This window comes from Corynebacterium lubricantis DSM 45231, from assembly GCF_000379425.1.
In the GTDB taxonomy this organism is placed as follows: Bacteria; Actinomycetota; Actinomycetes; order Mycobacteriales; family Mycobacteriaceae; genus Corynebacterium; species Corynebacterium lubricantis.
Window position 1 is genome coordinate 115,344 of sequence record NZ_KB902181.1, and the last position, 115,343, is coordinate 230,686.

General features: G+C 57.7%; 106 protein-coding genes (2 of these 106 cut by a window edge). 23 read left to right on the top strand and 83 right to left on the bottom strand.

Annotated elements, in window-relative coordinates; genetic code table 11:
- The 7 genes in view from A37O_RS0100585 to A37O_RS0100615 are tightly spaced (at most 45 nt apart) and all read right to left on the bottom strand, a layout consistent with a single transcriptional unit that may run on beyond the window.
- Nucleotides 1–312: the 5' portion of a metal-sulfur cluster assembly factor gene (locus A37O_RS0100585; RefSeq protein ID WP_018295546.1), read on the bottom strand. It extends 126 nt beyond the left edge of the window; only the first 312 of its 438 coding nucleotides appear in the window; the start codon lies at nt 310–312; its stop codon lies off the left edge, out of view.
- Nucleotides 309–764 (bottom strand): Fe-S cluster assembly sulfur transfer protein SufU, encoded by a 456-nt coding sequence (sufU, locus tag A37O_RS0100590; protein ID WP_026196006.1) that lies wholly within the window; start codon nt 762–764, stop codon nt 309–311. The genes A37O_RS0100585 and sufU overlap by 4 nt, the downstream gene beginning before the upstream one ends.
- On the bottom strand, nt 764–2,026 hold the full coding sequence (locus tag A37O_RS0100595) for a cysteine desulfurase (RefSeq protein ID WP_018295548.1): 1,263 nt from the start codon (nt 2,024–2,026) through the stop codon (nt 764–766). Before A37O_RS0100595 ends, sufU begins: the two co-directional genes overlap by 1 nt.
- Nucleotides 2,027–2,046: 20 nt before the next feature.
- Nucleotides 2,047–2,814 (bottom strand): Fe-S cluster assembly ATPase SufC, encoded by a 768-nt coding sequence (sufC, locus tag A37O_RS0100600; RefSeq protein ID WP_018295549.1) that lies wholly within the window; start codon nt 2,812–2,814, stop codon nt 2,047–2,049.
- Between the two features lie 45 nt (nt 2,815–2,859).
- A complete protein-coding gene (gene sufD, locus A37O_RS0100605; protein ID WP_018295550.1) occupies nt 2,860–4,026 on the bottom strand; it encodes a Fe-S cluster assembly protein SufD in 1,167 nt (388 codons plus the stop codon).
- 5 nt (nt 4,027–4,031) lie between these two features.
- Nucleotides 4,032–5,477, bottom strand: coding sequence for a Fe-S cluster assembly protein SufB (gene sufB / locus A37O_RS0100610; RefSeq protein ID WP_018295551.1), 1,446 nt, complete (start codon nt 5,475–5,477; stop codon nt 4,032–4,034).
- Nucleotides 5,474–6,181: a helix-turn-helix transcriptional regulator gene (locus tag A37O_RS0100615; RefSeq protein WP_026196007.1), complete on the bottom strand. Its 708-nt coding sequence runs from the start codon at nt 6,179–6,181 to the stop codon at nt 5,474–5,476. The genes sufB and A37O_RS0100615 overlap by 4 nt, the downstream gene beginning before the upstream one ends.
- Before the next feature lie 188 nt (nt 6,182–6,369).
- On the opposite strand from A37O_RS0100615, the gene mptB reads away from it, so the two are divergent.
- The 5 genes from mptB to A37O_RS0100640 all read left to right on the top strand — a co-directional run bounded on the left by mptB (nt 6,370) and on the right by A37O_RS0100640 (nt 11,836).
- Nucleotides 6,370–8,001, top strand: coding sequence for a polyprenol phosphomannose-dependent alpha 1,6 mannosyltransferase MptB (gene mptB / locus A37O_RS0100620; RefSeq protein ID WP_018295553.1), 1,632 nt, complete (start codon nt 6,370–6,372; stop codon nt 7,999–8,001).
- A 15-nt stretch (nt 8,002–8,016) separates the two neighbouring features.
- Nucleotides 8,017–8,943 (top strand): ABC transporter ATP-binding protein, encoded by a 927-nt coding sequence (locus A37O_RS0100625; RefSeq protein WP_026196009.1) that lies wholly within the window; start codon nt 8,017–8,019, stop codon nt 8,941–8,943.
- Between the two features lie 4 nt (nt 8,944–8,947).
- A complete protein-coding gene (locus tag A37O_RS0100630) occupies nt 8,948–9,733 on the top strand; it encodes an ABC transporter permease (protein WP_018295555.1) in 786 nt (261 codons plus the stop codon).
- Nucleotides 9,734–9,814: 81 nt separating this feature from the next.
- Nucleotides 9,815–10,837: a COX15/CtaA family protein gene (locus A37O_RS0100635; protein ID WP_018295556.1), complete on the top strand. Its 1,023-nt coding sequence runs from the start codon at nt 9,815–9,817 to the stop codon at nt 10,835–10,837.
- Between the two features lie 30 nt (nt 10,838–10,867).
- Entirely contained in the window at nt 10,868–11,836 is a 969-nt protein-coding gene (locus A37O_RS0100640; protein ID WP_026196012.1) for a quinone oxidoreductase family protein, read from the top strand.
- Nucleotides 11,837–11,963: 127 nt separating this feature from the next.
- Here the strand turns inward: A37O_RS0100640 and A37O_RS0100645 are convergent, their stop codons facing one another.
- Nucleotides 11,964–12,905: a heme o synthase gene (locus A37O_RS0100645; protein WP_018295558.1), complete on the bottom strand. Its 942-nt coding sequence runs from the start codon at nt 12,903–12,905 to the stop codon at nt 11,964–11,966.
- A 441-nt stretch (nt 12,906–13,346) separates the two neighbouring features.
- Here A37O_RS0100645 and tkt point away from each other — a divergent pair, with 441 nt between their 5' ends.
- The 5 genes from tkt to pgl all read left to right on the top strand — a co-directional run bounded on the left by tkt (nt 13,347) and on the right by pgl (nt 19,919).
- Nucleotides 13,347–15,440, top strand: coding sequence for a transketolase (gene tkt, locus A37O_RS0100650; RefSeq protein WP_018295559.1), 2,094 nt, complete (start codon nt 13,347–13,349; stop codon nt 15,438–15,440).
- A gap of 32 nt (nt 15,441–15,472) precedes the next feature.
- The gene (gene tal, locus A37O_RS0100655; protein ID WP_018295560.1) at nt 15,473–16,552 is read left to right on the top strand and encodes a transaldolase; all 1,080 of its coding nucleotides are present in this window, start codon (nt 15,473–15,475) and stop codon (nt 16,550–16,552) included.
- Between the two features lie 123 nt (nt 16,553–16,675).
- Entirely contained in the window at nt 16,676–18,214 is a 1,539-nt protein-coding gene (gene zwf, locus A37O_RS0100660) for a glucose-6-phosphate dehydrogenase (RefSeq protein ID WP_018295561.1), read from the top strand.
- 30 nt (nt 18,215–18,244) lie between these two features.
- Nucleotides 18,245–19,174, top strand: coding sequence for a glucose-6-phosphate dehydrogenase assembly protein OpcA (locus A37O_RS0100665; RefSeq protein WP_018295562.1), 930 nt, complete (start codon nt 18,245–18,247; stop codon nt 19,172–19,174).
- A 19-nt stretch (nt 19,175–19,193) separates the two neighbouring features.
- Nucleotides 19,194–19,919, top strand: a complete 726-nt coding sequence (pgl, locus tag A37O_RS0100670; protein WP_018295563.1) for a 6-phosphogluconolactonase — start codon at nt 19,194–19,196, stop codon at nt 19,917–19,919.
- Nucleotides 19,920–20,007: 88 nt separating this feature from the next.
- Here pgl and solA read toward each other — a convergent pair whose 3' ends face one another.
- The 33 genes from solA to pyrR form a co-directional block, all read right to left on the bottom strand.
- Nucleotides 20,008–21,171 carry an N-methyl-L-tryptophan oxidase gene (solA, locus tag A37O_RS0100675; protein WP_018295564.1) on the bottom strand — a complete coding sequence of 388 codons (1,164 nt, stop codon included), beginning with the start codon at nt 21,169–21,171 and terminating at the stop codon, nt 20,008–20,010.
- A 23-nt stretch (nt 21,172–21,194) separates the two neighbouring features.
- Nucleotides 21,195–22,343: an ornithine cyclodeaminase family protein gene (locus tag A37O_RS0100680; RefSeq protein WP_018295565.1), complete on the bottom strand. Its 1,149-nt coding sequence runs from the start codon at nt 22,341–22,343 to the stop codon at nt 21,195–21,197.
- 3 nt (nt 22,344–22,346) lie between these two features.
- The gene (locus tag A37O_RS0100685; RefSeq protein WP_026196014.1) at nt 22,347–23,690 is read right to left on the bottom strand and encodes an ammonium transporter; all 1,344 of its coding nucleotides are present in this window, start codon (nt 23,688–23,690) and stop codon (nt 22,347–22,349) included.
- Between the two features lie 226 nt (nt 23,691–23,916).
- On the bottom strand, nt 23,917–24,150 hold the full coding sequence (gene secG / locus A37O_RS0100690; RefSeq protein ID WP_018295567.1) for a preprotein translocase subunit SecG: 234 nt from the start codon (nt 24,148–24,150) through the stop codon (nt 23,917–23,919).
- Between the two features lie 78 nt (nt 24,151–24,228).
- Nucleotides 24,229–27,003, bottom strand: coding sequence for a phosphoenolpyruvate carboxylase (gene ppc, locus A37O_RS0100695; RefSeq protein WP_018295568.1), 2,775 nt, complete (start codon nt 27,001–27,003; stop codon nt 24,229–24,231).
- 147 nt (nt 27,004–27,150) lie between these two features.
- Complete coding sequence (tpiA, locus tag A37O_RS0100700) at nt 27,151–27,933, bottom strand: triose-phosphate isomerase (RefSeq protein WP_018295569.1); 783 nt, start codon at nt 27,931–27,933, stop codon at nt 27,151–27,153.
- A gap of 46 nt (nt 27,934–27,979) precedes the next feature.
- The gene (locus A37O_RS0100705) at nt 27,980–29,197 is read right to left on the bottom strand and encodes a phosphoglycerate kinase (protein ID WP_018295570.1); all 1,218 of its coding nucleotides are present in this window, start codon (nt 29,195–29,197) and stop codon (nt 27,980–27,982) included.
- A gap of 153 nt (nt 29,198–29,350) precedes the next feature.
- The gene (gap, locus tag A37O_RS0100710; protein WP_018295571.1) at nt 29,351–30,361 is read right to left on the bottom strand and encodes a type I glyceraldehyde-3-phosphate dehydrogenase; all 1,011 of its coding nucleotides are present in this window, start codon (nt 30,359–30,361) and stop codon (nt 29,351–29,353) included.
- 331 nt (nt 30,362–30,692) lie between these two features.
- The gene (gene whiA / locus A37O_RS0100715) at nt 30,693–31,676 is read right to left on the bottom strand and encodes a DNA-binding protein WhiA (protein WP_033377629.1); all 984 of its coding nucleotides are present in this window, start codon (nt 31,674–31,676) and stop codon (nt 30,693–30,695) included.
- Nucleotides 31,677–31,693: 17 nt separating this feature from the next.
- Nucleotides 31,694–32,665 (bottom strand): gluconeogenesis factor YvcK family protein, encoded by a 972-nt coding sequence (locus A37O_RS0100720; protein WP_018295573.1) that lies wholly within the window; start codon nt 32,663–32,665, stop codon nt 31,694–31,696.
- A gap of 37 nt (nt 32,666–32,702) precedes the next feature.
- A complete protein-coding gene (gene rapZ / locus A37O_RS0100725; RefSeq protein WP_018295574.1) occupies nt 32,703–33,593 on the bottom strand; it encodes an RNase adapter RapZ in 891 nt (296 codons plus the stop codon).
- A 35-nt stretch (nt 33,594–33,628) separates the two neighbouring features.
- A complete protein-coding gene (gene uvrC / locus A37O_RS0100730; RefSeq protein WP_018295575.1) occupies nt 33,629–35,701 on the bottom strand; it encodes an excinuclease ABC subunit UvrC in 2,073 nt (690 codons plus the stop codon).
- A gap of 2 nt (nt 35,702–35,703) precedes the next feature.
- Nucleotides 35,704–36,234, bottom strand: coding sequence for a PH domain-containing protein (locus tag A37O_RS0100735; RefSeq protein WP_018295576.1), 531 nt, complete (start codon nt 36,232–36,234; stop codon nt 35,704–35,706).
- Nucleotides 36,235–36,312: 78 nt separating this feature from the next.
- On the bottom strand, nt 36,313–36,798 hold the full coding sequence (gene ribH, locus A37O_RS0100740; RefSeq protein ID WP_018295577.1) for a 6,7-dimethyl-8-ribityllumazine synthase: 486 nt from the start codon (nt 36,796–36,798) through the stop codon (nt 36,313–36,315).
- Between the two features lie 2 nt (nt 36,799–36,800).
- Nucleotides 36,801–38,060 carry a bifunctional 3,4-dihydroxy-2-butanone-4-phosphate synthase/GTP cyclohydrolase II gene (locus tag A37O_RS0100745; RefSeq protein ID WP_018295578.1) on the bottom strand — a complete coding sequence of 420 codons (1,260 nt, stop codon included), beginning with the start codon at nt 38,058–38,060 and terminating at the stop codon, nt 36,801–36,803.
- Between the two features lie 11 nt (nt 38,061–38,071).
- A complete protein-coding gene (locus A37O_RS0100750) occupies nt 38,072–38,659 on the bottom strand; it encodes a riboflavin synthase (RefSeq protein WP_018295579.1) in 588 nt (195 codons plus the stop codon).
- Nucleotides 38,660–39,637: a bifunctional diaminohydroxyphosphoribosylaminopyrimidine deaminase/5-amino-6-(5-phosphoribosylamino)uracil reductase RibD gene (ribD, locus tag A37O_RS0100755; protein ID WP_018295580.1), complete on the bottom strand. Its 978-nt coding sequence runs from the start codon at nt 39,635–39,637 to the stop codon at nt 38,660–38,662.
- Nucleotides 39,624–40,280, bottom strand: a complete 657-nt coding sequence (gene rpe / locus A37O_RS0100760; protein ID WP_018295581.1) for a ribulose-phosphate 3-epimerase — start codon at nt 40,278–40,280, stop codon at nt 39,624–39,626. Before rpe ends, ribD begins: the two co-directional genes overlap by 14 nt.
- A 5-nt stretch (nt 40,281–40,285) precedes the next feature.
- Nucleotides 40,286–41,779 (bottom strand): transcription antitermination factor NusB, encoded by a 1,494-nt coding sequence (locus A37O_RS0100765; RefSeq protein WP_018295582.1) that lies wholly within the window; start codon nt 41,777–41,779, stop codon nt 40,286–40,288.
- Nucleotides 41,776–42,747, bottom strand: a complete 972-nt coding sequence (fmt, locus tag A37O_RS0100770) for a methionyl-tRNA formyltransferase (RefSeq protein WP_018295583.1) — start codon at nt 42,745–42,747, stop codon at nt 41,776–41,778. Before fmt ends, A37O_RS0100765 begins: the two co-directional genes overlap by 4 nt.
- The gene (def, locus tag A37O_RS0100775; protein ID WP_018295584.1) at nt 42,747–43,259 is read right to left on the bottom strand and encodes a peptide deformylase; all 513 of its coding nucleotides are present in this window, start codon (nt 43,257–43,259) and stop codon (nt 42,747–42,749) included. The genes fmt and def overlap by 1 nt, the downstream gene beginning before the upstream one ends.
- Before the next feature lie 69 nt (nt 43,260–43,328).
- Nucleotides 43,329–45,359: a primosomal protein N' gene (locus A37O_RS0100780; protein ID WP_026196015.1), complete on the bottom strand. Its 2,031-nt coding sequence runs from the start codon at nt 45,357–45,359 to the stop codon at nt 43,329–43,331.
- 17 nt (nt 45,360–45,376) lie between these two features.
- Nucleotides 45,377–46,591 (bottom strand): methionine adenosyltransferase, encoded by a 1,215-nt coding sequence (metK, locus tag A37O_RS0100785; RefSeq protein ID WP_018295586.1) that lies wholly within the window; start codon nt 46,589–46,591, stop codon nt 45,377–45,379.
- 102 nt (nt 46,592–46,693) lie between these two features.
- A complete protein-coding gene (gene coaBC, locus A37O_RS0100790) occupies nt 46,694–47,932 on the bottom strand; it encodes a bifunctional phosphopantothenoylcysteine decarboxylase/phosphopantothenate--cysteine ligase CoaBC (protein WP_018295587.1) in 1,239 nt (412 codons plus the stop codon).
- A 674-nt stretch (nt 47,933–48,606) separates the two neighbouring features.
- Nucleotides 48,607–48,900 (bottom strand): DNA-directed RNA polymerase subunit omega, encoded by a 294-nt coding sequence (gene rpoZ, locus A37O_RS0100795; protein ID WP_018295588.1) that lies wholly within the window; start codon nt 48,898–48,900, stop codon nt 48,607–48,609.
- A 6-nt stretch (nt 48,901–48,906) separates the two neighbouring features.
- Complete coding sequence (gene gmk / locus A37O_RS0100800) at nt 48,907–49,497, bottom strand: guanylate kinase (protein ID WP_018295589.1); 591 nt, start codon at nt 49,495–49,497, stop codon at nt 48,907–48,909.
- Nucleotides 49,498–49,500: 3 nt separating this feature from the next.
- Nucleotides 49,501–49,824 carry an integration host factor, actinobacterial type gene (gene mihF, locus A37O_RS0100805; protein WP_018295590.1) on the bottom strand — a complete coding sequence of 108 codons (324 nt, stop codon included), beginning with the start codon at nt 49,822–49,824 and terminating at the stop codon, nt 49,501–49,503.
- A 218-nt stretch (nt 49,825–50,042) separates the two neighbouring features.
- A complete protein-coding gene (gene pyrF, locus A37O_RS0100810) occupies nt 50,043–50,840 on the bottom strand; it encodes an orotidine-5'-phosphate decarboxylase (RefSeq protein WP_018295591.1) in 798 nt (265 codons plus the stop codon).
- Nucleotides 50,841–54,197: a carbamoyl-phosphate synthase large subunit gene (carB, locus tag A37O_RS0100815; RefSeq protein WP_018295592.1), complete on the bottom strand. Its 3,357-nt coding sequence runs from the start codon at nt 54,195–54,197 to the stop codon at nt 50,841–50,843.
- A 17-nt stretch (nt 54,198–54,214) separates the two neighbouring features.
- Nucleotides 54,215–55,390: a glutamine-hydrolyzing carbamoyl-phosphate synthase small subunit gene (gene carA, locus A37O_RS0100820; RefSeq protein ID WP_033377615.1), complete on the bottom strand. Its 1,176-nt coding sequence runs from the start codon at nt 55,388–55,390 to the stop codon at nt 54,215–54,217.
- Nucleotides 55,391–55,410: 20 nt separating this feature from the next.
- Complete coding sequence (locus tag A37O_RS0100825; RefSeq protein WP_018295594.1) at nt 55,411–56,787, bottom strand: dihydroorotase; 1,377 nt, start codon at nt 56,785–56,787, stop codon at nt 55,411–55,413.
- 8 nt (nt 56,788–56,795) lie between these two features.
- Nucleotides 56,796–57,725, bottom strand: coding sequence for an aspartate carbamoyltransferase catalytic subunit (locus A37O_RS0100830; RefSeq protein ID WP_018295595.1), 930 nt, complete (start codon nt 57,723–57,725; stop codon nt 56,796–56,798).
- On the bottom strand, nt 57,726–58,292 hold the full coding sequence (pyrR, locus tag A37O_RS0100835; RefSeq protein WP_018295596.1) for a bifunctional pyr operon transcriptional regulator/uracil phosphoribosyltransferase PyrR: 567 nt from the start codon (nt 58,290–58,292) through the stop codon (nt 57,726–57,728).
- A gap of 167 nt (nt 58,293–58,459) precedes the next feature.
- Between pyrR and A37O_RS0100840 the strand changes: the two genes are divergently transcribed.
- From A37O_RS0100840 to A37O_RS14340, 3 genes are read left to right on the top strand one after another with little or no spacing between them, the layout of a single operon-like run.
- Nucleotides 58,460–59,806: a TIGR01777 family oxidoreductase gene (locus A37O_RS0100840; RefSeq protein WP_018295597.1), complete on the top strand. Its 1,347-nt coding sequence runs from the start codon at nt 58,460–58,462 to the stop codon at nt 59,804–59,806.
- 36 nt (nt 59,807–59,842) lie between these two features.
- Nucleotides 59,843–60,313, top strand: coding sequence for a YbjN domain-containing protein (locus A37O_RS0100845; RefSeq protein WP_018295598.1), 471 nt, complete (start codon nt 59,843–59,845; stop codon nt 60,311–60,313).
- Complete coding sequence (locus A37O_RS14340) at nt 60,303–60,743, top strand: YbjN domain-containing protein (protein ID WP_018295599.1); 441 nt, start codon at nt 60,303–60,305, stop codon at nt 60,741–60,743. The genes A37O_RS0100845 and A37O_RS14340 overlap by 11 nt, the downstream gene beginning before the upstream one ends.
- Here the strand turns inward: A37O_RS14340 and A37O_RS0100855 are convergent.
- The 16 genes from A37O_RS0100855 to aspS form a co-directional block, all read right to left on the bottom strand.
- A complete protein-coding gene (locus A37O_RS0100855) occupies nt 60,740–61,591 on the bottom strand; it encodes a PPK2 family polyphosphate kinase (RefSeq protein WP_018295600.1) in 852 nt (283 codons plus the stop codon). The genes A37O_RS14340 and A37O_RS0100855 overlap by 4 nt on opposite strands.
- Before the next feature lie 14 nt (nt 61,592–61,605).
- Nucleotides 61,606–62,115 (bottom strand): transcription antitermination factor NusB, encoded by a 510-nt coding sequence (gene nusB / locus A37O_RS0100860; protein WP_018295601.1) that lies wholly within the window; start codon nt 62,113–62,115, stop codon nt 61,606–61,608.
- Nucleotides 62,115–62,678, bottom strand: coding sequence for an elongation factor P (gene efp, locus A37O_RS0100865; protein ID WP_018295602.1), 564 nt, complete (start codon nt 62,676–62,678; stop codon nt 62,115–62,117). The genes nusB and efp overlap by 1 nt, the downstream gene beginning before the upstream one ends.
- A gap of 44 nt (nt 62,679–62,722) precedes the next feature.
- The gene (locus tag A37O_RS0100870) at nt 62,723–63,814 is read right to left on the bottom strand and encodes an aminopeptidase P family protein (RefSeq protein ID WP_018295603.1); all 1,092 of its coding nucleotides are present in this window, start codon (nt 63,812–63,814) and stop codon (nt 62,723–62,725) included.
- A gap of 5 nt (nt 63,815–63,819) precedes the next feature.
- On the bottom strand, nt 63,820–64,254 hold the full coding sequence (aroQ, locus tag A37O_RS16350; RefSeq protein WP_018295604.1) for a type II 3-dehydroquinate dehydratase: 435 nt from the start codon (nt 64,252–64,254) through the stop codon (nt 63,820–63,822).
- A 3-nt stretch (nt 64,255–64,257) separates the two neighbouring features.
- Complete coding sequence (aroB, locus tag A37O_RS0100880; protein ID WP_018295605.1) at nt 64,258–65,331, bottom strand: 3-dehydroquinate synthase; 1,074 nt, start codon at nt 65,329–65,331, stop codon at nt 64,258–64,260.
- Between the two features lie 15 nt (nt 65,332–65,346).
- A complete protein-coding gene (locus tag A37O_RS0100885; protein ID WP_018295606.1) occupies nt 65,347–65,910 on the bottom strand; it encodes a shikimate kinase in 564 nt (187 codons plus the stop codon).
- The gene (gene aroC, locus A37O_RS0100890) at nt 65,911–67,131 is read right to left on the bottom strand and encodes a chorismate synthase (protein WP_018295607.1); all 1,221 of its coding nucleotides are present in this window, start codon (nt 67,129–67,131) and stop codon (nt 65,911–65,913) included.
- Between the two features lie 30 nt (nt 67,132–67,161).
- The gene (locus tag A37O_RS0100895; RefSeq protein ID WP_018295608.1) at nt 67,162–67,590 is read right to left on the bottom strand and encodes a prepilin peptidase; all 429 of its coding nucleotides are present in this window, start codon (nt 67,588–67,590) and stop codon (nt 67,162–67,164) included.
- A 10-nt stretch (nt 67,591–67,600) separates the two neighbouring features.
- Nucleotides 67,601–68,410 (bottom strand): shikimate dehydrogenase, encoded by an 810-nt coding sequence (locus tag A37O_RS0100900; RefSeq protein WP_018295609.1) that lies wholly within the window; start codon nt 68,408–68,410, stop codon nt 67,601–67,603.
- 13 nt (nt 68,411–68,423) lie between these two features.
- Nucleotides 68,424–69,590, bottom strand: coding sequence for an endolytic transglycosylase MltG (mltG, locus tag A37O_RS0100910; RefSeq protein ID WP_018295610.1), 1,167 nt, complete (start codon nt 69,588–69,590; stop codon nt 68,424–68,426).
- The gene (gene ruvX, locus A37O_RS0100915; protein ID WP_018295611.1) at nt 69,590–70,132 is read right to left on the bottom strand and encodes a Holliday junction resolvase RuvX; all 543 of its coding nucleotides are present in this window, start codon (nt 70,130–70,132) and stop codon (nt 69,590–69,592) included. Before ruvX ends, mltG begins: the two co-directional genes overlap by 1 nt.
- A gap of 138 nt (nt 70,133–70,270) precedes the next feature.
- The gene (gene alaS, locus A37O_RS0100920; RefSeq protein WP_018295612.1) at nt 70,271–72,940 is read right to left on the bottom strand and encodes an alanine--tRNA ligase; all 2,670 of its coding nucleotides are present in this window, start codon (nt 72,938–72,940) and stop codon (nt 70,271–70,273) included.
- A gap of 64 nt (nt 72,941–73,004) precedes the next feature.
- Nucleotides 73,005–74,396, bottom strand: a complete 1,392-nt coding sequence (locus A37O_RS0100925; protein WP_018295613.1) for a replication-associated recombination protein A — start codon at nt 74,394–74,396, stop codon at nt 73,005–73,007.
- 14 nt (nt 74,397–74,410) lie between these two features.
- The gene (locus A37O_RS0100930) at nt 74,411–75,676 is read right to left on the bottom strand and encodes a phosphotransferase family protein (RefSeq protein ID WP_018295614.1); all 1,266 of its coding nucleotides are present in this window, start codon (nt 75,674–75,676) and stop codon (nt 74,411–74,413) included.
- 138 nt (nt 75,677–75,814) lie between these two features.
- Nucleotides 75,815–77,617: an aspartate--tRNA ligase gene (aspS, locus tag A37O_RS0100935; protein WP_026196018.1), complete on the bottom strand. Its 1,803-nt coding sequence runs from the start codon at nt 77,615–77,617 to the stop codon at nt 75,815–75,817.
- A 138-nt stretch (nt 77,618–77,755) separates the two neighbouring features.
- Here aspS and ypfJ point away from each other — a divergent pair, with 138 nt between their 5' ends.
- Nucleotides 77,756–78,652, top strand: a complete 897-nt coding sequence (gene ypfJ / locus A37O_RS0100940) for a KPN_02809 family neutral zinc metallopeptidase (RefSeq protein ID WP_018295616.1) — start codon at nt 77,756–77,758, stop codon at nt 78,650–78,652.
- 9 nt (nt 78,653–78,661) lie between these two features.
- On the opposite strand, the gene A37O_RS0100945 is transcribed toward ypfJ, so the two are convergent.
- Nucleotides 78,662–81,337, bottom strand: a complete 2,676-nt coding sequence (locus tag A37O_RS0100945) for a DEAD/DEAH box helicase (protein WP_018295617.1) — start codon at nt 81,335–81,337, stop codon at nt 78,662–78,664.
- 25 nt (nt 81,338–81,362) lie between these two features.
- Here A37O_RS0100945 and A37O_RS0100950 point away from each other — a divergent pair, with 25 nt between their 5' ends.
- From A37O_RS0100950 to A37O_RS0100975, 6 genes are all read left to right on the top strand, one after another.
- The gene (locus tag A37O_RS0100950) at nt 81,363–82,091 is read left to right on the top strand and encodes a CBS domain-containing protein (protein ID WP_018295618.1); all 729 of its coding nucleotides are present in this window, start codon (nt 81,363–81,365) and stop codon (nt 82,089–82,091) included.
- Nucleotides 82,092–82,208: 117 nt separating this feature from the next.
- Nucleotides 82,209–83,327, top strand: a complete 1,119-nt coding sequence (locus tag A37O_RS0100955) for an LLM class flavin-dependent oxidoreductase (protein WP_018295619.1) — start codon at nt 82,209–82,211, stop codon at nt 83,325–83,327.
- The gene (locus tag A37O_RS0100960; RefSeq protein WP_018295620.1) at nt 83,327–84,001 is read left to right on the top strand and encodes an FMN reductase; all 675 of its coding nucleotides are present in this window, start codon (nt 83,327–83,329) and stop codon (nt 83,999–84,001) included. The genes A37O_RS0100955 and A37O_RS0100960 overlap by 1 nt, the downstream gene beginning before the upstream one ends.
- Before the next feature lie 38 nt (nt 84,002–84,039).
- The gene (locus tag A37O_RS0100965) at nt 84,040–84,336 is read left to right on the top strand and encodes a cupin domain-containing protein (RefSeq protein ID WP_018295621.1); all 297 of its coding nucleotides are present in this window, start codon (nt 84,040–84,042) and stop codon (nt 84,334–84,336) included.
- A 90-nt stretch (nt 84,337–84,426) separates the two neighbouring features.
- Complete coding sequence (locus A37O_RS0100970) at nt 84,427–85,788, top strand: FAD-dependent oxidoreductase (RefSeq protein ID WP_018295622.1); 1,362 nt, start codon at nt 84,427–84,429, stop codon at nt 85,786–85,788.
- Nucleotides 85,789–85,842: 54 nt separating this feature from the next.
- Nucleotides 85,843–87,258: an L-serine ammonia-lyase gene (locus tag A37O_RS0100975; protein WP_018295623.1), complete on the top strand. Its 1,416-nt coding sequence runs from the start codon at nt 85,843–85,845 to the stop codon at nt 87,256–87,258.
- Here A37O_RS0100975 and A37O_RS0100980 read toward each other — a convergent pair whose 3' ends face one another.
- From A37O_RS0100980 to tpx, 7 genes are all read right to left on the bottom strand, one after another.
- On the bottom strand, nt 87,259–88,947 hold the full coding sequence (locus A37O_RS0100980) for a glycerol-3-phosphate dehydrogenase/oxidase (protein WP_018295624.1): 1,689 nt from the start codon (nt 88,945–88,947) through the stop codon (nt 87,259–87,261).
- A complete protein-coding gene (gene mtnC, locus A37O_RS0100985) occupies nt 88,944–89,660 on the bottom strand; it encodes an acireductone synthase (RefSeq protein WP_018295625.1) in 717 nt (238 codons plus the stop codon). The genes A37O_RS0100980 and mtnC overlap by 4 nt, the downstream gene beginning before the upstream one ends.
- 62 nt (nt 89,661–89,722) lie before the next feature.
- Complete coding sequence (locus A37O_RS0100990; protein WP_018295626.1) at nt 89,723–90,316, bottom strand: 1,2-dihydroxy-3-keto-5-methylthiopentene dioxygenase; 594 nt, start codon at nt 90,314–90,316, stop codon at nt 89,723–89,725.
- A gap of 69 nt (nt 90,317–90,385) precedes the next feature.
- Nucleotides 90,386–91,930: a xylulokinase gene (locus A37O_RS0100995; protein WP_018295627.1), complete on the bottom strand. Its 1,545-nt coding sequence runs from the start codon at nt 91,928–91,930 to the stop codon at nt 90,386–90,388.
- A gap of 132 nt (nt 91,931–92,062) precedes the next feature.
- Complete coding sequence (hisS, locus tag A37O_RS0101000) at nt 92,063–93,364, bottom strand: histidine--tRNA ligase (RefSeq protein WP_018295628.1); 1,302 nt, start codon at nt 93,362–93,364, stop codon at nt 92,063–92,065.
- A gap of 11 nt (nt 93,365–93,375) precedes the next feature.
- Nucleotides 93,376–94,023 carry an MBL fold metallo-hydrolase gene (locus tag A37O_RS0101005; RefSeq protein ID WP_018295629.1) on the bottom strand — a complete coding sequence of 216 codons (648 nt, stop codon included), beginning with the start codon at nt 94,021–94,023 and terminating at the stop codon, nt 93,376–93,378.
- Between the two features lie 89 nt (nt 94,024–94,112).
- Nucleotides 94,113–94,613 (bottom strand): thiol peroxidase, encoded by a 501-nt coding sequence (tpx, locus tag A37O_RS0101010; protein ID WP_018295630.1) that lies wholly within the window; start codon nt 94,611–94,613, stop codon nt 94,113–94,115.
- A gap of 116 nt (nt 94,614–94,729) precedes the next feature.
- On the opposite strand from tpx, the gene A37O_RS16745 reads away from it, so the two are divergent.
- Together A37O_RS16745 and A37O_RS0101020 are read left to right on the top strand one after the other, a co-directional pair.
- Nucleotides 94,730–95,611: a peptidylprolyl isomerase gene (locus A37O_RS16745; RefSeq protein ID WP_018295631.1), complete on the top strand. Its 882-nt coding sequence runs from the start codon at nt 94,730–94,732 to the stop codon at nt 95,609–95,611.
- Between the two features lie 201 nt (nt 95,612–95,812).
- Nucleotides 95,813–96,124 carry a hypothetical protein gene (locus A37O_RS0101020; protein ID WP_018295632.1) on the top strand — a complete coding sequence of 104 codons (312 nt, stop codon included), beginning with the start codon at nt 95,813–95,815 and terminating at the stop codon, nt 96,122–96,124.
- A gap of 156 nt (nt 96,125–96,280) precedes the next feature.
- On the opposite strand, the gene A37O_RS0101025 is transcribed toward A37O_RS0101020, so the two are convergent.
- The 12 genes from A37O_RS0101025 to A37O_RS0101080 form a co-directional block, all read right to left on the bottom strand.
- Nucleotides 96,281–98,239, bottom strand: a complete 1,959-nt coding sequence (locus A37O_RS0101025) for a bifunctional metallophosphatase/5'-nucleotidase (RefSeq protein WP_018295633.1) — start codon at nt 98,237–98,239, stop codon at nt 96,281–96,283.
- A gap of 165 nt (nt 98,240–98,404) precedes the next feature.
- Nucleotides 98,405–100,678, bottom strand: coding sequence for a RelA/SpoT family protein (locus A37O_RS0101030; RefSeq protein WP_026196019.1), 2,274 nt, complete (start codon nt 100,676–100,678; stop codon nt 98,405–98,407).
- Between the two features lie 46 nt (nt 100,679–100,724).
- Entirely contained in the window at nt 100,725–101,285 is a 561-nt protein-coding gene (locus A37O_RS0101035; protein ID WP_018295635.1) for an adenine phosphoribosyltransferase, read from the bottom strand.
- Complete coding sequence (locus A37O_RS0101040; RefSeq protein WP_051077924.1) at nt 101,272–102,897, bottom strand: ABC transporter substrate-binding protein; 1,626 nt, start codon at nt 102,895–102,897, stop codon at nt 101,272–101,274. Before A37O_RS0101040 ends, A37O_RS0101035 begins: the two co-directional genes overlap by 14 nt.
- A gap of 61 nt (nt 102,898–102,958) precedes the next feature.
- Entirely contained in the window at nt 102,959–104,155 is a 1,197-nt protein-coding gene (gene secF / locus A37O_RS0101045) for a protein translocase subunit SecF (RefSeq protein ID WP_033377617.1), read from the bottom strand.
- Nucleotides 104,156–104,157: 2 nt separating this feature from the next.
- Complete coding sequence (gene secD / locus A37O_RS0101050) at nt 104,158–106,023, bottom strand: protein translocase subunit SecD (RefSeq protein ID WP_026196021.1); 1,866 nt, start codon at nt 106,021–106,023, stop codon at nt 104,158–104,160.
- Between the two features lie 212 nt (nt 106,024–106,235).
- Nucleotides 106,236–106,700, bottom strand: a complete 465-nt coding sequence (gene yajC, locus A37O_RS15750) for a preprotein translocase subunit YajC (RefSeq protein ID WP_018295639.1) — start codon at nt 106,698–106,700, stop codon at nt 106,236–106,238.
- A gap of 77 nt (nt 106,701–106,777) precedes the next feature.
- Nucleotides 106,778–107,827, bottom strand: coding sequence for a Holliday junction branch migration DNA helicase RuvB (ruvB, locus tag A37O_RS0101060; protein WP_018295640.1), 1,050 nt, complete (start codon nt 107,825–107,827; stop codon nt 106,778–106,780).
- Between the two features lie 68 nt (nt 107,828–107,895).
- Nucleotides 107,896–108,504: a Holliday junction branch migration protein RuvA gene (ruvA, locus tag A37O_RS0101065; protein WP_018295641.1), complete on the bottom strand. Its 609-nt coding sequence runs from the start codon at nt 108,502–108,504 to the stop codon at nt 107,896–107,898.
- On the bottom strand, nt 108,501–109,040 hold the full coding sequence (gene ruvC / locus A37O_RS0101070) for a crossover junction endodeoxyribonuclease RuvC (protein ID WP_033377618.1): 540 nt from the start codon (nt 109,038–109,040) through the stop codon (nt 108,501–108,503). Before ruvC ends, ruvA begins: the two co-directional genes overlap by 4 nt.
- A gap of 118 nt (nt 109,041–109,158) precedes the next feature.
- Nucleotides 109,159–109,911 carry a YebC/PmpR family DNA-binding transcriptional regulator gene (locus A37O_RS0101075; RefSeq protein ID WP_018295643.1) on the bottom strand — a complete coding sequence of 251 codons (753 nt, stop codon included), beginning with the start codon at nt 109,909–109,911 and terminating at the stop codon, nt 109,159–109,161.
- 173 nt (nt 109,912–110,084) lie between these two features.
- Nucleotides 110,085–110,948, bottom strand: coding sequence for an acyl-CoA thioesterase (locus A37O_RS0101080; protein ID WP_018295644.1), 864 nt, complete (start codon nt 110,946–110,948; stop codon nt 110,085–110,087).
- 51 nt (nt 110,949–110,999) lie between these two features.
- On the opposite strand from A37O_RS0101080, the gene A37O_RS0101085 reads away from it, so the two are divergent.
- On the top strand, nt 111,000–111,485 hold the full coding sequence (locus tag A37O_RS0101085) for a DUF3817 domain-containing protein (protein WP_018295645.1): 486 nt from the start codon (nt 111,000–111,002) through the stop codon (nt 111,483–111,485).
- A 10-nt stretch (nt 111,486–111,495) separates the two neighbouring features.
- On the opposite strand, the gene A37O_RS0101090 is transcribed toward A37O_RS0101085, so the two are convergent.
- The 6 genes in view from A37O_RS0101090 to thrS are tightly spaced (at most 13 nt apart) and all read right to left on the bottom strand, a layout consistent with a single transcriptional unit that may run on beyond the window.
- Nucleotides 111,496–111,954: a hypothetical protein gene (locus A37O_RS0101090; RefSeq protein WP_018295646.1), complete on the bottom strand. Its 459-nt coding sequence runs from the start codon at nt 111,952–111,954 to the stop codon at nt 111,496–111,498.
- Nucleotides 111,954–113,054, bottom strand: coding sequence for a glycosyltransferase family 4 protein (locus A37O_RS0101095; RefSeq protein WP_018295647.1), 1,101 nt, complete (start codon nt 113,052–113,054; stop codon nt 111,954–111,956). The genes A37O_RS0101090 and A37O_RS0101095 overlap by 1 nt, the downstream gene beginning before the upstream one ends.
- 13 nt (nt 113,055–113,067) lie before the next feature.
- Nucleotides 113,068–114,000, bottom strand: a complete 933-nt coding sequence (locus A37O_RS0101100) for a phosphatidylinositol mannoside acyltransferase (RefSeq protein ID WP_018295648.1) — start codon at nt 113,998–114,000, stop codon at nt 113,068–113,070.
- Nucleotides 114,001–114,003: 3 nt separating this feature from the next.
- Nucleotides 114,004–114,705 (bottom strand): phosphatidylinositol phosphate synthase, encoded by a 702-nt coding sequence (gene pgsA, locus A37O_RS14350; RefSeq protein ID WP_051077925.1) that lies wholly within the window; start codon nt 114,703–114,705, stop codon nt 114,004–114,006.
- The gene (locus A37O_RS0101110; protein WP_018295650.1) at nt 114,698–115,294 is read right to left on the bottom strand and encodes an ATP adenylyltransferase; all 597 of its coding nucleotides are present in this window, start codon (nt 115,292–115,294) and stop codon (nt 114,698–114,700) included. Before A37O_RS0101110 ends, pgsA begins: the two co-directional genes overlap by 8 nt.
- Nucleotides 115,275–115,343 carry the 3' portion of a threonine--tRNA ligase gene (gene thrS, locus A37O_RS0101115; protein ID WP_018295651.1) on the bottom strand. Its footprint extends 1,998 nt past the window's final position, so the window shows 69 of its 2,067 coding nt (coding positions 1,999–2,067); its start codon lies beyond the right edge, outside the window; its stop codon occupies nt 115,275–115,277. The genes A37O_RS0101110 and thrS overlap by 20 nt, the downstream gene beginning before the upstream one ends.

Consider the following 115,343-nt stretch of genomic DNA (forward strand, 5'->3'; position numbering starts at 1 on the left):
CTGCTCAGCTTGGTCTTCGATGACATCGGTAAGTGGACACGCAGGAGAAGTCAGCGTCATGTTGATGACCAACTCGTTCTCCCCTTCATTGTCCTCAATCCACATGTCGTAGACGAGGCCGAGGTCAACTACGTTGATCCCCAATTCTGGGTCGATAACGTCGCGCATGTATTCTTCGGCGTCTGCCGTCAGCGCGATTTGCTCTTCGGTCTGCTCAGGGCGCTCTGCCGGGCCGTCAAAGCGTGACGACGAGCTCTCGGTTGCCTCAGCTGCCTCAGCTTCTACGTTCGGATCAGTGTTAGGTTCGGTCACTTGCTTTCCCTTTCATTGAGTGCATCTGATGTGGCCGCTTGAAATGCTTTCCAACCCAGCAGTGCGCACTTCACACGCGCTGGGAATTTTGCGACACCGGAGAATGCGACACCGTCGCCGATCATTTCCGGGTCACCTTCCTTTTGTCCACGGGAGGTGATCATGTCCTCGAACGCGGCAAGTTTCTCCATGGCCTCGTCCACTGGCAAGCCGATGACCTCGTCGGTGAGCACCGAGGTCGATGCCTGAGAGATAGAACATCCCTCGGCCTCATAGGACACGTCCACCACGGTTTCGCCATCTTCGGAAAGGTGAACGCGCAGGGTCTGCTCGTCACCACACGAAGGGTTCACGTGGTGAACCTCGGCATCATACGGGTCCCGCAGGCCCGCGTGCTTGGGATTCTTATAGTGGTCAAGAATGACCTCTTGATACATCGATTCTAAGCTCATTACTTCACCCCAAAGAAAACTTGCGCCTTCTTGATGCCTTCGGCAAGCGCATCAATTTCGGACTTCGTGTTGTACAGGTAGAAGCTCGCCCTGGCGGTCGACTGAGCATCAAGAGCCCTGTGTACCGGCCACGCGCAGTGGTGGCCAACGCGAATGCAGACACCCTCGGAGTCCAACACCTGACCGAGATCGTGCGGGTGCACTCCTTCGACATTGAAGGACACCGCACCACCACGGTTTTCGGCGGTGAGCGGACCGGCAACCGTCACACCCTCGATGGCATTGAGCTGCTCCAAGGCATATGCAGTCAGCTCGTGCTCGTGAGCATGGATGGCATCCATGCCGACTTCCTCCAAGAACTCCACTGCAGCGCCGAGGCCCACAACCTGACTGGTCATCTGGGTGCCAGCCTCGAAGCGCTGCGGAGGTGCAGCGAAGGTGGTCTTTTCCATGGTGACCACTTCGATCATGGAACCACCGGTGAGGAATGGTGGCAGCTTGTCCAGGTGGTCACCCTTGCCGTACACGACACCGACGCCGGACGGGCCGAGCATCTTATGGCCAGAGAACGCCGCAAAGTCAACGTCCAGCGCATGGAAATCCACTGGCATGTGAGGAACGGACTGACATGCATCCAACACGGTGAGAGCACCCACAGCTCGTGCGCGACGCACCATTTCAGCAACGTCGGCAACAGCACCGGTCACGTTGGACTGGTGGGTAAACGCAACAACCTTGACAGTCTCGTCGAGCTCGAGCGAATCGAGATCGATGCGACCATCCGGGGTGGTCTTGTACCACTTGAGGGTGGCACCTGTTCGGCGAGCCAGTTCCTGCCATGGGACAAGGTTTGCGTGGTGCTCCAGCTCAGTGATCACGATGGTGTCGTTCTCAGTAACCTGAAGGTCACCCGCACGATCGTCACCAAGAGTGTAGGCAACCAGATTCAGGCTTTCCGTCGCGTTCTTGGTGAAGGCGATTTCGTGGCCCTCGGCCCCGACGAAGCGCGCGATGTTCTCTCGCGCGGTTTCGTAGGCGTCGGTTGCCTCCTCAGCGAGTTCATAGGCTCCACGATGGACTGGTGCGAATGATTCGAGGACGAATTTCTCCTCTGCGCGCCAGACCCGCTCCGGACGTTGAGACGTTGCACCTGAGTCTAAGTAAACCAGGGGCTTGCCATCGCGTACCGTGCGACCGAGGATAGGAAATTCGGCGCGGATAGCGTCGACGTTCAGCGTTCCGTCAGCGTGTGTAAATGTCATGTCCTAATTTCTTTAGCTACTTAAGCGTTTTGGGTGGTGAACTGTTCGTAACCCTCGGCTTCGAGTGCGTCTGCGAGCTCTGCACCGCCGGTCTTGATGATCTGTCCGTCGGAGAAGACGTGAACGAAATCTGGACGAACGTAGTTGAGGATGCGCTTGTAGTGCGTGATCATCAAGATGCCGCCGTTGGTGTCTTCCTGGTAGCGGTTGATGCCATCGGAGACGATGCGCAGGGCGTCAACGTCGAGGCCGGAGTCGGTCTCGTCGAGAACTGCGAACTTTGGCTTCAGTAGGCCGAGCTGCAGAACCTCGTGGCGCTTCTTCTCGCCACCGGAGAAACCTTCGTTGATGGAGCGATCGCCGAAGGACTTATCAATGCTCAGTGCGTCGCGCTGACCGCCGAGTTCCTGGACCCACTCACGCAGCTTAGGAGCTTCACCGCGCACAGCGGTGACAGCGGAACGCAGGAAGTTGGAGGAGGAAACGCCAGGCACCTCGGTTGGGTACTGCATGGCGAGGAAGAGGCCGGCGCGTGCGCGCTCGTCAACGGCCAGCTCGAGGATGTTGACACCGTCGAGCAGGACTTCACCGTCGGTGACCTCGTAGCGAGGGTGGCCGGACAGGGTGTAAGCCAAGGTGGACTTGCCGGAGCCATTCGGGCCCATGACGGCGTGGGTCTCACCGGAGTTGATGGTCAGGTTAACGCCCTTGAGGATAGGGGTTGGCTCCTGGCCTTCCTCGCTAGGAAGCACCTGAGCGTGAAGGTTCTTGATTTCAAGCGTAGACATTTATGCTCGTTTCTTTCTTGTCGTTATTGTTTCTCAGGTGCGGACTTAGAGGTTGACTCGCGCCAGCTCGTCTTCGACGCGTGCTTCGAGTGCTTCCCGGATGGATTCCACTGGAATCTTGCGGATGACCTCGCTGAAGAAACCACGGATGATGAGGCGACGGGCTTCGCCCTCTGGGATGCCACGGCTCATCAGGTAGTAGACCTGCTCGTCGTCAAAGCGACCGACAGTAGCTGCGTGGCCTGCGCCGACGATCTCGCCAGTCTCGATCTCGAGGTTCGGGATGGAGTCTGCGCGTGCGCCTTCGGTGAGCACGAGGTTGCGGTTGACCTCGTAGGTGTCAGTGTTCTGTGCGTTCGAGCGAATGAGCACGTCGCCGACCCAGCAGGTGCGAGCCTCTGGCAGCTTCGAGTTCTTGTCCGCCTGCAGTGCACCCTTGTACATCACGTTGGAGCGGCAGTTCGGGAATGCGTGGTCAACGAGCAGACGGTTCTCGATGTACTGACCATCATCGGCGAAGTACACGCCGAGCATTTCCGCGTCACCGCCAGGAGCGGTGAAGGTGACGCGGGGAACGATACGCACGATCTCGCCACCGAAAGTAGAAACGGTGTGACGCAGGGTTGCATCGCGGCCCAGGACAGCGTTTTGCTCGCCGAGGTGGACCGCATCCTTCTCCCAGTCAGCGTCGACGACGACGGTGAGCTTGGAGTTGTCGCCGAGTGCCCAGTTCACGTTATCGGCATGGGTGCCGGAACCCGTGTACTGCAATACAACGGTTGCCTCGGAGCCAGTTTCAGCAGACACGACGATGCCACCGAAGGAGGTGACGTCTGCGCCAGCACCGGTGACGGTGATGTAGATGGGCTCGTCGAGAGCCTGATTAGCCGGGATGGTCACAAGCGTCGCGTTCGGCATGGAGGTCCATGCCTGGGCAGCAACGCGGTCCACGGGAGCACCAGCGACGTGCAGTCGCTCGTCGTCACGCTCAAGCTTTTCAACCTTGACGGACGCATCGGCCTTGACCTCGATGTTCGCCTCTGTCGCAGGGTCGAATGAACCGTTGTGGAGGCCACGGATGCGACGCAGCGAGATGAAACGCCAGACCTCGTCGCGGCCACCTGGAACCTCGAAGTCATTGACATCATAAGACGAAGGAAGATCGCCCTTAGTCTGGTTCGGGGAACCGGTCTTTACAGCAGTGTCGGTCATTGTTTTTAGCCCACCGAGCCTTCCATTTGCAGTTCAATAAGACGGTTGAGCTCGAGTGCGTACTCCATTGGGAGCTCCTTCGCAATCGGCTCGACGAAGCCACGGACGATCATCGCCATTGCTTCCTCTTCCGCGATGCCACGGCTCATGAGGTAGAACAGCTGTTCCTCGGAGACCTGCGACACGGTTGCCTCGTGGCCCAGGGTCACGTGGTCATTGCGGATGTCGTTGTACGGGTAGGTATCGGAGCGCGAGATGTTGTCCACCAGCAGTGCGTCACATTCCACGTTCGAGGTGGAGTGGTGCGCGTTGGCATTGATCTGAACAAGACCGCGGTAGGCAGCGCGACCTCCACCACGAGCCACCGACTTAGAGACGATGTTGGAGGAGGTGTACGGAGCCATGTGGGTCATCTTGGCACCGGTGTCCTGCAGCTGGCCTTCGCCAGCGAATGCTACGGAGAGCACCTCGCCCTTAGCGTGTGGGCCAGTCATCCAGACGGCTGGGTACTTCATGGTGACCTTGGAGCCGATGTTGCCATCGACCCACTCCATGGTGGCGCCCTCTTCAGCCTTGGCGCGCTTGGTCACCAGGTTGTAGACGTTGTTCGACCAGTTCTGAATGGTGGTGTAGCGGCAACGGCCACCCTTCTTCACAATGATCTCCACGACTGCGGAGTGCAGCGAGTCGGTCTTGTAAATAGGAGCAGTACAGCCCTCAACGTAGTGCACGTATGCATCCTCATCGACGATGATGAGGGTGCGCTCGAACTGGCCCATGTTCTCCGTGTTAATACGGAAGTAAGCCTGCAGAGGGATATCCACGTGGACCCCTGGAGGAACGTAGATGAAGGAGCCACCCGACCACACAGCGGTGTTCAGCGCGGAGAACTTGTTGTCACCAGCAGGAATAACAGAACCGAAGTACTCTTCGAACAGCTCTGGGTGCTCCTTGAGCGCGGTGTCGGTGTCCAGGAAGATAACACCCTTTTCCTCCAGGTCCTCGCGGATCTGGTGGTACACAACCTCAGACTCGTACTGAGCTGCAACACCTGCAACGAGGCGCTGCTTCTCTGCCTCAGGAATGCCCAGGCGGTCGTAGGTGTTCTTGATGTCGTCAGGGAGGTCTTCCCAGGACTGTGCCTGGCCTTCGGTGGACGAGACGTAGTACTTAATGTTGTCGAAATCGATGCCAGAAAGGTCTGCGCCCCACTTTGGCATTGGCTTCTTATCGAAAATGCTCAGCGCCTTCAAACGCTGGTTGAGCATCCACTCGGATTCGCCCTTCTTCGCAGAGATGTCTCGTACGACATCCTCGTTGATGCCGCGACGTGCAGATGCGCCCGCAACGTCCGGGTCGTGCCATCCGTAGTTATATGCGCCGATGGAATCGATGATTTCGTCATCGCTCATCGGGGTCTCAAGACCTGGTGCTGCCTTAGCTTCGGTCATGATTCGCTCCTTTCCGTCTGGGTCCTCGCTTTTGCCGCGAGAGGGATATTGGTGGTACACACGCCATTTCCATCGGCGATGGACGCTAGTGGCTGAATATGAAGCCCAACCACCTGAGAGATTGCTTCGTGCTCTGCTTCGCATAGTTCGGGGTGGTCTGCCGCCGCTGAAGCAACCGGGCAATGATGCTGACAGATCTGCACACCGGCACCAGCACGGGTGACGGTAGCTGCATATCCGTTTTGGTCCAACGCAGCTGCCACATCTCTGGCAACTCGTTCCACCGTGTCTTCATCATGATCTGTTGCTTCTTCGATCCCCTCGAGGATCTTAGCTATGCGTGTGCGTGCGAGCGTGCGCACCGCCTCGTCTCCCCCAGCCTCACGCAATTGCGCGAGCGCTAGTTGGGCGAGGTCGTCGTAACTGTGGCCGAATTGATCTCGCCCGAGTTCTGTGAGGCGGTACTGCTTGGCAGGCCGCCCGCGGGATTGAGTTTGCCCACTAATTGCTAGTGCATCACAGTTCTCGGCGAGTTGATCGTCCACCAAATTGTCTAGGTGTCTGCGGACACCCGCGGCTGAAAGGCCGAGATGCTCTCCTAATTCACCAGCGGTAGATGGGCCGAGTTTCAGTAGTAGCAACATGACCTCACGCCTCGTGTCTCCTTCGACTGAGCGCGCTACGGATCCAGTATGTCCGGTCATGTATTCACCCCTTCTCACTTAATGGCTATCTGACTTTTGCATGATTTCGGTAGCTATCTTTAGACAACACTAGTGTGCCGTAATTAATTCCCTGTGTCCACCCAGGTGTTCACCCCAGCAAACAATCCCAGGGCGAATTCCCGCAAGGATTCATCGGCTCAGAAAATACCTGCGTAGAATGTGCCGTTGTGACTGATCAACCACGCCACGAATCCTCCTCGCGAGGTGGCATCTTTGATGCGTTGCCTCGCTTAGGGACGCCAGGTTCTCGGTCTGCGCTTTTGCATCTCGACGAAACACCCGCCGACACCTCGGCTCGCCCTTCCTTTCGGGAAGCGAACCGATTTAGCCTGCTGCGCATCCTGGGTACTGTCGGTGCTTTATTAATCGCGCTCGGCGGTCTCGGTGGCGGCGCGCTGCCTGTCGTGGAAAACCCCTTCGGACAGCTCCCACTCGGCGACATTATGGCCCGAATGCTGCAGACCTCGTCGGCACTTGTATTAATAGGTGTCGCCTTTATGGTCACGGCGTGGGTGTTTATGATGCCCTTCATCACAAAGCGGGACAACAATCTCCCTGTTTCTCCCGCACTAGTGATGCGCAGTTTCGTCGCGTGGACGCTGCCGCTGATTTTCACGGCTCCACTTTTTACCCAAGACATTTATTCTTATCTGGCGCAAGGCTCGATCGTCGCGCAAGGCATGGACCCGTACGAAGCGGGTCCGGTACAACTGTTGGGCACTGAGAACCACCTCGCTCGAAGCGTGCCCTTCATTTGGGCAGACTCCCCTAGCCCCTACGGACCTGTTGCACTAGGGATTGCCGCAGCCATCTCGGTGATTACCAACGACTCCATCCTCCTAGGAGTACTGTCACATCGCCTCATCTCGGTCATATTCCTATTCGGCGCTGCATGGGCAATTACTGCACTGGCGAAGCGCTGCTCAGTCAATCCTGCAACCGCACTGTGGCTGGGTATTCTCAATCCGCTGACGATTCTGCATCTCGTCGGAGGCATTCACAACGAGTCCGTGATGTTGGGACTCATGCTGATCGGCATGGAGGTCGGCCTTCGCGGCATCAATCGGATCGGGGAACAGGGACACAGAGCTTCCGGCTGGACCTTAATAATTCTGTCCGGCTTCCTGATTAGTTGCGCAGGCATGGTGAAAGTCACCGGATTCGTTGCCCTCGGGTTCACCGGCATGGCGCTTGCTCGACACTTCGGCGGTTGGCGTGGCTTGTTCAACGCCATCGTCGTCCAGGTTCTCGTTCTCGTTGGCACGATCGGCACGGTTTCCTGGGTCACCGGGATTGGACTTGGATGGATTACCGGACAAGGCGGGGCTGCCACCATCCGCAGTTGGCTGTCGATCAGCACGGACATCGGCGTCGTCTTCGGTTTTATCGGAATGCTTCTGGGCTTAGGCGATCACACCGATGCTGTCTTAGTGTTCACCCGCGGTATCTGCGCGCTTGTCGCGGCCGCGTTTGTTGTGCGCATGCTCTGGGCAACATACCGTGGATCAATCCATCCCGTCGGCGGGCTGGGTGTGTCCATGTTTGTCCTCGTTATCCTCTTCCCCGTCGTACATCCCTGGTACATGCTGTGGGCAATCCTGCCGCTTGCTGCATGGGCGAACCGAAACTTCTTCCGCTACGCCGTTGTTGGTTACTCAGCACTGTTTAGCTTCATCGTTCTACCACGGGGTTTGTCCTTGCCTCCCGACACCGTGGCAGCAATTTACGCGGCCGCAATCATTGGATACGCAGTACTGCTGTTTTTCGCGTGGCTATGGCTCCGCAAGAAATCCGTGTGAGATACCCTATGGGGCGTGAGTAATACTTTCGATGGACCAGTCCTTGAGGTGCGAGACGTAGCGAAAAGCTTCGGCACTACCCAGGCGGTCAAAGGAATTTCTTTTTCAGCTCAACCCGGCCAGGTGCTCGCGCTATTGGGACCCAATGGCGCCGGAAAAACCACCACCATCGAAATGTGTGAGGGCTTCCAAAAGCCGACGAGTGGCTCCATCTCCGTCCTCGGCCTCGACCCCGCTACCCAGGGTGAGAAAGTCCGCGAAAAGATCGGCATCATGCTGCAAGGTGGCGGCTCCTATTCCGGCATCACGGTCCGAGAAATGCTCCGCCTCACCGCAAGCTATAACGCCCACCCGCATGATCCCGAATGGTTGATCAGCCTCCTCGGCCTCGAAGGGGTGGCCACCACAACCTACCGGCGCCTCTCCGGTGGACAACAGCAGCGACTCTCGCTGGCACTCGCCATCATCGGGCGTCCCCAGCTCGTCTTCCTCGACGAGCCCACCGCAGGCATGGATGCTCAATCCCGACTCATGGTCTGGGACTTGATCGATCACATGCGCGCCGATGGCATGACCATCATCTTGACCACCCATCTCATGGATGAGGCAGAGTCGCTTGCCGATCAGATTGTCATCATCGACCACGGTCGCATCGTCGCCGAAGGCACTCCCGCCGAGCTCGTCACCAGTGGCGCCAGCCAACAAATCAGCTTCCACACCAACTCGCCGTTCGATATCGAGGCGGCCAGGGGGTCGTCGTTAAGCGTGCTCGCAACTCGCCCATTGCACTATGTGCTTGACGACGACCCGACGCCCGAACTCATCGCGCGTCTTGCGGCGGAAGCGGCTAATCAAGGTGTGTTTATTACCCAACTGGGAGTGAGCCGCCGCAATCTTGAGGAAGTATTTCTTGACATCACAGGCCGGGAACTAAGGAGCTAGCCGCATGAACAATAACGAAGTTGTATCCATCAGCGACCTTGCTCCGGGCACCTTTAGCCCACGCCCAAAGCGCGCACCGGCGTGGAAAATGGCGTTGTCGCAGGGACGCATTGAATCCAAGTTGATGCTGCGCCACGGCGAACAAATCCTGTTGAATATCATCATCCCCGTCGCGGTCCTCCTAGCTGCGGCGCTGCTGCCAGTACTGGGTGAAACCCATCTGGACAATATCGTCCCGATGGTCTTTGCGATTGCCGCAACAAGCGCGGGGTTTACCGGGCAAGCCATCTCATTGGCCTTTGATCGCCGCTATGGAGCACTCAAGCGCACCGGCGCCTCCGGGGTGCCGGCGTGGACGATCATCGTAGGCAAGATCATTGGTGTGCTCACGATGACGTTGGTGCAATTGCTCATCATTGGTGCCGTCGCCCTCGCGTTGGGGTGGCGTGTCAGCATCGGTGGTGCGGTTCTCGGCATCATCGCGCTGGTCGTAGGGACCATCGTGTTCACCTCACTCGGCCTGTTCATGGGTGGTACCTTCCGCTCCGAAATTGTGCTCGGCCTGGCGAATCTGATTTGGCTAATTTTGGTCGGCATCGTGGGCTACGTGGCCTATACCGGCGATATATCTCACCCGGGAGCGTGGTTGCTCGTACCTTCAGTCGCGCTGACATCCGCTCTGATTTCGGCCTTCTCGGGGACCATTAATTTCATCGCCTGGGCGTTCCTCCTCGGCTGGGCCGCTGTGGGCACCCTCGCTGCGATCAAGTGGTTCCGCTTCGATGGATAAAGTACCTGCAGAATACTGTTTCTATACAGCACATACGATAAGCTTCCCTCATACCAAAGTTTGATCGGAAAAGGATCTACATTGTCTGTCAGCACCCAATCAGCACCCGGATCGCAGTCCCGCAGCAAGGACGATCACCCCGCCTATAACGGTGTCGGTCCCTCGGTGCGCCTCCAGCGGATCCTCGCTCTCATCCTCCTGATTGCCCAAGGCGGAATTACCGTTACCGGCTCCATCGTTCGCGTCACCGGGTCAGGTCTGGGCTGTAATACTTGGCCGAATTGCCACGAAGGGTCGCTGGTTCCGGTCGAAGGTGCGGCCCCGCTGCTCCACCAGATCATCGAGTTCGGCAACCGCCTGCTCACCTTTGTGGTGGCAGCTTGTGCGCTCGCGGTCTTTATCGCGGTCGTCCGCGCTAAGCGTCGCAAGGAAATCAAGCTGTACGCATTGTTCTCCGGCCTTGGCATCATCGCCCAGGCAGTTATTGGCGGTATCTCCGTGCTGGTCGATCTGCACTGGTGGGCCGTGGCCGTGCACTTCCTGCCATCAATGATCTTGGTCTGGATTGCTGCACTATTGTTCATGCGTATTAATGAGCCCGACCAGGCTCCCAAGGTTCGTCGCTTTCCTCAGAGCATTCGCACCTGGACCGTCATCGCTGCAGTTGCGTTGTCTTTCGTTCTAATGACAGGCACCATGGTCACCGGCTCCGGTCCGCACTCCGGTGATGCAGGAGTGGGCATGGAGGGTCGCCTCGACCTTGATACCGAGATGCTCGCATATGTTCACGCAGCCTGCATGTATGTCTACCTCTTTGCCACCTTGGTGGTCGTGGTGATGCTGTGGCGCCAGCACGCACCGAAGGATGCCAAGCGAACAGCCATTGTTCTGGTCGTGCTGATCCTGATCCAGTGGGCAATCGGTGTCACTCAGTTCTACTTGGGTGTGCCTCGCTGGACCGTCCCAATGCACATTGCAATGTCCTCGTTTGTTGTCGCGTTCTCCGCCTTCCTCTACGCCCATGGGCTGCGTCGCACCTTTGATGCCAACGATAAAGTTCCATCGCTACCGTCTGAAAAGGACTCTGCGCCAGTTTCTACATAACAACCGGTGGAATTCGGTAGCCTGGAAATCATGAAAGCTATCCAGATTGCCGAATACGGTGGCCCCGAGGTACTCAACTACACCGAGGTCCCAGAGCCGCTTCCCAATGCCGACCAGGTCCTCGTTGAGGTCACCGTGGCCGGCATTAATTACATCGACACCTATTACCGCGAGGGTATCTACCACTCAGCACTGCCGTTTATCGCAGGTGAAGAAGGCTGCGGCCGCGTCATCAATGACCCCAAAGGGGAAATCGCGGAGGGAACCGTTGTGGCCTGGATGTCCGCGCTAGGTTCCTATGCGGAGCAAGTGGCTGTACCACGCAATCGCCTCGTAGCGGTGCCTGAAGGCATCGACCATGAGGTGGCGGCCTCCATGCTCTTGCAGGGCACGACAGCCCACTATCTCGTTCACGGCGTGCACGAGACCAAGGAAGGTGATTCCATTCTGCTCACCGCTGGCGCAGGCGGTGTCGGCTTGCTGGTCACGCAGATGGCGCGCGAAGTGGGTGCCGCTGTCTACTCCGTAGTTTCTACTGATGAAAAAGAAAAGCTGGCATACGATGCCGGCGCCACCGAGGTCTTCCGCTACGGCGAGAACCTCGCAGAGGTAGTGCGTCGTCGCAATGGCGGGCACGGTGTCGATGTCGTCCTCGACGGCGTGGGCAAAGACACCTTCAATGAGTCTCTGGAGGCCGTTCGCCCCCGTGGGCTCGTCGTCCTGTTCGGTGCAGCCTCTGGTCCTGTCGAGCCCATCGATCCGCAGCTGCTGAACAAACACGGTTCGATCTACCTCACTCGCCCATCTCTCGGGGCGTACACCGCCACTGACGACGAGTTCAGGCTGCGCGCCCAAGCAGTCGTCCGCGGTGTCGAAGAAGGCAAGCTCAAGTTCCGCGTGGGCCAATCCTATCCGTTGTCGGAGGCCCGCCATGCGCACCAGGATCTTCACGACCGGAAGACCACGGGATCCATCGTGCTGCGCGTCAAAGAGGACTAACCACAGTCCCTGTTGCTCTCGGCACCGTAAAGCAGCCAAAAGGAGCGCGCCCCGCGATGATGACATCGCAGGGCGCGCTTTTTCTATTTATCTGCAGAGTACAGGCACAAACACTAGAGCCTAAAACCTAGAACAAGGTGAGGTTCCAGCCGAGCATCTCGGACAGCGTGGACCAACCGAGCACGGCATCGATCGACAGGCCGATGAACAGCACCGCTAGGTAATTGTTCGACAAAATGAAGAGCTTGAGCGGCTTGACGTTCTCGCCGGCTTTCACACCGTTGTGCAGACGAGTTGCCATCACCAGGAAGACGACACCTGAAGCGATCGAGACGACGAGGTAGATCCACGAGGTTGCAGGAATGAGCAGGAAGGACGTGATGACGGTCAACCACGAGTAGATCAGGATCTGCTTCGTCGTCTCAACTGGCGAAGCAATCACAGGCAGCATTGGCACTTCTGCCTTCGCGTAGTCATCGCGGTACTTCATAGCCAGCGCCCAGGTATGAGGTGGCGTCCAGAAGAAGATGATCATAAACATGACAATTGCTTGCCACCACTGATCAGGAGTTCCGTCGTTGACGTTGTCGCGGATGGCAGCCCAGCCAACCAAGACTGGCATACAGCCTGCAGCGCCGCCCCAAATGACGTTTTGCCAGGTCCGACGCTTCAGCCACTTCGTGTACACGAAGATGTAGAAGAAGTTGGTCAGAATAATAAAGAATGAGGCCAGCCAGGAGTTACAGATAAATCCGAGCCAGAGCACACTGGCAATGAGCAGCACCCATGCGAACACTGATGCGCTCTTCTTGGTGACCTTTTCCCGCACAAGTGGCCGTGCACGGGTTCGCCCCATCTTCTGATCAATGTCATAGTCGGCGACCATATTGAATGTGTTCGCCGCAGCAGCGCCCATCCAACCGCCAACAAGAACAGCCAAAATGAGCCATACCTCTGACCAATCCAGCCCACCGCGGTTTGCTTGCAGCATCGCGGGAATGGCTGCCACCAGGAGGAGTTCGATGACCCTAGGCTTCGTCAGCGCAAAATAGGCCTTGATCGTCTCCAAGAATTACTCCTCATACTCTTTCACGCCACAAACATGCGACGCTCGTACCGCTGATAGCGGATTCGTCTAGGTATCTAGTCGGATGTGGTCTCGACAAAGTTCCCGGACCTTTTTATCCACCGGCCAATGCTACCCGTAGTCGGGACTGACAGACCAATCACACGCCATTTTCGCGTTCGCTTGACGACGAAGAACCCGCGTCGATCCAAGCTGGTAATTTGGAGGCAAGAGGCGTATCTAAATTCCCACGCCAGATACTACCAATTCTGGGTGGGAAAGCATTACGATAAGCACTAGACGTGATTTTTCGCAGCTTCGATTCTTCGTTGTCGTGTCCAAAATCACTCTTTGTAGCTCATTCTTTGCGATAATGGCGCTTTGGATACTCGAATAAACTGACTAAGTGAGGCTTTTGTGACTCTGTCCCCTGAACTTCAGGCCATGACCGTTCGTCGTTACCCTGATGATTGGTCCGAGAACGATACCCGTGCCATCGACACTGCTCGCGTGTTGGCCGCGGATGCTGTTCAGAACTGCGGCTCTGGTCACCCTGGTACTGCGATGTCCCTGGCGCCGTTGGCCTACACGTTGTACCAGCGCGTGATGAACGTAGACCCTAACGATAAGAACTGGGTCGGCCGCGACCGCTTCGTCCTTTCCAACGGTCACGCATCGCTCACCCAGTACGTTCAGCTCTACCTCGGTGGCTTCGGGCTCGAAATCGAAGATCTCAAGGCGTTGCGTACGTGGGGCGCAAAGACCCCTGGACACCCTGAGTACAACCACACCGATCACGTCGAAATCACCACCGGCCCTCTCGGACAAGGCCTGGCTTCTGCCGTAGGCATGGCCATGGCTGCTCGTCGTGAACGTGGCCTGTTTGACCCTGCAGCTCCTGCAGGCGAGTCTCCATTTGATCATCACATTTACGTCATCGCTGGCGATGGCTGCCTCCAGGAAGGCGTTACCTCTGAGGCTTCTTCCCTCGCTGCTACCCAGCAGCTCGGCAACCTCATCCTGTTCTGGGATGACAACCGCATCTCCATCGAGGATGACACCCAGATCGCGTTTACCGAAGATGTGATGAAGCGTTATGAGGCATATGGCTGGCAGACTCTTGAGGTGGAATCCGGCGAAGATGTCGTCGCGCTCCTCGATGCTGTGGAAGAAGCTAAGGCTGACACCGCGCGCCCAACCATCATCCGTGTCAAGACGGTCATCGGTTACCCTGCACCAACCTTGATGAACACTGGTGCTGCTCACGGTGCCGCTCTTGGTGATGAAGAAGTAGCTGCTGTGAAGAAGGAGCTGGACTTCGATCCAGAGGTCAACTTCCCAGTCGAAGACGAAGTCATCACTCATTCCCGCAGCCTGCGCGACCGCGGCGCTGAAAAGCACGCTGAGTGGCAGAAGAAGTTTGACGCATGGGCTGAGCAGAACCCAGAAAACAAGGCTCTCTTCGATCGTCTCTCGGCACGCGAGCTTCCTGAGAACTGGGACGCAGAGCTGCCAACCTGGGAGCCAGACGCCAAGGGTGTTGCTACTCGTAAGGCATCCGAAGGCGTGCTGCAGGCACTGGGCAAGACTCTTCCTGAACTGTGGGGTGGCTCCGCCGACCTGGCAGGTTCCAACAACACTATCATCAAGGGCGAGCCTTCCTTCGGCCCAGAGTCCATCTCCACCAACGCCTTCACCGCCGAGCCTTATGGTCGCAACCTGCACTTCGGCATCCGCGAGCACGCCATGGGCGCAATCATGAACGGCATTGCGTTGCACGGCCCAACCCGTATTTACGGCGGAACCTTCCTGATCTTCTCGGAGTACCTCTACCCTGCTATCCGCGTGGGCGCTCTTTCCGGGGTCGACAACTACTATGTCTTCACCCACGACTCCATCGGTCTCGGCGAAGACGGCCCAACCCACCAACCAGTTGAGACTCTCGCAGCACTGCGTGCCATCCCGGACCTGGCAGTGATCCGCCCAGCTGATGCAAACGAGACCACCGCGGCTTGGGCTGCTGCCCTCGAAGGCAAGGCTCAGCCAAAGGCACTCGCACTGACCCGCCAGAACATTCCAGTTCTGGAGGGCACCAAGGAGAAGGCGCGCGAGGGTCTCAAGCGCGGCGCCTACGTTTTGGTCGAGTCCTCCAAGGAAACCCCAGACGTCATCCTGCTGGGCTCCGGCTCCGAGGTACAGTACGCCGTCGAGGCAGCAAAGAAGCTCGAGTCCGAGGGCGTAGCAACCCGCGTCGTCTCCGTCCCTTCCATGGATTGGTTCCTCGAGCAGGATCAGTCCTACATTGACGAGGTTCTTCCTCCTACAGTCGGCGCGCGCGTTTCCGTCGAAGCCGGCGTTTCGATGCCATGGCATCGCTTTACCGGTAGCTTCGGCGAGAACGTTTCCATTGAGCACTTCGGTGCATCCGCACCGGGCGCTGAGCTCTTCGAGCGTTTCGGATTCACCGCCGACGCGGTGTACGAAGCAGCGCAGAAGTCGCTGAACAAAGTTAACACTCACACCACATCTGACAACTAATTATTCGCACATCCTTTGAAAGGGAGCTTTACATGACTCATATCGATGATCTAGCAAGCTTGGGCACTTCTACTTGGTTGGATGATCTTTCTCGTGAACGCATCACGTCAGGGAACCTGGAAGAAGTTAAGGCTTCCAAGTCCATCGTCGGCGTGACCACTAACCCAGCCATTTTCGCTTCTGCAATGTCTAAGGGCGATTCCTATGACTCTCAGATCGCCGAGCTAAAGGAGCAGGGCGCTGCGGTCGATGACGCCGTGTACGCGATGTCGATTCAAGACGTGCAGGACGCCTGCGACATCTTCGCTGACGTATACAAGTCCACCAATGGTGAAGACGGTCGCGTCTCCATCGAGGTTGATCCTCGGATCTCGGACGATCACGCTGCCACTATCGCGCAGGCCCGTGAACTATGGAATAAGGTCGATCGCGAAAACGTGATGATCAAGATCCCAGCCACTGACGAGTCCCTCCCTGCTTTCTCGGATGCACTTGCCGAGGGCATTTCGGTAAACGTCACTCTGATCTTCTCCGTTGAGCGCTACAAGCAGGTCATTGCCGCGTACAAGGAAGGCATTAACCGTGCTTACGAGGCTGGCGTAGATGTTTCCAAGATTCGTTCCGTGGCGTCCTTCTTCGTGTCCCGCATGGACAGCGAAGTTGACAAGCGCCTCGACGTCATCGGCACCGACGCTGCAAAAGCACTTAAGGGCAAGGCAGGCATCGCGAACGCGCGCCTCGCCTACCAGGTCTTCCTTAACGAGTTCGCTGGAGAGCTACCCACCGGTGCGCACAAGCAGCGCCCCCTCTGGGCTTCCACGGGCGTGAAGAACCCTGAGTACCCAGAAGACATGTACGTCGTCGAGCTGGCCGGCCCGAACACAGTCAATACCATGCCAGAAAAGACCATCGACGCGGCCCTCGCAGGTGACGGTCTCCGTGGAGATACCCTCACCGGTACCAGCGACGAGGCACAACAAGTCTTCGACCAGCTCGAGGCTGTGGGCATTGACCTCGCTGATGTCGTAGCAGTTCTCGAGCGCGAAGGCGTAGAGAAGTTCGTCGACGCGTGGCAGGAACTGCTTAACTCCATGGCAACTCGCCTGAAGTAAGCCAAGCCGATACTCGTTAGTACACCGTTGTAGAGCCGAAGCCCGGGAACCAACCTCCTTGTTAATGGTCCCGGGCGTTCGTACTTAACAAACATTTAATGTTTTGAATCCGAAAGGTTTTTAATGGCCGAAAATAGCAACACTTGGGTTAATCCTTTACGCGACCCGCTAGATAAACGTCTGCCACGCATTGCTGGTCCTTCGGGCATGGTTATTTTCGGCGTCACCGGCGATCTAGCGCACAAGAAGCTACTCCCAGCTATCTACGATCTGGCGAACCGTGGACTTTTACCCGCAGGTTTTACCTTGGTCGGTTTTGGTCGTCGTGAATGGTCGAAGCAAGATTTCGAAGCCTACGTCAGAGATGCTGTCGAAGCGGGCGCACGCACGCGCTTCCAAGAGCACGTGTGGCAGCGACTCTCCGAGGGCATGCAGTTTGTCACCGGAGCATTTAACGACGATGCCTCTTTCGACAAGTTAGCCGCCACCTTGGCAGAAGCTGATGAGTTCCGCGGAACGGGCGGAAACTGGGCGTATTACTTGTCCATCCCGCCTTCAAACTTTGCCGACGTAGTCAACCAGCTTGAGCGCACTGGCCTAGCCGAGGCACCGGAGAACTCTTGGCGCCGCGTGATCATTGAGAAGCCTTTTGGAGATAACCTCGAATCGGCACACGAGCTGAACGCCATTGTCAATCGTGTTTTCCCTGAGTCCTCGGTCTACCGCATTGACCATTACTTGGGTAAAGAAACCGTGCAGAATATTCTCGCGCTGCGTTTTTCCAATCAGCTGTTCGAGCCGTTGTGGAATGCAAACAATATCGACCACGTACAAATCACCATGGCCGAAGACATCGGCCTTGGTGGTCGCGCTGGTTATTATGACGGGATTGGTGCGGCCCGTGATGTGATCCAAAACCACCTCATCCAGCTGCTCGCGCTCGTGGCCATGGAAGAGCCTCTGAACTTCTCGCCTCGCTCCCTTCGCGCGGAGAAACTCAAGGTGCTTCGTGCAACCACCCCGGTGGAGCCGTTAAGCAAGACCACAGCCCGCGGCCAGTACACCGCTGGCTGGCAAGGCTCGAAGAAGGTCCCAGGCCTGCGTGATGAAGAGGGCTTCGACCCCAATTCCACGACCGAGACTTTCGCTGCCTGTACGCTGAAGATCAATTCTCGCCGTTGGGCTGGAGTGCCATTCTACCTGCGCACGGGTAAGAGATTAGGCCGACGTGTGACCGAGATTGCACTCGTTTTCAAGGAGGCCCCGTACCAGCCTTTCGACGAAGGTCAAACAGGCTCGCTGGGCAACAATGCTGTAGTCATCCGCATCCAGCCGGATGAGGGTGTCTTGATGCGCTTTGGATCCAAAGTCCCGGGTTCCACCATGGAAGTACGCGACGTAAACATGGACTTCTCCTATTCGGAAGCGTTTACCGAGGAATCCCCCGAGGCTTACGAGCGCTTGATCCTCGACGCTTTGTTGGAAGACACCAGCCTCTTCCCCACGAACGCCGAGGTGGAGCGGAGCTGGGAAATCCTGGATCCGATCATCGAACATTGGCACAGCAATGGACGCCCCGATGAATACGAAGCAGGTACGTGGGGGCCGCAGTCAGCCGATGACATGCTTGCAAAAGACGGAAGGGTCTGGCGTCGCCCTTAGGGCGACGTGAGGTTGAAAGGACACCACTGAATGATTATTTCTCTACCCAATACCAGCACTTCACAGATCTCTAAGACTCTGCTGCAAGCCCAGGAAAACTACTCTCTGGCAACCGGACGCGTTCTTACATTGATCGTAGTTGCCCGCGAGGAGGACGACGTGGATACTCTCCTCGACGTCGTCCGCGACGCGTCACACGAGCACCCTTCCCGCGTGCTATTTTTGGTTTCGGGATCGAAGAAGCGGGAGACATCGATGGATGCTGAGGCTATCCTCGCCGCTGACGCGGGCGCTTCCGAAATCGTCGTGTTGCGTTTGTATGGTGAGCTCACGGAGCAGTTGGCTTCCGTTGTGACTCCCCTGTTGTTGCCTGATACTCCGATTGTGGCGTGGTGGCCTACCACTGCGCCTTCGCACCCGAGCGAGCACCCGATTGGCAAGATCGCGCAACGTCGCATCACAAACGCGCGCTACAGTGTATCCGGCAACGCTCTCCTGCGTCTGTCCAATGGTTACACTCCTGGCGATTCGGACATGATTTGGTCACGGATCACGCCGTGGCGTGGCATCGTCGCTTCGGCGATTGATCGCCACCCGCATGAAGAGATCGAAGCAGCGGAAATTCTCGGACCTGCGGACAACCCGAGCGTGGATATCGCTGCCGGTTGGTTGGCCGAAAGGCTGAAAATCAATGTGCAGCGGAAAAGTTTCGCTCCCGGCGAGGAAGATAAGAAGACTCTATTTTCGATCCGTTCGGTGGTCTTGCACCGCGCTTCCGGACCTGTGATCGTGCGCGTCAAGGACGAGCAGACCATGTGTCTGGAGCTTCCGAACCAGCCTGACTCCTTGGTCGCCACGAATATTCGCACAGATGCGGAGTGTCTCGCTGAGGAGCTGCGCCACCTCGACCCCGACGTAGCATACGAGCGTGCCCTTAAAGGGTTAGCTCACGTCCATTAATTCAGTACAGGAGCATTTTATGGTTACGGTTTCCAAGGTCCCCGATCTTGTTTCACTTATCGACGAGGCCGCCACGCGGTTCGTCGATACTGTTTCGGCGATCCAGGCTGATTCCGCTGGTGGCGTGGGCGGCGACGGCATCGCGCGAGTCGTAGTTACCGGTGGCACGGCTGGAATCGGTTTGTTGGAAAAGTTGGCTACCGTCAACGGTGTGAATTGGTCGCAGATCTACATCTTCTTCGGCGACGAGCGCAACGTGGCAGTCTCCCATCCAGATTCCAACGAAGGCCAAGCGCGTGCAGCGCTGTTTGATCATGTAGAAATCCCTGACGAGCACATCTTTGGCTATGGTCTAGGAACTGCTGATCTTGAGCAGGCGTCGGCTGACTACGAGCAGTTAATCGTCGAAAAGGCCCCGCAGGGCTTCGACATCCATCTGCTGGGCATGGGCTACGAGGGCCATATTAATTCTTTGTTCCCTCACTCCTCAGCTGTTGCCGAAAACGAGCGCCTCGTTGTTGCGGTGACGGATTCTCCGAAGCCACCATCCGAACGCTCCACTTTGACTCTTCCTGCTGTTTCTCGTGCTCAGCGGGTATGGCTTCTGGTCAATGGTGAGGATAAGGCGGAGGCAGCTGGGCGCGTAGCGCACGGCGCCGACTCCGCGGAATGGCCCGCGGCTGGTGCCCACGGTGTTCAGGAGACTATCTTGTTTGTTTCTGAAAGCGCCGCCACTCAGATCTAAATCCGCACAATCACAGTACAATCAACAAGGGCCTTGCGACGAAAACGTCGCAAGGCCCTTGTTGATTGAGAGCTTGGAATTCTTCCACCTAGCCCATCATTGTGGCGTGGATCGGTGTGTGCTTAGCGATGGAGAACTCTTCGCTATACAGCGGGTTAGCAGCTTGAGTAGCTAGCTTGACCGCTAGCTCGCCGTAGGCCGGGGCAAGCTTGAATCCGTGACCGGATCCGCCAGTCAGCACCACCACGTTGCCAACTGCGTCAATGATCGGCGCCTTGCTCGCGGTGTACGTGTCGTAGTGCACGCTATACCGGTTCGGTTCGGGTCGTACTCCTGGGAATAGCTCATGGACTTTTCTTCCGAATTCGGACACTGCGTCACGGTTCACTCGCGGATCTTCGTCTTCTATATGGGGATCAACGGGAACTCCCCACAGATCAAGCCCCGCGATTTTCACGCTATATCCATCGACGCACGGAGCACCGAAGATATGGAAGTCATCCCTGTCGCGGATGAAGCATGGCATGCGTTTGGGCTGGAAATCCGCAAGGTTTTCTGGCTGGAACCACGTGAGAAGTAGTCGGCGGACTTCAATGAGTTCGGCAATCTCAGGCACCAACTCATTGCTCCACGCACCACAGGTGACAATCACCTTGTCTACCTCAAGATCGCCTTCCGGTGAATGGATCACTACCTGGTCGTGATTATGGGTAATGCCTAAGATCTTGTGGTGCTCATAAACCTGCGCACCATTTCGGGTGGCAAGCTCGATTGCACTGAGCACTGAGCTTTCGGGGCGCAGAGCCCCGCCTTGGAGATCCAACACGCCTGCTTCATCGTCTTGAAAATCCATTGCGGGATACCGCGTTCGCATCTGTTCAGCATTCAGGCGCTCGTGCGGAAGGTCATATTGCTGGACCGACTCGATGAGACGTTGGAAAGCTGGCTCCTGCTCACGTCCGGTGGACAACACCCCAAAATTGTGAAGGAGGATTCGACCCGATAGAGCCCCGAGCTCGGTCCACAGTTCCTTCGACCGTTGTAGCAACGGTACGTAGGTTGCTCCTTCATGGTAAGCGGTGCGGAACAGTCTGGATTCCCCGGTGTAGGCACCATAACCGTGTCCGATTCCGAACTGCTCAATCCCGATCGCGTCAACGCCAGGCGTTCGACTGAGCTGCCACAATGCCATTGAACCGGTTGATCCGAGCCCGATGACGGCGATTTTCTTCCTCAAGTTCATGATGCTCATGCTCTCCTAGTTAGTGTGTTGTGTTACGCCAACCGTGGTGATTCCCACAAGTTTAGTGATGTCCCAATTCCCTTGTCTAGGGCATTCTCATAGATTTGTGTGGCCCAAGCCACATCTTCCACTGGCATTCCTCCCACGGAGTAGAGGAAAATCTCTGAATCGTCGTTCCTCCCCTGAACGTTCCCACTGCAAATGTCGCCGATCTGTTGAATCTTGTCTCGCTCCAGCTCTCCGGATCGAACCATGTCATGCCAATGCGTTCCTGGGATGCCGAGCAACTGGTATGCATTTGTGCCGTACTCCTCGGCCCACGCATCATAGAGACCCATGTAATCCACAACGAGTCGTACTTCCCCTTGCAAGAAATCGTCGTCAAAGCGAGCCGCAGCAGGCAAGAGTAGTGTCGCGCCAGGTTTGATCCATGACTTTTTGAAAAAGGGGAATGCTTCGGAGCCGGCAGCATCCGTGGTGGTCGCCGCGACGACGATGTCTGCGTCTTTGGTCGCCTCTTCCACCGAGTCAACAGCGATGACCTCCACTTCTGGAAATTTTTCCAGTGCCCAGGTAGCAAACTTTGTGACACCGCGTTCACTTCGCCCCTTGATTTTGATGGTTGTGATGCCTGGTCTCAGAGCAAGACAAGCTTCAGTTGTGGTCCTTCCCATGACCCCGGGGCCAATCACCGCAAGTGTTGTGGCGCTTTCTCGGGCAAATAGTTTCACTCCGACACCTGGCACCGCGCCCGTTCGGTAGGCCGACAGCAGATTCGCCGACATAATGGATTTCGGAGCACCAGTGACCGTGTCATTGAGCACAAAGGTGTGAATCGAGCGAGGAAGTCCGGCCATGCGATTCTCTGCGTTCGAGCCGTACCACTTCACTCCCGTGTTGTTGAAGCGGCCGCCCAGATAGGCCGGCATGGCCATAAAACGGCGATCGGGGCCGTCCTTTGGCATTCCCGCGAACTGGGGTTCTTCCGGAAAGGTAATCATGGCACCGTGAGAGTTGGAATCAAGTCCGGCCATTTTATAGTCGCCTTGTGCAAGCAGGACCAGAGTTTCTTCCATGACATCGACGCACTGGGCGATATCGGTAACTCCTGCTGCATACATGTCTTCTTCGTTGAGAAAGAGAAAGTCGATTGCTGTTGAGGGAATTTTTGCGGTGGTCATGCGTCAGGCCTTTCGATTCTCAGGAGTATGCTCTTCACGCGGTGAGGTACCGTCGGGAAATTCTGCAGGTATGGAGTGTTCAGGGTTCTTTCGACTAGCAAACTCTTGCCCATTTGGACTGAGTTGATAGGCAGACTCAGCGTGTTCGGAACGATCAATTCCGCTATCTTCAGCGTTGGGTTCGATGCGGATACCCATTGTCTTTTTCATCAAGGTCGCGATTATCCACGTCACCGTAAAGGCATAGACAATGGTGACCAGTACTGCGAGTGGCTCCCTCCACAGCAGCGACGCATCTCCGCCCCGCAGGACCCCAGCGATTCCTGCTGGTGCCGACGCGTCGCCTAAAAGCATCACGTAAAAGACACCCGCGATTCCCGCCATTCCGTGCACCGCGAACACGTCCACGGTGTCGTCGATACGATGCTTGCGCTTCCAGGTGATGGCCCACGCTGCAACCGCTGCTCCGAGGAAGCCGGTTAACAAAGCGCCGATCGGACTGACTGCATCGGCGGCTGGAGTAACGGCAACCAGTCCCGCGATGATGCCTGTTGCCAGGCCAAGGAGGGTGGAATGTCCGTACCGGATCCTCTCCACCACTACGAAGCCAAGCATGCCACCGGCAGCGGCGAGCAAAGAGGTCACAACCACATAGCTTGCAAGGAAGTTGGCACCCCCTGCTGTCCCGCCGTTGAACCCGAACCAGCCAACCATGATCAAACCTGCACCAAGCAACGTCAGGGGCAAGTTGTGAGGCCGCATCGAAGTGTTATGCCGAGGCCCAAGGACCAAAGCAAGAGCTAATCCAGTCGCGCCGGCATTCATATGGATGGCGGTGCCTCCTGCGAAGTCATGGAACCCGAGGACGTTGACCATCCAACCTCCGACAATGCCGGCTTCTTCGTCGTCGAATGCAAACACCCAGTGAGCCAGCGGCGAGTAGACGAAAGTGAGCCACAGGACACCGAAGATGAGCCAAGCGCCGAACTTCATCCGCCCAATTGCGCCGGAAGCCGCAAGAGCAAGAGAGATCGCTGCGAAAAGGATATAGAATCCTGCCCACATCATCCCTCCTGCCCCATCGTCCTCCATGACGGAGCGAAAGCCTGCGTATTCAAGTGGATTACCGATGATGCCGAGCCCACCGAGGGAATTTCCCATCACCAAGCCGTGGCCGTAGAGCACATAGACAACGGCTGTGACAGCCAAGGAACCCATCACCATCATGAAGGTGTTGAGGACTTGATGACCGCCAATCATTCCACCATAAAGGAAAGAGAGACCTGGAAACATTAGACTGACCAGCGCAAACGCTGCCAGTATCCAGGCTAGATCTGAGGGGTCCATGCGTGTCCCTTTCGACTGAGTAGATTACGTTGAGCATTTCTAACTATTGCTCGATAGGAACTCTACAAGCGCAGTTTCTATCACTCAATAGAATGCATCTATTTGTAATCCATATCACCCTTGAGGCTGGATCAAAGCACGAAAAAGCGTACGGCCCCTTCCCGAAGGAAGGGGCCGTACGCGAGAGCCGAGGCGGTTTCACCCGCCGTCAGGCCAGAAGAGCGAACTACACGTACGCCTGAATTAAGTTCAATCCGACGATGCACGCAATCCAGACAATAGCCAGCAAGATGGTCACACGGTCAAGGTTCTTCTCCACCACTGTCGAGCCCGAGAGGTTAGACTGCATTCCTCCGCCGAACAGGCTAGACAGGCCACCGCCTTTACCCTTGTGCAGCAGCACGAAGACGGTCATCAAAATGGAGACGACAACCAAGACAATCTGAAGCGCCAATGTCATGAAGGATCGGTCCTCTTTCCTATAAAACGTGAACTTTTACAAGCTTACACCACATGCCCTGTTCTACGGCCATCGACGCTACCCGGAATTCCTTAGCGCAGTAGCCAACCCATTCATGGTCAATTGGATACCTCGAGACACGCTCGTGCGTTGATCTCCAGCGCGGTGACGACGCAGCAATTCCAACTGAATCACATTCAATGGCAGCAGGTATGGGAATCGGGACCGCACCGAACGTGCGAGGTCTGGGTTATCGGCAAGCAATTCATCACTTTGAGTGACCAAAGCGAGCATGTCCAATGTCAGCTGATATTCATCAGAGATGGTGTCATAAATTCTCGTGGCAATCTCCTCATCCTGCACCAAAGTGGAATAGCGCTTCGCAAGCCGCATCTCCACCTTGGCCATCACTTGAGCCATATTCGACATCACTGAGTTAAACCACGGCCAGTCACGGTAGAGCATCCTGAGCTCGTCGGTACGCGCGGCTTTTTCTTGCTCGTCCTGACCTGCGTCGATCCACCACGCCAAAGCCGAGCCAACGCCAAACCAACCCGGGATCGCAGCGCGAGATTGAGTCCATGCAAGCACCCACGGGATGGCGCGGAGATCGGAAACATCGCGCGTTTGTTTTCTACTCGAGGGCCGCGACCCGATGTTGAGTTCGCTGATCTCGTCGACAGGAGTCGACTGCGTAAAATACTGGATGAAACCAGGGTCTTCATGCACAAGCGCGGAGTATTTCTTTTTGCTCAACGTCGAAATCTCCCGCATCACCTCACATGCGCGGTCATGGTCGTCGAGATGATCGGCTGGAAGTAAACTCGCCTCGATTGTGGCTGACACCAACGCCTCAAGATTGCGCCTAGCGGACTGCGGATTGCCGTATTTCGCCGAGATGATCTCGCCTTGCTCGGTGATGCGCACCGATCCCCGCACGGCTCCTTCGGGTTGGGCGAGGATGGCCTCGTACGATGGCCCGCCTCCCCTGCCGACAGTTCCGCCGCGTCCGTGGAATAACCGAATCCGCACGCCTTCCTGCGTGCCTAGCTGCACCAGCCGGGTCTCCGCATCGTAAAGCGCCCAATTGGCGGCGAAATAACCGCCGTCCTTGTTTGAATCCGAGTATCCCAACATAACTTCCTGCAGGTCTCCGCGCTGACGGAGATAATCGCGATACATCGGGATATCCCACAGCGCAGCCAGGACCTGGGCACCGGCGTCAAGATCTTCAATTGTTTCAAACAATGGAATGATATCCACGCGACCTGCAAGATGGTCATTGTGCACTTGCAGGAGCCCGACCTCTTTGAGTAGCACCATCGGTTCAAGAATGTCCGAAACAGACTTTGCCATCGAGATGATCTGACGCGGCACCATTTCTGGACCAAACGCCTCCACCGCCTCAGCCGCCTGTTCAAGCAGGCGCATTTCACGCTCGGCTGTCTCGCTTAAGGTCACTTTTGCCTTCGGCATCAAGGGCCTCGGGCTCTGCAGCTCTTGCAGCAGGATCCCAATCTTCTCATCTTCTCCGAGGCCTGAGTAGTTTTCGTGCACTCTCGCCATGGCAAAGAGTTCTTCCACGATGCTTTCAAAACTTTCGGAATTCTGGCGTAAATCTATGGAGTAGAGATGAAAGCCAAAGGTAGCTACAGCGGCTCGCAGCCTAGACAGGCGGTCGTCTGCCACGATGGTGTCATGTGAAGCGCGCAAGGACGTATCGACGATATCAAGTTCAGCCTTAAACTCTTCCACACCACCATAAGGCTCGAAGACTTCATGCCATGTGCCGTCAAAAGTTTCGGAACCCAAAACGGATGCAGCTGTTGCTCGAATTCGGCCTCGAATCCCGTGCAGGGCGCGCCGATAAGGCTCATCGATTCGGCTCGGTACATTATTGTGCCCCGCCGATGCGAGGCTAACAAGCTCTACAGTGACCTCAGTCATGCGATCTGAAAGACTCAGTTCGTGTTCGAGCGCATTGAGTTGAGATTCGTAATGCTTGAACACGACTTCCGCTGCTCGACGAGTGGCATAATCCAGAGTTTCTGCCGTCACATAAGGGTTTCCATCGTGATCGCCCCCGATCCAGCTACCTGGCCTCACGAGCGCAGTGGTGATTGCCCCCGTATCGTACTTATCAGTCAATGTTTTGTGGACATCGAAATTGATCTGGGGAATCTGCTCCAGCAGGGACAGCTTATAATAGCGTAAGCCAACCTCAACTTCATCTTCGATTCTCGGGCGAGCGACACGAATCAGTGCGGTTTGCCAGAGGATCGTCATCCGCCGGCGGATATTGTGGTCGATCTCATCAACGAGCGATTTGGTACGAGCAGTCTCAGGCCGGTCGAGGATGCGGTGGCGCTCCATCATGAGGTTCGTGACGTGTTTCTGAGCGTCAAATACCGTGCGTCGGCGAGTTTCTGTCGGATGCGCCGTTAACACTGGAGAGACAAGTCCATCTCTAAACATGTCTTCGATCTCTTGCGTCGATGCAGTCGACGAGTCCAATTTTGCCCATGTTGCCTCCAAAGTGGAGTCTGGCGCTGGTTTACCCGCATCAAGATCCTTTTCCCGCTTCCACGCATCGTGAAGGTCTTCAGCCAGGTTTGCCATCAGAGCGAAGTGACTAAAAGCTCGAATAATCTGCGTAGCATCTTCCGGCGGGACGTTAGCGAACATATCCGTCAAGACAGAAAGCTCTTCGTTTCCTTTGGCGATCTCAAAGGCCGCTTGGCGGGCACCTTCGACGCGATCGAAAACTTCTTCACCCTCTTGCTCAGCAATGATCTCACCGAGAATCCGACCTAGATGGCGAATATCCTCTTGCAGGTGATCGTGGTTATCCATTAAATTCGTCATCCTTTCGCATTCTGACATTTAACCGGTATCGCGGGTATCGAAACCTTATGAATCCCTTTAGAGACACCACTGCCCCGAGTGAGGTCGACTGCGCCTCAAACTCGGGGCTGCAATGGTGCACCGAAGGTGACTGAACTAGTTCACTGCGTTTGCTGCTGCAGCGCAGAGTTTCGCGAAATCCTGACCATCGAGGGACGCGCCGCCAACCAGCCCGCCGTCGACGTCGGGCTGCGCGATGATCTCGCCAATGGTGTCAGTCTTTACTGAACCACCGTAAAGAATCCGAATTCCAGCGGCGATTTCGTCGTTGGCGATCTCACCGATCAGGCTGCGAATAGCTGCGTTGACTTCCTGCGCATCTGCTGCCGATGCGACCTTGCCGGTGCCGATCGCCCACACTGGCTCGTAAGCAATCACGGTTTTTGCAAGGTCATCCGCGGACAGGCCAGCAAGTGAGTTGCGCGTCTGCTCGACAACGTAATCCACGTGGGTGCCAGCTTCACGGATTTCGAGCGGTTCGCCGACACACACAATGGGGCTGATTCCGTTCTTGAGAGCAGCCGCAGCCTTGGCTGCGACAATCTCATCGGATTCGTTGTGGTACTGGCGGCGCTCCGAGTGACCTACTACAGCCCAGCTACAACCAAGCTTCGCCAGCATCGCGCCGGAAACGTCACCGGTGTACGCGCCTGAATCATGCTGCGAAATATCTTGAGCACCATAGGTGATCTGCAGATCGTCGCCCTCTACCAGTGTCTGGATCGAGCGGAGGTTGGTAAAGGAAACAGTCAGTGCGACATCGACCTTCTCGTAGGCTTCCTTCGGCAGAGCAAAAGCAAGCTTCTGAACCGAACCAATTGCCTGCATGTGGTCATGGTTCATCTTCCAGTTACCGGCGATAAGTGGTTTACGTGCCATGTGTAGGTCCTTTCGTAGACGTGAGCGGAGCGGAGATTATTTCGACTTAGGCATCCAAAACAGCAACGCCAGGAAGTTCCTTACCCTCGAGGAACTCGAGGGAAGCGCCACCGCCGGTGGAGATGTGGGAGAAGCCAGCCTCATCCAGGCCGAGGGTGCGAACGGACGCTGCAGAGTCGCCGCCGCCAACTACGGTGAAAGAGCCATTGTTTGCAGTTGCATCGATCATCGCCTGAGCAACTGCCTTGGTGCCCTGGGAGAAGTTAGCGAACTCGAACACGCCCATTGGGCCGTTCCAGAACACGGTCTTGGAATCAGCGATGACCTCAGCGTACTTCTCTGCAGTCTTCGGGCCGATGTCAAGAGACATCCAGCCCTCTGGCACAGCGTCGAGTTCGACTTCCTGGCGCTCTGCGTCAGCAGCGAACTCGGAAGCAGCGACTAGGTCCACTGGGAGGACAATCTTGTCGCCGAAGCGCTCGAGCAGGTCCTTGCAGGTGTCAACCATTTCTTCCTGTAGGAGAGACTTCTGGGTGTTGTAGCCCTGTGCGGTGAGGAAGGTGTAGCACATGCCGCCACCGATGACGATCTTGTCAGCCTTGCCTGCCAGAGCCTCGATCACGCCGAGCTTGTCGGAGACCTTGGATCCACCGAGGACGACAACATAAGGAGATTCAGGTGCATCCTTGACCTGTGCCAGGGTGTTCACCTCGTTCTCGACGAGTGTGCCTGCGTAGGAAGGCAGACGCTTTGCTACGTCGTAGACGGAAGTCTGTGCGCGGTGGACAACACCGAAGCCGTCGGAAACGAAAGCACCGTTGTCCGCAGCAAGTGCGACGAGCTCATCGGCGAACTCGCCACGCTCTGCCTCGTCCTTGGAGGTTTCACGAGGATCGAAACGGACGTTCTCCAGCAGCAGGATCTCACCTTCGGTCAGACCGTTTGCGCGCTCGTGCGCATCTTCACCGGTTACGTCTGCGGCAAGAGCGACATACTGACCGAGGCGCTCAGACAGTGCCTCGGCAACTGGGCTCAGGGAGTACTTTGGGTTTGGCTCGCCCTTGGGACGGCCGAGGTGGGCCATAACGATGACCTTTGCGCCACCATCAAGCAGTGCCTTCAAGGTTGGCAGGGATGCGTCGATGCGGCCGGCGTCGGTAATTTCACCAGCGTCGTTCAGTGGAACGTTGAAGTCAGAACGGACCAGGATATGGCGTCCGTCCACGCCCTCGTCGAGAAGCGCCTGTAGGTTCTTGACAGTCATGAAAACTCCTTGGGAATACTGTGATTTCTTTTGGGTAATAGGCAAACAAATAGCGGCCCACGATGTGCTTGAAACACACCCCGGGCCGCCGGATGTCAAGCTGCAATACTCAGAATTAATCGTAGCGAGTATTCAACAGCTCGGGGCGCGGAATTACAGGCGCTCTGCAACGTACTCGGTGAGACGCAGCATCTGGCAGGTGAAGCCCCACTCGTTGTCGTACCAGGAAACAACCTTGACCTGGTTGCCGTTGATGACCTTGGTCAGACCAGAGTCGAAGATGGAGCCGTGGGAATCGGTCACGATATCGGTGGATACCAGTGGATCCTCGGAGTAAGCGAATGCCTTACCGAACTCTGGGTCCGAAGCAGCTTCCTTCATCGCAGCGTTGACTTCCTCGACGGTGGTCTCCTTGTTCAGGGTCACGGTCAGGTCGGTTGCGGAACCGGTGATCACAGGAACACGCATTGCGAAACCGTCCAGCTTGCCCTTCAGGTCTGGGAGAACCAGAGCAACAGCCTTAGCTGCACCGGTGGAAGTAGGAACGATGTTCTGAGCCGCTGCGCGGGCACGACGCAGGTCGCGGTGAGGAGCATCGTGGATACGCTGGTCACCGGTGTATGCGTGAATGGTGGTCATCAGGCCGGCTTCGATGCCGAACTTATCGTTGAGGACCTTTGCCATTGGAGCCAGGCAGTTGGTGGTGCACGATGCGGAAGAGATGATGGTGTGGTTCTCAGGATCGTAATCGGTGTGGTTCACGCCCCACACGAAAGTTGCATCTTCGTTCTTCGCTGGAGCGGAGACGATAACCTTCTTTGCGCCAGCATCGATGTGAGCCTTTGCTGCGTTGGCATCGGTGAAGAAGCCGGTGGACTCGATGACGATGTCTACGTCATACTCGCCCCACTTGAGATCCTTAGGGTCGCGCTCTGCGGAAACAGCAATCTTCTTGCCGTCGACGGTGATGGAGTCCTCGTCGAATTCAACTTCCTTGCCCAGACGGCCAAGGATGGAGTCAAACTTGAGCAGATTAGCCAGGGTCTTGGTATCAGTCAGGTCGTTGACGGCAACAATCTCAAGATCGCTTTCGTACTTGAGAACTGCGCGGAAAAGGTTGCGGCCGATGCGGCCAAATCCGTTGATGCCAATGCGGGTAGTCACTGAAATTACTCCTCTGTGTTCGGGTGAGATCCGGACAAAGCACCGACAAAATGTGTTCCTAGCTGCGATGTTTGCCCAACGGTTTTCAGTTTAGCGGTGAAACTACCTTCGTGCAGAAGAGTTGGACATGAATTTCAAGTAAATGTCCGATCGTTTCCACATTTGTGCAAAACAGTCACATTCACACATTGCGCGATGTCGGGTTATGGAGAATTTCCCAGCTCAATTAATAGTAATACCTAGGATATTTCACCCCCACACCTGTACTTGCGCTAGATGCCTCGTCATCAAAAACGACTGTGAATTCTGTCACATAGATAGGGGTGGAGTGCTACAAGTCTTTTTCGTCGTCAAGCACAACTGCAGAATGCGTATCGGGAATTCCAAGCTCGCTGGCCCGACGATCGGCCATCGACAAAAGTCGACGAATACGACCCGCGACCGCGTCCTTAGTCATCTGAGGATCGGCCAAACGACCAAGCTCCTCAAGTGACGCGTGACGGTGCTGCACGCGTAAATGTCCGGCTTCAGCAAGGTGTTCCGGGACATCATCGCCCAGGATCTCGATCGCACGCTCGACTCTCGCGGCTGCAGCCGCAGCGGCCTGCGCCGACCGCCGCAGATTGGCGTCGTCGAAGTTTGCCAACCGATTCGCATTGGTTTTCACGATTCGCTTGCGACGCTTATCGTCCCATTCCACGCGTGTTCGCTGAGCACCCATACGAGTTAACAAAACGCCGATGGCATCCCCATCGCGGATGACCACCCGTTCAATCCCGCGAGACTCTTTAGTCTTCGCAGCAACGCCCATACGTCGCGCGAGACCAACCAATGCCAAGGCCGCTTCCTGCCGAGGGCAGACAACCTCTAAGGTCGCAGTGCGCCCTGGCTCGGAAAGTGAACCGCGAGCCAAAAAGGCACCACGCCACGCGGCCTCCACATCGCTCATCGTGCCCGAGATTACCTGTCTTGGTAGTCCGACTACGGGGTGACCAGAAGGCGTGACTAACTTGAGCCGGCGGATGACTTCCTCAACACCGTCCGTCACCTTAATCTCATGCCGGGTTTCCCGGTGAGAAGCACCAGGCGCAATCGTGGTGACCTCAACCGTGCACTCACACACCTCACCTAGAAGCTGTGCGCAATGATCTGCAATCGCACGATCGTCGAAATCCGCAGCGATGATAAGACCACGAACACCTTGTTCGACGCCACCCGCATAACGAATCATTGCAGTTGCCTCCGCTTGGCGGGCATCCTTATTGCCAGCGCCAACCTGCAACAATTCGTTTTTCACCTTCGCGGTTAACGCCACGATGATCAAGCCTTTCTCTAGCGTTGTGTATACAAATCCTCCAGAGCCGAAGCAAGTTTATCTGGATCGTGCTTGTTCAAACTCACGCCAGCTGCGTCTGCCACGTGGACATCATAGTACGCAATAGTTGCGCCTAGCCCATTGGCTGCCCTGCGAAGATGAGTTCGCTCCCCTTCAGTAGGGCTGATGTAATTATCGGCAAGAAATACGTCGACGTGGAGATCCGGTGCATGCTGGGACAGCACATGAATATGACGTTCCGTGGTAAACCCATGTGTTTCGCCCGCTTCAGGCGACAAGTTGAGAATAACAACAACCATAGCTTTGCTCGCATTAATGGCCTGAACAATTTCCGGAACGAGCACGTGTGGGATGACCGAGGAAAACCAAGATCCGGGGCCAAGAGTAATGACATCTGCCTCAGCGATGGCTTCCAACACATCGGGATTCACCGTCGGGTGTGTGGGTTGGAGACGGACTCGCCTGACCACCCCCGGGGTCGTTGCCACCGCTACCTGCCCACGGACTGTTCGCATGACACGTGGATCGTCGTCAAGCCCGCCCACATCGGCCTCTAAATCAAGCGGCTCGAGGCACACCGGCATCACACGCCCGTTTACTCGTAGCCAGGTAGACAGCGTGTCCAGAGCCTGACGCATGTCGGAACTCCGCTCAGTCAGCCCCGCCAGAATTAGGTTGCCCAGGGCATGTCCAGCGAGTGCGCCATGCCCGCCAAAGCGGTGCTGGAGAAGGTCTCTGCTCGAGTTGCCCTCCTCGTCTTCTGGAGTCAAGGCAGCAAGAGCCATCCGCAAATCCCCAGGTGGAATAATGTCCAGCTCCTTGCGGATGCGACCGGATGATCCTCCATCGTCTGCGACCGTCACCACAGCATTGACCTTGGCATCGGTAAATTTCTGCATTGCCAGCAGCGTTTGGTACAAACCGTGTCCGCCTCCGAGGCTGACTACCGAGCAATTTCTTTTCGCCATGAGCTACTTCCCTCTTCCCTATTATGTGTCCAGAGGGCTATTTTCTTGAAATATCACGGTGCAGGACGCTGACGTCTACATCGCCGCGTTGACTCAGCCTACGTTTCAATTCCTCAGAAATAGCAACCGAACGATGATGTCCGCCGGTACAACCTATGCCGATTGTGATGAAATTCTTTCCCTGATAGCGATAACCCGGAAGCAGCGAACCGATCAACTCGGTCACCTTGTCCACGAAGGACGTCGCATCTTCCTGGCTCAACACGTAATCGGAGACCTGTGGATCTGTCCCCCGGAATTCGCGGAGCTCGGGAATCCAATAGGGATTCGGAAGGAATCGGACATCAAACATGAAATCGGCATCCGGCGGTGAACCATGCTTGAATCCAAACGATTCGATGGTGATGTGTTGCTTCTTCTCGGCGACGTCACCGAAGGAGGCCTCAATGGCACGGCGGAGATCGTGTACGGACAAGTTCGTTGTATCGATAACGATGTCGGCTTGATCGCGCACAGGTGCGATTGATTCCCGTTCACGCTGAATACCCATACTCAGCGGATCGTCGCCCTGCAGTGGGTGCGTACGCCGCATGCCATCGAAACGCTTAATCAGGACGTCGTCGCGTGCCTCTAAGAACAGGATGATCGGCTCATAGCCGAAGTCCTTGAGGTCGGTAATGGTACCCAGCAATGATCCTTGAAACATGCGGGCGCGGACGTCGGTCACAATCGCAATCTTGTCCACCGGGGAATTCTTGGACGTCGCCAGCTTCACCATGTCCACGATGAGCTGTGGTGGGAGATTTTGGGGAACGAAAAACCCTTTGTCTTCGAAAACCTTTGCCGCGGTAGACAAACCGCTTCCCGACATGCCGGTGATGATGATTGGGGGCTGGAAGTTGCGTTCAACTGTGCCGTCATTCTCCATGCCCCCATGTTAATCAATCTGGCTATGACTTGGGGCTATTGTTCGAGCTTTTGGTGTAAGTGCTCATACACAACCGCCGCAAGCTTCGGACCAATTCCGGGTGCCTCGGCTATCTCATCCACAGGGGCCTCTTTGATCTTTTTCACGCTACCGAAATGCTTCACCAAATCGGCGCGACGGGTAGGTCCCAACCCCGGGATGCCATCTAGTGCCGAGGCCCGCATTCGTTTCGAACGTTTCTGGCGGTGATAGGAAATGGCAAAGCGGTGCGCCTCGTCGCGAATTTGCTGCAGCAGGTACATGCCTTGCGAATTGCGGGGCATAATCACGGGCTCATCGTCGTCAGGAACCCATACTTCTTCAAGACGCTTGGCCAGGCCAATGAGAGTCACGTCGACAATGCCGAGCTCGTCGAAGACTTCTTGTGCCGCGTTGACCTGTGGTTTTCCTCCGTCGACAATGAAGATATTTGGTGGGTAGGCAAAACGACGATTGTTCGTGGACTCGATACCCTCCGCCTCTTCGGCAAACATCGTGTCGTCCTCTTCAGGGTTGGCTAGCTTGTCGCGGTTATAGCGTTTGAAGCGCCGCCTCGTGATCTCGGCGATCGAGGCGACATCGTCGCTATGGCCGTCGCCGGCTGCTTCCTTGACGCGGTATCGTCGATAATCGTTCTTCTTGGGCAGCCCATCCTCGAACACAACGAGGGAGGCCACAACGTCGGTGCCCTGGATATGCGAGATATCGGTGCACTCAATGCGCAGCGGGGCTTCCTCGAGGCCGAGCGCATCCTGGATATCCTGCAGGGCCTGGGAACGAGCGGTAAGGTCGCCGACGCGCTTCAACTTGTGCTGGTGCAGCGCCTCGGCGGCGTTACGGTGCACGGTATCCATCAGTGACACCTTGTCGCCGCGCTGCGGAACGCGGATGGACACCTGCGAACCACGCAGGCGCGACAGCAGTTCTTCGACCTCGGCCTGTTCCTCGGGCATGACCTGCACCAAAATCTCCCGTGGGACTGGGTTGTAGGTGCGCTTAGGCTCGTGGGATTCCTGGTCGACTCCCCTGCGGCGAATCTTTTGCTTCTCCAACTTTTTGTCCTCGGCGGCTTCTGCCTCGGCGCGCTCCAGGGCGTCGGAGTAGTACTGCACGAGGAAGTTCTGCATCAGAAGTGGGATCGCCGGATCGGCTTCTCCATCGTCGCGGCGCTCCATGCTGCCCGGTTCATCACCAGTCTTCTCCACGACCCATCCCCGCTGGGCGCGGATGCGGCCGTCGCGAACATTGAACACCTGCACTGCTGCTTCCAGTTCATCGGTGGCAAAGGCAATAATGTCCGCATCTGTATCGGTGGACAGCACGACGGTCTGGCGCTCCATGACCTTCTTCACGGCTTCGAGGTCGTCGCGAATCTTGGCTGCCTTTTCAAACTCGAGATTCTCGCTGGCCTCAAGCATCTGCTTATTCAATGCCTTGGTCACGGGCTCGGTGTTGCCAGACAGGAAGCCCATGAAACCCTTGACAATCTCGTCGTGCTCGGCTTCGTCGACACGCCCGACACACGGTGCAGCGCATTTGTCGATGTAGCCCAAAAGACAAGGCCGTCCCAGCGCCTCGTGGCGGTTGAACACTCCCTTGGAACAGGTGCGCATCGGAAATACTCGGGTGAGCAGATCGAGGGTTTCCCGCACCGCCCAGGCATGCGAGTAAGGGCCGAAGTAGCGCACGCCTTTACGACGAGGCCCGCGGTAAAAGAAGGCACGCGGGAAACGCTCGCCGACGCTGACAGCCAGCATCGGGTACGTTTTGTCGTCGCGGTACATGACGTTGAACCACGGATCAAACTTCTTGATCCAGGTATATTCCAGCTGCAGCGCTTCAACTTCGCTGGCGACAACGGTCCACTCCACCTGAGAGGCAGTAAACACCATTTGACGAGTGCGCGGGTGCAGCTGCTCGGGCGCCTGGAAATAATTCGACAGGCGCGAACGCAGGTTTTTGGCCTTGCCAACGTAGACGACGCGACCGGAATCGTCGCGGAATTTATAAACACCCGGTTCCGTAGGAATAGTTCCTGCGGCCGGGCGGTAGGTATTCGGGTTTGCCATACTTAGTCTTCTGGCATGTACTTGGCTTCCAGTTTGCGGAAGTCACGCACAGCCTGCAGTGCCTTTTCGCCGTCAGCGGACTGGATTGCCCAAAGTGGAACGTATTCAAACTCAGGTAGCTCGAGGCGTGCCATCCGCGAACCCTGTGGGAAGGTCAAACCATAGATGACGATCCACGAGTAGAAACGAGTGCCGATCAGATTGCGCACCTCGACGCCATCGGAATTCGCGCGCACGCGAGGACGGGTCAAACCGATCCACGACACGATAGAGATAATCACACCCACACCTGGGTAAGCGAGCTTGTCAATCTGAGTCACGGCGGCGCCGGTGAACTCAATATCGACCACAGCACCCATGAACAGGTGCACTGCCATCACGATGATGACCCATACGATTGCTACGATGCGCAGGAAGCGGGAAGTCACTTCGAATTCCCACGGCTTGTTGGTTGTAGCGGCGAAAGGGTCCGCGGCGTTCATGATCGCGATTTCGCGCTCTGTTGCCTTCTTATTTTCTGTTTGCTCGTCCACGTTTAAAGGTCACCATTTCCACTAGTGGTTGCTGGTTAAAGATCCTAGTCGCCAGCGCTGAAAACTAAAACTTTCGTATTAGTTCTTCACAGGCCGGGTGCGTACCTTAGCGAGTTCGAGACACGCACCAATCGCAGCTTGCATCGCTTCGGCGCCCTTATCTTCAATCGCACCTTCGCCACCAGCGCGTTCGATGGCCTGTTGCTCGTTGTCAACAGTCAGCACACCATTGCCCACAGGGGTCTGCTCGTCGAGCGCGATGCGGGTCAGGCCCTCCGTTACGGAGTCACACACATAATCAAAGTGCGCGGTCGAACCGCGAATGACGCACCCGAGCGCAACAACAGCGTCATAGCGCTGTGCCGCAGCCTGCACGACAACGGGAAGCTCCAGGGCACCAGCCACTTTAAACTCGTCGACCTGTACACCCGCAACTTTTCCAGCTTCGCGAGCACGCTGCACAAGCTTATCGACGATGCCTGCGTTCCACTCAGTGGACACGACAGCGACGGCTAAGCCTTCCGCTTTGAGCTCCGCTAGTCCCGGACGTCCTGTAGTAGCCATGATTACACTCCTGGTTCTGGATGAGTTGCATCCCATTCGCTGACCGAAGGAAGGTCGTGGCCCATGCGATCGCGCTTGGTACGCAGGTAACGGATATTGTCGTGGGTCGGAATAATGTCGATCTTAACGCGACCGGCCACCTTCGGGCCGAAACCATCCATCGCCGCGGTCTTGAGCGGATTATTCGTCATCAATTGGAAAGAATCGAGCCCAAGATCCGCGAGGATTTGACCGGCCACGGAATACTCGCGTGCATCAGCAGGAAGTCCCTGCTCGAGGTTTGCATCAACGGTGTCCATCCCCTTGTCCTGCAGGCTGTACGCTTTCAGCTTGTTCAACAGACCGATCCCTCGGCCCTCTTGCCCGCGCAGGTAGACAATGACACCGTTTCCGGCCTCTTGCACGCGACGCATCGACTCATGGAGCTGTTGGCCACAATCGCATCGTGTCGAGGTAAACACGTCACCGGTCAGGCATTCCGAATGGACTCGCACAAGCACATCATCGGCTTTTTCTACATCACCGACGACAAGCACGATGTGCTCGTTGCCATCGATTAAGTGGCGGTAACCATAGGCAGTGAACTCACCGAATTCGGTAGGCAGCTTCGCGCTGGTAATCCGCTCAACCTGCTTTTCCGCGTGGCGACGATACTCAATCAACTGCTCAATCGAGATCATTTTCAGGCCATGCTTATCCGAGAACGCGCGGAGCTCGTCGGCACGCGCCATGTCCGTCGGATCGTCCTCGGAGACGATCTCGCACAGTGCGCCAACGGGCGATAGGCCCGCCATGCGTGCCAGGTCCACGGTGGCTTCCGTGTGTCCGTCGCGCTCGAGGACGCCACCGGGGCGAGCCCGCAGAGGTACGATGTGACCAGGGCGAGTAAAATCGCCGATCTGCGCGTCCGGATCGCCGAGCCGGCGGATCGTCTCTGCGCGAGAGGTAGCCGAAATGCCTGTGGAACCGGTGTTCGCATCCACGGTGACCGTGTAGGCAGTGGCCCGCGCATCCTGGTTGCGCGCCACCATCGGCGGCAGGTTGAGGGCATCAGCGCGCTCGTCGTTCATAGCGACGCAGATGTATCCAGAGGTGTAGCGCACCATAAAGGACACCAGCTCAGGGGTGGCTTTATCGGCGGCAAAAATCAGGTCGCCCTCGTTCTCGCGACTCTCGTCGTCGACCACGACTACGGCTTCGCCGCGCGCAATGGCAGCGACCGCGTCTTCTACAGAATCTAGACGAATAGTGCTCTCACTCATGCCGGTTAACTCTACTCTGTGACCATTTTCTCGACGTACTTGGCTACAACGTCGACTTCCAAGTTCACCGGATCCCCTGGTGCCAAATCGCCGGCGGTGGTATCCGCCAACGTTGTCGGGATCAACGACACCTCAAAGTAGTCAGCGCCCAGCGACGAGACGGTCAGCGAGGTCCCATTGACAGTGATAGAACCCTTCTCCACGACGTACTTGTTGAGCTGCTCGGGCAAGCTAAAGCGGAATACTTCCCAGTGCTCCGAGGCTTCGCGGCTGAGCAGCTCCGCCACACCATCGACGTGACCTTGCACAATGTGGCCACCGAAGCGATCGCCGACCTGCATCGCGCGCTCGAGGTTCACCCGCGAGCCTTCCGTGTAGGTTCCCAGGCGGGAGCGGTTGAGCGTTTCCTGCATCACGTCCGCGGTAAAGACGTCCCCTTCGTTCGTGACCACGGTCAGGCACACGCCGTCGACCGAGATGGAATCACCGAGTGTCGCATCGGAGGTGACCTTCGGGGCGTGAATAGAAATCCGCACGGAGTCACCCAATTGTTCCGTAGCACCGACGGTGCCGATCTCCTCGACTAAGCCTGTAAACATCTAGTTTTGTTTCCTCTTTAAGTTGATCAGTAGGTCTTCGCCTAATTGTTGAACATTCTCCAGCGCGAATCGAGGCATTGACGCCAAGGTTTCCGCGAGCGGACGCATAACGACTCCATTGCCGCCGCCCATGAGCATGGGCGCAAGATACGCCTGAATCCGATCGGCAAGATCGGCCTCAAGCACACTCGTGAGCAAGCCCGCTCCGCCTTCGACGAGGACGTCGCGCGCGCCAGTGTCGTATAACGCCCGCAGCGCTTCGTCGAGAGTGCTGTACTGTTCATAACCCAATTGGGTGAGATTTCCTTCCGGCACCTCTCGCGTACCGACGACCACACGCCGCGGTTGGTTCCCGTACAGGCTGCCGTCCAGCTTTCTGGCAGTCAGCGAGGGGTTATCGGCAAGGGCTGTACCAGTGCCGATGATGATGGCATCACGTTTCGTGCGGTCCACGTGCACCGCTTCGCGAGCGGTCGCACCGGTGATCCACTGGCTTGTCCCATCCGGGGCTGCCGTAAATCCATCGAGACTGGCGGCGTATTTCACGGTGACATGAGGGCGCTCAAGCTCGAGCGCAGTCAGCCACGGCTGCAGGTCGGCGACTTCGGTCGGCCGGAATTCCACCTCGACACCCTGCTCGCGCAGATACTGCGCGCCACCTACGGCCAACGGGTTCGGATCGGCCGTCAGATACACCACCCGTGCGACTCCCGCCTCCGCCAACGCGTGGCTGCAGGGTCCGGTGCGCCCGGTGTGGTTACAGGGCTCGAGGGTGACTACGGCGGTTGCGCCGCGCGCTTGGTCTCCCGCGGCGCGCAGCGCCACGATTTCTGCATGGGCCCCGCCGGCGGGTTCAGTGCCACCGGTGGTAATCAGGCGACCTGCATCGTCGTAAAGCGCGCACCCCACGGGAGGGTTCGGGCTGGTCGTGCCGCGGACCGCATGGCCCGCGGCGATCGCATCACTACTGCTGAGCAAGTTCGCGCAGCTTCTCTACTGCCGCCGCAGGGTCATCCTTACCGAAGACTGCGGAGCCAGCGACGAACGCATCGACGCCGGCCTCTGCGGCCTCGGCGATGGTGGACTCGTTGATGCCACCGTCGATCTCGATGGTGACGTCCAGGCCGCGCTCGTCGATAGCCTTGCGCAGCGTGCGGACCTTCTCCAGCATCTCCGGCATGAACTTCTGTCCGCCAAAGCCTGGCTCGACGCTCATGACGATGACTTCGTCGAAGTGCTCGAGGTCGTCGAGGTAAGGCTCGATGGCAGTGCCTGGCTTGATAGCGAAACCTGAGCGCACACCCTTGGAACGGATGTCCTTTGCAAGGGCGACATGATCGTCGGTGGCTTCGACGTGGAAGATGATCGTGTCGGCGCCAGCCTTAATGTAGGTATCGATCCACTTCTCGGGCTCCTCGATCATGATGTGCACGTCAAGGTGCTTATCAGTGATGCCGTCAACGGCAGCGGTCACATCCGGCCCAAAGGACAGGTTGGGAACGAAGTGGCCATCCATGATGTCCACGTGGATCCAGTCGGCGTTGTCGATCTTCTTTATATCCTCGCCGAGAGCGGTATAGTCTGCGGCCAAGATGGAGGGTGCAATATATGGTGCGGGCATGACATCTATCCTACCTGTTCGGTTTTCCTCAAAACGGCGAAAAACATTGCATCTGTGCCGTGGCGATGTGGCCACATCTGCACGCTGAGATTGTCGCCGACATTATCCATTCCCTCGACATAGTCGTGGGCGTTCAGTTCTTCGACGTGGCCCTCTTTGAGCACCTTATCGACGATGCCCCGCGTCTCCCGCAAGTCCGGCGAACAGGTGGAGTAGACCACAACTCCCCCGGGCTTGACCAGGTTCACGGCGCTTTCGAGCAGCTCCTGTTGGAGCACGTTGAGCTCAGCGATATCGTCTTCGGTCTTCTTCCAGCGAGCTTCAGGACGACGCCGCAGGGCGCCGAGACCCGAGCACGGCGCGTCGACGAGGACGCGGTCGAAGCCTGGTTCAAGTCCTGGGTTACGGCCGTCGGCGAGATGAACCTTGACCGGCAGGCCAGCGACGGTCTTGCGGATCAGTTCGGCGCGATGCTCACTGACTTCGATAGCGTCCACTGAGGCGCCGTCGATGCGAGCCAACGCACCCATGAGTGCGGCCTTGCCGCCTGGACCTGCGCAGAGATCAAGCCAACGGCCTTGATCGTCGTCCACTTCGACTTCCGTGACGGCGCGCGCGATCAGCTGGGAGCCCTCGTCCTGCACAGCGGCGAGTCCATCGCGGACGGGTTCGAGCTGACCCGGATCTCCTTCGGGAAGGTAGACGGCGTACGGCGAGTACTGGCCTTCCTCCCCACCGGTAACCAGGGCGAGCTCTTCAGCAGACATCTCACCGGGACGCGCAACAAGATGCACCACGGGACGCTGGGAATCCGCTTCGAGGGCTTCTTCGAGCTCGCCGAGCCCCACTGCTCTGGAAAACGAGCGCGCAATCCACTCGGGGTGCGCGGTTCGGAAGGCAACAGCCGCCAGTTCTCCTTGCGGTGTGAGCTCTTCGATCCACTTCTGCGCAGGCTTCCGCGTGATCGTCCGCAGGATACCGTTGGCGAAGCCCTTAGCTTGCTCATTGCCGGATTCCTCTACAAGCCGGACAGAGGTGTCCACGGCGGCGTGAGGTTCAACGCGGGTATACAGCACCTGATAGGTGCCAAGACGCAGTGCGTCAAGAACCTCGGGCGCAATCTGATCAAGGGGGCGCGAGGACGCCTTGGCAATGACTGCGTCGAGAACACCAAGTGTGCGCAGCGTGCCGTAGGTGATCTCGGTAGCGAAGGCAGCGTCGCGGTCCTTGATTTTGCGGTCGCGCAACATCTTTGGAAGCGTCAAGTTCGCGTAAGCACCGTCCTCGGCGACGCGCCGCAGTACGTCGAAGGCTGCTAGGCGTGGGGCATCGATTCCGGTGCTGCCCCGCTTGGGGTTCTGCTTTGCACCTGCCTTCTTCGCAGGTCCCTTCTTGGGCCGTGCCGCTGGTTTTCCGGCAGGTTTTCCCGCAGGCTTCTCAGCGCGTTGCTCTGGTTTGTCCCGGCGGCCAGCCGAACGGGAACGAAATCCTCCACTCATTCAAAAACCACCTTGTCTGCTGCCTCATCTGCACCGTCTACTGCGTCTGTGCCCTGGGAATTCAGGCCACGCGCCCACGCAGCAGCATCCATGGACTTCTTTCCTGGTGGCTGGATGTTGCCCAGTTTGGCATCCACTGTGCCAGTACCCACGAATACCGCGTTCTTCTCGATGCGCAGCTCGCCGGGAGCGAGCGTGGCTTCGTCGAGAAGCGAAATAGGTCCCACCTTGAACCTCTCTCCGCTCAGCGTGGTCCATGCCCCTGGGCCTGGGGTGTGCGCGCGGATGTGACGGTCGATGGCGAATCCCGGCTGCGACCAGGAGATACGTGCATCCTCGGTGGTGATCTTCGCGGCGTGCGAAGCCTCGCCAACCTGTGGCTGCGGGTCGGCCTGGCCGGACTCTAGGAGATCCATCGTGGCCACGAGCAGATCACCACCGGAATAGGCCAGGCGTGTCAGCAGGTCATCGGCGGTATCGGTGGGGCGGATCTCCTCGGTGACGGTGCCTAGGATATCGCCAGTATCTAGCCCCTCGTCGATGCGGAAAGTCGTCGCGCCGGTGATCTCGTCGCCCGCGCGGATCGCTGCCTGCACAGGTGCTGCCCCGCGCCAAGCCGGCAGAAGGGAAAAGTGGAGGTTGATCCAGCCGTGCTCGGCCACATCGAGGAGATCGGCAGGGATGAGGTTGCCGTAGGCCACGACAGGAACGGCATCCGGTGCCAGCTCCTTGAGGCGAGCTCGCACAGCATCCCCGTCGTCAGTGCCCGCCTTCAGCGTCGAGGGGGTGAGCACCTCGATGCCGTGCTGCGTAGCCAAAGCCTTGACTGGGGATGGGTGCAAGCTGCGACCGCGTCCACGACGCGCGTCAGGCTGAGTGAGCACGGCGACGATCTCGTGTTTACTGCCTAAGAGCTTTTCAAAGGCAACCACCGCTGGATCCGGGGTGCCGGCAAAAATAAGGCGCATTAGTTCTCCTTAAACCAATCAGCGGCGCGGATGATTCCCATCGCTTCTTTCCGCGATTGTGGATCGAGGCGCTTGAGGAATAGGACTCCGTCAAGGTGGTCAGTTTCATGCTGGATGCAACGCGCCAACAGGCCACTAGCCTGAATGGAGATATTCCTGCCACGGCTATCCTGCCCGCGCACGACGACATTGTCGTAGCGCTCGGTGTCCATTGAAATGTCCGGAATGGACAGGCAGCCCTCTGATCCAATCTGCACAGTGTCGTCCAAGGGCTCCCACACCGGGTTGATGATGTGGCCACGCAGGCCGCTTTCAATACCGGTGCAATCAAACACGAAGATCCGCTTCGTCAAACCGATCTGGTTTGCGGCCAGACCGACACCGCCTGCGTCATCCATGGTCTCCAACATGTCTTCCACCAACCGGTCAAGAGAAGAATCGAATGTAGTGACCTCGGAAGACCGCGTGGTTAGCACCGGGTCACCAAAGAGGCGGATTTCGCGGATTGCCATAGCGTGCAGGGCATCCTTTCTATGCACAAGTGAATGATCGCTTACTAGTGTACTTGTGCGCTAGACACGCTAACCGATGTGGATCGGATCAACCTGGATCCGCACTGGGGCGCCATCGTTGCGGTCTTTCCGGGTCGCCCGATTGATCTGCGCTGCCCGGAGCGCCGTGCCAAGAGCGTTGCGCCCGTGCAGCGGAGTCCGAATGAGAATCCGCTGCGCTGGGCCCAGCTTTTGGGTATCCCACGTGCCGGGCAAGTCATTGCCCGGAGGCAGGTCCACGGGGCCCAGAATCTCGGCATGCTCCGGAAGTTCCAGCAGTTCCTGGAAGTGCTCCAGCGACACAGCTGGTGCGTCGACCGCGGCCATGTGCACCGCCGGCGGAAATCCCACTTCTCTGCGTTGACTGAGTTCCAAGGCTGCGTGCCCCGGCATGTCCCAGCGGATCAGATGCTGCACCGCGGGCAGAGCCGGATCGGCGACCACGACGACTTCTCCCTGCTGCATCTGCGGGGAGACCAACGTGGCCGTTGCCGCCCACTTTTCCAAGGTGTCCTCCACCGCGCGTAAATCGGGACGCCCGAGCAACGCCCAGGTGTCCAGCAAGACTGCAGCCCCGTAGGTGGGGTCGTCGCTAAGCACTCTCGGCTCTGCTCCTGGCGTGGCCACGACGATCATCGGCGCGTGCTCCACCGTATCTTGGATGCGATCGCCCCACGACGAGACGACGCGCGTCGACGGGAAGGCGCGACCGAGCTCTTCGGCCGTGCGCGCGGTACCGATCACCACGGCGCGGATCTTGCGCGATCCGCAATTGCCGCAGGTGTGCGCTGCGTCCATGCGCCCGCACCAGCGGCACGTTGGGGCGGCTGCTTCGCCTCCCGAGGGCAGCCCGAGCGGGCCGTTGCACCAGCGACACCGCGAGGGTGTGCGACACGTCCCGCAGGCCAGCGACTGCACGTATCCGGTGCGCGGGACTTGAAAAAGCACGGGTTTGCCGCGTGCAAGCGAACGCCGTGCAGCCTCGAAGGCCACCGATGGCAGTCGCGCTGCGCCGGCGCGTGGATCGCGGGCGAGTTCGAAATCGCTATCCCCGGCTGCGTGGATATACGGCGCCTTCGACCGCAAGGTGTGCCGCGGAGCGATCAGGTCGTGGGCCCAGCCGGACTCGACGAGCAGCTGCGTCTCGGCTGTGCGCGAATGTCCGCCAATAATCAGCGACGCCTTTTCAATCGCGGATCGCGTGGTTAATACCTCCCGCGCATGCGGATAGGGCGCGCGTGGATCGATCAGATTGTCATCGCCGTCGTGCATGATCACCATCAACTTCAGGTCCTGCACAGGAGCGAAAGCAGCAGATCGCGTGCCGACGACCACGCGGCCCTGACCATGGAGAATCGACAAAAAGCGCGAGTAGCGCGCCTGTGGGCCCTGCGACGCGGTGAGTACCGTGATCTGGCGCGCGCCGATGATTTCTTTTAGTGCTGCTTCGCAAGCGTCGACGTCGCGCTGATCGGGAACGACGATGAGTACTCCCCCGCCCTCGATGGCGACTTTCGCTCCGAGGGTGGCAATAATCGTGGGCCAGTGATCCCCCGGTGCGACCTGCCACGCAGCGCGTGCCAGCTTCCCGTCCAAGATGGCGTCCACGAAAGACGTCCCGTTTTCGTACTCCGCCCACGCGGACAGGTCCGGTTCGGTGACGGTGCCAAGTTTTTCCCACGGGGTGTCCGAATCAGTTTTCTCCGCGCCCGCGTGGCGCGCCGGAATCGCGGCCCGAAGGATGTCAGAACGCACGCCGGCATAGCGCTCGGCGAGGGCATCCACGAGCTTCTGGATCCGCTTCGGATAGACCACATCAGGCGAGATCACCCGCTCGATATAGCGCAGCGAGCCCTCGTGCTCAGTGGTGGCCGCACGCTCAATCACGAAGGCATCTACGAGTCGGCCGGCGAACCTGATGCGGACCCGGACCCCCGGTTGCGCTGCCTCGAGATCGTCGTCTTGGACGAGGTAATCGAAGGTCCGATCGAGCTGAGCTAAGCCCAGCAAAGGCAAAACCCGCGCCACGGGGAGATGCACTGTGGCGCGGGAGTTACTCATGCAAGCAGATTCTAGCCTTAGATTGCTGCTTTCAGGTCGTCGACCTTGTTCAGCTGCTCCCATGGCAGGTCAATGTCGGTCCGACCGAAGTGACCGTACGCCGCGGTCTGCGCGTAAATCGGACGCAGCAGGTCCAGCTCGCGGATGATCGCGGTTGGGCGAAGATCGAAGACCTTCTCCACTGCCTGCTGGATATCCGAGTCGGATAAACCTTCCTTAGCAGTGCCGAAGGTTTCCACGTACAGGCCGACTGGTGCCGCGCGGCCGATGGCGTACGCGACCTGGACCTCGGCACGGTCAGCCAGACCGGCGGCCACGATGTTCTTGGCTACCCAGCGCATTGCGTATGCAGCGGAGCGGTCCACCTTTGATGGGTCCTTGCCGGAGAAGGCGCCGCCGCCGTGGCGAGCCATGCCACCGTAGGTATCAACGATGATCTTGCGACCGGTCAGGCCAGCGTCACCCATGGGGCCGCCGAGGACGAAGGAGCCGGAAGGATTGACCAAAAGCTTCAGGTCATCGGTGATGTACTTCTCCAGGCCGGCGTCCTTAATCACCCAGTCCAGAACCTCTTCACGCATTGCCTTTTCCAGGTCAGCGCGCTCGAAGTCGCGGTCGTGTTGGGTGGAGATAACCACGGTATCCAGGTACACAGGCTCGTCGCCGTCGTACGCGAAGGTAACCTGGGTCTTACCGTCAGGACGCAGGCCTTCGACGATGCCCTGCTTGCGCACATCAGTGAGACGGCGTGCGAGGCGGTGGGCGGTAGAGATCGGGAGTGGCATGTACTCCTCGGTCTCGTTGGTGGCGTAGCCAAACATCAGGCCCTGATCGCCAGCACCGGTTTGGTCGTCCTCATGTGTAGCCCCGTTTTCGCGCACTTCCTGAGACTTCGTCACGCCATCCGAGATCTCCGGCGACTGATCACCGATGGAGATCGAGACACCACAGCTATGACCGTCGAAGCCGACGTCCGAAGAAGTAAACCCGATATCGACGAGCTTTTCGCGCACCAACTTAGCGATGTTCGAGTACGCAGTAGTGGTCACTTCGCCGACAACGTGAACCTGACCCGTGGTCACCATGGTTTCCACGGCGACGCGCGAGTTCGGGTCCTTGCTCAACAGATCGTCGAGGACGGTATCTGAAATGGCGTCACAGATCTTGTCTGGGTGGCCTTCAGTGACTGACTCACTAGTAAAAAGCCGGTAGTACTTCTCAGGGGCAGACACGGTAGATGGATTTCCTTACTTGAATCAAAACAATATTCGGTAGTACAAAAATGTAGCGAGGTACCTCAACCAATATAGACCAAGCGGTCTAAGTCGGCAATATTACACACGAAATTCCTCGACTGCATCCATGATTTGGGCAGCAACCAGGTGCTTGGAGCCATCCTCCACGACAGTTTCCGAGCCATCCGAGCCCAGCAACCAGCCACGGTTCGTGGATTCACCGAACACGCGACCCCCGGCTACCTCATTGACCATCAGCAGGTCACAGCCTTTCTTCTGCAGTTTCTTCCGGCCGTATTCCAGAGGCGTCGTTGCATCGTCGCCGGTTTCGGCCGCAAATCCCACCAAGGTCGTCGTTTCCGACAGCTCTCCAGAGCGTCGCTTTTCGACGAGGCCCACCAGAATATCTGGGTTCTCCACCAAGTGGATGGTGGACAGGGAATCGTCGCTAGTCCCCTTCTTTAGCTTGGACTGCGCTTCAGAATCCGGCCGGAAATCGGCCACTGCGGCGGCCATGATGACCACATCCGCATCTTGCGCCGCCTCGTAGACAGCTTGTTCCATCTCGCGAGTGGATTGAACCTTGACGATGTTCGCCCCCGGAGGAGTTTCTAGCGCCTCAGTGGCACCTGCAACAATGGTCACATCCGCCCCGCGGTGGGCAGCTATGTCCGCCAACGCGAAGCCCTGACGACCCGACGAACGATTTCCGATGAACCGCACCGGGTCGATGTTCTCTTGGGTACCACCCGCGCTGATAACTACTTTCAGCCCCTTCAGGGAGTACGAATAGTCCACGCCCTCGAGTGCAGTCCTGGCAAGATCTGCAATCTGGTCCGGCTCGAGCATGCGACCCGGGCCGGAATCCTTACCCGTCAAGCGACCGTGCGCAGGCTCCAGAACGACAAAGCCACGCTCACGCAGAGTTTTAACGTTGGCCACCATGGCTGGGTTGTTCCACATCTCGGTATGCATCGCGGGAGCAATGACCACCGGGCACGTAGCAACGAGGATTGTTGCTGTCAGCAGATCATCAGCACGACCGGCAACAATTCGTGCCATCAGGTCCGCAGTGGCAGGGGCAATGACAATGAGGTCGGCTTCTTGACCCACCCGCACATGCTGCACCTGATCGACCGCGTCGAACACCTCCGTCGACACAGGATGCCCCGACAATGCTTCAAAGGTCGCCGCGCCAACAAACTTCAACGCGTTGGGAGTTGGCACCACACGCACGTCGTCGCCGTACTCTTTCAAATTTCGCACCAACATACAGGCCTTATACGCTGCGATTCCGCCAGAGACACCGACGACAATATTGCGAGGGGAATTCAACACGACTCCTTGAGGGAAGAAAGCATTTTCTTTCAACGACTCTACTGAACAAAGAGGCTTCAGGGCTGAAGGAGCGTTCCGATGAGTTCCGCATGGTGTTCATGGAGGTGCTTGGGGTCGCCCCGAGGCTTCCAACACCGGCGCTGCTCGAGTTTGGCTAATTGTGTTTAGCTAATTAACCCCCAAATCCTCCAAAAATGGAGCTAATTAGCAATACTGAATTAGCCAAATGGGATCTCCCGCGGATTCTCCCGCCTGATACCTGTCAGTTGACAGTCCGCCGTGCGGACAAAATCGAGCCACACATGCCTGAACAGGTCCCCTTCCGCCCAATACCTGTCGCTCAGCAGTCCGCCGTGCGGACAAAATCAACCCACGGTCGCCCGAGACGGACCCCGGCTACCCCATACCTGTCGCTCAGCAGTCCGCCGTGCGGACACTTTCCAGCCACACATGACCTCCAAGCAGCTCCCCGAACATCCCATACCTGTCAGTCGACAGTCCGCCGTGCGGACAAAATCGAGCCACGTTGCCCGAGACGGACCTCGGCCACCTCATACCTGTCGCTCGACAGTCCGCCGTGCGGACACTTTCCTGCCGCACACACCCGAACGAAGGCAAAACAAAACCCGCTGCCTCGAAAGAGGTCAACGGGAAGTTGTTAGCGAGCCTGAAGGTTACTGACCTTCTTCATGCTCAAGTAGTCCAGCCTGAATCTCGCGCAATGCGATGGACAGAGGCTTCTCGCCTGGCTCAGGAGTGACAAGAGGTCCGATAAACTCGAATACGCCCTCGTCGTGCTGCTGGTAGTAGCTGTTGATCTGGCGTGCGCGCTTTGCAGCGAAAATCACCAGAGCATACTTCGACGACACTTTGGTCAAAAGCTCGTCGATAGGCGGGGCGGTGATGCCCTCTGGCGTGTCATACACCAGGTTTTCGGACGTACCCATTTCGTTGGTCACGTTACTCACTTACACCTACTCATTATTGTTATTGTTCTCGCCCAAAAGGATAGCACTAATTGCAGATACCGCGGTATCCACATCGTCGTTGATAACAACGGCATCGAACTCATCCTGGGCTGCTAACTCCGCTCGCGCTGTTTCCAAGCGACGGTCAATGACCTCCTGCGGTTCCGTCCCACGCGAAGTCAAACGGTCAACCAAAACTTCCCACGAAGGAGGTGCGAGGAAAACCGTGACCGCCTCAGGCATCAAAGCCTTAACGTTGCGGGCACCAATCAAATCGACCTCGACCAGAACTGGTCGGCCTTCATCGAGGGCCTCGCGAACAGGCTCCGCAGGGGTTCCGGAGCGCTGCAGTCCGCCGTGTATATCGGCCCACTCCAGCATCTCGCCAGCATCAATCCGGCTTTGGAACTCTTCGCGGGAAACGAAGTAGTAATCGCGTCCGTTTCGCTCGCCCTCGCGCGGAGCACGAGTTGTCATTGACACCGAGAAGTACAGATCAGAAATCGATTCTCGGAGTTGGTTCACTACCGTCGACTTACCGACGGCAGATGGACCAGCCAAGACGACGAGCCGTCCCTTAGGGGTGACTCCGGGCACGAATTAGTCCTCGGAGAAGCCGAAGCGCTCGAGGAGCGCGCGACGTTGACGCTCGCCAAGACCACGCAGACGGCGGGTCTGAGCGATTTCAAGCTCTTCCATGATCTCACGAGCCTTGACCTTGCCAACCTTAGGCAGAGCCTCGAGGAGAGCGGAGACCTTGGTCTTGCCAATGATCTCGTCGGTCTGTGCCTTGTCCAGAACCTCCTTGAGGTTCGTCTCGCCACGCTTCAGGGATGCCTTAAGCTCTGCACGCTTCTTGCGAGCCTCGGCTGCCTTTGCGAGTGCTTCCTTGCGCTGCTCATCAGTCAACTTGGGAAGGGCCACGGGGTTCCTCCATGTTCGTAGTAGTTAGTTGTGTACCAGCGCACCACTTTGCACTGGTGACAGGGAAATCAAACCCGAATCTCAATGGTGTGAGTTCCTGACATCGGCCAAGTGTAACACCGGACGATGTCAATCACGACACCCGCGCCGGTATTTCAGCACGTCATCGGGTTGCTGGTAATAAACTACCAGGCTTTTTAGTTAAACGACGAAACGCCCTAATTAATGTACTGTTTCGCCTGGTCAGTTACCTGTTTTCGCAGGTCGTGCACGTCCGGCCCAGCACCGAGAACCGATCGCGAAACACTTGGGAAAACAAGGTGAGAATTCTTACCTGCAATACGTGTCACATCGTCGACGGTTCCGCCCTGAGCACCGACACCTGGCATCAATACCGGGCCGTTGAGATCATCTAGTCGCGGTGGATTCACAAGCGTTGCACCGACCACAACACCGACGGAGCCAACAGTAGATCCCTGGTTGAGTTCCGCGCACTGATCGACCATGTATTGGGCCACGGTGCGGTCGTCGTCAAGCGTGCGTGATTGGAACTCGACGGCCTCCGGATTCGATGTCGCGCCGAGCACGAACACGCCGCCGCGATTGATCGCCGGGGCCAGCGCGCCGACGCCGAGGTATGGCGAGACGGTGACGGCGTCGGACTGTAATGGGGAGGACTCTCCTAGCCAGGCCTCAGCGTAGCCGTCCATGGTGGAGCCGATGTCGCCGCGCTTGGCATCGGCGACGACGAGCGTGCCCGCCGAACGAAGCTCACGGATCGTGTCCTCCAACACGGCGTAGCCTTGCGCACCGAAGCGCTCGAAGAACGCCACCTGTGGCTTCACCAAGGCGACGTGGCCGGCGAAGGCCTCGACGCAGCGCTGCGAGAACTCGCGCAGGCCGTCAACCGAATCGGTCAACCCCCACGCCTGAAGAAGAGACGCATGCGGATCGATGCCGACACACAGTCTGCCAAAGTCATCGCCCGCGGCGACGAGACGCTCACCGAACTGCATTTACTCTGCGCTCACATAATCTGCTGGAACGTGCTCGAGCTCCTGCAGAGCCGTCACGGTGATCTCGTTGGCACGCAATGCCTCGATGCCTTGGACAGCCGCGGTCACGCCCTGCACCGTGGTCATGATTGGCACGTTGTTGGTCACGGCGGCGGCGCGGATCTCGTAGCCATCGTGACGAGCTCCGGAGGAACCGGCCGGGGTGTTCAGGATCATGTCGATCTCGCCGTTCTTAATGCGATCGACGATGGACTCACCTTCCGCACCTTCTCGGACCTCAGACGCCTTGAGCACGACCTCGCAGTCGATGCCGTTGCGACGCAGCATCTGGGCGGTACCTGCGGTGGAGAGAATCTTGAAGCCCATGGTGGCCAGTCGCTGGATTGGGAAGATCAGCGTGCGCTTGTCGCGGTTCGCCACGGAGACGAAGACGGTGCCCTTGGTAGGCAGCTCGCCGAAAGCGGCAGTTTCAGCCTTGGCATACGCGACGCCGAAGTTGTCTGCCAAGCCCATTACCTCGCCGGTGGACTTCATCTCTGGGCCGAGGATGGTGTCCAGGATGGTGCCATCCGGGCGACGGAAGCGGGTAAATGGCAAGACTGCTTCCTTGACTGCGATCGGGTGCTCGAGTGGGAGCGTGCCGCCGTCGTAGTTGGTAGGCAGCATTCCCTCTTCCTGCAGCTCAGGAATGGTAGCACCCATCATGACGCGGGATGCAGCCTTCGCCATGTGCACGCCGGTAGCCTTGGACACGAATGGCACGGTGCGCGATGCGCGTGGGTTCGCCTCGATGACGTACAAAATGTCGTCCTTCAGCGCGAACTGCACGTTCATCAGGCCCTTGACGCCGATACCGTGAGCCAGTGCCTCGGTAGAGCGGCGGACCTGCTCGATGTCCTCTGGGCCGAGCGTCATTGGAGGCAGCGCACAAGCCGAGTCACCGGAGTGGATACCAGCTTCCTCGATGTGCTCCATCACGCCGCCAAGGTAGACGTTCTCGCCGTCGCACAGGGCGTCGACGTCGATCTCGATGGCGGAGTCCAAGAACCTATCGACGAGCACCGGGTGGTCTGGGGAGAGCTCGGTTGCGCGGTTGATGTAGTCTTCCAGGCTGGCTTCGTCGTAAACAATTTCCATGCCACGGCCGCCAAGCACATAAGACGGACGCACGAGCACTGGGTAGCCAATGCCGTTGGCAACAGCCTTTGCCTCGTCGAAGGAGGTTGCGGTGCCGAACGCTGGTGCTGGCAGGGATGCCTCTGCCAGGACCTTGCCGAATTCTCCGCGGTCCTCGGCCAGGTCGATGGCCTCAGGGGTGGTACCAACGATGGGGACACCCGCGTCGCGCAGGCGCTGTGCCAGGCCAAGCGGGGTCTGGCCGCCGAGCTGGACGATGACACCTGCGACGGTGCCGGATTCGGACTCTGCGTTGTAGATCTCCATGACGTCTTCGAAGGTCAGTGGCTCGAAGTAGAGGCGATCTGCGGTGTCGTAGTCGGTGGACACGGTCTCTGGGTTGCAGTTGACCATGACAGTTTCGTAGCCCTTGCGGGAGAGCTCGAGTGCTGCGTGAACACAGGAGTAGTCGAACTCGATGCCCTGGCCGATGCGGTTCGGGCCGGAGCCCAGGATGATGACCTTTTCCTTCTCGGTCTGAGGAGCGATCTCGGACTCGGCGTTCGGATCGTACTCGTAGGCCGAGTAGTGGTACGGCGTCTTCGCCTCGAACTCACCGGCACAGGTATCCACGGTCTTGAAAACCGGGCGGATGCCCAGGGACCAGCGCAGGGAGCGCACGCCGTCTTCGCCCGCAAGTTCTGGGCGCAGCGCGGCGATCTGTGCGTCGGAGAGGCCGTAGACCTTAGCTTCGCGCAGCAGTGCCTCGTCGAGAACTGGAGCGTTTTCCAGGATCTCGCGGAACTCCACCAGGTCCTTGAGCTCAGCCAGGAACCATGGGTCAATGCTGGAGGCTTCGTAGACCTGCTCGATGGTGGCGCCGAGGCGCAGTGCCAGCTCCACGTCGTACATGCGGCCCTCGGTGGGGCGCTTTAGGTCCTCGAGGACAGCGTCGAGGTCGGTGGCACGCTCGCCGGCGAAGTACTCGTCGGACTTGGTCCAGAACCCGTTGGGCTTGGACTCAAGCGAGCGCATGACCTTGTTCAGACCCTGGATGTAGTTGCGGCCGATGCCCATGGCCTCGCCCACCGACTTCATGGTGGTGGTCAGGGTGTCGTCGGAGCCGACGAACTTCTCAAAAGCAAAGCGTGGAGCCTTGACAATGACGTAGTCCAGCGTTGGCTCGAAGGCCGCCGGGGTTTCGCCGGTGATGTCGTTGGTGATCTCGTCGAGCGAGTAGCCAATGGCCAGCTTGGAAGCAATCTTCGCAATTGGGAAGCCGGTTGCCTTCGACGCAAGTGCCGACGAACGCGAGACACGTGGGTTCATCTCGATGGTGATGATGCGGCCGTCGTTGGGGTTCACCGCGAACTGAATGTTACAGCCGCCGGTGTCCACGCCGACCTCGCGGATGATCGCGATGCCCTGGTCGCGCATCTTCTGGTATTCGCGATCGGTCAGGGTCAAAGCCGGTGCCACGGTGACGGAGTCGCCGGTGTGGACACCCAGTGCGTCAACGTTTTCGATGGACGCGATGACAACAACGTTGTCGTCGCCGTCGCGCATGAGCTCGAGCTCGAATTCCTTCCAGCCGAGAATGGACTCCTCGATCAGGACGTTTGCCTCTGGCGACGCAGCCAGTCCGCCGCCGGCAATGCGCTCGAGGTCTTCGGTGTTGTACGCCAGACCGGAACCCAGGCCACCCATGGTAAACGAGGGGCGCACGACAACGGGCAGGCCGAGGTCCTTGACGGCCTCGTGGACTTCGTCCATGTTGTGGCACACGGCGGAGCGAGCGGACTCGCCACCGATCTTGGTCACGATGTCCTTGAACTTCTGGCGATCCTCGCCGCGCTCAATCGCGTCGATGTCGGCGCCGATCAGTTCGACGTTGTGCTTGTCCAGGATGCCCAGGCGGTCGAGCTGGATGGCAGCGTTAAGTGCGGTCTGGCCACCAAGAGTAGCCAGGATCGCGTCGACCTTGTGGCCCTGTTCGGCCTCGCGGACAAGGATCTTTTCAATGTAGTCGGGCTCGATTGGCTCGACGTAGGTATGGTCTGCGAACTCCGGGTCGGTCATGATCGTTGCCGGGTTGGAGTTGATCAAGGTGACGCGGAGGCCTTCTTCGCGCAGGACGCGGCAGGCCTGAGTACCCGAGTAGTCGAATTCGCAGGCCTGACCGATGACGATCGGGCCGGAACCGATAACCAGGACGTGATTAATATCTGAGCGCTTTGGCATGGTGTTTCCCTTCCTGGTTACTTCTTGTTTGGCGAGAACTTGTCCATCAGTTCAATGAACTGATCGAACAGTGGGTTCGCATCGTGTGGGCCGGCGGCGGATTCTGGGTGGTACTGCACGGAGTAAGCCATGCCGTTTTCGAGTGCCACGCCTTCCACGACGTCGTCGTTAAGGCAGGTATGCGTGACCACTGCTCGGCCGAAGTCGGTGTCGAACTTCTGGCCTGCTTCGCCTTCGAGCGCGAAGCCGTGGTTCTGCGAGGTGATGTCGATCTTGCCGGTGAGGTGGTTCTTGACCGGCACGTTGATGCCGCGGTGGCCGAACTTCATCTTGTAGGTGCTCAAGCCGAGTGCGCGGCCGAGGATTTGGTTGCCGAAGCAGATGCCAAACAGCGGGATTTCTTGAGCGATGATCTCGCGGGTGATGCCCACCATCACATCCGCGGTGGCTGGGTCGCCAGGGCCGTTGGAGATGAACACGCCGTCTGGCTTGTACTGCTCGATCTCAGTGACCGGGGTGTTTGCCGGCACGACGATGGTTTCGATGCCACGGCTAGCAAAGTGATTCGGAGTGGCCGACTTGATGCCCATGTCATAAGCCACGACCGTGTAGCGCTTCTCGGCGGTTGCCTCGATGGTGTATGGCTCCTTGGTGGACACCTCGGTTGCCAAGTCCGCACCCTCCATGGATGGCTGCGCATTGACCTTATCGACGAGCTCCTGCACGTCCTTAGTTGCGTCATCGCCAGAGAAGATGCCGGCCGGGACGGAACCGAAGTTGCGGATATGGCGCACAATGGTGCGGGTATCCACGCCACCGATACCGATGATGCCCTGCTTTTTCATCTCGTCTTCCAGCGAGCGCTCCGCGCGCCAGTTAGACACGCGCTTGGACAGGTCACGGATGACCAGGCCTGCGACCCAGATCTGGCCGTCGCGGGATTCATTGTCCTCGTCGTTCCAACCGGTGTTACCGATCTGTGGTGCAGTGGTGACCAAGATCTGGCGGTGGAAGGAAGGGTCGGTCATGGACTCCTGGTAACCAGTCATAGCCGTAGTGAAGACGGCCTCGCCCAAAGTGGTGCCCTCGGCGCCGAAGGCAAAGCCGGGGAATGTAGTGCCATCGCCCAACACGAGGATGGCAGGAGTGCGGGATGCAGTCACGGGAACCCTTTCTGACTGTAAATTATTCATTCGTATGTATTCTATGCGTTTTACTGTGCGATAGCGCTATCGCCGTGCGCTGGCGCCGAAATCTCGCCATCTGACAAGGTCACATGACCACGCAGAATGGTGTGGGTGACTTGCGCGTTGAAGGTCATGTCCTCGAAAGGCGTATTCTCCGACTTCGATTCGAGTTCCTCACCATGCACGGTCCACGGAGCATCCGGGTCAACGACGGTGAGGTTGGCAGGCTCCCCGACCGCAATGGGGCGGCCGTGGCCAGGCAGGCGCGTGATCTCGGCGGGCTTTTCGCTCATCACCTTGGCCACGAAGCGCCAGTCAGCCAGTCCGGATTCCACAAACACCTTTGCGACGATGGCCAGCGAGGTCTCTAGGCCCAACATGCCAGGACGGGCGTGTTCGAATTCGACGCACTTTTCTTCCGAGCCATGAGGAGCGTGGTCGGTAGCCACGCAATCAACGACACCTTCGAGTAGGGCGTTCTTCAACGCCTCGGCGTCGCGGCGCTCGCGCAACGGTGGGTTCACGCGGTACACGCCGTCGTAGGAGGACAGGACTTCGTCGGTAAGCAAAAGATGGTGCGGGGTGACCTCGGCTGTGACCGCTACCCCACGCGACTTGGCCAGGCGCAGCTGATCCACGGTGCCTTCGGTGGAGGCATGGCAGATGTGCAGGCGGCCGCCGTAATCGCGGTTCATGATCGCATCGCGGGCAACAATGGCCTCCTCTGCCACGCGTGGCCAACCGCGCAGGCCGAGCTTCGCAGCCTCCGCACCCTCGTGGGCCACGGCGCCTTCGGTCAAGCGCACGTCCTCTGCGTGCTGAGCCAGCAGGACATCCATGCCCTGGGAGTACTCGATGGCGCGGCGCATGAGCTGCGGGTCGCCGACGCACTTGCCGTCGTCGGAAAACATGCGGACCTTAGCCTGCGAATTGGCCATCATGCCAAACTCTGTGAGCTGCTTGCCCTCAAGGCCCTGGGTGATGGAGCCGACTGGATGCACGTCACATACGCCATAGTGTTGGCTCTTAAGCCAGACGGACTCGGCGATGATCGGCTGATCCATCACCGGCATCGTGTTCGCCATGGTAAACACGGCTGTGAACCCACCCTTGGCGGCTGCGTTGGAGCCGGTCTCGATGGTCTCGGTGTCCTCGCGGCCTGGCTCGCGCAGATGAACATGCATATCGACGAGGCCTGGAAGCAAAACGTTGCCCTTGCCGTCGATGACCTGTGCATCCTTGGCGGCCGCAGTATCGATGTCACCAATCTCGGCGATTTTGCCGTCCCGGATCAGCACGCTGACTGGGTCGCCTTCGCCGTAGGGGCGCACATTGTTCAGCAACACAGCCTGGATCGCGGCTGGGCTCGTGACACCCGTGGCTGGGTAATTATTCTCAGTCATCTTTTCTCCTAGCTTTCCGCAGCCAACAGGGTGAACAGCACGGCCATACGCACGTGCACACCATTGGAAACCTGCTGCAGCACCGCTGCATTGTCGTAGTCGGCGACGGCGTGGTTAATTTCCATGCCGCGCAGCATCGGGCCTGGGTGCATGATGATGGCACCGTCTTTCATCTTGGCGGCGCGCGCCTTGGACAGGCCGTAGAGCGTGGCGTACTCGCGATGCGAGGGGAAAAACCCGCCATTCATGCGTTCCTGCTGGACGCGCAACATCATCACCGCATCGGCGTCTGCAATCTCTGCGTCGAAATCGAAGGAGGTGCGCACCGGCCAGGTTTCTACTCCCTGAGGCAACAAGGTCGGCGGCGCGACCAAGACGACCTCGGCGCCGAGCGTGGACAACAAGTCCACGTTGGAGCGCACCACGCGCGAGTGCAGGCAGTCACCGACAATGATGACCTTCTTGCCCGCGATGTCACCGATACGTTGACGCATGGTCACGGCATCCAGCAGGGCCTGCGTGGGGTGCTGGTGGGAGCCGTCGCCGGCATTGATTACTGCCGGACCATTGCCATTCGGCGCGACCCAATCAGCCAATAGCTTGGCAGCGCCCGAGGAGCTGTGCCGCATGACGATCGCATCAGCGCCAATCGAAGCCAAGGTCAGGCCCGTATCTTTCAGGGACTCGCCCTTCTTCACACTCGAGCTCGAGGCCGAGACGTTAATCACGTCGGCGCTCATCCACTTCCCGGCGGTTTCAAAGGAAGCACGAGTACGGGTGGAATTCTCGTAGAACAGGGTAAAAATCGTGCGGCCTCGCAGGGTGGGCAGCTTCTTAATTTCGCGGCCTTCGAGCGCTTCTCGGAAGCGATCGGCCTCATCCATCAACCCGACGATCTCGTCGCGTGACAAAGATTGAATATCTAGCAGATGCTTCATCTACTCCCCTTCCGGCTCTTTAATCAACACAACGCTGTCTTCCCCATCAAGAGCTGCCAGATTCACCACGACATCCTCGCTGCTGGAGGTAGGGATGTTCTTGCCCACATAGTCGGCGCGGATCGGGAGCTGGCGATGTCCACGATCAACCAAAACGGCAAGCTGCACTGTCTTTGGACGTCCCAAGTCACGCAAAGCATCGAGTGCTGCACGGATCGTGCGGCCGGAGTACAGCACATCGTCGACAAGCACAACAACAGCGCCGTCTAAGGCGATCGGAATCTTGGTGGGTTGCAGCGCGCGGTGCGGTTTCTCACGCAAATCGTCGCGGTACAAGGTGATGTCCAGGCTGCCAACGGGAACGTCAACGCCGGAAAAGTCTTTAATGTTGTCCGCCAAAAGGCGAGCCAAGGGAACACCCCCGCTGGGGATGCCGAGCAGCACGATCGGTGTGTCCTGATCCAGTGCCGTCTTCTCAATAATCTGATGCGCGATGCGTGCAACAGTGCGTGCGACATCGTCTGCTGAGAGCAGCTCTAATGTGACGCGGTTGTTGTTTCCACTCATCGAACCTCCTTCTCCGCCTCTCTGTGCGGTCTTTAAAGGATGTCAATGTTTCTTGGTACAAGCTCGGGTCAAAATTGTCTATGCTGGTGTGCTTAGAACGATTGTTACTTTAGCACTTCAATCGGACATCCTGGGAACCAGTATTCACGAAAATTGAGAGGATCACGATGGGGATCACAGCCGATCATGTCGTTCCTGCAGACAGGGACACTGTCTGGGACTGGCATACCCGCCCGGGTGCCGTGGCGCGGCTTAGCCCCACCTTTCTGCCGATGCGCCCCGTCCAGCAAGCTGAGCGTCTCTCGGACGGCACGACCATCTTCTCTCTGCCAGCCGGGCTGAAATGGGTGGCAAAGCACGATCTTTCTGGCTATCACAATCGCCACCAGTTCACCGACGTGTGCATCAACGCACCGATGAAAGCTGTAGCGAATTGGAAACACGTGCACATTTTTTCCGATGACGAGGATGGCACCCGCATCACCGACGAGATCACCACTCGCCTGCCCGCAAAATCCTTAGAGCCGATGCTCGCCTACCGGCAACACCAGTTGATCGAAGACATTTCCTTCCTCAATCGCATGGGCCAGCTCGCCGATTCCACGCCGCTGACCATCGCAATGACCGGCTCGCGCGGTCACGTCGGTCGCGCGCTTATGGCTCAGCTGACCACGGCCGGCCACTCGGTGATCCAACTCGTTCGCGGCGAGGCAAAAGAAGGCCAACGTCACTGGCACACCAGCCACCCCCATCACGATCTTCTCGAGGGCGTGGATGCCGTGGTTCATCTCGCCGGTGAACCGCTATATGGACGATTCAATGAGGCCCATAAGCGTGAGATCTACGAGTCCCGCGTCAAACCCACCCGCGAGTTAGCCACCCTCGCCGCTAACACTCCCGGAGTGCGGACCTTTGTCGCGTCCTCCGCCGTGGGTTTCTACGGAGCCGGAGGCAGCGAACAACCCATCGATGAATCAAGCGACCGCGGCGAAGGCCACCTCGCCGACACAGTTGTGGATTGGGAGGAAGCCACCCAGCCCGCCAAGGATGCCGGACTGCGGGTTGTCAACGTCCGCTCGGGCATCGCGCTCGGCAGCACCGCCGGCGTATTACCCATCTTTAGAACCCTCTCAGCCACAGGACTTGCCACCCGCTTCGGTGACGGCGAATTCTGGATGTCGTGGATCTCCATCGATGACCTGACAGATATTTATTTTCGCTCGCTTATCGACGAGTCCTTGGCCGGCGCAGTCAACGCCACCGCCCCACACCCCGTGCTCAATAGCGAATTCTCCGATGCGCTGGCGAAAGAACTCAAGAAGCCACAGTTGATGCCAGTACCAGCATTCGGTCCGCGCATGCTCCTTGGCAAAGAAGGCGCCGAAGAACTGGTCATGGCCGACCAGAACGTCACTCCTGCCCGACTGCTCGAGGCTGGGCACATATTCCGCTACCCCACGTTGAAGGCAGCATTGGCGCACGAGCTGGGCACTGAGAGTCTCTACGGTACATAATCTGCCCAGCAGGTGCCCGGTTGATACTGTGGTGGAATGGATGAAAAGAACCTTCCACAACCATTTTCAATAGAACAGGTAACCACGATTCTCCACGACGAGAATTTGGATTACCGGATGGAAACAGCCCCGACCGAGACTGGCGAAACCACCATTGTCCGCACTGGTTTTGCCAATGCAGCAATCGCTTTCGTGCAAGAAGGCGACACCCTGGTGTGCGAAGCATTGTGGCGCGGCGAATTCCCTCGCGCGCTGGCCACCAACCTGCTGGCTGCATGCAATGAATACAACCAGATGCAGTTCGCGCCGACCTTGCGCTTCTACGAAAACGGCGAGCATCACCTGTCCGCGAATGCCTACCGCATCCTGGATATCTCGAAGGGCGCCTCCTTCAACCAGATCGGCGCCTTTGTTATGTCCACGCTGGATGCTGTGGTTTCGGCCTTCGATTTCCTCAGCCAGCAATTCCCGAACCTTGTGACCTGGGAGGAGACCCATGAGCACTAAAGTCACCCTCGACCGCATCGACGAAGCCATGCGCGGACACGGCATCGAGATCGCCCGCGACGACACCCGCAATCTCGGACAGGCCAACATCAACGGGTTCAACGTGGCGTTCGCGCTGCTCAGCTCCGTAGTCATCGTCCGCGCTGACGCAGCAACAGAAATTCCAAGCGACGACGCAGACGCCACGTTCTACCTCGCGGCGAACCAGGTTAACTCGGCGTCCTTCGGCGCGCGTGCGGTGATCGTCGATAAGCTAGACAACCTGATCGTGCGCACCGAGCGCGAGCTACCACTTGCCGCCGGGCTTGACGACGAGCAGCTTTCCGCCGCACTGAAATCGGCCGTGGACGCGGTGCTTGCCACCCAAGACGCGATGGTAGCGATCACCCAGAACATCAACGAAGCTTTCCGCGAGGAACAAGCTGATTAGGATCTAGAGAGGCGCTCTTTCTCTTCTTCTGGGTCGAAGTGCGCCTCTGGCCAGGAATGGTCCATCTTCTCTAGCACTCGGGACAGCAGTGCTTTGACGACCATTCGGGCGTACTGCTTGTTGTTGCCGGGAATACAGAACCACGGTGCTTTCTCCGTGGAAGTGCGCTCTAAGGCGATTTGGTACGCCGCCATGTAGAGCTCCCACTTGGAGCGGACATCAATGTCGCCGGGATCGTATTTCCAGTGCTTGTCGGATCGCTCAATGCGCTCCTCCAGGTTTTCGCGCTGAAAATCGCGGGAGATATTGAGCATCACCTTGATCACGGTTGTGCCCTGAGCGACCAATTGCTCTTCAAAGTCGACGATGGCACCGTAGCGCCGCTCGATCTCCTCGTCATCGGCGAGCTTTTCTACGCGCTGGACAAGGACGTCTTCGTAATGGGACCTATCGAAGACGGAAATGAATCCAGGTGACGGAAGGTGCGGCTCAAAGCGCCACAAAAAGTCGTGCGCGGCCTCTTCCTCGGTGGGTTTACCGAAACCAACCGTATGCACGCCTTGCGGGTCGAATTGCCGCACGACGTGGCGGATGACTCCGCCCTTACCCGAAGTATCCATACCTTGCAGGACCAAAAGAATGGACTCGGTTTTGTCTGGATGGGAGCGCCCGTTGGCGAAAAGCTTCTCTTGCTGATCAGCGAGTTCTTCGTCGAAGGACTGGAAGAGCTCATCGAGGTCATCTTTGTCGCCGTCAAAGCCCGGAGTGGAATCCGGGTCAATGTCGGCGAGATGAAAGCCTTCAGTGACGCGCAGCTCGGGGACATCGTCTATATCGAAATCGGACATGTCCGCGAGTGTAGTTAAATTTGCTCGTCTTCTGCAGCCTCGGGGGCATTGGCTGCGTGCAGCTGCACAACGTCGTCGAGTACCGCGTGGATATATGGTGCAGCCTGGCTACCGGAGTACTCCGACGCCATCTCTACGCCTTCGACAACCGAGATTGGACCGTCGACATCGTCGTTGAACATGATCTCCCACGACGCCACGCGCAAAATCGCGCGGTCAACTGCAGGAAGGCGACCCAGCTCCCAATCCTGGGAGAGAAAACGCTCAATGACATCATCGATGTCATCCAGCTTCTCAGCCGTGCCAGAAACAAGGGCGCGCGTGTACTCATTGACAGGAGCAACCTGGTTATCCGGGTTTTTCGCCAGCTGTACTCGGTCCTCGACAATAGCTACGGGATCCAAGTCTCGTGCTTCTGCCTCGAACAGGATGTCTACAGCGCGACGCCTAGCGCGGTAACGTGTACCGTGACGCTTCGGATTCCGCGGCTCCTTCTGGTCACGGGTTTCAGTGGTTTCGCTCATTAGTTGTTTACGCGAGAGAGGTACTCACCGGTACGGGTGTCAACCTTGACCACGTTTCCGGTCTCCAGGAAGAGAGGAACCTGGATCTCTGCACCCGTTTCCAGAGTTGCTGGCTTGGTGCCACCAGTGGAACGGTCGCCCTGCAGGCCTGGATCGGTGTGGGTGACCTCAAGGTCCACGGAGATCGGCAGTTCGCCGAACAGTGCGCTTCCCTCGTGGAAGGAAACCTGCACGCGCATGTTCTCCTTCAGGAATGCGCCTGCGTCACCGAAAGCGGTCAGTGGCAGCTCGAACTGCTCGTAGGTCTTGTCGTCCATGACAACGTAGGAGGAACCATCGTTGTACAGGTAGGTCATATCGCGGCGATCAACCGTCGCGGTTTCAACCTTGACGCCAGCGTTCCAAGTCTTGTCGACGGTCTTGCCGGAGACGATATCCTTGAGCTTGCTGCGCACGAATGCTGGGCCCTTGCCCGGCTTGACGTGCTGGAACTCAATGATTTGCTGCAGCTTGCCATCGACAACGAGGACAAGTCCATTCTTAAAATCGGCGGTTGATGCCACGAAACACTTCCTATCGAATCTCTTGGAGTCTTAGCGTCACCATATTACACCACGGTGAGCTGCTTATTAACACTAGTAATGATCTTTGGGGCCCCGCTGGTGATCACCAACGTATCTTCAATCCGCACGCCACCTTTACCTGGGACATAAATCCCCGGCTCGATGGTCAGCGTCATGTTCTCGGCCAGCTCTCCCGTGCCGGTGGTTGCGGCGCTGGGGGCTTCATGAACATCCAGGCCGATGCCGTGACCGGTGGAGTGGACGAAGTACTCCCCATAACCAGCCTCGGTGATGATGTCACGGCACGCCTTATCGACGTCGACGAGTGCTGTGCCTGGGGTGGCCGCACGGCATCCCGCTAGCTGGGCTTCTAAAACGACACCGTAGATTTCCCGGGCGAATTCGCTCGGCTCGCCGACCATAAACGTCCGTGTCATATCCGAGTTGAAGCCACGGCGATGCGCTCCAAAGTCGATGGTCACGATGTCACCGTCGGTAATGATCCGGTCGGAGGCGCCGTGATGAGGCTTTGCAGAATTGGGGCCGGAGGCAACGATGGTATCGAAACTGGGGCGCTCCGCGCCAAGCTTGCGCATCCGGTATTCCAAGTCAGCCGCGACTTCGATTTCGGACCTACCTGCCCGCAACTCCCCCGCGGCGAGGAGGTCCTCCATCGCCCGGGAGGCTAACTCAGCGATCTCCGTAAGGAACTGAATCTCGATGGGATCTTTGATCAGACGCAGGTCTTCGATCACACCGGTCACAGGAACAAGCGTGACATCGTCGGGAAGCGAATCCTGCCAGCTCTCAAGCTCCGCGATGGTCACGTGGCTGGCCTCGTAGCCCACTCTGCGGCCTTCCGGGACCTTTTCCAGCAGAGCCTGGGCAGTCGCGCGCTGAATAATCGCTGGAATATCCGGGACTTCTTCCGCAATCTGCGTGGTATAACGCCCATCCGTGGCAATCCCTGCGGAGAGATCCTTGGACAAGATCAATGCGCCGTTAGAGCCGGAAAATCCGGACAGGTACCGCACGTGCGTCAAGTGAGTGACCAACATATCGTCGATACGCTGCCCTGCAAGCCGTGCTGAAAGGCGACGTCGACGGGTCGCGAAACGTGTATCTGCTAAAGCCATGTGGCTTAGCTTAGTCCCGCGAAATACTCCATGGCAGCCAAATAGCCGTGTGTCCCGAGACCAGCGATCGTGCCAATCGCAATTGATGACAGATACGAGTGGTGACGGAACTCCTCGCGGGCATGCACATTCGAGATGTGCACCTCGATGAAGCCGTGTCCATCGGTGAGCTCGACGAGTGCGTCGCGCAGCGCAACCGAAGTATGAGTCAAGCCACCTGGGTTGATAATAACGGCCCAGTTGTTGTCCGCGGCCTCGTGGGCCCACTCGATGAGCTGACCCTCATAATTGGACTGGCGACACTCTGCTTCGAGGCCGAGCTTGTCTGCCTGATCAGCGATCATCTGCTCGATGTCGCTCAACGTGGTCGAGCCATAAATTTCAGGCTGGCGCTTGCCCAACCGGTTGAGGTTGGGGCCATTTAGAACGAGAACCTTCATGGGTTAGCCTTCCGAGATTTCTGCGTATGCGGCCTGCAGTTCCTCGATGGAAGGGCCCTCAATGCGAGTGACTTCGCCGACTCCTTCCAGGGCCACGAAACGGATCTTGCCATCGCGGTTCTTCTTGTCGTGGAGCATTCCCTCGTACAGCTCGTCGAAGGCGCCCGCCTCATAGGTCGTGGGCAAGCCAACCGACTGCAGGATGTCGCGGTGGCGCTGCACCAAGGCATGATCGATAAGCCCACGGTTCTTCGCCAGGTTGGCCACAAACATCATGCCCACTGCGACCGCATCGCCATGGCGCCAAGAGTAATTCTCGCGCTTTTCAATGGCGTGGCCGAAGGTATGACCGTAGTTGAGCATCTCACGCAGACCGGCTTCTTTGAGGTCCTGGCCGACCACAGATGCCTTCACCGCAATGGAACGCTCGATTAGTTCTGGCAGATTCTGATCTACGTCGAGGGCGCGCTCGGAGCTGTCCTCGATGATTTCCAGGATGCGCTCGTCGGCAATAAAGCCCGTCTTGATGATCTCGGCGGAACCAGCGGTAATTTCCTCTGGTGCCAAGGTGTAGAGGCGCTCTAAGTCGACGAAGACTGCGTCTGGCTCGTGGAAAGATCCCACTAGGTTCTTGCCGGCATCTGTGTTAATGCCGGTCTTGCCGCCCACGGCAGCGTCGACCATGGCGAGCAACGTTGTCGGTGCCTGGATCACTTTGATGCCGCGCATCCAGGTTGCTGCCACAAATCCTGCCAAGTCGGTGGCAGCGCCTCCGCCCAAACCGATGATGACGTCTTGGCGGGAGAAGTTCTCCGTACCAAGGACATCCCAGATTCCGGAGGCGACCTCGATGGTCTTGCCTGCCTCAGCGTCCGGGGTGGCTGCAAGGGTCACAGTGAGATTTGCTGCGCCGAGCTCTTCCGCGATCACGCGTGCGGGTGCAGCCAACGTGGGTTGGTGCACAATGGCGACGTTTGCTGCACCAGTCTCCTTGACGTGGGCTGCGAGATTGTTCGTTAGGTTCCGAGCAATGTGCACGTTATACGGCGTGGGACCATTAACTTTAATAGTTGCCATGGCTTGCGGTGTCTCCTAATCGAGGTCGAAATCAGCGTCAATAATAGAAAGGATCTCAGCAACTACTCGCTGAGGTGGGCGCGAGTCGGTGCGGACGCGATAGTCAGACACCTCACGGTAGAACGGTTCCCGCGCTTCTAGGAGTGAACGGTAATGCGCTTCGGGATCTTTTGCAGCGAGAATTGGGCGGGTGTTCTCCCGAGCAGTTCGGCGCGCGCCCTCCTCAGCGGTCACGTCAATCCACACAACCATGTGGTTCTGTAGCAGCTGGCGGGTCGATTCCGTCAATACTGCGCCTCCGCCAAGGGAGACGATTCCCCCGGTCATGAGCGCCTTTTTCACATACTCTGCTTCGGCTTCGCGGAAGGCTTCCTCGCCGACCTCGGCAAAGTAGTCGCCACAAGCAGTACCCTTATCCTCCTCGAGCATCTGATCGGTATCAACCAGAGGAAGATTTAGCGCGCGTGCAATACGACGCCCGATGGTAGATTTTCCAGCGCCCGGTGGGCCGACCAGAACTACACGGGGGCTTGTGTGGCAGACGTCACCCAGTGCCGAAACAGCAGGCTGTTTGTCCATCTATTCATCTCCAAAAGCTAGACGCGTATTCACGTATTCCTGATACGCAGAGATATTACGCTTAGTTTCTTCCACGTTGTCTCCCCCGAATTTTTCCAGCACAGCTCGCGCCAGAACCAGAGCGACCATCGCTTCTGCGACGACACCGGCGGCAGGGACGGCACAGACATCGGAGCGCTGGTGAATACCGGAAGCTGCTTCACCCGTGGTCATGTCCACAGTGCGCAGTGCGCGTGGCACCGTGGAAATTGGCTTCATCGCAGCGCGTACGCGCAGCTGCTCGCCATTAGTCATGCCTCCTTCGAGGCCACCGGCACGGTTGGTGGCGCGGTGTACACCGTTGTCGTCTCGCACCATTTCATCGTGGGCCTCAGAGCCGCGACGACGTGCCTCTTCAAAGCCGTCACCGATCTCAACACCCTTGATGGCCTGGATCCCCATTAGAGCTGCAGCCAGTTGAGAATCAAGGCGATCGTCGCCAGAGACATGGGAGCCCAAGCCGATAGGCAGGCCGTCGACGATGACCTCGACGATGCCGCCGAGCGTATCGCCGGCCTTCTTCGCCGATTCAATACAGGCGATCATGTCTGTTTCGGATTCTTTCGCAAAAGCGCGCACAGGAGATTCGTCGATCGCCTCGATATCGGCAAATGATGGAGTCTCACCCTTGTAAGGAGCACTTTCACCGATGGAGATCACGTGGGAGAAGACTTCAACGCCGAGCGTCTCGCGCAGGAAGCTGCGGGCGACGGTCGCCGCAGCAACGCGGGCGGCAGTTTCGCGTGCCGACGATCGCTCCAGCACTGGGCGGGCGTCGTCGAAACCGTACTTGACCATGCCAGAGAAGTCGGCATGTCCCGGGCGGGGCCGAGTCAGTTTTGCCCCGCGGCCAGAGCTCATGGCCTTGTTGATCTCTGGGTCTTCCATATCGACGGGCTCAGCGGACATGATTGTGGTCCACTTTGGCCACTCGGTATTCCCGATCTGAATAGCGATGGGGCTGCCCAGGCTCTTGCCGTGGCGAACACCGGTGAGCAGGGTCAACTCATCCTGCTCAAACTTCATGCGGGCACCGCGACCATATCCCAGCCGACGACGACCGAGTTGTAGTGCTATTTCATCTTTTTCAACAGGAACCCCGGCCGGCATGTGCTCAATCATGGCGATGAGCGCTTGGCCGTGAGATTCCCCCGCAGTAGTCCAACGAAGCATGTCGAACATTATCGCACACTCCACCAACCAAGTGGTGAATTAGTACGTGTAGTGCATGAAACCCAAACCGGCAATTCCCGCAGCCCATACAGCCCATGCACCGAGCAGCATGCCTGGGCCATGAGGCGCACTCGAGTCTGCTGCGATTTTTGCCACGATGACTGTAGTAACACTTGCGAGCACGATTGCCACCCAGACTCCGACGAAGCCTGCCGTGCTTGCCACGGCAATCCCTAAAGGCAGAGCCAACTTGATGTCTCCCCCGCCGACTCCTCCACGAAGCAGCGCAACTACGAGATACAGCGCGGGCCACAGCACACCGATGAGAGACCCCGGGGAAAAGAAAAGCGCCCAGACCAGGGCGATAGCGCCTGCGGGCAGCGTGAGCACATTGGGTAGCCTGCGTTCCCGCAGATCACTAAAAATTAGCGCGACTGACCATAGTAGCGCTCCCCCGAGTCCCCACATAGTGGGAAGACTAGTTCAGATGATCTTCCAATGCTTGTCGCATCTGTTCACGCGGGGCTGGCACACCGGTAAATTGCTCGAACTGGCTAAAGGACTGAGCTGCCAGCAAAACGTGGCCCCCAACGGAGCGATGTCCATTGGCTGCAGCGCGGATAACCAAGGGAGTGGGCCAGGGATCGTAGATCACGTCGAAGGTCGAAGCGTGTCCCAAGACAGAGACGTGCTCTTCGATTCCTGCGGATGGCACGGTAGACACAATCACATCAGTTGCCAGGGTGATCGCCTCGAGATCGGCATCGAAAGTGACAAACTCGGCTTCGATGCCGAAGTGATCAATCAACCCCTTCAACTCAGCAGAGCGGTCCGAGCGGTTGATCACGACGATGTGGCGCACCCCGAGCTGAGCCAGAGCCCAGATCGCCGGGCGTGCAGTGCCTCCCGCCCCAATGACGACGGCACTGTTCGGCGACGCGGAATCGTCGAGAAGCTCTCCTAGCGCAACAAGAATGCCCTCGCAGTCGGTGTTATCGGCCCGCCACCCCGCATCGGTACGAACCAGTGTGTTCGCCGAGCCGATTAATTGCGCTCGCTCGGTGACTTCGTCGGCGAATTCGAGGGCTGCGAACTTGCCAGGCATGGTCACGGCGAACCCGCGGTAGGACTCATCCGATTCCCCCACGATGCGAGGCAGGTCCTCGGCGGTGCATTCAATGCGTTCGAAGGACCAGTCGTCGAGACCTGCTGCTTCGTAACCGGAATTATGCAAGACCGGCGAAAGAGAATGCTCGACTGGAGAGCCCAATACTGCGGCCTTAAACATGGTGGGTATCTGCCTATCGCTGGGAATCGAGAATGCCGGAGTTCTGCGCAGACTGCACGTCGTCGAGGTGTTCTTCGAAGGTGTCGTTGAATACGGTGGTGCCTTGTTCGTCGATGGTGACGAAGTAGAGCCAATTGCCTTCTGCGGGATTCTCCATCGCCGTAATGGCCTCCTCAGATGGCGAGGCAATCGGAGTGGCGGGAAGTCCGTCCATCGCGTACGTGTTCCACGGAGTCACGCGAGCGCGGTCCTCGTCGGTTGTTGCCAACTCGACGTCGTCAAGCGAGTAGTTCACTGTGGAGTCGAACTGCAGCGGCATCGGCTCGTCTAGGCGGTTGAGGATGACGCGCGCGACCTTGTCGAATTCGCCTGCTGGAGCTTCACGCTCAATCAGCGAAGCGGCAACGAGGAGCTCATAAGGGGTCAGGTCAATCGCACTGGCACGTTCAACAATGCCGGTGCTGTTGTATGCGGTTGTCGAACGGGAAACAAGGTCGGTGAGGATTTCCTCGGCACTCGAGCTCGGGTCGACGACGTAGCGACCCGGTGCAATCAGGCCTTCCAAGCGCTTGGGGTTACCGCTCTGCTGCGATACCTGCGCCAGAGCCCACTCCGGCACGCCGAGGGCTCCCGGATCCGCGTTGGCGCCCATGTTCTCCAACTTCTCGACAGAGATGCACTGTTCAGGGGTGCCGTTATTGCAGGTCACATCGGAAATCATGGAGTAGATGCCCTTGCGGGTGTCACCACCAACAACGACAACGTCCGACAAGGTCGCGCCACCTGGGATATCCAATAGATCGATCTGATTAGCAGGATCGAGCAATGCCTCCACGGCGGATTTTGCACTCATTTCCTGCTGGAGACGGTAAAAACCTGGCTGGATGTTTGCCGATTCAAGATGGTTCAGCGCTGCCGTTTGGAACGCGCCGTCCGTGCGAACCACATTAAGTTCTTCTAGCTCCGGCCCAAGAGCTGACATCGAACTGCCTTCTGGAACTTCGACGACCTGCTCTACGCCGTTTCCGGTGCCCTCGTAATCGGCAGCCACGGAAGAACTACCGTCCGAGGAGGTCAAGGAGAAACCGATATACGCAACCGCGCCGACGATGAGGAGTAGCGAAGTTACAAGGACCGCAACCGCTCCAGTGCGGCTTCTGGAAGATCGTCCGGAAGTCATCAATTCATCTCCTCATTAGTGTCTGTTCTAAGTGGATTGCTTTGTTCGTTGAGAAAATTCGCCCGGCCATCGAGCCAGGATTGTAAAATTTCCACGGCCGCAGCCTGATCAATGACCTTCCGGCCGGCTTTTTCTGAAACGCCGGAAGCCCGTAGCGCTGTTGTGGCAGCTACGGTGGACAGCCTCTCGTCGGCAAGCCTCACGGGGATTGTGCCGTTTAACCTGCGGTTGATGCGAAACGCAATCTCTTTGGCGTGCTTGACGCTGGACGAACCGTGTCCCTTGAGGTCACGCGGTAACCCGACGATAACCTCGACGGCGTCGTACTCTTCGATGATCGCTACAAGGCGGTCGATGTCCGCTTTATCGCGATCTTTGAAGCCAGTTTCGCGCGGCACAGTCTCTACCGGGGTGGCCAGGGTGGCTTCCCTGTTAGATGAAGCGACCCCGATGCGCACAGTCCCCACATCGATTCCGATGCGGCGCCCCAGACCGGGGTCTTGCGCACCAGGAGTATCCGGTGTGACGTGTTGTGCTGCCATGAATACGTTGCCTTGGAACCTTTTCAATCGGAGTATTGAACTAGAGTTGCGTCTCACACGCTATAGGGTGGAAACGAGAATACTTCGCTTCCACCTCGGCGTGTTCCGTAACCTTTTCGTAATAATACTCCTGCGAGGCTACTTATCCGCGATTTGGTCCTTGACCGCGCGGAAGGCCTCCTGCAAACCAGCAGCATCTGCGCCAGAGCCCTGAGCCAGATCCGGCTTACCGCCACCGCGGCCATCAACATAGCCACCAAAGGTTTTCACCAGGTCACCAGACTTGATGCCCTTCTCCACGGCTGCCTTATTGGCACTAACCGCGAAAGGCACCTTGCCGTCAGCTTGGCTGGCAACCACAACCACACCGGGTCGATCCTGGATCCGACCGCGCAGGTCTTGCGCGATGGTGCGCAGATCCGAGGCCGGGGTGCCCTCAGGAAGTTCCACAGCAATGACCTTGAAGTCGTTGATGTCTTCTGCCTGGTTCACCAAGTCGCCGGTGTTGGCCAGCAACTGGGCCTGGTGCAGGGCGGTGATTTCCTTCTCCGCAGCCTTGAGCTTCTCGGTGAGCGCTGCGATGCGCTCTGGCAGTTGCTCCGTTGGGGTCTTCAGCTCGGCAGCAAGGCCCGAGGCAAGGGCTGCTTCCTTCGAGTAGTAACGGAAGGAATCCATACCCGAGTAAGCCTCAATCCGGCGCGCGCCGGAGCCCACAGAGGATTCACCCAGCACTGCAATGGGTCCAATTTGCGACGAGTGCGTGACGTGGGTGCCACCGCAGAGCTCGACCGAGAACGGGCCACCGATCTCCACGACTCGAACATCGTTGCCGTAGTTCTCTCCGAACAATGCCAATGCACCCATCGACTTCGCCTTGTCTAGCGTGGTCTCGATTGTGTTCACGTCGAAGTCAGCATCGACTGCTTGGTTCGCAATCGTAGTGATCTCGTCGAGCTGTGCCTCTGAGAGCTGCTCGGTGTAATTGAAATCGAAGCGCAGGTAACCAGGCTTGTTCAGGGAACCAGCCTGCACAGCTGTAGGGCCCAGCACCTGGCGCAAGGCAGCGTGGATCAAGTGAGTTGCGGTGTGTGCCTGACGTGCACCGTGGCGCCACTTCTCGTCGACCTCTGCGTGGACGGTGGAGCCCAGATCGAGGCCACCGTTTTGCACGGTTGCCTTGTGCACGTAGAGCTTCTTGCCGATCTTTTGGACGTCATTGACGTTGAGGATCGTATCTCCGATGACCAAGCGGCCTCGGTCACCCAACTGACCGCCGGATTCTGCATACATCGGGGTGGCATCCAAGATGACCTCCACCTCGTCACCGGCTACCGCTTCGTTGACCTTTTCGCCGTCGCGGACGAGGCCGATCACATTGGAATCAAGCTCGAGCTCGGAGTAACCAACAAAGTCGGTTGGGTTGTTGTCTACCCACTCGCGGTAAACAGATTCATCGGCGGCACCGTGCTTCTTCGCCTTGTTGTCGGCCTTGGCACGGCTGCGCTGCTCGTTCATCTCGCGATCAAATGCCTCCATGTCCACATCAAGGCCGGATTCGCGAGCCATTTCCAGGGTCAGGTCGATTGGGAAGCCGTACGTGTCGTGCAGCTCGAATGCTTGCTCACCCGACAGGACATTCTCGCCTTCGGACTTCACAGCGGCTGCTGCCACGTCGAAGCGCTGAGTACCGGACTCAAGGGTCTTTAAAAATGCGCGCTCTTCGTTGATAGCCACGCGCAGGATGCGCTCGCGGCTCTCTGCGATCTCAGGGTACGAAGGGGTCATCGTATCCATGATGGTGTTCATGAAGGTTTCCAGGACACCGCCGGTTGCGCCCAGCAGGCGTGCCGAACGAACAATGCGGCGAAGCAGGCGACGCAGGATGTAGCCGCGGCCTTCGTTGGATGGAGTGACACCATCGAGCATGATCATCATGCCGGTACGGGAGTGATCCGCAATCACGCGGAAACGAACGGCATTGTCATGCTCGTCGTCCTTGTAGGTAGTTCCGGTGAGCTTTTCGGCAGCATCGATCACGGGACGCAGCAGATCGGTCTCATAGACGTTTTCTACGCCCTGGAGGATACAAGCTACGCGCTCGACACCCATGCCGGTATCGATGTTCTTCTTTGGCAGCTCGCCGACAATCTCGAAGCCACCCTTCTTGTCGCCCTCGCCACGAATGGACTCCATGAAGACAAGGTTCCAAATCTCCATGTAGCGGTTATCGTCAGCTGCTGGGCCGCCTTCGTTGCCGTATTCTGGGCCACGATCGTAGTAGATCTCGGAACAAGGACCACAGGGTCCTGGGATGCCCATCGACCAGAAGTTGTCTTCCATACCAAGGCGCTGGATTCGCTCCTTCGGCACTCCGATAGTCTTCTCCCAGATTTCAGCTGCCTCATCGTCGTCGAGGTACACGGTGACCCAGAGACGCTCGGGGTCCATGCCAAAACCGCCGTCTTCCAAGGAACCAGTCAGCAGATTCCAGGCGTGCTTAATTGCACCTTCCTTGAAGTACTGGCCGAAGGAGAAGTTTCCGGCCATTTGGAAGAAGGTGTTGTGACGTGTGGTCACACCGACTTCTTCAATATCGAGAGTTCGCACGCACTTCTGAATCGAGGTAGCCGTACCATTTTCAAATGGCGGGGTTTGCTGACCTAAGAAATAAGGCTTGAAAGGCACCATGCCCGCGTTGACGAACAAAAGCGTCGGGTCATCGAGGATGAGAGACGCACTCGGCACAGCCTCGTGGCCTGCGTCGACGAAGTGTTGAGTAAAGCGGTCCCGAATCTCATGGGTCTGCACGAGCGGTGTCCTCCGATTTGTGGTCGAAATAGGGTGAGAAAAATAAAACTACTGCAGATACACTCTACCCCCGCGGTTTACCGCGGACGATTCTGCGTAGCTTTCCGACGAAATCACGGATCCGGTTTTCGGCACCGTGGTCGGTCGGCTCATAGTACACGGCATTGTCAAGGCCTTCTGGGATGTATCTCTGCGGCACTACGCCCAACGGGGCATCGTGAGGATAAACGTACCCCACGGCATTTCCCAAGCGAAAGGCGCCTTCATAATGACCGTCACGCAGATGCGCCGGAACGTGTCCAGCTTTTCCATCACGGACGTCGGCGATTGCCCGATCAATCCCGAGAATTGTCGCGTTAGACTTTGGTGCAGTGGCAAGGTGAATTGTGGCTTGTGCCAGCGGGATTCTCCCCTCCGGCATGCCGATGAACGAGACCGCCTCATACGCTGCAACGGCAACCTGCAGCGCCGTGGGATCGGCCATCCCGATATCTTCCGATGCGTGGACGACGAGCCTGCGTGCAATAAACCGCGGGTCTTCTCCTGCCTCGACCATGCGGGCAAGATAATGCAGCGCCGCATCAACGTCGGAACCACGAATCGATTTAATAAACGCGCTGACCACATCGTAGTGCTGGTCGCCGTCGCGGTCGTAGCGGACAATCGCTTTGTTGACGTTATTGCGCACCGTTTCAATGGTGAGCACTCCGCCGTCGTCCACCGCTTCGGCGGCCGCATCTAGATAGGTCAACGCACGCCTGGCGTCGCCACCGGCAAGCAGCACGAGTTGTTCGAGAGCATCGTCATCGATAGAGATCCGAGAATCCAACCCGCGTGAATCTGTGATTGCGCGATTGATTACTTCACGGAGATCGTCTTCGTCCAACGGCTCCAGCTGTAACAGCAACGAGCGCGACAAGAGTGGCCCCACCACAGAAAAGGAGGGGTTTTCCGTGGTGGCTGCCACCAAGAGCACCGTGCGATTTTCCACAGCGCCAAGCAGCGCATCCTGTTGGGTCTTGGAAAACCGGTGCACCTCGTCGATAAAAAGAACAGTGCGCTGCCCGTCGATGAGATCACGGCGTGCTTTATCAATCACCGCGCGCAGTTGCTTGACACCCGATGAAAGGGCCGAGAGCCCGACGAAGTTTTGCCCCATCTGTTTCGCGATCAACGAGGCGATGGTGGTCTTTCCGGTTCCAGGTGGACCGTACAAAATTACCGATGCGTCCCCCGAACCTTCGATGAGACGACGAAGTGGCTTGCCCTCACCGAGCAGGTGTTTTTGTCCTGCCATTTCGTCGAGCGATCGCGGCCGCATGCGAGCGGCTAAGGGCGCCCCGGCTCCCGCATCGAAGAAGGAGGTGCCACGTTGTGCGAAGTCCGCTTCGTCCTGCCCGCTGCCATTCGTGCCAGAAGCAGCGCCCCGCGGTTCTTCGAACAATCCATCTTGCATGCGATCGAGTCTACCTATTGGCGTTGGGCCCTTCGATCGTCAAGACGCTCTGCAACGCTTTTTGCGAACTCGGAGACGACTGTGTACCTCGTCGCACGACCGTTGGCCGCGTAGCGTGACAGCGCTTCAAACGTCTCGTACAAGTCACGTCGAATCATCAGTTCCTCCTCGGAGAAGCCACCCGATTCGGCCGGCCGGAGCAGCTCGCCGGTGTGTTCCATTTGCAACGTCGATTCATGGTTGACACCGAGATAATCAATCTCAGTCTCGCTCAGATCCAAAGTTTGTTGCGCCCTGTCGCTATAGACCAACGTGCGAGATAGCGAGCCGTAATACATCAGCGTCACGCTTGAAAGGGCCCAGCCGATTAAGGCCGTGGTGATGGATTCATGCAGGACATCTTCGTTGAGAATGCTTGGCCAGACCCCGGAGATCTCACGAGACCACGCCTCGACGAATGCCTCTGCTTCATCGTCGGAGATCGGACGGTTGGACAGGTACTGCGGAAATCCGCCGACGACGCAGGCAAGATCGAAGGAGACATCGCGGAAGCCGGCCCACTCGTAGTCCAGAAAAATGGTGCGTTCGGCGACAATGATGTTGTCTGGGGACAAGTCAAAGGGAGTAAAGGCGCGGAACTGTCCATGCAGAATCCTGTCTTGGATCCGCGGGACTTCCTTCGCTACAGCTGCAGGTACTTCGAATCCTGATTTTTCTAATACCTCAAGGCCTGACTCCATGCCGAAGTCCAATAACCGCTCTCGCAGATCCTGCATTCCCTTCGCGTCGCCCTGATTGCGCAGCATGCGGGAGAGCAAGATGTTAAACGCATCTTCTTTTCCTGCGGTGCCAGAATGCATCTTGCCCAGAGACGTGCCCAGATTGCGGAGGATCTGAATTCTCTTTTCCGGATCCGATTCCGCAAGGAGATCAGCAAAAGTATCACCGTCTCCGCTATCGGAGATGACAAGGAGACGCTGATCAAAGTCATGTGCCAAAAGCACTGGTCCCGGGCGCACTTCTTCGGCGAGGGACGTAGTGAACTGATAAGACACTACTTCTCGCATAAATGCGGCATCTTCGACCTTATCGCCCGTGATGGGTGAATGCTTGAGTACCACCGTGCGATGAGGCAAGAAGGGATTGTTCGCGACGCGTGCGCGGGACACATTGGCGTTGCCTGATCCGCTCAGCGGAGTTACATCGTGGAGCTTTTGCCCGCCGCCGTAGCGTCGAGTCAAAAGGTCTTCAGCGACATTAACTATTTCTTCCTGATCCAAAGCATTTCTCCTTATCTCTCCACCATTGTGCCCTACCCGTAGAAAGTATGTTTGTAGAACACACAAAAACCTCCCAGCCGTACTCGAACCTTCAAGTAGCTGGGAGGTCAGCGTGTTGGGGCTGTAGGAAGCGCGTCCCTACTTAGCCGCAGCGGCTTCTACTTCTTCCTTGGATGGCTTGTAATCCACACCCGTCTCCTTGCGCTGCTCTGGCGAGATTGCACCAGGCGCATCCGTCAAAGGATCGACACCGCCACCGGACTTCGGGAACGCGATGACGTCGCGGATGGAATCAAAACCACCGAGCAGCGAGACAATACGGTCCCAACCGAAAGCAATACCGCCGTGAGGTGGTGCGCCGTAGGCGAAAGCGTCGAGCAGGAAGCCGAACTTTTCGCGAGCTTCTTCCTCACCGATACCCATGACGTCGAATACGCGCTCCTGCACGTCGCGGTTATGGATACGGATGGAGCCGCCGCCGATCTCGTTGCCGTTGCAGACAATGTCGTAGGCGTACGCGAGTGCCTCGCCTGGTTCTTTGTCGAAGGAATCCATGAACTCTGGCTTCGGCGAGGTAAATGCGTGGTGCACAGCGGTCCACTTCGAGTGGCCCAAGGCCACGTCACCGGAAGCAGTGGCATCTGCTGCTGGCTCGAACATTGGGGCGTCGACGACCCAGGTAAATGCCCAGTCGCCGTCCTTGATCAGGCCGAGCTTCTCAGCGATAGCGCCACGTGCAGCACCCAGCAACGCGCGGGAGCTCTTGGTCTCGCCAGCTGCGAAGAAGATGCAGTCGCCTGGGTTTGCGCCAACGTGCTCAGCGATGCCTGCGCGCTCAGCTTCGGTGATGTTCTTCGCCACTGGGCCAGTCAGCTCGCCGTCTTCGCCCACGAGGATGTAGGCAAGGCCCTTTGCTCCACGCTGCTTTGCCCACTCCTGCCAGGCGTCGAGCTGGCGACGAGGCTGGCTTGCGCCACCTTCCATGACTACTGCGCCGACGTACTCGTTCTGGAACACGCGGAAAGTGGTGTCCTTGAAGTACTCGGTGCACTCGACCAATTCGATGTCGAAGCGCAGGTCCGGCTTGTCGGAGCCGTACTTCTCCATTGCTTCTTTGTAGGTAATGCGTGGGATTGGGGTGGAGATTTCGTAACCGATCAGCTTCCACACATCGGTCAAGATTTCTTCAGCAACCTGGATCACATCGTCTTGGTCAACGAAGCTCATCTCAACGTCGAGCTGGGTGAACTCTGGTTGTCGGTCGGCGCGGAAGTCCTCGTCGCGGTAGCAACGAGCGATCTGGTAGTAACGCTCCATGCCTGCCACCATGAGCAGCTGCTTGAACAGCTGTGGCGACTGAGGCAGTGCGTACCAGGAGCCTGGACGCAGACGAGCTGGGACGAGGAAGTCGCGGGCGCCCTCTGGGGTGGAACGCGTCAGCGTTGGAGTCTCGATCTCGGTGAAATCGTGGCGGTCCAAAACGTTGCGTGCTGCGCGGTTTGCTGCGGAACGCAGGCGCAGGGCTTCCGCCTGACGGTCGCGGCGCAGGTCGAGGTAGCGATACTTCAGGCGTGTCTCTTCGCCGACTTCGTTGTTGGAAGCATCTTCGATCTGGAACGGCAGTGCAGCCGACTTGTTCAGAACGGTCAATTCAGTAACGTTGACTTCGATTTCGCCGGATGCCAGGTTGGGGTTCTCGGAACCTTCTGGACGTGGTTCGACAATGCCGGTGACCTGAATGCAGTACTCGCTGCGGAGATCGTGCGCCGCCTCTGCCACTGCAGATTCACGGAAAACTACCTGCGCGAGACCAGTCCGGTCACGCAAATCGATGAAGATCACACCGCCGTGATCACGGCGACGAGCGACCCAACCAGTCAAGGTGACAGACTGGCCAGCAATGTCTTTGCGGAGATCTCCCGCGAGGTGAGTGCGCAGCACGGTTTCTTGCACGTCCTTCCACGTGTTGGATGTTGAACTTCGAAAAGTCTACCCCCTTGGGTAAGAAGTTTGCGCTCTCACCCCTATTTTTCAGCTGCATACCGGTATATGACGCAAATTGCATGGCATGATATGCCCATGACTTTCAAAGGCGATATTCAGAAGTCCGGCAATCGCGCCCGGACGGGTGGCGGCGGACGCACCGGTTCTGTCGTCGCAGGCGGCGGCATCGGCGGCCTGCTCATCATTGGACTCTTCTTGCTTCTTGGCGGGAATCCCGGCGACATCGGTCAAATCACCGGTGGTGGCCAAGCCCAACAACAACAACCCGCAGATCCCGCACAAGATCCGGGTCTGGCACACTGTCAAACTGGTGATGACGCGAACCAGTACGCGGACTGCCGCGTCGAATTCACCGCAATATCCCTCGATCAAATGTGGACAGAGGTTCTCCCCCAGCAGGCAGGCCTTGAGTACCGCGAACCTGGACTTGTCGTCTTCGAAGACGCCACCCAGTCGGGTTGCGGTTATGCATCCGCCAATACTGGCCCGTTCTACTGCGGTGGCGATCAAAGTGCCTACTTCGACGTCAGCTTCTTCAACCAACTAGAACAGCTCGGTGGCGAGAACGCTCCACTAGCGCAGATGTATATTGTCGCCCACGAATTTGGCCACCATATCCAATACATCGAAGGCACCCTCGACCTGATCGACTACAACAACCCGGGCGAGGATTCCACCGCTGTTCTTCTCGAGCTGCAGGCTGACTGCTACGCAGGTATGTGGGTTAACCGAGCCGACGAGGGCCAGGACGCAATGCTGCAAACCGTCACTCCAGAGCAGGTTGAATCCGCCATCAACACGGCACGCGCGGTCGGCGACGATAATATCCAGCGTCGCTCCACCGGCGAAGTCCAGCCTGACCTGTGGACGCATGGTTCCTCCGAGCAGCGTCAAGAGGCATTCCTGCGGGGCTACAACAGTGGCAACATGTCTTCCTGCGACTACCTCAACACCGGTAACTACGCCGCTTAAGCTCAACTACTAGTCCACAAAACCAAGCCGCTTCCGCTCGATCTTCATGATCTCAGCGGCTAGGTGCGCCTCGGAAATGTCAACGGCATCGTGGGTTGAGGCGCTTTCCGAAGGCCGGGCGTAGACGTCGAAGATCTCTTGCTTGCCCGCGAGCATTTCGGTGAGTCGCTCGTCGACGGTGTCCTCCCCGATTAGCCGGTGAACAAGGACTGTGGAGGTTTGGCCCATCCGGTGCACACGGGCAATGGCCTGCGCTTCAATTGACGGCTTCAGCTGCGGTTCCACCAGAATCACCACGGAAGCCGACTGGATGTTTAGCCCCGTTCCACCTGCGGTGATCTGTGCGACGAGGACGCTCCCAGGCACAGCATTACCTAATTCGTCGATCATCTCTTGTCGCCGTGGAACGGGCACGGAGCCGTTTATTTCTCCGACCACGCGGTCGCCAAGTGCCGCGGTAATAGATGCCAGAACTTCGCGGAAGTAGGAAAATATCAGCACGTTCCGTCCTGCCTCGCCGGCCTCGTCGACAAGTTCTTTAATGCGTTCCATCTTTGCCGGCTCGCTGCTGAGAGTGGTCATGGCAGCGCGGCGCATCCCCATAAAATTGGAATCTTCCACCGCACGCTCGTAATCCTGACGGTCCGCCGAGGTCAGTTCAATCCAGTCGGTTTGTTCGAGCTTCTCCGGCAATTCATCAAGCACATCCGATTGGTTGCGGCGCAGGTAGGCGGGTGCGACGCGAACACGGAAATTGGCGGCGTTCATCGATTCCATTCCGCGGGTGATCAGCTCGGGGGCGACGTAACTGATCAGCTGGGCGAATTCTTCGACACGATTTTCCAGCGGCGTACCCGTCATCAGCAGGGCATGCGGTGCTGCGTCGATGATTGCGCGCACGGCCTGGGTACGCGCCGCGGCGGGATTCTTAATGAAGTGCGCCTCATCGACGACAAGCAAGTCGGGTACCGCAACTTCGGTGATCCCCATGGTGCGCGCCCCGTCGAAAGTGACCACGCAAATGCCACCTTCGCTCGCCCAGGCGCGTAGTTGGTCCTCTTTGTCGGTACCGTGAGCAGCAAAAACAGGCAGGTCAGTAAAAAGCTTCGCCTCGCGAACCCAATTCGGTAGCACCGATGCCGGGCTGACCACAAGGGTGCGGCTTTTGCCCTGCGCCGCCAAATGCGCCGCGGCGGCTAAAGCTTGGACGGTTTTGCCCAACCCCATCTCGTCGCCAAGCACGACCTTTTCTTGCACGAGCGCGAAACGCGCACCGAAGGATTGGTAGCCACGCAGATGCAGATCGGTTAGGTGCGTATCGTCCAGGCGCAGCGCGCGGATTCGGTCGAGGACATCGCCGGCGAGATCGTCGCCTCCCTCGATCTCGCGGCCCAGCAGCGTGGCCAGCAGTCCCTGGTAGTGCGCGGGGCGGGTGAGATAGTCCTCCCAGGTGTTGTCGCCGACGGCGACGAAACGCGCGGGCTCGAGCAGCCCCGGTTGTGCCGCACCCCAGGCGATATCATCGTTGAAATTGCGCCAGGCCAGCGGTTCCTCCGACGTCGTGGCCACGACCCATTCCTCGCCCGCGCTATAAAACGGGATTTGCTCGGCATAGGAAATCAACCGGCGGCGCCGCTCCACATCATGCGGGCCCAGCTTCTCAATCTGATCAAAGGTGGCCAAAACTCGCACCAGGCGCGTCGCTGCTGCCGTCGCGGTGTCGCCGATGCGCGTCGAGGAGGGGTCCTCCGCCTCGTTCTTCAGCGTCTGCGCGGCCGCCTTCATCCGGCGGGCGGTCTGCTCGCCGATGCCGTTGATCCCTGTCAAGTCGCTAATCGACGATTCAAGCACCTGCTTCACCGTGGTAATGCCGGAAGCCTCCAGCCCCTGAAACCGCAGCCGCTCGTTGGTAACGCTGCGCAAAGCATCGACGGGGAGTTGTGCTAGCAAGATTTCGGCACGGTCACGTGCGAGTTCGGCCAGCGCAGATTCTGCTTGACGACGAAGGTCTGGTTCCGAGCCCGGCGCGTTGTTGAGTTCCCACGCTTTGGAGAGCACAAAGCGAATTTGAGTCGGGTCGACCTGTTGGAAGTGGAGCTCACCTCCGGTTCCAATGGTCTTTTGTAAGGCGCGCTTGGCCCCGTGCAGGTACGTCTCGGGCGTGCCGTGGGGACCGGGGAGAAGGTGCACGCCTGTTGATTCCTGCAAGCGTGTTGCCTGGTCGAGGCGGCCCAAAATTGTGTCCACGTCGCGTGTTAAGGCTTGAAAGCTCCCTTCCGAGAGCCGTCGCGAAAGTGCGCGGGCGGCCTCTTGTGCTTCCTGGAGCTTGCGTCCGCCGAATAGGCGTCCGAAAAATCCCGGCGCGGCGTCGCGGGCTTGCGTGGCTAGTTGCGGGATTCCGTCCAAGCGCTGGGGGTAGGCCGCGAGCTTGTCTGCGGCATCTGGCAGCGATTCGAGTTCCGCGAAGGCATAGAGCCCGGGTGGCCAACTCATTTCGCTGGGGATAATCAGGTAGGCGGTCTGACCGTCTGCGTCCTCCGTGAGATAGGTCATCTTGGAGTTGGGCACGTCCTGGGCGCCGGAGCGTTCGATGAGGGTGAGCAGGCTGCGGAGGGCAGAAATCCGGGAGAGGTGTGCGTCGTTAGCGCTGAGTAGCTGGTCTAGTTCTTCCCGGGACACTGGCATGGAAAAACAGCCTACACTTGAGACGATGAACAGTTCAGATAATCGCGCGACAGCCTTTCTTGCCGCATTCAATGACATCGAGGACCATCTCCGGGTACAACTCGGGGCGAAAAAATCTGACAGCTTCCGCTGGATGGTGGACCAGGCGAAGCGGCGCCACGTGTTATCAGAAACCCACGCCGAGGACCTCAAGGAATTCGCGGAGCTCCGCAATGCGATCTCGCATGGTCGCTATACCAAGGACCTGCGCCCGATTGCCGAGCCGCTGCCCGAAGCAGTGGAGCACATCGAGAGAATCCGGGACCTGCTCCAGCATCCTCCCCTTGCCCTGGAGGTGTTGGGCTCGCACCAGAAGATTTATACGTTTGCCCCAGATGACGATATTCACGACGTGCTCCGCATCATCAAGAACACCGAGATTAGTCAGTTCCCTGTGTACAAGGAAGGTCGTGCCGTTGACCTGCTAACCACGAACACCGTCGCCCGCTGGGTAGCCGCCGATTTAGACGACAACGATCATTTGGATGCGCGCTCGGTTGCCGAGGTGTTGGACTATGCCGAAAGCAACGACCGTGCAGTATTCCTGCCCAAGGATGCGACGGCACAGGAAGCTTTAGATGCCATGGTGATTCCGGATGGCAAGCGTGGTCTGCCTCGTGCAGCGGTGATCACCGAGCATGGGTTGGACACGCAGAAGCCTCTTCGCGTTGTAGGCGGATCGGACGTTGTCGCACTTCGCAACGCCCTTCAGTAGTCATTCCGGTATCCAGTTCAAAAACCGCGCAACACTCCGGGAATAGATAAACTTTAAAGTTGTTGACATGTCAAATAGGCTAGTTACAGAACATCACAACCAGAAGGAATGAGATAAATGCAGTTTGGCATCTTTACCATCGGCGACGTCACCACCGACCCGACAACAGGCAAAACTCCGACCGAGCACGAGCGCATCAATGCAATGACTGCTATCGCTCTCAAGGCGGAGGAAGTAGGCCTCGACGTTTTCGCTACAGGTGAGCACCACAACCCACCGTTTGTGCCTTCGGCGCCTACCACCCACCTGGCTTATATCGCGGCAAAGACGGAGAAGATTCAGCTCTCTACGTCGACGACGCTGATTACTACTACCGACCCCGTGCGTATCGCCGAGGATTACGCCTTCCTGCAGCACCTCTCCGGTGGCCGGATGGATCTCATGATGGGCCGCGGTAACACCGGTCCTGTCTACCCTTGGTTCGGCAAGGACATCCGCGAGGGCATCCCACTAGCCGTAGAGAACTACCACCTGCTGCGCCGGCTGTGGCGCGAAGAGGTAGTCAACTGGGAGGGCAAGTACCGCACTCCGCTGAACGGCTTTACTTCTACCCCAGCTCCACTCGATGGTGTCCCACCGTTCGTATGGCACGGCTCGATTCGCTCCCCACAGATCGCGGAGCAGGCTGCCTTCTACGGTGACGGCTTCTTCCACAACAACATCTTCTGGAACAAGGAACACACCGCACAGATGGTGAAGATCTACCGCGAGCGTTACGCGGCTTACGGTCACGGACAGGCAGACCAGGCCATCGTCGGCCTTGGCGGCCAGGTTTACATGGCAGAGACCGAAGAACAGGCCAAGAAGGAGTTCCGCCCGTACTTCGACAACGCCCCTGTGTATGGCCACGGCCCAAGCATGGAGGAGTTCACCGAATTGACCCCGCTGACTGTGGGTACCGTAGAGCAGGTGATCGACCGGACCATGCAGTTCGCTGACTGGGTCGGTGACTACCAGCGCCAGCTCTTCCTGATGGATCACGCCGGCCTTCCACTCGAGGTCGTGCTCAATCAGATCGAGATCCTGGGCACCCAGGTCGTTCCAGAGCTGCGCAAGCGAATGGAAGCACGCCGCCCTGACCACGTGCCTTCCGATCCTCCAACCTTCGCAACGCTGCGCGAAAACCGCGACGCACCACACTTCAAGGTCAACCCAGGCGAGGCAGGTACCAAGTAATGAATACCGTCACCGTCATTTCCGCAGGACTGTCCATCCCGTCAACGACGCGCCAGATCGCGGATGCAGTCTCGCAGCGCGTTGAGGCAGCCGTCTCCGCTCGCGGCGAGTCCGTCAAGATCCAAAACATCGAGCTGCGCGGCTACGTCAACGACATCGCCCAGGTCTTTACCACGGGCTTTTCATCGGAGCGTCTCGACGAGATCAAAACCCAGGTCAGCGAGTCAGACGGGTTGATCGTGGTCACCCCAGTATTTAAGGCAAGCTACTCCGGGCTGTTCAAGATGTTCTTCGACGCCTTAGATACCGAGGCGCTCAACGGGATGCCCACTATCATTGCCGCCACTGCAGGCACTGCGCGTCACTCTCTCGTCACCGAGTACGCAATGCGCCCACTATTTACCTACATGAGGGCCGTCGTCGTCCCAACCTCCTTGTTCGCAGCCACCGAGGACTTCGGTGGCGAAGAAGGAAAGGCCTTCGAACAGCGCGCCTCGCGTGCCGCGGGAGAACTAGCGGATCTTATTGTCTCGCAGAATTCCGCAGTGGGCGGACTCGGCGGTGCCACGGCTGAGGGCCAGGGCACCCACCGTCGTCGTAAAGCGGGCGTTGATTTGGAAGAGGACATGGTGCCTTTCGCCGAACTGCTCAAAGACCACGACGGTAACGGCTAGGGTGACGGTAGACCCATCCTCTACTACTAAGGACCCTCATGGCATCCGCGAAACGTCCCCAGGTCACGCCGCTTCAAGAAGGTGAGCTGGTTGATACCAAACAGATGGTCGCCGGCGAAGGCGTGAATTGGCCGCGCCATAAGGCGTCCACCGAGTCGGTTCTGATCGTGACGGAGGGCGGGTGCGTCGTTGTATTCGACGATTCCGAGCACCCGCTGGCCACCGGTGAGAGCCTGATTATACCTGCTGACACCTGGCACGAAATTCAGGCGAACCCCGCATTTACTGCCACTCACATCATGCCCAAGGGCCTGCGCGTGACTTTCTCCGCGTAGCTTTTCCTCCTCGCCACGCCGGGGCCAATCAGGAGTACCGTCGTGCCTAGGTCATACCAGGGTCATACCAGGATCTAGAGGAGGAATTTCATGAACACGTTTGACGTCGCTGTGATTGGTTGGGGCAAGGGCGGAAAAACCCTTGCCGGAACGCTGGCTCGCGCAGGCAAGAAAGTCGCGATGATCGAACAATCATCGGACATGTACGGTGGCGCGTGCATTAACGTGGCCTGCATTCCTACCAAGGCGCTGATCCACAATGCTGAGACGCGCACAGACCACGACTACGATCCTTCCTACTTTGCCACTTCCGTGGAGCGCCGCGATAACCTCACAGCAGCTATGCGGCAGAAGAACTACTCCATGCTCGCTGACCTCGACACGATAGTGGTTTTCGACGGCAAGGCACGCTTTAGCGGCCCCAAGACCATTACCGTCAGCGCCGGCGATGACGAACTCGACGTCACCGCGGAGACGATCATTATCAATACGGGCTCATCACCCAATATTCCAAGCATTCCCGGCGCCGAGGTCGGTGGTGTCATTCACACCTCGATCACCCTTCAACACGCACACCTGCCGAAAGAACTAGTCGTCGTCGGCGGCGGTTACATCGGCATCGAGTTCGCCTCCATGTTCGCCCAGTACGGGTCGGAGGTGACAGTCATCGATCGCAATGCGCGGCCTCTTTCGCGTGACGACGAAGACGTGGCTGCAGAAGTCGCCAGCGCCGTCCGCGATACCGGCGTGAAATTTATCAATAGCGCACAGGTCGTCCGCATCGACAGCGACGAGGCAAGCGCCACCGTCACCTACACCATTGGTGACGAAGAGCACGAGGTGCGCGGCGATGCCGTCCTCTTGGCACTCGGGCGCCACCCCAACACCGCCGAGCTCAACTTGGAGGCCACCGGTGTGAGCACTAATGAGAAGGGGGCGATCGAGGTCGACGAGTTCCTGGAAACCTCGGTACCGGGCATTTATGCTCTAGGTGATGTCAACGGTGGCCCGCAGTTCACCTATGTCTCCCTTGACGACAATCGCATTGTGCAGGATCAACTCTTGGGCACCGGCAAGCGCTCGACCAAGGATCGGGTTGCCGTGGCCTCCACGGCGTTTACTACCCCACCGTTCTCGCGCGTTGGGCTCAGCGAAACGCAGGCCCGCGAGCAAGGCCTTGAGATCAAGGTAGCGAAGAAGAAGATCGCCGATATCGCGGCGATGCCTCGTCCCAAGATTGTCGAGGACCCGCGCGGCTTGATCAAGATCATCGTCGATGCACACACTGATGCGATTCTCGGAGCAGCGCTCTTCCACGTTGATTCCCAAGAGGTGATCAACCTTGTTTCCCTGGCTATGCGCCAAGGAGTCACGGCGACAGTGCTGCGTGATTCCATTTACACCCACCCCTCTTCCTCCGAGGCGCTGAACGAGGTTTTGGGCACCATCTAGGAATTATTTCGGGTACATTCGCGGTAAATAGTATGTACGAGAAAGGGTGCCTCCATGTCTGCCACCAGCATCAGTGTTACTGACTTGTTCACCATTGGCATCGGGCCTTCTTCCTCGCACACCGTGGGTCCGATGCGGGCTGCCCAGGCGTTCGTCGATACGCTCTCTGAAGACCCAGCGCATGTCACGGTGACCTTTCGCGGATCGCTGGCGGCCACGGGTGTGGGACACGGAACGGACCGGGCGGCGCTCTTGGGGCTGGTGGGATACACCCCGACGACCGTGAGCCCCGAGGTCGAGCCGGTGTTGGGCACACCGATTCCTGCCAGTGGGACCATCGCGGGCCCGGACAGGACGGTGTCCTATTCGTTGGTGTTTGACCCGCAGCCAGTATCCGAACACCCGAATTGCCTCTATTTCGACGCCCGAGCTGCGGACGGAACTGTGCTCGCCGAAAGGATGGAATACTTCTCGCTCGGCGGAGGATTTATCCAAGACCGCGCGGAAATCGATGCACAACACTTGCAGGGCCCGTTGCCCGCAGGCGCAGCGTCAGCCGCGCGCGAGGCGGACGTGCCCTACCCCTTTGAATGCTCGGACGATCTGCTTGTGCTTTGCGACGAGTCGCGGACCTCCATTGCCGATGTGATGGCCGAAAATGAGAGGTACCTGCACAAGTCCGACGGCTGGGACACCGTGGTCCGCCACCTTGACCAGGTATGGGAGACTATGCAGGAATGCGTCGCCGCGGGGATCGAGAAGGACGGCACGCTGCCCGGCGGGCTCGATGTGAAGCGCCGCGCACCTCGACTGCATCAACAGCTTTTGGATAAAGATGCCGACGATCGCCCCAGGGGCCTCGACGCAATGGAGTGGGTCAACCTTTATGCCTTGGCGGTCAATGAGGAAAACGCCGCTGGCGGACGCGTGGTCACGGCTCCGACCAATGGCGCCGCTGGCATTATCCCCGCTGTCATGCACTATTGCCGCGACTTCACCGATGGGTTCACCGCCGAACAGGCTCGGGAATTCCTGCTGACCGCAGGTGCGGTAGGCGCGATTATTAAAACCAACGCGTCGATCTCTGGAGCCGAGGTGGGCTGCCAGGGCGAGGTCGGATCTGCTTCTGCCATGGCCGCCGCCGGCATGTGTGCCTACCTTGGGGGCAGCCCCTCCCAGGTGGAGAACGCCGCTGAAATCGCGCTCGAGCACAATCTCGGCCTGACCTGCGACCCAGTGGGAGGCTTGGTGCAGATTCCGTGCATTGAGCGCAATGCTATCGGTGCCATCAAGTCGATCAACGCGGCTCGGCTGGCAAAACTGGGCGACGGTAACAACCGCGTCAGCCTCGACAACGTCATTGAAACCATGGCCGCCACCGGGCGCGACATGCTGACCAAATACAAGGAAACCTCCACCGGCGGCTTGGCCACTCAGCTCGGGTTCCCGGTCAACATCACCGAATGCTAATTAGAGTGCGCTAAAGGCCTGGTCGATCACGTCGTGGCGTGCTGCAGTTTTACCGTTGTAAGCGGCTGCTACACCGCTGGCTTTCTCGGTATCCCAACCCAGCAGGGGCGCAATGATGTTTGCCACTTTCTCCACGACGTGATCTGGGACGGCGCCGAGGGTGCCCACGGTGAGCCTGCGGTCAATGACATCTTCGAGGGTCAGTGCGTGCTCGTGGGTCACGGCGTACACGGCTTGAGCGGCGATATCGTTGCTGGTTCCTGGCCAGAGCAGTTCGTCGAGCCCTTCTCCTTCGGCGACGGTGCGCAGGACCTCGGTGTGCTCGGTGCCGTAGAGGCGCGCGAGGTGCTCGCGCACCGCAGGGCTGAGCGATAGCTCGCTGCGTTCCTGCACCGCTACAGTGAACGCATCCGCGACGGTGTCGTAGTCCCCGAAGGAGCTCGACAGTGGGCGCTTTGTGTCGTCGAAACGCTTTGTCGGCGGAAGCTTCGCTGCCATGGCCTTCACCACGGTGTCAATGACCTTCTCTCCCATCGCTCGGCCCGTGGTCCACTTGCCGCCGGTGACGGTGAACAGGCCGGCCAAGCCCTGTTCTTGGTGGTCGCGGACCTCGAAGCGTCGCGACGAGGTGTAGGTATCGTTGCCGTCATCGATCAGCGGACGCACACCCACAATCGTGTCCTCGACCTGATCGCGTGTAAGCGGGTGCGACGAAACGGAATCGAGCGTCTCGCGCAGCAGGTTGATGTCGGATACGTCAGTCGTTGTCGAATCGGGGTCGCCCGAGGTCGGGGTATCTGTCGGGCCGACGAGGGTGCGGCCTTCCCACGGATTGACCACAATGTGGCGTCCATTGCGTCCTCGGACATAGACGGCTTCTTTTGTCTGCAAATCCTTGGTGATCAAATGAACACCCTTCGCTTGCTTAACTCGCACGCCTGCTTGTCCCGAAAGGTTTCCAAGAGCTTCTGCAACCCAAGGGCCCGCCGCATTAATCACCGCGGATGCAGCGACCGAGAATGTTTCTCCGCTCAAGTTGTCGCGGATATCAACACCTTGAATCGCGCTTCCTTCTCGGTCAATGTTGACTACCGAAGCATGATTGACTGCCGTTCCTCCCAGTGAGGCAAAGTCCTTCACCATCGCCAGCAAGAGACGTTCAGCATGAAGATTGAGGGTATCGTCATGTCGCCAGGCGCCTTGAAGACCATCGGTCTGGAGCCAAGGTACCTGTTTAAGCAGCGCCTGTTTTCCAATCCACTTGAAGCGTGGTGAGCGAACATCTCGGGGGACCCCAACATTGCGGTTAAGAGCCATGGCTTCATACAGGCCGACTCCGGCGCCAAGGATAGGCGCTGGTGGCTTCGACCAATCGTAAGCTGTTAATAGAAAACTACGGGGCTGCACGAGGTGAGGGGCTGCAATTGTAAGGAAGCGGCGTTCGCGAACAGACTCTGCCACCACGGCAAAGTCGTATTGCTCTAGATACCTAAGCCCGCCGTGGATTGCCTTTGTTGTAGCCGCCGAGGTCGCATGTCCGTAATCGTTCTGCTCGACTAACAGTGCTTTGAGCCCGCGGCCAGCGGCATGACGTGCGACCTGCACACCAGAGATACCTCCGCCAATGATGACTACGTCGTAGCGCACATCGAGTGGGCCTCCGAACACACGATCAGAAAGCTTACTCATAATTTCCACTCCACTTGGTCGAAACTGCTAATTTCAGGATGTCCAGCGACACCCCGGTCGTAATATTGATCCCCTTCACGGCGAACTCCGACTGTCTGCCAGCCGTCTTCACCGGCGGCATCTAGTTCTTCAACTAGGTCAGAAAAGAAGAGAATCTGCTCTGCTGGAACTCCAATGACTTCACGAATCGTCGAATACGATGAGGCAAGTTTCTTTGGCCCTGCGTTTTCAGTGTCAAAATGCCCGGTAAACATCTCAAGCAGGGAGCCTTCAGGTGAATTTCCAAACCAGGCGGTCTGAGCATTAACCGACCCAGAAGAGAATATTTTCAGATCGATACCTTCAGCAAACCAACTCCGGATCGCCGGAATCGAATCGTCAAAAAAGTGGCTTGTTAGATCACCATTATTAAATCCGTCCGCCCAAATCAAACCTTGGAGAGTTTTTAAAGGAGTTCGCTTCTGATCGCCATCGAGCCAGCCCTCAAGCGCATTAACTAGATCTTCAACTGTCGGATTTTCAGTGAGTCCTGCTTCATCGATAATTTGCCCTTTGGCACGCAGTACATCTGGATGGTCTGCTTTGTCAGTCAACCATAGCGAAAATCGCTCGCGTGAGTAGGGATAAAGTGTCTCATGGACAAACCATGTCGATGAGGTGGTCCCCTCAATGTCGAGGACAATCGTTGTCGGTCTAGGCAAACGGATGTTCATCCACGCGCTCCTTCATTTGGGCTGGCTTCTAACATGCGACGTAACAGAATTGCGAAAACCAATTAACTCATCGATGCAACAAGTGCATCGTGGGTGGCGAATTTCGTGGAGATTGGCTCGCCTTCGAGCTTTTCTTCAGTAAAGTCACCAACCCAGCCTTCACCATCGTGAAAGAAACGAATTGCGGTAAAATCTGGGTTCTCCGTCCCCATATCGAACCAGTGAGTAGCACCCTTAGGCACTGAAACTAGGTCTCCGCCTTCGCACACAATCGCGTGCACAGTGTCTTCAAGATGCAAGTAGAATGTCCCACGACCATCGACGAAAAACCGCACTTCATCGTCAGAGTGGGTGTGTTCGTCGAGGAACTTTTCCCGGGCGCCAGCAGCAGTTTCTGCAAAATTTGGCTGGCCCGTATTCTTTAATTTGGCTACATCGACAGTGACGAAATTGTGTTCTTTCTTTAGCTCCTCCACTTCGGCTTCGTATGCCGCTAGAACAGCCTCTTGGTCCGCATCCTCAGGTAGTTCCTTCGTTGCCCATTGATCAAAACTGACACCCAGCTTCGACAACTGCTGTGCAATTGCTTCTTTTTCCTGGCTGCGGAAAGTTTCGGTTTCGGGTTCGTTGACGTTCCATGTCACAAGCAAAGTCATAAGAGTTCCTTTCACAGAATGATTTGTCGCCCTAATTCTGAATATGGTGGACGACGTGATTTCTAAATTCTATCCGAGCTTCCGAAGATTTCGGACCTGCTCGAATACATCCAACATTGGTCCGCGCAAGAGCCCAGTGCGAATCTCGCCTACTTGTTGGTACAAGGCGTTGTCAGATTGATTGGGCTGGACTATTTCACCGCCAGCAGTCCATTCCATTAGCTGCTTCTCAACCGACTCGGATAATCCAAGTGCGACATTTGCCAGAGCCGCATTCGCTAACGGTGGGCCGTCGACGCGCGGTGGCTTGCGCCATGGAATGCCGGTCACTGATGCCTTGATCGAGTTCCATACATTTGAGTTGCCTCCTCCACCGGTGACCAGCACCTCTTCCAGCTCGGTACCGGTTCGGTGGAAAACATCGAGGTAGCTCGAATACTCAAAGGCGATGGATTCCAGTGCAGAACGCCACAGCTGGCCAGTATTGGTGCCGGAGTGTAGACCGAGCCATGTGCCCGACGCATTTGGGGAATCAGGGTTACCACCTGCCAGATACGGCAGGAACAAGACTCCCCCACTTCCGGCTTCTTCACTTTCTGCCAAACTGTCGAAATCAGAATACGCATGTTCATCATGTGCGAGATTTGCAACTTGGTCTCGGAACCACCTCAAGGAAAGTCCCCCTGCTCGGATATAGCCCCAGTAGAACGACTGACCTGGCAAGGTTCCGTTGGAATAAAGCATCCCAGGTACGTTGGTTACTTCAGGAATAATCCCTTCGACACCTACCGTTAGAATTGAAGTGGTTCCAGCAGAATCACAGGCCTGGCCTGCTCTTAAAAGCCCAGAAGCTAGGTTCGACTGCATCACATCACCTGCCCCAGCAACGATTGGAGTTCCTGCAGGCACTCCCGTCAGGTTCGCAAATTCTGAAGTAAGTTCCCCAATGATTGAATCCGACGGCACGATCGGGGGAAGAATGTCCTCTGGAATTCCAAAAGCATCAAGTTGGTGTGAAGAAAACCCTCCGGTAGAAGCATCCCAACCAACCATCCACCCAGATACATGGGTTGGTTCTGTATACATTTCGGATTGACTCAAGCCCGCGAGACGAGCGGAGACGAAAGGTGCGACGGAGACCGTCCGCTTCACCCTGGCCCAAATTTCGGGTTCATTGTCTCGCACCCAACCCAGCATGAACGGTGCTGCGTAGGCATCCAAAGTTGAGGTACCCGATTCCTGGAGCCATAGTGGTTCAAGTTCTCGAGCGGCCTTCGCAGCAAGGTCTGCAGACCGCGTATCCAAGCTTGTAATAATTGGATACAACACGCGGGAGTCTTCATCGAGCAGGACTTGGCCAACCAAGATTCCGGATAAGGCGATGCCAGCTATGTCAGCAACATTAATTCCTGATTCGGTGGCTTCTCTCACCGCCTGGCTAATCGCAGAAACAGTGGCATCAACAAGTTGGTTTGCATCCATCTCTGCCAGACCCGGACCTGGATAGGAGATGGTATGTGGTGCATACGCCTTCCCTACTTGCAGCCCCGTAGTGGTGTACACAATGGCTTTTGAGCCTTGAGTTCCTACGTCCACGCCAATGGTTACGGTCATCGAGAACTCCCAGATTCTCAGCGGTCGCCTCGAGAGAATGAGCCCCACGGTTAGACCGAGCTGTATAGATCGTTGATTACATCCTAGACAAACCCGTATAGATCTGGAAGTTTGGGGTACTCAACCAATCAGTTACTCCGAAAGGGCCGACCTCAGTGCCGTAACTACTTGATCAAGCGCAACCGGCTGCTGCGTCTGATCTGCCATGTTCTTCACCGAGACCTCGCCGGCCTCCAATTCCTGGTCACCGAGTACCAGCGCAAATGAAGCACCTGCGCGGTCCGCTCCCTTCATGGCACCCTTGAGTCCGCGGTCGCCGTAGACCATGTCGGCGGAGATACCGGCGGCGCGGAGCTCGTCGATAAGCAAAGCCATGCGACGCTTTGCCGCGCCGCCGAGCGCGACCCCGTAGACGTCGACGCGACGGTCGACTCCGTCGAGGACGACGCCTTCCGCCTCGAGGGCGAGCACGGTGCGGTCAACGCCGAGGCCGTAGCCGATGCCGGAGAGGTCTTGGCCACCGATTTGTGCCATCAGGCCGTCGTAGCGACCGCCGCCACCAATGCCGGACTGGGCACCGAGGCCGTCATGGACAAATTCGAAGGTGGTCTTGGTGTAGTAATCAAGGCCGCGAACCATGCGCGGATTGATCACGTACGGCACACCCATGTCGTCGAGGGTGCCCGTGACAGTTTCGAAGTGTGCCCGCGTGTGGTCGTCGAGGTGATCAAGCATAAGTGGCGCATCGGCGGTCATCTCTTGGACCTCGGGGCGCTTGTCGTCGAGGACGCGCAGCGGGTTGATCTCAGCGCGCTGGCGGGTTTCCTCGTCGAGAGGCAGCTTGAACAGGAACTCCTGCAGCTTCTCGCGGTAGGCTGGGCGGCAATTGTTATCGCCCAGGCTGGTCAGCTCGAGGCGGAAATCCTTCAGGCCCACGGCGCGGTAACTGCGGTCGGCCAGTGCGATGACCTCGGCGTCGAGCAGCGGATCGTCGACGCCAATAGCCTCAATACCGACCTGCTGCAGCTGGCGGTAACGGCCGGCCTGCGGGCGCTCGTAGCGGAAAAACGGACCGTAGTAATTCAGCTTCACCGGCAGGTAACCGCGATCGAGGTTGTGCTGGATCACCGCACGCATCACACCCGCGGTGCCCTCCGGGCGCAGGGTGACGGAGCGCTCGCCGCGATCGGCGAAGGTGTACATTTCCTTGCTCACAACGTCGGTGGACTCACCCACGCCGCGGGCAAACAAGGTGGTGTCCTCGAAAATCGGAAGCTCAATGTGCTGGTAGCCAGCCAAATGCGCCTGGCGAGCAAACTCGTCGCGGACCCGAATAAAGGTCGCGGATTGTGGTGGCACATAATCGGGCACGCCCTTCGGGGCTGCCAGTGCCTTGAACTTCTCCGGGGATTTTCCAGTCTTGTTAGTACTCACAGGCAGAAAGTTTAGCCGTTCTGCTTTGCTTGAATGAGATATGGGTTGGTAGTGCGCTCCCCGCGCACCGAAGTTGTGGGCCCGTGCCCCGGCAGAACCGCCAATTTATCGTCCAAGTCCCACACCGGCCCGGCAAGCGATCGCAGCATGGCATCATTGTCCGAATCCGGAAAGTCAGTCCGCCCGATTGTGCCCCTAAACAACACATCACCGGTGAAAACAACCTCGTCGTGGATCAACAGCACGCTGCCCATCGTGTGGCCGGGAGCGTGGGCAACGCGCAGTGTCACTCCCGCAATTTCGAGAATTTGTCCGTCTTCGAGGTGGCGAAGATCGCGCACGGGGACCATATTTTTAGCGTCAAAAAGCATCAGAGTTTCTTCGCGCACACCCTCCGCACCCTTGAGGTAGGCTTCGTCGCCTTCATGAATGTAGACTGGAATGTCGTACTTCGTGGCCAAGGACCCCGCATCGCGGCTGTGATCGATGTGCCCATGAGTCAGCAGCACCGCCTTGAGCCCCACCCCATTCTCGTCCAGTTCCGCAACAACTTTGTCATGGGCATGCATGCCGGGATCCACCACAATCGCCTCATCGCCTTGGGTGATGACATACGTATTCGTTTTGTATGGCCCCGCGGCAAAACCGGAAATATTCATGGGCACAGCATAGTGGATGAGGGCGACAAGCCCGCTTTACGACGAATGCCCGGCCTACACTTTGTGCGGGCCGGGCATGAGGGAGTGAATTACTTCAGCGCTTCTAGTGCTGCGTCGTAGTTAGGCTCTTCGGAGATTTCGTCGACGAGCTGGGTGTAGAGGACCTTGTGGTTCTCATCGGTAACAATCACCGAACGAGACAGCAGACCCTGCAAAGGAGAATCCTGCAGAGTCACGCCGTAATCCTCGCCGAAAGAGGAACGGAAAGCGGAAGCGTTGACAACGTTCTCAATGCCGTTGGACGAGCAGAAACGATCATGTGCGAAAGGCAGATCCTTGGAGATGCACAGCACGGTGGTGTTCTCGTCGAGCTCTGCTGCGCGCGAGTTGAATTCACGCACAGAGGCAGCACAGGTGCCGGTGTCCAAGGAAGGGAAGATATTCAGGATCAAGCGCTTGCCGCTCAATGCGCTATCGGTCACAGGAGCCAAGTCGGTGCCCACGAGCTCGAAAGCTGGAAGCTGGTCGCCCACTGCTGGGAGTTCGCCTGCGGTAGTTGCTGGTTCATTCTTAAAAGTTACGTTTGCCATGGGCCCCACTGTAGTGAGAACGAACGTGACCCGCCACGCTCCCGGCTCACCGATTCAGTAGAGTGTTAACGTATATCTACCGTACGTCCCACATAAGGCAGCGAGGTTTCAACCCGGTGAGTAATAACGAACAGCGTGGCAAAGACGCCCTCAAAAAACTTGAGAGCGAGCTCAACTCCCGTGACCGCAAAGAGAAGCGACAGCCGATTACCGTTGCGGCTCTTGCAGCTGTAGTCATTGCGGCTGTCGGCGGTGGTATTTACTACGCAGTGACGTACAACAGCGACGAGGAAGTCGTGGCTGAAGAAAGCGCCCAGGAGACCACACCTGCAGAGGAGACTGATCCTCTCGCCGGCTACGAGCCACTGGCTACCCAGCGAGCCGAGGCTCTACCGGCAACAGTGGAATGTACCTACAACGACGCTGGCGAGGCCGCCCGCGACGTGGGCATGCCGGGGACCGAGAACATCTCCACCGAGGGCACGGTCACAGTCAATCTGGATACCACGGCTGGACCGATCGGCATGGAACTCGACCGCACCGTTGCGCCTTGTACCGTGAATGCGATTGAGTATCTCGTCGACCAGGAGTACTTCAACGACACCGTCTGCCATCGCCTCACTACAGGCGAAGGCCTGAAGGTTTTGCAGTGCGGCGATCCGTCGGGCACTGGTTCCGGCGGACCTGGTTTTGAGTTTGCCAATGAGTACCCCACCGATGAGGCTGAAGACACCAATACCCCCGTCATCTACGAGCGGGGCACCATCGCCATGGCCAATGCAGGCCCAGACACCAACGGTTCGCAGTTCTTCTTGAACTACGGCGATGGTGGCCTGCCACCACAGTACACCTACTTCGGCAAGATTGACGACGAAGGCCTCTCCACCCTCGACTCCGTTGCGGAAGCCGGTGTCAATGCCGCTGAATCCCAGATGGGACCACAAGACGGCCCACCGGCTGAGGAAGTTCGCATTACCTCCGCGACCGTCGCTAGCTAGTTGCCATTTTTGCGGTGCAGAGTCTGACAGGAAGCTTAAGGGAATATGATTCTTGCAGGTAGAGCAAAAAATTAAACCTTTGAACTTTCTGTGCGATTCGTGTTGCAGGCCCTATCGACCCAGGCTATAGTTCCAAAGGGTAATTCGTAATGCCTCGAATACATCAGTTGTATTCGTGACGCTCCACAGAATGGGATACACATGAAGCTCCGCAAGGCTCTCGTTGCAGCAGCAACCGCACTCACCGTCGCCACCGCAGGTACCGTCGTCGCAAACGCAGAAGATAACCCTGCTGCTAGCTCCACGGCAACCAACGTTGTGGACGCACCTGACACTGAAAAGGATCCCGAGACGGATACCGAGACCACCACCACCGAAGAAGCTTCCTCGGACCTCAGCAGCAACATCAACACCGATGATCCAAACGAACTGAAGTCCTGGATCGGTGTCTTCACCGCTGTGATCACCGCGCTGGGTGCAGCCTTCGCTTTCATCACCAAGTACTTCGTCTAAACCTTTCACGAAGAAACTTCCAAATCCGCGCTCCTCATCAGGAGCGCGGATTTTTGTGCTCACAAACAAGGCACAAAGACAGGCGAGGCCCGCGGATTTCGCGGGCCTCGCCTGTCAAAATTTTCTGAGCCGGTGTGGCTCAACCTAGTCTTCTCTTTAGCGGCTGCTCAAGCTGCTCAAGTTGCTCAGGGAGGAGCTCGACGAACGCGAAGTACCACCGTTGGAGAGCTCTTCGTCGACATTCACTGGCATGGAGATCTCCGTGCCAGCATCCGTTGTGATGGTCAGTAGCTGCTCTCCCGTGACTTCCGCCGGCAGGTCGATGATTACGGTCGCACGTCCGAATTCGCCGTAGCCATTGTCCGCATCAGAAGTCGCAGTATCGATGCCAACAGTTTGTTCTACATCTCCGATACGCAGGGTCACGGTCGTTGCCATTGGCTCGTCTTCGCTGGAGTAATTCAGGGAGCTCACCTCAATAGTGTTGGACGCACCCGAAACAAGGCCGCCTTCTGGAAGTACGACGCCTACCTCGCCCTGGCCCTGACGCACTGCAGCTGCGCCGGTACGCAGGTAGTCCTGGAATGCCTGGAAGTCGATGTAGCCAACGTTGACCTGGTCGCGCACGTCTGCTGGATTGATGAATCCATCGCCGCCCTCGAACATGAAGGTCGAGGTTGCTACCTTGTAGTCGCGGTTAGGATCAAGTGCTTCACCGTTGATGGTGACGTGGGTCATGCGCGATCCCTTTGGTGCAGAAGGATCGTAGACGTAGTTGACGTTGTCAGAAACGCCCATGGACAGACGTGGGCGCTCATTGCCGTCCTGCCACTGGTTCTCCAACGCATCAAGGATTGCCTGGCCCGACAGGGTCGCGTAGGAAAGCTCATTGCCGAAAGGCTGCATGTTCACAGCATGCTCGACAGTGACCTCGCCTGCAGGAAGGTCCGCACGCACGCCACCTGCGTTCATCAAGCCAAGATCAATCTGGCCACCGCCAAGGAAAGCATCCATTGCCTGGAGGTTGGATTCTGCAAGCATGTTGTTCGCCGTGGACTCAACACCACGGTTCGAACCGGGGCCAGCCCCAGGGTTGGATCCACGGTAGAAGGATTCAGTGGTCTCTGCGATAACCTCAGCACCCAGTACTTCCGACTGTGCAACAGCATTATCGACGATTGCAGCAACCTCAGCATTTGGAGTCAGACCCAACGTGACGAAATCCGCTGCGTCGTATTGCTCGGCAGTCAGGTTGACGATCTCGTTGGTGTCCTTGTTGTAGGTGATATCCAGATCGGTCACCATCTTGCCGTATTCCCAGGACTGCGCGTAAGGAACCGCAGCATCAATATCGAGCTGTCGCAGGTGAGTGTCGCCACCGAAGAGGAAGTCAACGTATGCAGCGTCCATGTTCAGGTTGTCGATCTCAGCTGGATCGTGCTGTAGAACGACGACGATGTCAGCCTCGCCGGAATCCTTCAGTCGCTTTGCTTCCTTGTTTGCCTCCTCCGACGCGTTGCGGATGTCTAGTCCCGCGGTCGCGCTTGGGGAAACTTTCTGTGGGGTCAGGTTCGAGGTGGTACCGACGATCCCGACCTTGACACCATCGATTTCCTTCACCATCGATGCCTCGAGAGCGCGGGTACCATCCTCGAAGTACACATTGGCACCTAAGATTGGCGAATCAAATCCAGGGATCAGACGACCGGTCAGATCGTCAAAGCCCTTGTCGAACTCGTGGTTACCTGCAGCATTAACCTCGATGCCCATTGCGTTAAGCGCTTCAATGGTGGGCTCGTCGTTGGCAATCGCGGACACGAAGGCGGAGCCACCCACATTGTCGCCCGTGGTAGTAGCGATGGAACCATCTGCGCCTGCGTTGACATATTCAATGAGAGAAGCGATATTAGCTGCGCCCATCGACTGACCAGCCTCTGGAGCTTCGTACTTGATTTCGTCTTCCAGGTAACCGTGGAAGTCGGTGAAATTTGAAATGGAAATGGTGACTTCGTTGCTAGCGTCTTCTTGAGCATTAGCAACAACAAATCCCTGCATAACCAGGGCAGTGGTAGTAGTCGCGGCCACCAGGTGGCCGAGGCGACGGAATTTAGACACGGAAATGTCTCCTCGTATGTTGAAAATGTTTTTTTCAGAACATTGCCAGTCTTAATCAATCTGAGACATTACGCAGAGGAGAGAAGTTTGTTTCCGCAGGTAGTTACCCATTGTGTGCCAAGAATTCACCTTAGAGTCACCTGTGAGAGACTATAAGGTTTCTTCTTAACCTGAGACGCGGTAGATGTCGAAGACACCCTCGATATTGCGCAGCTGGTTCATCAGCGCACCCAACTGTTTCGTATCGGACACGGATACGGTCAAGCGAATGGTGGCAATGTGGTCGTCGCCAAGCTGCGAACTCAATGCACTGATGGACAACTTCTGATCGGTGAGCACACGCGTGAGCTCGGCGAGGAGCCCGTGTCGATCGAGCGCCTCAATCTGCAGGGTCGCCACAAAAGCACCGCTTTGAGAACTGGAGCCTGCCCACGACACCTCGATGAGGCGCTCGGGCTCTTCCTGCAATTTCGGCGCGTTTGTGCAATCGCTGCGGTGCACCGAAACTCCCCCGCCACGGGTGACGAATCCGATAATGTCATCGCCGGGCACGGGCTGGCAGCACTTCGCCAACTTCGCCATCACATCAGGGCTGCCTTGAACGAGGACTCCGGCTTCACCGGAATTCTTCGGTTCTTGGGAGACCAGCTTCGACAGCGGGGTGCGTGCGGTCAGTGCATCGACAGCATCGTCCTCGTCGCCGAAGCGCGCCATCAGCTGGTGGCTGACGTGTTGCGCCGAGACGGTGCCGGCACCGATGGCGGTATAGAGCGCATCAACGTCCGGGTAGTGCAGCTGCTTGGCTACCGACTTCATCGACTCCGCGGTGAACAGGCGGTGCATCGGAAGGCCACCTCGCTGCACCTCGGCTGCGAGGGCATCTCGTCCGGCCTCGAGGTGCTCCTCGCGGCGTTCCTTCGCAAACCACTGGCGAATCTTTGCCTTCGCGCGAGGAGAGACAACGAAGTCCTGCCAATCTCGCGATGGACCAGCATTTTGGTCCTTCGAGGTAAAGACCTCGACCCTGTCGCCCGACTGCAAGGTCGACTCGAGGGCAACGAGCTTACCGTTGACCTTCGCGCCAATACAGCGATGCCCGACTTCCGTGTGGACGGCGTAGGCGAAGTCCACCGGGGTGGAGCCCGCAGGAAGATTCACCACATCGCCCTTCGGCGTGAACACGAAGATCTGCTGAGAGGTCAGATCGTAGCGTAGCGAGTCCAAGAACTCATTCGGATCGGCGGCTTCCTTCTGCCAGTCCAACAGCTGGCGCATCCACGACATCTGATCGACTTCGGCCTGGTCGCCTTTGTGGGAGCCCTTAGTCTCCTTGTACCGCCAGTGCGCTGCCACGCCGAACTCGGCGTTGTAATGCATCTCGTGGGTGCGGACCTGGATCTCGAGGGGACGGCCGCTATCTGCCATTACCGTGGTGTGCAAGGACTGATACACGCCGAAACGAGGATTCGAAATATAGTCCTTGAAGCGCCCTGGCATCGCCGAATAGATCGAATGCACGACGCCGATTGCCGCGTAGCAGTCATTGACCGTATCGACGAGCACACGGATACCGACCAGATCGAAGATCTCATCGAACTCACGACCCCGGACAATCATCTTCTGATAGATCGACCAGTAGTGCTTCGGGCGTCCCTTGACCTCAGCCTTGATGTTATTGGCGCGCAGCTCAGCGCTAACCTTTTCGGAAATCTCCTTCAACGCGCGATCGCGCGAAGGAGCACGGTCAGCAACGAGGCGAACAATCTCCTCATACTTCTTCGGGTACAAAATGGCGAAGGAAAGATCCTCGAGCTCCCACTTCACGCTTGCCATGCCGAGGCGGTGCGCCAACGGGGCGATCACTTCCAGAGTCTGGCGGGCCTTCTTCGCCTGCTTCTCTGGCGGCAAAAAGCGCATGGTGCGCATATTGTGCAGACGGTCTGCCACCTTGATCACCAAGACGCGCGGGTCCTGAGCCATCGCGACGATCATCTTCCTGATCGTCTCAGCCTCGGCAGCCGCGCCAAGAGCCACCTTGTCTAGTTTGGTCACACCGTCAACGAGGCGCGCAACCTCCGGGCCGAAGTCCGCGGTGAGATCGTCGAGGGAGTAATCCGTGTCCTCAACAGTGTCGTGGAGAAGTGCTGCCACCAGTGTGGTGGTGTCCATGCCGATCTCGGCACAGATCGTAGCCACTGCGAGCGGGTGGGTAATATACGGGTCACCGGATTTGCGAATAACTCCTTCATGGAGCCGTTCCGCGGTGTCATATGCCCGTGAAAGAAGTTCTGCGTCCGCCTTCGGGTGAAACTGCCGATGAATCGACAGCAAAGGCTCGAGCACAGGGTTAATTCTGGACCGTCCACCGGTCAAAGAACGCGCCAAACGCGCAGACACGCTTCTCATGCCGGGGAGCCGTTGTGATCGTTCCTGCGTCATCGTCGCCCCCTAAGAATTGGTGAAAATAGCTAGTCTATAAAGACTACTACCCTTCCTTGTTGGGTGTGTCATTCAACACAACCAATGGACTCCCGTTCAGGCGCGCACGGCCACCAAGATCCTCAACTTCGAGGACAACTACGTAGCCCGTAACCGTGCCGCCTGCGCGCTCAATGAGCTTGGTCGCGGCGATCAATGTTCCACCGGTAGCCAGAACATCGTCGACAAGCACGACGTTTTTACCGTGGATATCCGCACCGTCTGCCGGAATCTCTAATGCTGCCTGGCTGTATTCCGTCTCGTACGACTGCGACAAAACTGGTGGCGGAAGCTTGCCCTTCTTACGGATAGCAAGGATTCCCTTTTCCAGGTTATACGCCACTGCGGAACCCAGCAGGAACCCACGGGCATCGAGGCCACCAATGACGTCTGCGCCGAACTCCTCGCAGGCAGTTGAGAGTTCATCGACAACGACTTGCAGCGCATCCGCGTCCGCGAGGACTGGAGTTAGATCCTCGAACAAGACTCCTTCTTCTGGGAAGTCTTGTACGTAGCGCATCTTGTCAGCAAGCGCTTCACGGGCGGTTGCATATTTACTCTGGGTCACTTGTCGATTCCTCATCTGTTACTTGCCAGCGATCCATGTTCCACCCAATACCGGTGGGGCCTGTGTACACTGCCACGTTACTTACGTTTCGGTCTACTACGAATGTACGGGGTTGAGCAGCTAACGGCAGGGTGGGAAGCTCTTTCCAGAAATACGATTCGTGTGCCCGCAACGCCCGTACATTAGACAAGTTTACGGCTGCCGAATTGTACTCAGACATTGGGTCAATGGCACCCAAGAAAGCATCGATGGATCCATCGCCTGCTTCCCCGTCTGACTGGGTGGCGTCGATAGACGCTAGATCGTCGAGCGTTTTACCGGACTCAGTCGCGTCGACAACCGTGATCCCGGCTGGTTCGCAGGAATCTTTGATGGCCTCGACCATGGCAGCCTTGCGCTCATTCGGTGTTGCGTAGCCGATTCGAATTTCCGTACCTGTGGCTGCACGTGCCGCTTCAATATCGGTTTCCAAATGATCCTTTGAGCGCTCCCCCAACTGGCGAGCAACCGGATCGCCATGCCGAACTACGTGAACATTGACAGGAGGTACTTCTACCCCCGCGATCTCACTTGATGCTTCCGCAACTGCAGCTTGATCCACGCACTGCGACAGAGCTTGGCGATTCTCCGCGATTGACCACGTACCAGAGTCGGCGAAACGCAAAGATTCCGTGAGCTCTCCCACCATCGATTCCACCGTGTACGGGTTGCCCTCGGCGTTGAGATCCAGCCACTCCGGAGAATCTGTTTGCACATCCGCTACTCGCAACGCACCGGCTTGGACAAGTTCGGCCGAATCCGCGCTCTGCGGCCAGACAACGAGGTTTTCCAATGCCGCACTATCGCCATTGAAATGTTCGTTGCGCGCTAAGACTACTTCACCGTCTTCACCAACCGAGTCGATGCGGAACGGTCCGAACGAGACCTGGAGTTCCGGGTCGAAGTTGTCTAGGTTGAACCCCTCGCGCCAGATTTCAGCGATCGGTGTCAATTGGTCTGGGTCTTCCGACTCCAGTGCTTCGACGAAGGTGTTTGCATCCATTTCTAGGCGTTGACCAATGACATGGGCCGGAAGAATTGTGCCCGGGCCGAAGAGCTCGCGCCATCGATCGCCCTGGCCTTCTTTGAACACCACGGTAAATTCCTTTGCCCCAGGCAGGCAATCAAGGTGATCAATTTGATCCATCAATGGCATGTGAGCACCGAAGAGATCCGGATGAGTACCGGCTGTATAAGCCAAAAGGAAATCTGAGCAGGTCAGGTGCGCCCCGTCCGAAAACTTTGCATCAGTCTCAATCGTGTAGATCACTTGACGATTGCGTCCGGGCAGGACCTGCGTTCGCGCGACATCAGTGTTGGGAATCATCTGCCCGCTGGGACCAGGAACGAACACCGCGGGATAGAGGCGACCCGAAAGCAGGTGAGCATTAGTGGATACACCCACGTTTGAACCCGCATTCGAGGTCTTGAGCTCCTGCGAGACTTGATAGCCGAACATGTCCCGAGAACTCGGTTCGGTAAATCCACCAGTTCCGTCCGTCAACGAACACCCAGCCAGAATAGAGGCTGCAGTAACCATTCCGGCAAGGGCCGTTATCGATCGTTTGCGCATCACGTTTCTACTTCCTGGTCTCAAGTTTTGGGTCTACAGTTTCGGGTCTTCCCTTCGAAGCCTAATTCCGGCCTGGCCGCCATGAGGCTTGTTGATTTCCTGTGCCCTCGCCTGGGCCGTAGTCGTTTCCACGAGAACCTGGAGTGTCCACAGTGCGCTTCGCGGAAGTGGAAGCGGTGGAGTGTTCAGCGGAATCGTCGTCAAGCTCCTTGCCCGATGTACGGTAGGCAGCCACAGCCTTGTTGTGCTCCTTGTACTTCTTCTGGCTATTCACAATGGAGACCAGAATTGGAGTGGCCAGGAAGAGTGAGGAGAAGATGCCTTCCACTACACCAATGAGCTGAATGATCGCCAAATCTTGTAGCGTACCCACGCCCAGCAACCACACCGCGACGACGAGAAGAGCAATGATCGGCAGCGCCGAAATCACCGAAGTAGAAATCGAGCGCATGACCGTTTGGTTGACCGCCAAGTTGGCTTCCTCCGCATAGGTCGAGCGTCTGGAATCTAAGACCCCAGAAGTATTTTCCTTCACCTTGTCGAAGACAATCACGGTGTCATAGATCGAGAAGGTCAACACTGTCAGCAAACCAATGATCGTCGCCGGGGACACTTCAAGCCCAAACAGCGAGTAAATGCCCATGATGACGACGCCATCGACGACGAGTGCGGCCATCGCTGCGACAGCCATCTCTCGCTCAAGGCGCACTGCAACATATACTGCCGCCGCAATCAGGAACACCACGAGCGCCAAAAGCATGCGCTGTGTAATGGTGGAACCCCAAGATTCCGACACAGTCGAATCACCCACAGCATCTGGTGTGGCAACACCTTCTGCGTTTAGTGGCTGATGCTCTTCATAAATGGCGAGGCGAGCCGAATCAATTTGATCTTGCGTCAGGTGCTCGGAGTTGATCTCCAGAGTTCGGGAATCTCCTGCACCAACGATTTGGGTGATTTCGGGAGTCACTCCGGTAGCGTCGACAAACGTCTCCTCGACCTGCTCAGCGACGAGATCGCCGGCCTGCATGGAGAGCTTGGTGCCGCCTTCAAAATCGATCGAGAGATCAAATCCGCGAAACAGCATGGAACCAATACTGACGAGCAACAGGACAATCGTGATCCCGTACCACAGCTTGGATCGGCCGATGAAGTCAATCGATCCTTCACCCGTGTACAACTTGTCAAAGTTGGACATCTTCTTTTTCTGCGTCGAAGGTTTGTCCGCTGGTGTGGGTTGTGAAACTGATGTGGTCATGACTACTTCTCCTCGCTTTCGGCGGAGGTTGTTGTGGCCAAAGAAGCATTCGCTCTGTGCGCCTCGGCCTCAGGATCGCGACCGGCTTCCCGATCGGCTTCAGCGAGGGCAAACATCTTGCCCATGCCGTTAACTTTCGGATTGGCCCAGAATTGCTTCCGCGAAGCCAAGATCATCAATGGAGCGGTGACTAGGAAGGTCACCAGCAAGTCGAACACAGTGGTCAAGCCCATGGTGAAGGCAAAGCCCTTCACTTCGCCAACCGCGAGGAAGTAAATCACCACGGCCCCGATCAGGGTCACCATGTTACCGGTGACAATGGTTTGCTTGGCTCGATCCCAACCACGTTGGGTAGCCGAACGGAAGGTCTTGCCCGCTCGAACTTCGTCCTTGATGCGCTCATACAACACGACGAAGGAGTCGGCGGTGGTACCGATACCGATGATCAGGCCTGCAACGCCGGAGAGATCCAGAGAGTAACCAATCCAACGGCCTAGCAGAACAAGTGAACCGTAGACCAAGAGGCCTGCTCCAAACAGCGTGATGATGGATACGAAGCCAAACATGCGGTAGTACCAGAACACGAAGATTGCGACGAGGAGCAGACCAACTGCACCTGCGATCAGGCCGGCCTTCAGTGATGCCTCACCCATCGACGCCGGAACGGTCATTGCAGTACCGCCAGGCTCACCGTTTTCACCGGCAAAGGACAACGGCAGCGCACCGTAGCGCAGGTTATTCGCCAACGCTGTTGCCGACTCCTGGGTGAAGTCACCAGTAATCGAGGTCGCTTGGCCGACTGGGGTAGCACCCTGGATCTGAGGGGCGGAGATGATCTCGGAATCAAGTGTGATCGCGATTTGCTGGCCCAGGTACTGGCTGGTCAGCTCGGCCCAGGTCTGGGAACCATTGAATTCGCCGTCCTGCTTAAAGGAGAAGCTAATTTCCATCTGGCCGGTCTGCTGGTTGAATCCACCGGTGATCGGCTGATTGGTATCAATCTGGTCGCCGGTCAAACGCGGGCCGTTTTCATCGGTGACACCGGACAGCAGTGGTACAGGATCAAGCAGCATTGCTTGACCAGAAGTTGGATCACAAGTCACCAGTGGACGTTCCGGCACATCGGTGCCAGCGAGTTCATCGGTGCCGGAAATCTCATCTGCAGTGGAAGGCTCGCACCGCATCAGCTGCAGTGCTGCGAGTTGCTGAGTCGGATCTTCGGACTGGCGATCGTCGCGAAGCATGTCTGTGACTTCCTGGCGGAACTCGCCCGCGGCAATGGAATTCTCAGGCTCCGGCAATGGCTCAGCATCGATTGCGGGCACGTCCAAAGCGTCGGCCTCGCCGAGTGAGGAATTGATCACGCTCATCGCCTCGTCGAGAGATGCTTGAGCGTCTTCCTTGCTTAATACGCCGTAGCGCACCCAATCGTTGGCTGTCTGGCCAAGCACCTCCGGGTAAGCTGCCGTATCTGGCATCCCGGGCTGCGCTACAGGCCTAAACATCAACTGCGAGGTTTGGCCGAGATTGCGAACCTCTGCCGTGTCCTCCCCTGGCACCGTAATCACCAAAGTGTTGCCATCAACGACAACTTCCGCGCCCGAGACGCCCATGCCGTTTACACGGTTCTCCAGAATGATGCGTGCCTGGTCTAGCTGATCTTGGGTGGGTTCTTCGCCTTGGGGGACCAAGGTCACTCGGGTACCGCCCTGCAGATCGATACCGAGCTTTGGGGTTGCCGAGCGATCACCGGTGAAAAACACCAATGCATACACAACCGCGACAATCAGCACGAAAAGGGCGAGAGCCCGTTTGGGCCACGCTCTCTTCGAGCTACTCTCACTGCTGCGCCGGGTAGTTACGGACACGGAGGTATCTCCTCAACTATTAATCGTTCACGTGATGGCTCTGCTTTCCACGTCCATTTAAAGGATCGGGGAATCAAGCTCTCTGTTGCTGCGTGCGAATTGCGCGCACGGGAAAACACACAAATCCCGATGGTACGTCAAATGTAACAAAACAGTTAAGCCCGACCCGCGTTCATGTACAAGGAAGGGCCAGACTTTAAAAACCGTCTGGTTTAGCGGTTGTCTCGTGTTTCGTCTTCTGGGAATCCATCGGTCTGAGAATCGGACCTAGGTTCTGGCGTCACATCTGGGTTGGTCTGCGGATTGTCTGCGGGCAGATTCTCCGGGTGCGTTGTATACCCAGGCTCTTGTGCCTCAGGTGCCGCGGCTTGGTCCCACACTGCACCTGCAGAACCTGGAACCTCATTATATGGAGTCGGAGTTTCCTCGACCTTGCGCATGATGCCTTGGCGCTCCATGGTCACGATGGTGCCTGGGGCAAGCTCCAAGTCGACTTCCGTGTCACGCGTGGCGACGACAGTTGCGTGGAAACCTGCGACGGTAACAATCCGGTCGCCGGCATTGATTGAATATTGCATTTCTGTGACTTGCTGCTGACGCTTCTTCTGCGAGCGCATCATGAAAAAGGAAGGAAGAAGGAATACCGCAAGGACGAGAAGTAATAATAAGAGATCCATAGGCCTTTATTGTGGCATGTGATTCTGTGGTTCGCCTATTCGACCCGCATAAAATTTCCTACGAATGACCCGTACCACTACATCAGATTAAGCTGCCCAGGTGCTTCAGGAGGAGGAGTCAGTCCAAGGTGGTGCCACGCCGCTGCCGTGGCCACGCGTCCGCGTCCCGTTCGGGCCATCAACCCCGCGCGCACCAAGTACGGTTCGCACACGGCTTCGACGGTCGCGGGTTCCTCCCCGACTGCGATGGCTAGGGTATTGACTCCTACTGGCCCACCGCCATGGCCCTTGATTAGAGAACTTAAGACTGCTCGGTCGAGTCGATCGAGTCCGAGCTCGTCGACATCAAAGACTTCGAGTGCGGCTTGTGCTGCAGGGACGTCGACGTGACCGTTTCCGTTTACTTCGGCCCAGTCCCTGACGCGACGCAATAGACGGTTCGCGATACGAGGTGTGCCACGTGAACGAGAACCAATTTCCACCGCGGCATCGTGGTCGATGCTGACCCCGAGGATCTTAGATGCTCGCGTAATGACCTTGGTCAGGTCGTCTACTTCGTAGAACTCCATCTGTGCAGTAAAACCAAACCGGTCGCGCAACGGCCCCGTCAACATACCCGCACGAGTCGTTGCACCCACCAAGGTAAATGGCGGAATGTCCAATGGGATGGAAGTAGCCCCAGGACCTTTACCCACAATGACGTCGATCCGAAAATCCTCCATCGCCATATAGAGCATTTCCTCGGCGGGGCGTGCGATGCGGTGGATCTCGTCAATAAAGAGGACGTCGCCTTCGACGATGTTCGACAACATAGCCGCCAAGTCACCCGCTCGTTCAAGTGCAGGTCCCGATGTCATCCGCAACGAGGTGCCCAATTCTTGGGCAATGATCATCGACAGGGTGGTCTTCCCCAGTCCCGGCGGGCCAGAAAGCAAAATGTGGTCGGGGGTCACCCCGCGCCTTTTCGCACCGGTCAGAACGAGATCTAGCTGCTCGCGGACTTTGGGCTGGCCAATAAACTCATCCAACCCTTTGGGGCGGAGAGTTTTTTCCACGTCTCTTTCTTGGACGTGCTCCCGCGGGTCAATCGGGGCATTCTCGTCGCGGGACACTGCCTTTCGCTGCATGTCAGGAGGTAATTGGAACTCCGTCTTTTCTACATCAGACACAAGCTACGACCTATCTCTTTCCACCACTAATTTCTACCAAGTTGAGCCAGCGCAGTGCGCAGCACCGTCGAGGTATCTGCAGCCTCGTTCTCCGCCACGACGGACTCCACCACGGGGCGCGCTGACTTCTCGGTAAAGCCAAGCCCGATGAGCGCTTCGACGACCTGCTCGACCATCAGGTCGGAGGAGCCGAGCTTTAAAGAAACTGGGACACCTGCCTCCTCTTCAACTGCAACCGCCTTGAGCTTATCCTTTAGCTCCAGGGCCATGCGTTCTGCCATTCGCTTACCTACGCCAGGGATGGTCTGGAGAGCCTTGACGTCGCCCGAGGAGACAAACCCCGCGACCTCAGAGGCGTTGTACAGCGATAACGTTGCCAGAGCCAGTTTGGGCCCCAAACCACTCACGCTTTGTAGTGTATGAAATAGCTCTCGGTCATCGCTGTTGATGAAGCCGTACAGCGTCATCGAGTCTTCCTTGACCACCATCGCGGTCAGCACTCGGGTGGATTCACCGCGCGTCAGTCGCCCTAATGTCGGCGGAGCTGCGAGAAAACGATAGCCCACTCCCCCACATTCGATGACTGCATGGTCGAGGCCGATGGAAAGTACTTCACCATTTAAAGAATCAATCATGAACGTTTCACTCCAGTGGCGTTAAGCGCCTGTTGAGTCCGAGCAAGTAGTGGAGCCCTCCAGCAATGGCAGACGGCGATGGCTAAAGCGTCAGCGGCATCAGCGGGCTTTGGTGGTTCACTGAGCCCAAGGATGCGAGTAATCATGGTGGTCATTTGTTTCTTATCGGCGCGACCATTTCCCGATACCGCCTTCTTCACCTCGGAAGGCGTATACATATGCACCGGAATATCACGTTCCGCAGCGGCCAAGACCATCACACCAACGGCATGCGCAGTATGCATCACAGTAGAGACATTGCCACGTTCAAAAATACGCTCCATGGCAACAACGTCCGGCTGATAATCATCCATCCATTCGCCGACCGCCCGAGAAATGCGCAATAGTCGCTCGGAGAGCTCCGCATCCGAAGGAGTACGCACCACTCCGACCGCAATAGGAATGACCTGCCTACCTCCGCCAGTTTGCACAACGGAAAGGCCGCACCGAGTCAGACCCGGGTCGATGCCCATCACACGCAGACCTTCGGTACTCACACACACCTCACAAAATTAATCACACATTTGTTCTACCATAATCGAGCGACAAACAGTGACGCCCCGCAGCGGTATGGACAAGAATATACAGCGTGCGGGGCGAAAAAGAGATAACGAACTAAGCGTCGAGCGCTTCAATGACCTCATCTGACAGGTTCATGTTCGTGTATACGTTCTGCACATCGTCAGAGTCTTCCAAAGCATCGATCAGCTTCAGCACCTTCTGCGCGTCCTCGACACCTAGGTCTGCTTCTACGGATGCACGGAATTCCTGATCCGCCTGCTCCACCTCAATACCTTCGCCTTCAAGGGCAGCCTTGACCGCCTGGATATCCGTTGGAGCACAGACAATCTCGAACTCTTCGCCGAGGTCAACTACTTCTTCAGCGCCGGCTTCGAGAACCGCCATCAGTACGTCATCTTCGCTGAGCTCACCCTTCTTAATCTGGACTACGCCAGTGCGGGTAAACATGTACGCAACGGAACCGGATTCGCCCAGGTTACCGCCGTTTTTGGTCATCGCGGTGCGCACCTCAGTAGCGGCACGGTTGCGGTTGTCAGTGAGACATTCGATCAGAATCGCTACACCGGCTGGGCCGTAGCCCTCGTAAGTGATGTTCTCGTAGTTAGCGCCACCAGCTTCTTCGCCGGAGCCCCGCTTACGAGCGCGCTCAATGTTGTCTCCTGGAACAGAGGCCTTCTTGGCCTTCTTGATCATGTCGTCCAGGGTTGGGTTAGCTGCTGGATCGCCACCGCCGGTACGGGCCGCAACCTCGATGTCCTTGATCAACTTTGCCCACAGCTTTGAACGCTTCGCGTCGTTCGCGGCCTTCTTGTGCTTTGTTGTTGCCCATTTTGAGTGGCCTGCCATAACCGTTCCCTTTCTATCGGTGGTTGCGCGGGGCACATCCGCGCACTACGCGTCAATCACGTGTGCTGCGGGCCTACCGCGTGTCGGCTATCAACTATACGCGCATAGCGCTTGACGACGAGAACCTGGCTGGTGTGTCCACCTATCAGGTTATAGATTTAGGGGAAATTACCCTACTTGAGTGTTCGCAGCGGGAAAGGCTTCCTGCCTTCACGCAGGGTGCGCGTCAAACCTTCCTGCGTCACCATCGCCACGAGATTTCCCGCGCTATCGAAGATGCGTCCGTGAGTCAGCGCACGTCCCGCATGTGCCGAAGGCGAGACCTGGTCGTAAAGCAGCCATTCGTCAGCCCGAAATGGTCGCAGGAACCACATGGCGTGGTCCAGCGATGCCATCTGGACTTTGTGTCCGGGGTGAGGAACCATCGACGACTGCAATAGCGTCATGTCGGACATGTAGGCCAAGGTGCAGACGTGGAAGGTGTCGTCGTCAGGCAATTGCTGCTTCGAGCGGAACCACACCACCTGCTGGCTCGGTGTGTATTTATTGTGCTCGTAGCGGTCTGGGGGAACCATGCGAAAATCCCAGTCCGACCATTCTTCAAGGAGTGCTCGGGAGCTTGGGGGCAGGGTACTGCGGGCATCGTCGAGATCCTCGGGGCGTGGTACCTCGCGCATGTGATCCGAGTGTTCAATGCCCTCGTCTCCGCTGCGATGGAAACTCGCCTGCATGGAGAAAATAGTCTCGCCGTTCTGAATCGCCTCGACGTGGCGGGTTGCAAAGGAGTTTCCGTCACGCATGCGATTAACCAGAAATACCGTCTCTTCGTTCGATTTCCCTGGGCGGATAAAGTACCCGTGCAGCGAATGGACAAACTTGTCAGTTTCGATTGTGCGGGTAGCGGCTACGAGAGCTTGGGCAGCCACTTGGCCTCCGAAAGTGCGCTCCAATTCAGATTCGATCACCGGAGACCGATAGATATCGGAATCAATCCGCTCGAGGTCGAGAATGTCACTAATCGAGTGCTTCGCAGTCATAATCGAAAACGGTACACGGTTTTGCGCGGAAGACAGGTAGCGTGGTGGTACATGAGCTCACTCACCCCCAAAAAGCTGCATCTTTCCGTGGCAATTCTTGAATTTTTCACCTGGACCTTCCTCATCGTCGGAATGGTCCTAAAGTACTCGGGAGTAACAGATGCTGTTACACCTATCGCAGGCGGTATCCACGGCTTTGGCTTTTTGTGCTTCGTGGTCTTGACCATCTTGGTGTGGGTGAACAACAGCTGGACCGCAGGTGTTGGCATCGTCGGGCTGGCCGTATCACTCATCCCATGGGCTGCCCTGCCGTTTTCGATCTGGGCCGAGCGTAGTGGCCGACTCGAGGGAGGATGGCGCTTTTCCGATCCGTCCGAACAACCCCAGTCGCTTCCAGAGAAAGCTCTCGCACAAGTTGTGCGTCACCCCGTACGCAGCCTGATTATCATTGTCGTGCTCGTTGCTATTGTGTTCGCAATTCTACTTGCCATCGGGCAGCCATATGACCCCGACGCAATTGCTGATCAGATCCAGTAGACGATTGGGTCTACTGGATCTCGCCAAACTCAAAAAATTCCGGCAGCGGGGCTGTGCCACCTAGGCGCAGGATGCGCACGATGGGCCGGAGCCGAATTGCTCTCGTATCGGCCACTGCATCGTTGTAAAAGCGCACCGCCAACATAACGCGGGCATTCGCGTCCGCTAGTTCGCTGCTGTCGATGTTGCCGACAGCGGCGATTTTCTTATTGAGACTACGTTCACGTTGAATCCGGGAATCAAAGGCACCAGGAACGAGGCCGGCCTCTTCTGCGCTGCGTGCATCCGGCGCGACCTCGGGCACCAAAACTGCAATCACAGCCGCGCGGCGGTTGAGGGCGGCTTCGAGAGCGGCACGGCTTCGATCGGTGCGCACGTGCAATTTATCCAGGCGCTGCGCGGTGGAATACGCCCAGGCTAAGGCCAGGGTAATCAGAACGGCCAGGACGACCCATAGTGTTGTTGTCATTAGCCGACCTTGACAATCTGGTGGCCAGCACCGTCGGTTACGGTTTCGTAGACTTGCATCACCTTGGCCGCAACAGTTGACCAGTCGTATTGTTGCGCGCGAGCTACTCCCGCTTCGACCAGCGATTCGCGGGCGTCGGTGTCGTCGATAAGCGAGCGCAACGCGTTGGCCAATGCCCGGTCGTTGCCGACAGGAAAAAGTACGCCCGCTGGAGTCTCGGACTGGACGTCGCAGACCGCGGCGAACGCCTCAAGATCACTTGCGACGACTGCGCAGCCGGCGGCCATCGCCTCGACGAGCACGATGCCAAAGGATTCTCCACCGGTGTTCGGGGCGACATAAATATCTGCGCGGCCGAGAATCTCTTCCTTCTCGGCATCGCTGACGCGCCCGACGAAATCGACGCCGGGGACATTGCGCGGGCGGCCTCCGCCCATCACCGTGACTCGCACGTCGCGATCTAATTGAGTCAGGGCGCGCAGGAGAATATCCAATCCTTTACGAGATTCATCAAGCCTGCCGAGAAATACTATTTCGGTGGGCGCGCCCTCAACGTGGGGTTTGCGGGCAGCGGAGAAGCTACTGGTATCCACGCCGTTGGGGATCAGGACGGGGTCACCGCCAAGTTGTTCGACCTGCCACCTGCGAGCCATCTCGGACACGGCGATGCCGCCATCAATCTTTTCCAAGGCGGGCTGCAAGATCGGGCGAGCAATATTGAGCAAGCGTGACGACGCTGCAGAGGCATGGTAGGTAGCCACGATCGGGCCTTCAGCAAGCCGCAGCGCCACCATGGAATAGCTCGGCGAATTGGGCTCGTGGATATGAAGCACGTCGAAGGCTCCGTCGCGGATAAATTCCTTCGTTATCCTGCGCACGTGTGGGCCAACGGACAAGCGCGCAACCGAACCGTTGTAATGAATCGGAATCGATCCGCCCCCGCGGGTGACGTACTCAGGGAGTTCAGTCTCGTCGTTGGCTGGCCCAAGCACGCCGACATAGTGTCCTTGAGCAATCAGAACATCCGCAAGATCAAGGATATGGGCTTGAACTCCGCCGGGTTCGTCAAAGGAATAAGGGCACACAATTCCAATTCGCACGTTAGGACGCTCCCTATTTCTTCCGCTTCTTGCGTTTGTCTACGGGCCACTGGGGTTGCAGCATATGCCAATCCTCAGGGTGAGCCGCAATATTGGCTGCGAATAGGTCGGCGATGCGTTGGACGGTATCTTCCAATGTGGTCACTTCCACGGGTGCTGAAACAGAGATCCCCCACCCCGGATCTTTGTCGCTGCCGGTAAACCAGCAATGCACCGCGTGGAGGGGCGCTCCCGTTTCGATTGCCAGCTGGGCGGGGCCCGCGGGCATGGTTGTTTCCTCTCCGAAGAAATTCGCGGCTACGCCACGTTCGGAGAGATCACGCTCGCCCAAGAGGCAGACGATGCCACCACGCTCCAACACCTGCTTGAGCTGCTGGAAAGGCGGGACCTTCTCCCCTGTCAGTGCAATGACCTCGAAGCCCAGGGACTCGCGGAATTCCACGAAAGCCTCAAACAGGACCTCGGGTTTCACCCGCTCGGCCACCGTTGTGAACTGGCCGTATTCGGTGTTCAGCCACATTCCAGCCATGTCCCAGTTTCCGCTGTGCGGCAGAGTGAGAATCACACCCTTGCCCTGATTAATCGATCGATCAAGCAGGTCACGGCCAACAAATGCGTCCGAAATCGAGTCGATGAGCCCTGGGTCCCCAGCGAGTTGGGGCAAGCGGAATGCTTCGCGCCAATACCGTGCGTAGGACCGCACCGATGTTTTAACCAGGTCCGATGTGACGTTTTCAGCGCCGACAACGCGCGTGAGGTTACGGCGCAGCATCTCCATGCCGTGACCATTATCGGAAGCTTTATCTGCGCCCCAGTTGAACAGGCGGGTAACTAATTGGTTGGGCAGCTTGCCAATGACCTTCCATCCCGCCAGATAGCCCAGGGCGGAGAGGTTCTCTTTCGACAACTTTTCAGACAACTTTTCAGGCGATGAGGGGCGTGCCACGCGTTAATCCTTCTCTGCTTCCCGGTGTAGTTCCTGATTGGCAGCTTGTTCTGCCTCTTGTTCAGCTTCCTTGGAACCCGCCGGAGCAGATACGGGTACCTGCGCTTGGGGGTCGCGTGAAGCAATCACCAAGCGCTGGATCACGGTGAACACGGAACCAACTGCCAAAAGCCACAGCGCGACCTCGATCGCGTAGGGAACTCCGAAACCTTCCAGCGCGAGGCCACCAAGGCCAAGGATCAGGCGTTCTGGGCGTTCGATCAACCCGCCGACCATTTTCAGGCCGCCTGCTTCGCCTCGGGCCTTGACATAAGAAATGATCTGGGAGGTAACAATGACCACGAGCGACACCGCGACGGTAAGCGGGTGGGCCTCGTCGATATAGACCAGCCAGAACGTGATGGCTGCAAACAGCGCGCCGTCAGTTATCCTGTCGCAGGTGGCATCGAGTGTGGCACCAAATGCGGTTCCCCCGCCGCGCATCCGCGCCATCGTTCCGTCGACCATATCTAAGGCCGCGAAGATCGCGGTGAGTGCTGCTGCCCACACCAGGTAATCCATGGGGATGAGTACAACGGCGATGACCACGGTGAGTGCGGCGCCGATGACGGTGACAACATTGGGCGTGATGCCTGTTTTCAGCAGCGCCTTCGCCACCGGCTCGACCACTACGGCTGCCGGTTTTCTGCCATGGACACTAAGCACTTCTGTTCTCCTCCGCAATAACGGTGCTCCACCCCTGCGCCATCAGCGCGCGGGTGTCACGTAATAACTGGGGAAGCACCTTGGTTCCGTCGAGCACCGTCATAAAATTGGCATCTCCCGACCACCGCGGCACCACATGCATGTGCAAGTGGTCACCTACGGAGCCACCGGAGGCGCGTCCCAGGTTCAGCCCTACATTAATTGATTCTGGCGCGGAAACTCTTTTCAGCACGCGGATTGCGCGTTTGAGAAACACCATCAGTTCCGCGGTTTCCGCTTCGTTGAGATTTTCCAGCTCCGCTACCTTGCGATAAGGCACCACCATCATGTGGCCAGAGTTGTAGGGATACAGATTAAGTATGAGATAGACGTGCTCGCCACGCGCCACAATCAGTGCGTCTTCGTCGGATTTCGTCGGCGCGATAGTGAAAGGATCATCAGAGCTTTCGCTTGACGACGAGGCGCTGTCCCCCGGCACCTGCGCAATATAGTGCGCCCGGTAGGGAGCCCACAGACGCTGGAGGGCATCAGGCTCGCCCACTCCAGTGTCTGTAAAAGCTCCGTTGCCTTTAGCCTCGCCGTGCGGCAAAGGTTTCCTCGCTCGGCTGGTCGTTGATACGTTCACGCACCCAAGAATC

Excerpts from the sequence above, each read along its gene's own strand:
- sufU (WP_026196006.1), bottom strand. The coding sequence starts at position 764 with ATGAGCTTAGAATCGATGTATCAAGAGGTCATTCTTGACCACTATAAG.
- A37O_RS0100595 (WP_018295548.1), bottom strand. The coding sequence starts at position 2,026 with ATGACATTTACACACGCTGACGGAACGCTGAACGTCGACGCTATCCGC.
- sufC (WP_018295549.1), bottom strand. The coding sequence starts at position 2,814 with ATGTCTACGCTTGAAATCAAGAACCTTCACGCTCAGGTGCTTCCTAGC.
- sufD (WP_018295550.1), bottom strand. The coding sequence starts at position 4,026 with ATGACCGACACTGCTGTAAAGACCGGTTCCCCGAACCAGACTAAGGGC.
- sufB (WP_018295551.1), bottom strand. The coding sequence starts at position 5,477 with ATGACCGAAGCTAAGGCAGCACCAGGTCTTGAGACCCCGATGAGCGAT.
- A37O_RS0100615 (WP_026196007.1), bottom strand. The coding sequence starts at position 6,181 with ATGACCGGACATACTGGATCCGTAGCGCGCTCAGTCGAAGGAGACACG.
- A37O_RS0100630 (WP_018295555.1), top strand. The coding sequence starts at position 8,948 with ATGAACAATAACGAAGTTGTATCCATCAGCGACCTTGCTCCGGGCACC.
- A37O_RS0100640 (WP_026196012.1), top strand. The coding sequence starts at position 10,868 with ATGAAAGCTATCCAGATTGCCGAATACGGTGGCCCCGAGGTACTCAAC.
- tkt (WP_018295559.1), top strand. The coding sequence starts at position 13,347 with ATGACCGTTCGTCGTTACCCTGATGATTGGTCCGAGAACGATACCCGT.
- tal (WP_018295560.1), top strand. The coding sequence starts at position 15,473 with ATGACTCATATCGATGATCTAGCAAGCTTGGGCACTTCTACTTGGTTG.
- zwf (WP_018295561.1), top strand. The coding sequence starts at position 16,676 with ATGGCCGAAAATAGCAACACTTGGGTTAATCCTTTACGCGACCCGCTA.
- A37O_RS0100665 (WP_018295562.1), top strand. The coding sequence starts at position 18,245 with ATGATTATTTCTCTACCCAATACCAGCACTTCACAGATCTCTAAGACT.
- pgl (WP_018295563.1), top strand. The coding sequence starts at position 19,194 with ATGGTTACGGTTTCCAAGGTCCCCGATCTTGTTTCACTTATCGACGAG.
- solA (WP_018295564.1), bottom strand. The coding sequence starts at position 21,171 with ATGAGCATCATGAACTTGAGGAAGAAAATCGCCGTCATCGGGCTCGGA.
- A37O_RS0100680 (WP_018295565.1), bottom strand. The coding sequence starts at position 22,343 with ATGACCACCGCAAAAATTCCCTCAACAGCAATCGACTTTCTCTTTCTC.
- A37O_RS0100685 (WP_026196014.1), bottom strand. The coding sequence starts at position 23,690 with ATGGACCCCTCAGATCTAGCCTGGATACTGGCAGCGTTTGCGCTGGTC.
- secG (WP_018295567.1), bottom strand. The coding sequence starts at position 24,150 with ATGACATTGGCGCTTCAGATTGTCTTGGTTGTCGTCTCCATTTTGATG.
- ppc (WP_018295568.1), bottom strand. The coding sequence starts at position 27,003 with ATGGATAACCACGATCACCTGCAAGAGGATATTCGCCATCTAGGTCGG.
- tpiA (WP_018295569.1), bottom strand. The coding sequence starts at position 27,933 with ATGGCACGTAAACCACTTATCGCCGGTAACTGGAAGATGAACCATGAC.
- A37O_RS0100705 (WP_018295570.1), bottom strand. The coding sequence starts at position 29,197 with ATGACTGTCAAGAACCTACAGGCGCTTCTCGACGAGGGCGTGGACGGA.
- A37O_RS0100720 (WP_018295573.1), bottom strand. The coding sequence starts at position 32,665 with ATGGCGAAAAGAAATTGCTCGGTAGTCAGCCTCGGAGGCGGACACGGT.
- rapZ (WP_018295574.1), bottom strand. The coding sequence starts at position 33,593 with ATGGAGAATGACGGCACAGTTGAACGCAACTTCCAGCCCCCAATCATC.
- uvrC (WP_018295575.1), bottom strand. The coding sequence starts at position 35,701 with ATGGCAAACCCGAATACCTACCGCCCGGCCGCAGGAACTATTCCTACG.
- ribH (WP_018295577.1), bottom strand. The coding sequence starts at position 36,798 with ATGGCTACTACAGGACGTCCGGGACTAGCGGAGCTCAAAGCGGAAGGC.
- A37O_RS0100745 (WP_018295578.1), bottom strand. The coding sequence starts at position 38,060 with ATGAGTGAGAGCACTATTCGTCTAGATTCTGTAGAAGACGCGGTCGCT.
- A37O_RS0100750 (WP_018295579.1), bottom strand. The coding sequence starts at position 38,659 with ATGTTTACAGGCTTAGTCGAGGAGATCGGCACCGTCGGTGCTACGGAA.
- rpe (WP_018295581.1), bottom strand. The coding sequence starts at position 40,280 with ATGCCCGCACCATATATTGCACCCTCCATCTTGGCCGCAGACTATACC.
- A37O_RS0100765 (WP_018295582.1), bottom strand. The coding sequence starts at position 41,779 with ATGAGTGGAGGATTTCGTTCCCGTTCGGCTGGCCGCCGGGACAAACCA.
- fmt (WP_018295583.1), bottom strand. The coding sequence starts at position 42,747 with ATGCGCCTTATTTTTGCCGGCACCCCGGATCCAGCGGTGGTTGCCTTT.
- def (WP_018295584.1), bottom strand. The coding sequence starts at position 43,259 with ATGGCAATCCGCGAAATCCGCCTCTTTGGTGACCCGGTGCTAACCACG.
- A37O_RS0100780 (WP_026196015.1), bottom strand. The coding sequence starts at position 45,359 with ATGAGTAACTCCCGCGCCACAGTGCATCTCCCCGTGGCGCGGGTTTTG.
- pyrF (WP_018295591.1), bottom strand. The coding sequence starts at position 50,840 with ATGCAGTTCGGTGAGCGTCTCGTCGCCGCGGGCGATGACTTTGGCAGA.
- carB (WP_018295592.1), bottom strand. The coding sequence starts at position 54,197 with ATGCCAAAGCGCTCAGATATTAATCACGTCCTGGTTATCGGTTCCGGC.
- carA (WP_033377615.1), bottom strand. The coding sequence starts at position 55,390 with ATGAATAATTTACAGTCAGAAAGGGTTCCCGTGACTGCATCCCGCACT.
- A37O_RS0100825 (WP_018295594.1), bottom strand. The coding sequence starts at position 56,787 with ATGACTGAGAATAATTACCCAGCCACGGGTGTCACGAGCCCAGCCGCG.
- A37O_RS0100830 (WP_018295595.1), bottom strand. The coding sequence starts at position 57,725 with ATGAAGCATCTGCTAGATATTCAATCTTTGTCACGCGACGAGATCGTC.
- pyrR (WP_018295596.1), bottom strand. The coding sequence starts at position 58,292 with ATGAGTGGAAACAACAACCGCGTCACATTAGAGCTGCTCTCAGCAGAC.
- A37O_RS0100840 (WP_018295597.1), top strand. The coding sequence starts at position 58,460 with ATGGGGATCACAGCCGATCATGTCGTTCCTGCAGACAGGGACACTGTC.
- A37O_RS0100845 (WP_018295598.1), top strand. The coding sequence starts at position 59,843 with ATGGATGAAAAGAACCTTCCACAACCATTTTCAATAGAACAGGTAACC.
- A37O_RS14340 (WP_018295599.1), top strand. The coding sequence starts at position 60,303 with ATGAGCACTAAAGTCACCCTCGACCGCATCGACGAAGCCATGCGCGGA.
- A37O_RS0100855 (WP_018295600.1), bottom strand. The coding sequence starts at position 61,591 with ATGTCCGATTTCGATATAGACGATGTCCCCGAGCTGCGCGTCACTGAA.
- nusB (WP_018295601.1), bottom strand. The coding sequence starts at position 62,115 with ATGAGCGAAACCACTGAAACCCGTGACCAGAAGGAGCCGCGGAATCCG.
- A37O_RS0100870 (WP_018295603.1), bottom strand. The coding sequence starts at position 63,814 with ATGGCTTTAGCAGATACACGTTTCGCGACCCGTCGACGTCGCCTTTCA.
- aroQ (WP_018295604.1), bottom strand. The coding sequence starts at position 64,254 with ATGAAGGTTCTCGTTCTAAATGGCCCCAACCTCAACCGGTTGGGCAAG.
- aroB (WP_018295605.1), bottom strand. The coding sequence starts at position 65,331 with ATGGCAACTATTAAAGTTAATGGTCCCACGCCGTATAACGTGCACATT.
- A37O_RS0100885 (WP_018295606.1), bottom strand. The coding sequence starts at position 65,910 with ATGGACAAACAGCCTGCTGTTTCGGCACTGGGTGACGTCTGCCACACA.
- aroC (WP_018295607.1), bottom strand. The coding sequence starts at position 67,131 with ATGTTCGACATGCTTCGTTGGACTACTGCGGGGGAATCTCACGGCCAA.
- A37O_RS0100895 (WP_018295608.1), bottom strand. The coding sequence starts at position 67,590 with ATGTGGGGACTCGGGGGAGCGCTACTATGGTCAGTCGCGCTAATTTTT.
- A37O_RS0100900 (WP_018295609.1), bottom strand. The coding sequence starts at position 68,410 with ATGTTTAAGGCCGCAGTATTGGGCTCTCCAGTCGAGCATTCTCTTTCG.
- mltG (WP_018295610.1), bottom strand. The coding sequence starts at position 69,590 with ATGACTTCCGGACGATCTTCCAGAAGCCGCACTGGAGCGGTTGCGGTC.
- ruvX (WP_018295611.1), bottom strand. The coding sequence starts at position 70,132 with ATGGCAGCACAACACGTCACACCGGATACTCCTGGTGCGCAAGACCCC.
- A37O_RS0100925 (WP_018295613.1), bottom strand. The coding sequence starts at position 74,396 with ATGCAAGATGGATTGTTCGAAGAACCGCGGGGCGCTGCTTCTGGCACG.
- ypfJ (WP_018295616.1), top strand. The coding sequence starts at position 77,756 with ATGACTTTCAAAGGCGATATTCAGAAGTCCGGCAATCGCGCCCGGACG.
- A37O_RS0100945 (WP_018295617.1), bottom strand. The coding sequence starts at position 81,337 with ATGCCAGTGTCCCGGGAAGAACTAGACCAGCTACTCAGCGCTAACGAC.
- A37O_RS0100950 (WP_018295618.1), top strand. The coding sequence starts at position 81,363 with ATGAACAGTTCAGATAATCGCGCGACAGCCTTTCTTGCCGCATTCAAT.
- A37O_RS0100955 (WP_018295619.1), top strand. The coding sequence starts at position 82,209 with ATGCAGTTTGGCATCTTTACCATCGGCGACGTCACCACCGACCCGACA.
- A37O_RS0100960 (WP_018295620.1), top strand. The coding sequence starts at position 83,327 with ATGAATACCGTCACCGTCATTTCCGCAGGACTGTCCATCCCGTCAACG.
- A37O_RS0100965 (WP_018295621.1), top strand. The coding sequence starts at position 84,040 with ATGGCATCCGCGAAACGTCCCCAGGTCACGCCGCTTCAAGAAGGTGAG.
- A37O_RS0100970 (WP_018295622.1), top strand. The coding sequence starts at position 84,427 with ATGAACACGTTTGACGTCGCTGTGATTGGTTGGGGCAAGGGCGGAAAA.
- A37O_RS0100975 (WP_018295623.1), top strand. The coding sequence starts at position 85,843 with ATGTCTGCCACCAGCATCAGTGTTACTGACTTGTTCACCATTGGCATC.
- A37O_RS0100980 (WP_018295624.1), bottom strand. The coding sequence starts at position 88,947 with ATGAGTAAGCTTTCTGATCGTGTGTTCGGAGGCCCACTCGATGTGCGC.
- mtnC (WP_018295625.1), bottom strand. The coding sequence starts at position 89,660 with ATGAACATCCGTTTGCCTAGACCGACAACGATTGTCCTCGACATTGAG.
- A37O_RS0100990 (WP_018295626.1), bottom strand. The coding sequence starts at position 90,316 with ATGACTTTGCTTGTGACATGGAACGTCAACGAACCCGAAACCGAAACT.
- A37O_RS0100995 (WP_018295627.1), bottom strand. The coding sequence starts at position 91,930 with ATGACCGTAACCATTGGCGTGGACGTAGGAACTCAAGGCTCAAAAGCC.
- A37O_RS0101005 (WP_018295629.1), bottom strand. The coding sequence starts at position 94,023 with ATGAATATTTCCGGTTTTGCCGCGGGGCCATACAAAACGAATACGTAT.
- tpx (WP_018295630.1), bottom strand. The coding sequence starts at position 94,613 with ATGGCAAACGTAACTTTTAAGAATGAACCAGCAACTACCGCAGGCGAA.
- A37O_RS0101020 (WP_018295632.1), top strand. The coding sequence starts at position 95,813 with ATGAAGCTCCGCAAGGCTCTCGTTGCAGCAGCAACCGCACTCACCGTC.
- A37O_RS0101030 (WP_026196019.1), bottom strand. The coding sequence starts at position 100,678 with ATGACGCAGGAACGATCACAACGGCTCCCCGGCATGAGAAGCGTGTCT.
- A37O_RS0101040 (WP_051077924.1), bottom strand. The coding sequence starts at position 102,897 with ATGCGCAAACGATCGATAACGGCCCTTGCCGGAATGGTTACTGCAGCC.
- secF (WP_033377617.1), bottom strand. The coding sequence starts at position 104,155 with ATGACCACATCAGTTTCACAACCCACACCAGCGGACAAACCTTCGACG.
- yajC (WP_018295639.1), bottom strand. The coding sequence starts at position 106,700 with ATGGATCTCTTATTATTACTTCTCGTCCTTGCGGTATTCCTTCTTCCT.
- ruvB (WP_018295640.1), bottom strand. The coding sequence starts at position 107,827 with ATGCAGCGAAAGGCAGTGTCCCGCGACGAGAATGCCCCGATTGACCCG.
- ruvA (WP_018295641.1), bottom strand. The coding sequence starts at position 108,504 with ATGATTGATTCTTTAAATGGTGAAGTACTTTCCATCGGCCTCGACCAT.
- A37O_RS0101075 (WP_018295643.1), bottom strand. The coding sequence starts at position 109,911 with ATGGCAGGCCACTCAAAATGGGCAACAACAAAGCACAAGAAGGCCGCG.
- A37O_RS0101080 (WP_018295644.1), bottom strand. The coding sequence starts at position 110,948 with ATGACTGCGAAGCACTCGATTAGTGACATTCTCGACCTCGAGCGGATT.
- A37O_RS0101085 (WP_018295645.1), top strand. The coding sequence starts at position 111,000 with ATGAGCTCACTCACCCCCAAAAAGCTGCATCTTTCCGTGGCAATTCTT.
- A37O_RS0101090 (WP_018295646.1), bottom strand. The coding sequence starts at position 111,954 with ATGACAACAACACTATGGGTCGTCCTGGCCGTTCTGATTACCCTGGCC.